The 83,022-nt window shown below is 56.5% G+C and carries 62 protein-coding genes and 2 tRNA genes; 43 read left to right on the top strand and 21 right to left on the bottom strand.

Features of this window, described 5'->3' with window-relative positions; genetic code table 11:
* From JHD62_RS05990 to JHD62_RS05935, 12 genes are all read left to right on the top strand, one after another.
* A partial coding sequence (locus tag JHD62_RS05990) for a transporter substrate-binding domain-containing protein (protein WP_199102163.1) occupies window positions 1-403 on the top strand: 403 nt, incomplete at its 5' end.
* On the top strand, window positions 400-2,124 hold the full coding sequence (gene recD / locus JHD62_RS05985) for an exodeoxyribonuclease V subunit alpha (RefSeq protein ID WP_199102162.1): 1,725 nt from the start codon (window positions 400-402) through the stop codon (window positions 2,122-2,124). The genes JHD62_RS05990 and recD, both read left to right, overlap by 4 nt.
* 126 nt (window positions 2,125-2,250) lie before the next feature.
* Complete coding sequence (locus JHD62_RS05980) at window positions 2,251-3,132, top strand: NUDIX hydrolase family protein (protein ID WP_131357621.1); 882 nt, start codon at window positions 2,251-2,253, stop codon at window positions 3,130-3,132.
* A gap of 141 nt (window positions 3,133-3,273) precedes the next feature.
* Entirely contained in the window at window positions 3,274-3,465 is a 192-nt protein-coding gene (locus JHD62_RS05975) for a hypothetical protein (RefSeq protein ID WP_045846702.1), read from the top strand.
* 359 nt (window positions 3,466-3,824) lie between these two features.
* Entirely contained in the window at window positions 3,825-7,505 is a 3,681-nt protein-coding gene (locus JHD62_RS05970) for a transporter substrate-binding domain-containing protein (RefSeq protein ID WP_199102161.1), read from the top strand.
* A gap of 187 nt (window positions 7,506-7,692) precedes the next feature.
* Window positions 7,693-8,163, top strand: a complete 471-nt coding sequence (bfr, locus tag JHD62_RS05965) for a bacterioferritin (protein ID WP_045846700.1) — start codon at window positions 7,693-7,695, stop codon at window positions 8,161-8,163.
* Window positions 8,164-8,171: 8 nt separating this feature from the next.
* On the top strand, window positions 8,172-8,645 hold the full coding sequence (bfr, locus tag JHD62_RS05960) for a bacterioferritin (RefSeq protein WP_045846699.1): 474 nt from the start codon (window positions 8,172-8,174) through the stop codon (window positions 8,643-8,645).
* 637 nt (window positions 8,646-9,282) lie between these two features.
* On the top strand, window positions 9,283-10,755 hold the full coding sequence (locus tag JHD62_RS05955; protein ID WP_199102160.1) for an integrase arm-type DNA-binding domain-containing protein: 1,473 nt from the start codon (window positions 9,283-9,285) through the stop codon (window positions 10,753-10,755).
* A gap of 539 nt (window positions 10,756-11,294) precedes the next feature.
* Window positions 11,295-12,632 carry an inovirus-type Gp2 protein gene (locus JHD62_RS05950; RefSeq protein WP_199102159.1) on the top strand — a complete coding sequence of 446 codons (1,338 nt, stop codon included), beginning with the start codon at window positions 11,295-11,297 and terminating at the stop codon, window positions 12,630-12,632.
* A 54-nt stretch (window positions 12,633-12,686) separates the two neighbouring features.
* Window positions 12,687-12,881 carry an AlpA family transcriptional regulator gene (locus JHD62_RS05945; protein WP_199102158.1) on the top strand — a complete coding sequence of 65 codons (195 nt, stop codon included), beginning with the start codon at window positions 12,687-12,689 and terminating at the stop codon, window positions 12,879-12,881.
* A gap of 362 nt (window positions 12,882-13,243) precedes the next feature.
* Window positions 13,244-13,837, top strand: coding sequence for a plasmid pRiA4b ORF-3 family protein (locus tag JHD62_RS05940; protein WP_199102157.1), 594 nt, complete (start codon window positions 13,244-13,246; stop codon window positions 13,835-13,837).
* 69 nt (window positions 13,838-13,906) lie between these two features.
* Window positions 13,907-14,563, top strand: a complete 657-nt coding sequence (locus JHD62_RS05935) for an inovirus Gp2 family protein (RefSeq protein ID WP_199102156.1) — start codon at window positions 13,907-13,909, stop codon at window positions 14,561-14,563.
* A 337-nt stretch (window positions 14,564-14,900) separates the two neighbouring features.
* Here the strand turns inward: JHD62_RS05935 and JHD62_RS05930 are convergent, their stop codons facing one another.
* On the bottom strand, window positions 14,901-16,055 hold the full coding sequence (locus JHD62_RS05930; RefSeq protein WP_199102155.1) for a DNA cytosine methyltransferase: 1,155 nt from the start codon (window positions 16,053-16,055) through the stop codon (window positions 14,901-14,903).
* Between the two features lie 396 nt (window positions 16,056-16,451).
* Here JHD62_RS05930 and JHD62_RS05925 point away from each other — a divergent pair, with 396 nt between their 5' ends.
* The 3 genes from JHD62_RS05925 to JHD62_RS05915 all read left to right on the top strand — a co-directional run bounded on the left by JHD62_RS05925 (window position 16,452) and on the right by JHD62_RS05915 (window position 27,018).
* A complete protein-coding gene (locus tag JHD62_RS05925; RefSeq protein ID WP_199102154.1) occupies window positions 16,452-18,992 on the top strand; it encodes a hypothetical protein in 2,541 nt (846 codons plus the stop codon).
* Window positions 18,993-19,073: 81 nt separating this feature from the next.
* Window positions 19,074-21,110, top strand: coding sequence for a hypothetical protein (locus tag JHD62_RS05920; protein WP_199102153.1), 2,037 nt, complete (start codon window positions 19,074-19,076; stop codon window positions 21,108-21,110).
* A gap of 28 nt (window positions 21,111-21,138) precedes the next feature.
* Window positions 21,139-27,018 (top strand): DEAD/DEAH box helicase, encoded by a 5,880-nt coding sequence (locus JHD62_RS05915; RefSeq protein WP_199102152.1) that lies wholly within the window; start codon window positions 21,139-21,141, stop codon window positions 27,016-27,018.
* 288 nt (window positions 27,019-27,306) lie between these two features.
* Here JHD62_RS05915 and JHD62_RS05910 read toward each other — a convergent pair whose 3' ends face one another.
* Together JHD62_RS05910 and JHD62_RS05905 are read right to left on the bottom strand one after the other, a co-directional pair.
* Entirely contained in the window at window positions 27,307-28,191 is an 885-nt protein-coding gene (locus tag JHD62_RS05910) for a GTPase family protein (RefSeq protein ID WP_199102151.1), read from the bottom strand.
* A gap of 79 nt (window positions 28,192-28,270) precedes the next feature.
* On the bottom strand, window positions 28,271-28,924 hold the full coding sequence (locus JHD62_RS05905; RefSeq protein WP_199102150.1) for a hypothetical protein: 654 nt from the start codon (window positions 28,922-28,924) through the stop codon (window positions 28,271-28,273).
* A gap of 131 nt (window positions 28,925-29,055) precedes the next feature.
* Here JHD62_RS05905 and JHD62_RS05900 point away from each other — a divergent pair, with 131 nt between their 5' ends.
* A complete protein-coding gene (locus JHD62_RS05900) occupies window positions 29,056-29,406 on the top strand; it encodes a helix-turn-helix domain-containing protein (RefSeq protein ID WP_199102149.1) in 351 nt (116 codons plus the stop codon).
* On the opposite strand, the gene JHD62_RS05895 is transcribed toward JHD62_RS05900, so the two are convergent.
* The 4 genes from JHD62_RS05895 to JHD62_RS05880 form a co-directional block, all read right to left on the bottom strand.
* Entirely contained in the window at window positions 29,393-30,289 is an 897-nt protein-coding gene (locus JHD62_RS05895) for a hypothetical protein (protein ID WP_199102148.1), read from the bottom strand. The genes JHD62_RS05900 and JHD62_RS05895 overlap by 14 nt on opposite strands.
* Window positions 30,286-31,269, bottom strand: coding sequence for a YqaJ viral recombinase family protein (locus JHD62_RS05890; protein WP_199102147.1), 984 nt, complete (start codon window positions 31,267-31,269; stop codon window positions 30,286-30,288). Before JHD62_RS05890 ends, JHD62_RS05895 begins: the two co-directional genes overlap by 4 nt.
* A 175-nt stretch (window positions 31,270-31,444) precedes the next feature.
* Entirely contained in the window at window positions 31,445-31,906 is a 462-nt protein-coding gene (locus JHD62_RS05885) for a hypothetical protein (RefSeq protein WP_199102146.1), read from the bottom strand.
* A gap of 5 nt (window positions 31,907-31,911) precedes the next feature.
* The gene (locus tag JHD62_RS05880) at window positions 31,912-32,868 is read right to left on the bottom strand and encodes a DUF932 domain-containing protein (RefSeq protein ID WP_199102145.1); all 957 of its coding nucleotides are present in this window, start codon (window positions 32,866-32,868) and stop codon (window positions 31,912-31,914) included.
* A gap of 544 nt (window positions 32,869-33,412) precedes the next feature.
* On the opposite strand from JHD62_RS05880, the gene JHD62_RS05875 reads away from it, so the two are divergent.
* The 3 genes from JHD62_RS05875 to JHD62_RS05865 all read left to right on the top strand — a co-directional run bounded on the left by JHD62_RS05875 (window position 33,413) and on the right by JHD62_RS05865 (window position 37,533).
* A complete protein-coding gene (locus tag JHD62_RS05875) occupies window positions 33,413-35,719 on the top strand; it encodes a P-loop NTPase fold protein (protein WP_233160668.1) in 2,307 nt (768 codons plus the stop codon).
* Window positions 35,720-35,944: 225 nt separating this feature from the next.
* The gene (locus tag JHD62_RS05870; RefSeq protein WP_199102143.1) at window positions 35,945-36,634 is read left to right on the top strand and encodes an aspartate/glutamate racemase family protein; all 690 of its coding nucleotides are present in this window, start codon (window positions 35,945-35,947) and stop codon (window positions 36,632-36,634) included.
* Window positions 36,635-36,999: 365 nt separating this feature from the next.
* The gene (locus tag JHD62_RS05865; protein ID WP_199102142.1) at window positions 37,000-37,533 is read left to right on the top strand and encodes a hypothetical protein; all 534 of its coding nucleotides are present in this window, start codon (window positions 37,000-37,002) and stop codon (window positions 37,531-37,533) included.
* Between the two features lie 714 nt (window positions 37,534-38,247).
* Here JHD62_RS05865 and JHD62_RS05860 read toward each other — a convergent pair.
* Window positions 38,248-39,438 carry a radical SAM/SPASM domain-containing protein gene (locus JHD62_RS05860; RefSeq protein ID WP_199102141.1) on the bottom strand — a complete coding sequence of 397 codons (1,191 nt, stop codon included), beginning with the start codon at window positions 39,436-39,438 and terminating at the stop codon, window positions 38,248-38,250.
* A 240-nt stretch (window positions 39,439-39,678) separates the two neighbouring features.
* Here JHD62_RS05860 and JHD62_RS05855 point away from each other — a divergent pair, with 240 nt between their 5' ends.
* Together JHD62_RS05855 and JHD62_RS05850 are read left to right on the top strand one after the other, a co-directional pair.
* Window positions 39,679-40,752 carry a hypothetical protein gene (locus JHD62_RS05855; RefSeq protein WP_199102140.1) on the top strand — a complete coding sequence of 358 codons (1,074 nt, stop codon included), beginning with the start codon at window positions 39,679-39,681 and terminating at the stop codon, window positions 40,750-40,752.
* Between the two features lie 184 nt (window positions 40,753-40,936).
* Window positions 40,937-41,209 carry a hypothetical protein gene (locus JHD62_RS05850; protein WP_199102139.1) on the top strand — a complete coding sequence of 91 codons (273 nt, stop codon included), beginning with the start codon at window positions 40,937-40,939 and terminating at the stop codon, window positions 41,207-41,209.
* Between the two features lie 224 nt (window positions 41,210-41,433).
* Here JHD62_RS05850 and JHD62_RS05845 read toward each other — a convergent pair whose 3' ends face one another.
* Complete coding sequence (locus tag JHD62_RS05845; RefSeq protein ID WP_199102138.1) at window positions 41,434-42,039, bottom strand: cytochrome c; 606 nt, start codon at window positions 42,037-42,039, stop codon at window positions 41,434-41,436.
* Window positions 42,040-42,050: 11 nt separating this feature from the next.
* Window positions 42,051-43,379 (bottom strand): hypothetical protein, encoded by a 1,329-nt coding sequence (locus JHD62_RS05840; RefSeq protein ID WP_199102137.1) that lies wholly within the window; start codon window positions 43,377-43,379, stop codon window positions 42,051-42,053.
* A gap of 208 nt (window positions 43,380-43,587) precedes the next feature.
* Between JHD62_RS05840 and JHD62_RS05835 the strand changes: the two genes are divergently transcribed.
* Window positions 43,588-43,872 (top strand): hypothetical protein, encoded by a 285-nt coding sequence (locus JHD62_RS05835; RefSeq protein ID WP_199102136.1) that lies wholly within the window; start codon window positions 43,588-43,590, stop codon window positions 43,870-43,872.
* A gap of 250 nt (window positions 43,873-44,122) precedes the next feature.
* Here the strand turns inward: JHD62_RS05835 and JHD62_RS05830 are convergent, their stop codons facing one another.
* The gene (locus JHD62_RS05830; protein ID WP_199102135.1) at window positions 44,123-44,389 is read right to left on the bottom strand and encodes a hypothetical protein; all 267 of its coding nucleotides are present in this window, start codon (window positions 44,387-44,389) and stop codon (window positions 44,123-44,125) included.
* A 451-nt stretch (window positions 44,390-44,840) separates the two neighbouring features.
* On the opposite strand from JHD62_RS05830, the gene JHD62_RS05825 reads away from it, so the two are divergent.
* On the top strand, window positions 44,841-45,557 hold the full coding sequence (locus JHD62_RS05825; protein WP_199102134.1) for a YafY family protein: 717 nt from the start codon (window positions 44,841-44,843) through the stop codon (window positions 45,555-45,557).
* Between the two features lie 90 nt (window positions 45,558-45,647).
* On the top strand, window positions 45,648-46,271 hold the full coding sequence (locus JHD62_RS05820) for a glutathione S-transferase family protein (RefSeq protein ID WP_199102133.1): 624 nt from the start codon (window positions 45,648-45,650) through the stop codon (window positions 46,269-46,271).
* A 155-nt stretch (window positions 46,272-46,426) separates the two neighbouring features.
* Here the strand turns inward: JHD62_RS05820 and JHD62_RS05815 are convergent, their stop codons facing one another.
* Entirely contained in the window at window positions 46,427-47,488 is a 1,062-nt protein-coding gene (locus tag JHD62_RS05815; protein WP_199102132.1) for an SDR family oxidoreductase, read from the bottom strand.
* A 124-nt stretch (window positions 47,489-47,612) separates the two neighbouring features.
* On the opposite strand from JHD62_RS05815, the gene JHD62_RS05810 reads away from it, so the two are divergent.
* On the top strand, window positions 47,613-48,029 hold the full coding sequence (locus JHD62_RS05810) for a MerR family transcriptional regulator (RefSeq protein WP_370541035.1): 417 nt from the start codon (window positions 47,613-47,615) through the stop codon (window positions 48,027-48,029).
* Window positions 48,030-48,271: 242 nt separating this feature from the next.
* On the opposite strand, the gene JHD62_RS05805 is transcribed toward JHD62_RS05810, so the two are convergent.
* Together JHD62_RS05805 and JHD62_RS05800 are read right to left on the bottom strand one after the other, a co-directional pair.
* Window positions 48,272-48,850, bottom strand: a complete 579-nt coding sequence (locus JHD62_RS05805) for a site-specific integrase (protein WP_199102130.1) — start codon at window positions 48,848-48,850, stop codon at window positions 48,272-48,274.
* A gap of 267 nt (window positions 48,851-49,117) precedes the next feature.
* Window positions 49,118-49,194: transfer RNA gene (locus tag JHD62_RS05800), tRNA-Arg, on the bottom strand.
* 140 nt (window positions 49,195-49,334) lie between these two features.
* Here JHD62_RS05800 and JHD62_RS05795 point away from each other — a divergent pair.
* Complete coding sequence (locus JHD62_RS05795) at window positions 49,335-50,078, top strand: cytochrome c5 family protein (RefSeq protein ID WP_199102129.1); 744 nt, start codon at window positions 49,335-49,337, stop codon at window positions 50,076-50,078.
* Between the two features lie 71 nt (window positions 50,079-50,149).
* Here JHD62_RS05795 and JHD62_RS05790 read toward each other — a convergent pair whose 3' ends face one another.
* Window positions 50,150-52,165 (bottom strand): UvrD-helicase domain-containing protein, encoded by a 2,016-nt coding sequence (locus tag JHD62_RS05790; protein ID WP_199102128.1) that lies wholly within the window; start codon window positions 52,163-52,165, stop codon window positions 50,150-50,152.
* 150 nt (window positions 52,166-52,315) lie between these two features.
* Between JHD62_RS05790 and JHD62_RS05785 the strand changes: the two genes are divergently transcribed.
* Complete coding sequence (locus JHD62_RS05785; protein ID WP_199102127.1) at window positions 52,316-53,137, top strand: symmetrical bis(5'-nucleosyl)-tetraphosphatase; 822 nt, start codon at window positions 52,316-52,318, stop codon at window positions 53,135-53,137.
* Here the strand turns inward: JHD62_RS05785 and JHD62_RS05780 are convergent.
* Both JHD62_RS05780 and mutM read right to left on the bottom strand, forming a co-directional pair.
* A complete protein-coding gene (locus JHD62_RS05780; RefSeq protein ID WP_045846695.1) occupies window positions 53,064-53,894 on the bottom strand; it encodes a 1-acyl-sn-glycerol-3-phosphate acyltransferase in 831 nt (276 codons plus the stop codon). The genes JHD62_RS05785 and JHD62_RS05780 overlap by 74 nt on opposite strands.
* Window positions 53,895-53,936: 42 nt before the next feature.
* Window positions 53,937-54,752, bottom strand: coding sequence for a bifunctional DNA-formamidopyrimidine glycosylase/DNA-(apurinic or apyrimidinic site) lyase (gene mutM / locus JHD62_RS05775; protein ID WP_199102126.1), 816 nt, complete (start codon window positions 54,750-54,752; stop codon window positions 53,937-53,939).
* 87 nt (window positions 54,753-54,839) lie between these two features.
* Between mutM and JHD62_RS05770 the strand changes: the two genes are divergently transcribed.
* From JHD62_RS05770 to ychF, 8 genes are all read left to right on the top strand, one after another.
* Entirely contained in the window at window positions 54,840-56,594 is a 1,755-nt protein-coding gene (locus tag JHD62_RS05770; RefSeq protein WP_233160666.1) for a tetratricopeptide repeat protein, read from the top strand.
* On the top strand, window positions 56,591-57,142 hold the full coding sequence (gene lolB, locus JHD62_RS05765) for a lipoprotein insertase outer membrane protein LolB (RefSeq protein WP_199102124.1): 552 nt from the start codon (window positions 56,591-56,593) through the stop codon (window positions 57,140-57,142). Before JHD62_RS05770 ends, lolB begins: the two co-directional genes overlap by 4 nt.
* 42 nt (window positions 57,143-57,184) lie before the next feature.
* Window positions 57,185-58,036: a 4-(cytidine 5'-diphospho)-2-C-methyl-D-erythritol kinase gene (gene ispE, locus JHD62_RS05760; protein WP_199102123.1), complete on the top strand. Its 852-nt coding sequence runs from the start codon at window positions 57,185-57,187 to the stop codon at window positions 58,034-58,036.
* Between the two features lie 8 nt (window positions 58,037-58,044).
* Window positions 58,045-58,119, top strand: a tRNA-Gln gene (locus JHD62_RS05755).
* Window positions 58,120-58,208: 89 nt separating this feature from the next.
* Window positions 58,209-59,192: a ribose-phosphate pyrophosphokinase gene (locus JHD62_RS05750; protein WP_045846690.1), complete on the top strand. Its 984-nt coding sequence runs from the start codon at window positions 58,209-58,211 to the stop codon at window positions 59,190-59,192.
* Between the two features lie 60 nt (window positions 59,193-59,252).
* Window positions 59,253-59,813: a 50S ribosomal protein L25/general stress protein Ctc gene (locus tag JHD62_RS05745; protein WP_199102122.1), complete on the top strand. Its 561-nt coding sequence runs from the start codon at window positions 59,253-59,255 to the stop codon at window positions 59,811-59,813.
* A 73-nt stretch (window positions 59,814-59,886) separates the two neighbouring features.
* Complete coding sequence (gene pth / locus JHD62_RS05740; protein ID WP_197077171.1) at window positions 59,887-60,471, top strand: aminoacyl-tRNA hydrolase; 585 nt, start codon at window positions 59,887-59,889, stop codon at window positions 60,469-60,471.
* Between the two features lie 61 nt (window positions 60,472-60,532).
* Window positions 60,533-61,624, top strand: a complete 1,092-nt coding sequence (gene ychF / locus JHD62_RS05735; protein ID WP_199102121.1) for a redox-regulated ATPase YchF — start codon at window positions 60,533-60,535, stop codon at window positions 61,622-61,624.
* A gap of 73 nt (window positions 61,625-61,697) precedes the next feature.
* Here ychF and JHD62_RS05730 read toward each other — a convergent pair whose 3' ends face one another.
* Window positions 61,698-63,326, bottom strand: coding sequence for a DUF945 family protein (locus JHD62_RS05730; RefSeq protein ID WP_199102120.1), 1,629 nt, complete (start codon window positions 63,324-63,326; stop codon window positions 61,698-61,700).
* A 206-nt stretch (window positions 63,327-63,532) separates the two neighbouring features.
* Between JHD62_RS05730 and JHD62_RS05725 the strand changes: the two genes are divergently transcribed.
* The 3 genes from JHD62_RS05725 (at window position 63,533) to JHD62_RS05715 (ending at window position 65,966) form a co-directional block, all read left to right on the top strand.
* A complete protein-coding gene (locus JHD62_RS05725; RefSeq protein ID WP_199102119.1) occupies window positions 63,533-64,309 on the top strand; it encodes a sulfite exporter TauE/SafE family protein in 777 nt (258 codons plus the stop codon).
* Between the two features lie 101 nt (window positions 64,310-64,410).
* Window positions 64,411-65,193 (top strand): transporter substrate-binding domain-containing protein, encoded by a 783-nt coding sequence (locus tag JHD62_RS05720; RefSeq protein ID WP_045846684.1) that lies wholly within the window; start codon window positions 64,411-64,413, stop codon window positions 65,191-65,193.
* A gap of 113 nt (window positions 65,194-65,306) precedes the next feature.
* The gene (locus tag JHD62_RS05715; protein ID WP_062788883.1) at window positions 65,307-65,966 is read left to right on the top strand and encodes an amino acid ABC transporter permease; all 660 of its coding nucleotides are present in this window, start codon (window positions 65,307-65,309) and stop codon (window positions 65,964-65,966) included.
* Window positions 65,967-66,029: 63 nt separating this feature from the next.
* Here JHD62_RS05715 and JHD62_RS05710 read toward each other — a convergent pair whose 3' ends face one another.
* Window positions 66,030-67,685 (bottom strand): long-chain fatty acid--CoA ligase, encoded by a 1,656-nt coding sequence (locus JHD62_RS05710; protein ID WP_233160664.1) that lies wholly within the window; start codon window positions 67,683-67,685, stop codon window positions 66,030-66,032.
* Between the two features lie 321 nt (window positions 67,686-68,006).
* Here JHD62_RS05710 and JHD62_RS05705 point away from each other — a divergent pair, with 321 nt between their 5' ends.
* The gene (locus JHD62_RS05705; RefSeq protein WP_199102117.1) at window positions 68,007-69,152 is read left to right on the top strand and encodes a PLP-dependent aspartate aminotransferase family protein; all 1,146 of its coding nucleotides are present in this window, start codon (window positions 68,007-68,009) and stop codon (window positions 69,150-69,152) included.
* A gap of 101 nt (window positions 69,153-69,253) precedes the next feature.
* The gene (locus JHD62_RS05700; protein WP_199102116.1) at window positions 69,254-70,033 is read left to right on the top strand and encodes a ferredoxin--NADP reductase; all 780 of its coding nucleotides are present in this window, start codon (window positions 69,254-69,256) and stop codon (window positions 70,031-70,033) included.
* 53 nt (window positions 70,034-70,086) lie between these two features.
* On the opposite strand, the gene JHD62_RS05695 is transcribed toward JHD62_RS05700, so the two are convergent.
* Entirely contained in the window at window positions 70,087-72,342 is a 2,256-nt protein-coding gene (locus JHD62_RS05695; protein ID WP_199102115.1) for an arginine/lysine/ornithine decarboxylase, read from the bottom strand.
* Between the two features lie 481 nt (window positions 72,343-72,823).
* Complete coding sequence (locus JHD62_RS05690) at window positions 72,824-74,341, bottom strand: phosphatidylserine/phosphatidylglycerophosphate/cardiolipin synthase family protein (RefSeq protein ID WP_199102114.1); 1,518 nt, start codon at window positions 74,339-74,341, stop codon at window positions 72,824-72,826.
* A gap of 296 nt (window positions 74,342-74,637) precedes the next feature.
* Here JHD62_RS05690 and gltB point away from each other — a divergent pair, with 296 nt between their 5' ends.
* The 3 genes from gltB (at window position 74,638) to JHD62_RS05675 (ending at window position 82,177) form a co-directional block, all read left to right on the top strand.
* Window positions 74,638-79,086, top strand: a complete 4,449-nt coding sequence (gene gltB, locus JHD62_RS05685) for a glutamate synthase large subunit (RefSeq protein ID WP_199102113.1) — start codon at window positions 74,638-74,640, stop codon at window positions 79,084-79,086.
* A 91-nt stretch (window positions 79,087-79,177) separates the two neighbouring features.
* On the top strand, window positions 79,178-80,593 hold the full coding sequence (locus JHD62_RS05680) for an FAD-dependent oxidoreductase (protein ID WP_045846674.1): 1,416 nt from the start codon (window positions 79,178-79,180) through the stop codon (window positions 80,591-80,593).
* 246 nt (window positions 80,594-80,839) lie between these two features.
* Complete coding sequence (locus JHD62_RS05675) at window positions 80,840-82,177, top strand: O-antigen ligase (RefSeq protein WP_199102112.1); 1,338 nt, start codon at window positions 80,840-80,842, stop codon at window positions 82,175-82,177.
* Window positions 82,178-83,022: the final 845 nt, after the last annotated feature.

Genomic DNA, 83,022 nt, shown 5'->3' with positions numbered 1-83,022 from the left:
GTTCCAGCTGTGCAGTCGCCTCGGCGGCAGCCGGCTGCGCAATCTGGAAGAACTGCGTGGCCAGCGCATCGGCCTGTTGCAAGGACAGCCGCTGGTCAGCTTTGCCGCCGATCTGCAGCGCCATGGCATACGCTATGAAATGTCCCAGGGCGAGAACGAGGCACTGAGCAAGCTGCGCCTGGGGCGCTTGCAGGCGCTGGTGCTGGAAAAGCGCCAGATCGAACGCATGAACATGATTCCCGAAGAACTGCGCTGCGAGCCGGGCGGGGTGATTGCCGTGCAGCCGGTGATGCTGCGCATCCACCCGCAATACCGCCAGTGGCTGCCGGCGCTCAATCGCGCCATCGCCCAACTGCAGGCCAGTGGCAAGCTCAAGGCCATTTTCCAGAAACCACGCGGATGAACACCGTTTTAGCTACCCCGACCGAGCCGCAGCTGGCCACCCAATTGCGCCAGTTGTTCATGCGGCTGGACCCTGCACTGGATGACAGCGTACTGGCCCTGCTGGGTGAACTGGCTGCCGCCAACCAGAGCGGACACGTCTGCCTGCCTATTGCGCACCGTCCGGAGCGACACCGCTTGCAAGCCTCGCCGCTGCTGGGTGAACCGGGCAGTTACGCCCCCCTGATTCTGGATGCCGCCAGCCGCTTGTACTTTGCCCATCACTGGTTTGACGAACAGTGTCTGGCCCGGCAGCTGGCCCGCCTGGCTGCCACGCCGCTGCCACAGGACGCCCATGCAGTCGCCCAGGTACTGGAGCAGCTGTTTCCCCCCGGGCAGAGCACAGGACCGGACCGGCAAAAGCAGGCCGCAGCCCTGGCTGCACGCCAGCGCCTGCTGGTGGTGTCTGGCGGCCCCGGCACCGGCAAAACCACCACAGTGGTGCGTTTGCTGGCCATGTTGGCCATGCTGGCGGAACGACCACTGGTAATGGCCATGGCCGCGCCCACCGGCAAGGCCGCCGCCCGCATGAGCGAGTCGGTGCGTAACGCCCGTGACACGCTGCCGGTGGCCGACGCCATTCGTCAGCAGCTACCGTTACAGGCACAAACCCTGCATCGACTGCTTGGTTTGCGGCCGGGCAGCGCCCAGCCGCGCTTTCATGCAGCCCAGCCACTGCCGCTGGATGTGCTGGTGGTGGATGAAGCTTCGATGATAGACCTGGGCATGATGGCGCGCCTGCTGGATGCACTGCCGTCACAGGCCAGGCTGATTTTGCTGGGCGACCGCGACCAGCTGGCCTCGGTGGATGCCGGTGCCGTACTGGGCGACCTGTGCACGCAGGTGGCCTACCGGCCGGCTACCCGTGACTGGCTGCAACAAGCCGGTGCCGGGGAGCTGCCCCCGGACGAAGGTAAAGCCGGACTGCTGGCTGACAGCGTGGTACTGCTCACCCATAGCCACCGCTTTCGCGCCGATTCGGGCATTGGCAGGCTGGCCACACTGGTCAACCAGGGCGATGCCCAGGCGGCCTGGGCCTTGCTGCAAGCCGGGCAATACCCGGACATCGCCGCGCTCGCCCAACTGGACGATGCCGCGCTATGGCAGCAACGCCAACCGTATCTGGCTGCCATTGCCACAGACCAGCCACTGGCCCAGGTACAGGCAGCGTTTTCACAGTTCATGCTGCTGGCCGCCCAGCGCAGCCAGGTTGCCCTGGTCAACCAGCGCATGGAACAACTGCTGGAGCAGCAAGGCCGCAAACAGGCCGGGCGCGACTGGTATGCCGGTCGGCCGGTAATGATTACCGCCAATGATTATGGCCTCGGCCTGTTCAATGGCGACATCGGTTTCACCGTGCTGCGTGACAGCGGCCTGCGGGTTGCATTTCCGGCGGCCGACGGCAGCTGGCGTGAATTTGCACCAGGCCGCCTGCCGCAGCATGAAACGGTATTTGCCATGACTGTCCACAAAAGCCAGGGCTCGGAGTTCGACACCGTCTGGCTGCAATTGCCAGCCACACCGGGGCCGCTGCTTGATCGCGCCCTGGTATACACCGCCATTACCCGTGCCCGTCGCCAGTTTGCGGTGTGCGGCGATGAGGAAACCTGGCTGCAGGGCGTGAGGCTGGCACCGGTACGGCATTCCGGCCTGGCAGATCTGTTGCTTTACGGGCTGCGATGATTTTCTGCAACACTTCCAAATGGAATAATCGGATTTCAGCGGCAAGATGCTGAAAAAGTTGGGCAAATCCGGTTTTGCATCCTATGATGGCGCCTTCCCGCAATAGGCAGTCTGTTCGGAGTCATCATGCAAGTGGATGGAGTCCTGGGGTATCTGGCCAAGATCACCCGTTTCGATCGCAGCGCATTCACCCCGTTGTTTATCGCAGGTCAGCCCATGGGCTGTGTCAACCAGGTATGGCTGGCGCGGCTGCTGGAGAGCGAAGCGGCATTGTTCCGCTTGCAGGCGGATGGTTTGCACTGCACGGTAGAGGGCGATTACGCCGCCATCAGCCATCAGCTGGACCAGGCCGCAAAACGCTGGCAAGCCGCCGGCTGGCTCAATGGCTGGCGCAATGAAAACTTTACCGCCTTCCTGCCGGATGCCACGCCGCTGTTCGAACTGGAACGTGCCGCCTTCCGTCCGCTAGGCCTCACCAGCCGCGCGGTGCACCTGAATGGACTCACTCGACTGCCTGATGGTGAAGTACGCATGTGGCTGGGACGCCGTAGCCCGGACAAGGCGGTAGACCCCAACCGCATGGACAATATGATGGGTGGCGGTATTGCTGCCGGCGAGTCCATCGAGCTGGCACTGGAGCGTGAAGGCTGGGAAGAGGCCGGTATACCCGCCGACAAGCTGGAACTGTTGCCGCAAACTGGCGTGCTGCTGGCCGAACGCCCGGTGCAGCGCGGTCTGCATCGCGAGTGGCTGCATGTTTACGACCTGTGGCTGTCCGGCAAGGAAGAGCCTTGTAATCAGGATGGTGAGGTGGCAGAGCATGTCTGCGTGCCACTGGCCGAAGTCGAGAATTTGCTGGTGGCAGAGCGCTTCATGATTGATGCCGCCCTGGTGGCCATTGATTGCCTGCTGCGCTTGCAGTATTGGGGTCCGCACAATCAGCAGGTGGCAGATGCCATGGCTGATTTACGCTTCCAGCCTGGTTTTGCCGAACACGCGGCGCACTGACAGCGGACTTTGCCCGTCCATGCACATGCCGGCCAAGAGGCCGGCTTTTTTCTGTCCGCTTCACGATAATGCACTGGTTCTGGCATCATGTGCCAACCGTCGGAATGATTTTGTTGGAAAACCCATGAACTGGAGTGCGTGATGTACCGATTGCGCCTGATTTCGCGTGAATTCGGCGTGGATGATACCGGGCCGTGGCATTCTACGCACGAGCAGGCACGCAAGGCCGCCAAACTGATGTATCTCTTGTACAAGGGCAAGATCCGCGTCGAGATTCACCGGGTGGTGGACTTGCGTACCCGCAAAATGGAAAAAGTCGAAGACCTGCAATAAGCCCTGCTGGCAAAATGACGGGTCAACAGCGCCGTCTCCAGACTTTTGCCTGACAACACCGCCCGCCTGGCATGCGCAGTCAATGCCTTGTCTTTACTGAAAATTCAACCTTTCTTTAAATGGCTGTCCTCTTGTTTATCCACGTCTACTAGCCATAAGTATTACTTAGTATTTTTGAGAAATTTCCCCAATACTGTTCAGAAGTAGTTTGCTAGAAAAAGACAAATGCCAACGTACCCTCTGGCTGGGTGGTATTGGCTCATGCATTCGATGTTTCCTGCCACACCCTGCCTGGCTCGCCTTGCTTCTGGACGAGTGACCGGAGGCCGGCACATCGAATACTGAACAGTGGGAATGCCATGCACTTCTTGTTTCGCTGCTTCGTCATCTGCTGTTGTTTGCAGGCCATGCCCGGCATGGCGGCAACGTCGCTTGCTGCACCATCTACTGCTCCGCAGCCACTCACCTTGCTGGCTCAGCCACTCAATGTGCCTGGACGGCTGGAACTGACGCCGGAGGAAAACAAGTGGCTGCAAGGCAAGAAAGAGCTGCGTCTTGGCGTCGCTCGCGATTTGCCACCCTTTGACATCAGCAATATGGGTGGCACCTTTCAGGGGGTGACTGCCGATGTCTTCAGCCACCTTGGCCAGGTTCTGAATACAAAGCCGGTGGTGGTGCGCTATGCCAGTCGTCAGCTGGCCATGGAGGCTGTGGCGCGGGGGGAGATTGACCTGGTCAGCGCGGTTACACCGTTCGAGCTGCAACTGAACAAATTACAGTTGAGCAAACCCTATCTGCGTGACATGCCGGTGATGGTGGGGTATGAGGAACCCAACCCCCACAAGGTACGCATAGGGATGCGCCACCTCTATCATTCCCCTGCACTTGCCCGGGAGGTCTACCCTGAGGCGGACATCAGTTATTACGACTCGGTAGCCAAAGGTCTGGCTGCCTTGCAAGCACACCAGATCGACCTGTTCATGGGTGATGCCACCGCCATCAACTACGAAGCCAACCAAAATCTGGTGGATGACCTGCGCATCATTCGTCGGGCGCGCTGGGACAGTAACTGGTCCTTTGCCATGCAGAGTGGCAGCGGCCCCTTGCAAACCATGGTCAACAAGGCACTGGGGCAGTTAGGCCAGGCTCAGCAATTGCAATTGATGCAGCGCTGGAGTGGTGGCGCCATGTTCTTGCAGCCCTATGCCTTCCCCATCAACTTCACGCCGGCAGAGCGGGCTTGGCTCAAGCAGCATCCGGTGCTGCGCATAGCGGCCAGTCATACGCTGGCGCCGATTTCCTTTTTTGATGATCAGGGCGAATGGCGCGGAGCCACCGCCGAGTTGATGGAACTGATTGCGCCGCGCATCGGGGTGCGACTGGAAGTGAAGAAGTCACACTCGCTGGAAAACACCATGGAAATGATGCGCTACAAGCAGGTTGACCTTGCGGTCACGCCTGTGCGCATTGGGGGGGAACACAAGCCGGGCCTGCTGCTGTCCGATCCGGTTACCTATCTTTCCTACAATCTGGTCATTCGCAACAATGCCGACGCACCGCGCAGCGTGGAAGACCTGCACAACAAGGTGATTGCGGTCAATCGTGGCCTGGTGGAAGCCATGGGCTGGGGCAAGGTACTGCCCGGTGCCATATTCAAGGAGGTGAATAACCCGGTATCGGCATTCGACATGGTGGAAAACGGCAAGGCCGATATGGCGCTGGTGGCCACCATGAACAGCCGTTACTACCTGCCCTTGCTGTTCAACGGCAAACTGCGTGAAGTGAACATTACCGGCCTGCCCACCAATGCGCTGTCGTTGGCCGTCCAGGCAGACGAGCCGATGCTGCGCGACATCATCAACAAGGCGCTGTTCAGCATCGGGCCGGAAAGCCTGGACAATCTGTTCAACGAACGCTGGCGCACCAATGTAGGGGCCAGCAACCAAAGCTGGTATGACTACAGCCTGGGGCTGATCTACCTGGTGGTCGGGGTGGCCAGCATCCTGTTGCTGGTGTCCCTGGCCTGGAACAGCCGTTTGCGCAAGCAGATCGTCAAGCGGCAAACCGCGGAAAAAGCCCTTAATGACCAGCTCAACTTCATGACCACGCTGATCGATGTCACCCCTTATCCGGTTTATGTACTGGACAGAAAGGGCTTGCTCATCAGCTGCAACGAGCATTATTTGCAGGCACTGGCCCTGACGCGTGAAGAGGCCATGAGCCATCGCGACAATATAGGCGGCCTGATCGACATTGATGACAAGACCCGTACCACACTGGCCCAGGATTACCAGCTGGCCATTGAATACGGTGTGCCCATCCAGCGGGACCGGGAGGTCATGCTGAACAAGCAGCATGTCTCTGCCTTTCACTGGATCCAGCCGTTCCGCGATACCGAAGGGGTGATTCGCGGCGTGATATGCGGCTGGATTGACATCAGCGAACGGCGCCGGCTGATTGAAGAACTGCAAGCCGCCAAGGATCAGGCCGACAAGGCCAGCCAGGCCAAGACCACTTTCCTCGCCACCATGAGCCATGAAATCCGCACGCCGATGAGCGCCGTCATCGGCATGCTGGAGCTGGCCTTGCGTCAGGCAGAACACGGCATGGTCGACCGGCCGTCCTTGCAGGTGGCGTATGACTCGGCACAGGGGCTATTGGGGCTTATTGGCGACATTCTGGATATCGTGCGCATCGAATCCGGTCATCTGAGCCTGAACCCGGAGCCTTGCAACCTGCTGGAGCTGTCCCAGTCCGTAGTGCGCGTTTTTGACGGACTTGCGCGGCAAAAGCAGCTGGGACTGTTTCTGGATGTGGAACCGCCAGACCCGGCACAGTGGCAAGTCATGCTAGACCCGCTGCGTTTCAAGCAGATCCTGTCCAATCTGCTCAGCAATGCCATCAAGTTCACCACCCAGGGCAGTGTTAATGTCCGGGTTCGCCAAAGCCTGCTGCCCGATCAGCAATTGCTGGTGCACATTCGCGTCACCGATACCGGTATCGGCATTTCCGAAGAAGACCAGCAGCGTCTGTTCATGCCGTTTGGCCAGGCACGTGGCACGGCACGCAATGTACACAGTGGTACGGGCCTGGGACTGGTGATCAGCCGCACCCTGTGTGAAATGATGCAAGGCTCGCTCAACCTCAGCAGCCGCCTGTATGACGGCACCCGGCTGGATATCGAACTCAGGCTGCCGCTGTCGGAACAGGCTTATGTCCCGCCTGCGCCGGCAAGCCAGACCCCGGGCAGCAACGGGCTGGCCGATGAACTGGCCTTGCGCATCCTGGTGGTGGACGACAATGCGGCAAACCGCCTGTTGCTGGCCCAGCAGCTGCGCTATCTCGGGCACCATACCAGCACGGCCACCCATGGCCGCGAAGGCCTGTCGCTGTGGCAGCAGGGGCAGTTCCACGTGGTGTTTACCGACTGCAATATGCCGGAAATGAATGGCTATCAACTGGCACAGGCAATCCGGCAGCAAGAGGAACAGGAGCAACGCCCGCCTGTGTTGTTGCTGGGCTTCACCGCCAACGCCCTGCCGGACGAAAAGGCACGCTGTCTGGCAGCCGGCATGGACGACTGCCTGTTCAAACCCGTCAGCCTCTCCGGCCTGCGCGTCTGCCTGCAGCATCACATGAAAGACCGGCTGGAACTGGAAGAAAGCATTCCCGCTGTCAGTTACAGCCTGAATGAACTCGAGTTCATGGAAGACGAGCAGCTTCATCAGTTGCTGTCACACTTGCGCCAGGGCTTGCAGGATGACTCCGAGGCGCTAAGGTCACTGGTATTGCTGGGCAATAGCCCGGGGGTAGCGCGGCAGGCTCACCAGATCAAGGGAGCCGCCCGCATCATCAGTGCCAGTCAGGTGATCAACAGCTGCCAGGCGCTGGAAGCCTATTGCCACGAGCATGAAGACATCAGCGAAGCCCTGCCGCAAGTGCAAGCCCTGTATGCCGCTGTGGATGATTTGCTGGCGGTACTGGACAAGCAACTGCAAGCGCTCAGTTCGGCACAGGCAAAGCAGGACGCCTCATCCTGAGCCAGAACAGGACAGGATAGCTGCACCTGCCGTGCATTCACTGCGGCATGGTACTAGACTGATGACTTCAGGCCCTTGCACGGATTACATCCGGCAAGCTGATATTCCCGTTACAATCCGTGATGTTCATGTGCTTCAGGCCGTGTCCTGGGCACAGCTGTATATCACAGACGGAAGGAATTCCCTTATGCAAGGCAAACAAGCCATTATTGATTTGCTCAACACGCTGCTGGCTGGAGAGCTCACCGCGGTCGACCAGTATTTGCTGCATGGTGAAATGTATGCCGACATGGGCCTTGGCAAACTGGCGGAAAAGGCATTGCACGAATCCGCCCACGAACGCGAACACGCACAAGCCATCATCCAGCGCATCCTGTTTCTGGAAGGCAAGCCCGACCTGAGCAAGCGCGAAGCACTGCACATCGGCAAGACTGTTCCCGACATGCTCAAGGCAGACCTCGCGCTGGAGTACAAGGTCACTGCTGCATTGAAGCAAGGCATTGCCCAGTGTGAACAGGCAGAAGACTTTGTCAGCCGTGAAATGCTGGTGCTGCAACTGGATGACACCGAAATGGACCACGCCTATTTCCTGGAAAAACAGCTGCGACTGATTGACCTGACCGGCCTGCCCAACTACCTGCAAAGCCAGATGGCGTAAGGACACCCATGAAAGCAGACAAATCCGTCATCAAGCTGCTCAACCACGTCTTGCGCAACGAACTGACCGCCATCAACCAGTATTTCCTGCATGCCCGCATGTTCCGTAACTGGGGCCTGGAGAGGCTGAACGACTACCAGTACAAGCAATCCATCCGCGTGATGAAGGAAGCGGATGAACTGATCGAGCGCATCCTGTTTCTGGAAGGCCTGCCCAATCTGCAAGACCTGGGCAAATTGCATATCGGCGAAAACGTGGAAGAGTGCCTGCGCAGCGACTTGCGCTATGAACTCGAAGTACAGCGCCCCTTGCTGGTAGAGGGCATCGCCCATTGCGAACAGAAGCAGGACTACGTCAGCCGCGAACTGCTGCAAGAACTGCTGGAACACTGCGAAGAAACCATAGACTGGCTGGAAACCCAGCTCAGCCTGATCCGGGATGTCAGCCTGGCCAACTACCTGCAAAGCCAGATCCAGTCCTGACCCATATCTTTACAGACGTCTACGCTGCCTTGACTCGCTGCAGCGCAACCCCAGCCAGCCTGCAAACACACGCTGGCTGTTTTACTGCCTGATCGCAGTTTTACACATGGGTAGCATGTTGGAGTTTGCCATGGCCGTTCTGAGAAGGGGGAGCGGCAACAGGGCAGGGACTCTGGAGCGGATGTGCTGCCTGGTTGTTATCGCAGCAACACATGACTAAAACGATATTTGGCAGAATTTACCAATGGCAAGAGCGAAAATTCTGTACATGTCTGTTTGCGAAATGAACGATGCAGGATGAACCGGGAAACCAGAAGCGCAATCGGGGAAGTGCCCCAGGGGGCGTTTTGTCTGCAGCATTGACGGGGAGTGTTGTCTAAATACTTGATTTGATTGGCGCACCCGACAGGGATCGAACCTGTGACATTCAGCTTCGGAAACTGAATTTTTATTGTCTGGCTAAATCCAGTATGGTCTTTTTTTGTTTTTTATAGTATTGAATTTAAAAGATAATTTAGGATTTGTTGTCCAGTGACATCCAGCGATGTACTATACAAGCCATGACTATTTGGTCCCCCAGGAAGTCCCCCAGAGTCCCCCGATTGGTCCCCCGGAATTAAGTTGTCTGGAGTGAGAAATGCCTCGTGATTTGTTGACTGAAACCAAGATTAGCAAGGGGGCCAAACCCAAGGAAAAGGAGTACCTCCTTGGTGACGGTGATGGACTTTTCCTGCGCGTCCGGCCGACGGGGGCAAAAGATTGGCTGTTTAAATACAAGTCTCCTACCGGGATAAAAAAAATTGGGCTTGGTAGTTACCCTGACAGAACGTTGGCTTCTGCTCGAGAAGAGGCCAATCGCCTGCGGCAACAGCGCACAGAGGGAGTAGATCCTGTTGACGCACGAGAGGAGGAGAGAGCACGTCAAGAAGCGGAGATGCTTGAGCGTGTGAAGCATGAGCAACAAGCCGCGCTGGTCATGACGATGGATGAGTTGTTCGAATCCTGGGATTCCAGTCATGGAGTAACGCTTGATACGCATTGGCGGGCAGTACGCAGATCGCACTGGCGTTGCCACATAACGCCTGTTCTTGGCGATCAAAAGATCGATACAGCCGAAAAGCAGCCAATGTTACAGCGCTATGACCTAATGGTACGAGAAGGTAAGGAGGAAACGGCACGGCGGGTGCTGGCCTTGTTGAAGCAAGTCGTTGCATGGGGTATTGAGCGCCAGTACGTGGCTGATGATCATCTATTGGGACGCCTGGTCCTTCCTAAAAAGCAGAGATCGGTCAGATCAGATCAACTACCTGAAAATTTTGATATTCAACAGTATCTGAATGCTCGGGGAGAAGAGGTTGTCGGCAATGACCTAGAGGACACTCTGGCCGGGCGAGCTTTACAGTTCTCAGAATTGGTGATGCTACTCTCGGATTTGCTGCCCAGGAGTACCCAAGCACTGACAGGTAAGCATTTGATGTGTTTGATGTTGTCCACAGGGATCCGTTCCAGTGAAGCAGTACGACTGCGCTGGCAATGGATTGATCTGGGCCGGCGGCTCATGATCATCCCAGCAGGCAGCATGAAGAAGCGCAAGATGCATCACATTCACTTGTCAGAGTATGCCGTCAAGCAGTTGGATGCCATGCAGGCAATCAGAACTGGTGATTTCGTCTTTCCTGCTCCTAGGAAAGAGAATGACCACATCTTGAGAACAAACGTTGGAAATGACATCAGTAGCCGTCAGTTCTACCGTGAGGTTGACGAGCCAAAGGCAATGTTTGAGGCCCGCCTTGCCAAGCGTATGCAGTGCCGTCGGGCAAAGCAGGACTACGACCTCTACAACCTTCCTGGCGGTAAATGGACGCTTTACGATTTGCGCCGCACGGTAGCCACGAGGATGGAAGAGCTGGGTGTCGAGCGGGACATGGTTGCCCGGGTTCTAGCTCATGCAAGGCCTGATGCCAAAACCACTGGGCGTTATGCAAGACACACTCATTGGGAGCAGCGTTGTAAAACACTCGATCTGCTGGGGAGTGCACTTGAGCAATGTGAGAGCGGCCAGCTTCCCTTGGTCGAAGGCGGGAATGTCGTTCAGCTCAAAAGAGCCTGATTTTGTGTTTCTGGTTGGTATACATCGGTCTATCTTGATTCACCGGCTTGGAATGCATATCCCTGCAGGATGTCCCATCCTCACTAGCCAATATCCCCGTCAATCTGTTGGATAACACCCCGTTTTAGGTCATGAGTGATGTCGGAACCTCTGTGGTCCACGATCACGATCGAGGCAGAAATTTCAATGGATTAGGTAGATCTAATATTGCGATATCGATAGAATAGGAACGATAATTATGGGGCCTATTTAAGGAAAGTCAGTTCCACATACCCCGCGAATGCCCTGCTATTGCCTATGATTACCCTTCTGCAGCTTGAGTGTGCCGCTTTGATCGGTAGCGTGCTTGTTGTAAGGGGCGCAATGTCCGATCATAGGGTGACAGTTGGTGAGCGAAGTGACCGTTAAGGGGAGTGTAAATGGCACGAGGCTTTACTGGAAGTAGGGGGGCTATTTCCGCCGCGACAGCCCAAGGTTTGAGGGACTCTTGTCATAGTTGGCTCCCTAGGATACTGCTACTAGATGGTAGAGGTCCGGCTATGGTAGTGGGGGACTTACAAAACGCGGTCAGCACGGTCATCTCTGGGATGAAGCTGGCGGTGGATTTGCTGGGTACTGATGCGTTGCCATACCGATGGGTGAGGGAAGAAGCTGGATGGGACGTATTTGACTCTACTGATCTGGTCGAGCGGCTGACGTTTCTAAAAAGCGATCCGTTTTGCAAGATGTGGCAGTACCTGTCGGCTTACGAGGTACATCCGTACCTGGAGTTGCTGTCGAACCTGATCAATGACGTGAACGGCTCAATGATCGCCCCTTGGCCTTGTGCAATGAACGCGGCACACCCTTCAAGCCAAGATCCGGAGCTTGCCAGGGCATGGAATCGACTCGTACTGGCTTTTCGTGAGGCAGTGACGCAGAAGGACTTCGAGAAGATCCGGCAACGGATGGTGCGTACTGCGAACAAGAATGCGCGTGGCTGTAAGGACTACATTAATGCTCTGCAAAAAATCTCCAAAGATCTGTATGTGCAACGACTGGAGCTGAGCTACACCCCAGAAACCCGGTGTACTCCCGGCTCAATCAAAAAAGATCTGGAAACGCTTTTGCGGAGCCGTAATCAGAGACGATTCGAAAAATCCTGGAATGGTTTGGCCGGTTATGTGTGGAAACTTGAAAAAGGCGATCTGAACTGGAAGGTCCACCTTGTCTTGTTTTTTGATGGGCAGATTGTCACAACAGCAAGACAGGCTGGTTGGATTGCTACTTTCTGGATGCGTGGGTGGGGGAAGGCGGAACGTATAGCTTATTTGCTGCAAGCCAAACCAGATAACTATCAGCTTTGTGCTATTGGACTGATGAAGCGTGGAGTGGCTGAGGCTGACCAGCAACTACGCATGCTAGTCCATTACATGACCAAGCTGGATGAGGTGATGCGATTAAACATCCCGGGAGACCCACGGTTTGTGACCTATAGCCGTGGTCAACTACCTCGCAAAAAGTCGAAGCCTAGTGCCAAAAAGAAGCAAGAGCCGGCGGTGGTAAAGCCAGCAACTTACCATCCAATGCCAGTCTATATGAACAATGATCGCAGAAATGCATCAGATCCATGGCGTGCTTTATTTCCGCGTCTCAGGACTTTAAGGAGAGAGAAGCAAGATGTGGTGGTGTGTGATTCTTCTGCACTGGAGTTGGATGTGACATCTGGTTCGGATGATCCGAGTGAAGCGCTAACGTCTCAAGAAATGGGGCAGCCATTACCTGTGCCTCCGCAGGTTAGTGCTGTACCAAACAAGACGGCTGAGCTGATGGTTAACGGACAGAGAGTTGAAATGAAAAAAAGGAGACCTACAGTATCGGTACCGAAGGACGTGTAGTGAGTTTTTTACTGTCGACCTCAATGTTGTGTCCTAACACTGAGGTTGCACATCATGAACAAAATTCTCCGCCTGAAAGATGTCCTGGAAACGACTGGCCTGGCACGGGCTACGATGTACAAGATGATGACCGATGGCGTATTCCCCAAGTCGATCTCCCTGGGGGAACGTAGCGTCGGTTGGCTGGAAAGTGAAGTACAAGACTGGATCCTGGCCAAGATTGAAGAGCGTGATGCCGGTAAGGCATGATGGGTAGATGATGCTTTTGATGGAATGATGCGCTTCTCTGGTAAAGCACCGTGGCCGTGGTGGTCATGGTGTTTTACCAGAGTGCAGACCGTACTCAGTTTGTCCGTGGCTACGGGGTAAGTTTGTCATTCGATCCACGCTGCATGAGGAAACCAGAAGATCGTTTTCTCGGTATTGGTAATATGCTTTTATTACTATTACTGTATGGTTACTAATAACTAGTGGTGATATTTGGCTGCAGATAGGTAAAGACGAATGCACTGCCCTTAGGCAGAGTGCAATTCGGATGCTTGTCATGTACTGGGCTGAGTGGACATTGACACTCCTGCTAGCTTGATCACAACAGTAGACGAAGGAGCCGTATGGTTACTGGCACGAAGCCGCATCTGCATATTGTTCGTTCATCTATGCCGGTCTATCAACTGCGTATCGCGCTGACTGACTCAGAGCCTTTGATCTGGCGGCAGCTACTGGTGTCAGAGTCCGTTACCCTGGCAACGCTGCATGTCATCTTCCAGCATGCCATGGGATGGCGAGGAAGCCATCAGCATGAGTTCGTGATCGGTGATACCCGCTATGGCCAACCTGATCCTGATCACCCAGAGACCGTACCTGTTATTGATGAGCAGACTGTTACTCTCTCTGGCTTGGTGAAAGTAGGGGAGCATTTCTCCTACCTGTATGACTTCGGGGATGACTGGCAACACGACATTACGGTGGAAGCGTTGCTTCCTGCAGACGTGACGTCGGTAACGCCGCTCTGTATTGCGGGTGCCAATGCCTGCCCACCGGAGGATGTCGGTGGTATCCCGGGCTACGTAGACTTCCTGGATGTCCTGGGTGATCCGTCACATGACGAGCATCTGTCCATGCTGGAATGGTGTGGCGGTGGCTTTGATCCTGCCGTGTTTGACCAGGCAGAGACGAACAGACGGTTAGCTGGACTCAAGTTCTAAGGCTGTTCTGCATGGTGAAAATTTACTGCGGAGCTACAGGTTATGTGAACCTGTACTTTGGAGTAAACCATGGTCCGTCATCCTGGCAATACCAACCTCACCCTTCATTACGATGCTACCTACCTGGGCTTGCCTGTACAGCAGGATAAAGGCCCCTTTGTCCTGAGTTACCTGGAGCGTCTGAAGCAGACGATAGATCGAGCACTCGTGCAGTACCGTCGTGTCTTTGCTTTCCGGGTGGATCTTCGCTTTCCTGCCAATCAACAGCTACCTGCAGATGCCTTTACCAATGAGGTCATGTCTCGCTTCATTGAGTCTTTCAAAGCCAAGATCGCACATAATCGAAGACGAGCTCTAGCTGTAGATAAGTATGCCCATGAGTGTGTTGTTCGCAATGTCTGGGCGCGTGAAATAGGGGAGAGTGGCCGACCGCATTACCATTTGTTGATCCTGCTGAATGGAGATGCGTACTGTGCATTGGGAAGCTTTACATCAAAACAAAGCAATACTTGCCATCGTTTGGAAGAGGCGTGGGCCAGTGCCCTTGGCTTGCCTGTAGCTGCAGTGGATGGTTTGGTACACATTCCAGATGACCCGACCTACAAGCTGCGTAGAGGCGATCAGCAAGGCATGAATGATCTCTTTCACCGAGCCAGCTATCTGTGCAAGGCAGCCACCAAAAGCTACGGCAATGGACAGCATGGGTTTGGCTGCAGCAGGAACTAACACATGGCTCAGATGTGGGTGGTCTTACCGTGTTAGTAGACGATCTACTAATGGTGCGAGGCTGGCAGCATGAACGAGTGCCAGATCATGCTGACCTCCGGCAACCAGGTGCAGATCGGCATTGGTAATTTGCAGCGGCAAGTACTTCCCCACTGCAACGGGACTAATCGGGTCTGCGTCCCCTCACAGCAATAATGTGGGTTGTCTTCGTGTGGCTAGATTCAGGCTGCAGATTGCTGCTGTCGCATATACACCAGTCAGGTAACTGAGGATTTTCTGCATCAGAATCAGCACGCCACTCAATGGCATCGAAGCGACGCATGTCAAGCCATGGGGATCAAAGTGGAGTTAATTCTCTTTGATAGAACTCGGCATGTAGCCGAATCGCCTTTTTAATTTGTGATTTTACGCTGGATGGTAGATTGATAAATTCGCCACTCCGTTCTAATGCATGGATAACATCCAAAGGGTCGATGGAAAGCTTGCTCGTATGCAAAATCCGTGAAGTACGCTTCAGCCGCGAGACAATATTTCCGGCAGTGCGAGGGGTGTAACGTTGTGAAGATACTAACCATTTCCGAAATGCTAAATCGCTGTCCATTGCCTGTCCCTTTTCATGGCGCAGGATTGTGATCGCGATGTGTTTTGCCAGATTTACTGGCACTGCATTCGCAATCATAGTGTTCTGAGCTGTGTTCGTGCCAAGAAACGTAAATGTGCTTTCAAAAGTCTGTAAGCGTGCCCGTTCCGTTGTGGTCAGAGCCCTTGCCTCAAGGTGCGAACCCGCATCTTCCGGATGAGCGGAGTACCCTGGAGGAACATTTCTGTTGGTGGCGCGAATCGTTGGGGAGGCTTCATCAAGAGAAAATATGCCTCGGCGCCCCCAATTTCTAGGATGTCGGTAATAAAAATCAATCCCAAATTCATCACCTACATACTGTCTGATCGTGAGGGGCTCTTCCGATTGCTTAGTTTCTAGCTGGTCGACAAGGAAGTCATGGGTTTCCCCAAGGCACCCGACCGCAAAAAAACGTCGCCGATTTTGTGGGACACCAAAATACGCAGCATTAAGGACGCTTTCGCTAATACCGTAGCCCGCGTCTTCCAAAATTTTTCGTGCCTCTATCCAGGTTGTACTATTCCGAATCCCCTGAACGTTTTCCAGTACGAACCATTTTGGCTTGGTTGCATGAATGATTTCAGCGAAATTGATGGTCAGCCGAGCTCTAGAGCCTTCCACACGACTACCTGCAATGGAGAACTCTTGGCATGGAGGACCTCCCACAATGATGTCTGGGAGCTCTTTGGCGATAACTTTTGTGGCCTCATTGACACCACTTAGATCAAGGTCGAGTACAGGGTGATCAAAGTTTTTTTGGTAAACCTTGCGTGCGGCCTCCCAATTTTCCACCGCAAGCGCAAGTTCACAGCCTGCGTTTTCAAAGCCTTTGCTAAGTCCGCCGCAGCCAGCAAAGAGATCTACGACACGCATTGACACCTCCAAATGGCGTCAAAGTAGCCCATAGGAAAAATGGTGTCAATATTTTGACACACCTAGGTTGCGCACCCGTCATCGTGGCCTTAGTTGAGCGTGAATTGAAGTGAAAACTCCTTGGGGACCACCACCACTTCTTGCTTCACTACGCACTTCAGCAGAAACGGTAGCAACTATTTTGGTCCGTGAGTTCAGCCTTTAAAAAGCCACACACCATTGGCATAGACATTTAGGCTTGCTATTAAATTTGGCATAATGCCACCAGACAGGCACCGATGAGGCATACACACAGTGCGGCAAGAAGGCCCAGCAACACCGGGGTGGTTTTGTTAGCGATTTTTAAGGCTTGCAGCACGATTGAGGGTGTCACGTGTTCAACGAGGATAGGCTACCTTGGATTTACCGCATACGTTTGACGCATGGGAGAAACGGCTCGTCAATTATTTCTTGGCCATTGGCCCGGACGGCGATGCCAGCCCTATCCGTGCCTTCGAAGTCACACCCCACACGCTGACGATGGCCTGCAGCGCTTCGCGCGGGAGCGAGGACGATGTTGAAATGGCTTTCCGTCTTATGCTATCGCGCGACCCTCTGCTGATGGAGTCGCTGCGTTCTGGCTCCCAGCGCTATGAAAAACCAGATGTACCCAACTGCTTTTCCTATCTCGTATTCACCCTGTTAATCGACAGCCTGCTTGAAGGCAACTCGACTCATAGCGGGGCGTTTCGCCATAAGCTCGTAAAATGGCTGGGAATTGACACCACCGTTTCAAACCTCCGCGGGGTCGCTCTGATGTGGGAAAGTCTGGTGCGTTGGCTCAATGAGCGCATCCAGGAGGGAGAACCACTTCGCCGTTTGATCCTCCCCGATCATCCACCCGGTTGGAACCATATCGGCTACACGCTTCGTCTGTCGTTTCCGAGTAGGACTGACCTGCGGCTGGTGGCCCATTTCTGCCAAGAATATCCGGATGCTCATCGCGACCCTCGTGTCAGCATTTCCGCGTTTCCAAGGCAACTAGGCGATCGCGCCTCTTGGGGTTTGCGCCGTGCATTCAATGAGTTTCGTGGGGCTTACTACATGCAGCGTCGCGCATTGAGCGACCTTCCCTTTTGGCACCTACTGAAACGCGCCGCAACGCTGCCAGGAAGTCCAACATGCCACAACGTCACGGTCGAAATGCTTTTCGATGCGGACAAATGCGCGATCTTCTTCGCTAACCGTGATGAAGAAGGCGAAGCTGAGCCGTTCATCTCATTGAATGATGCGCTGATCGCCGTTGGAGCTGAGTACAGCGAGAATCTAGCGACCGCCGCCGAGTTCGGTATAGTGTTCTTCCATCTGGTTAGCGCAGGTCGCTGGCAAGCAACCTCAGTGGCCGACAATACAGTTTTCGGCCTGCATGTCGCCTTCGCCGAACGGCACAAACAAAAAATTGGCGATCGACTTGGCGTGCTAGTCGACAGCGATGCCTGGGCGATCACGACTCAGCCTCTACCACTTGAGACTATCAAGGATGCACTCCGAGAGGCCAAGTTGCTAAGTCCCAAGCAAGAGCAGATCGTACGCCCCTGCTTGTCTGGCGGCGTGCGCAGCGATGGGGTCTGGCTTGGCCGTCCTCGTTTTCTGCCCTCTATCAAGTCCGATACTGATCACTATGTCACCCATAGTGCCTTGCTATGCGAGACGGGTAACCCATTACGTATTGATCATGGACAGCTCAAAGCCTCCCAACCGATTGAAGGCGCATTTTTCATTCATCCGACCCTCCTACGTGGTGAAATGCACGCCCCTTGGAGCATTCGCCTTCAATTCATCAGTAATGCTTTCCCTCACATGGGGCTTAAAAGTGCGCGATATCAGCTGCCGCTGCTGAGAGACTGGATGCCTGGCACATCTGCCCACCTTGAGGTCTGCACACAGGACAAATTAGAGTGGGAGTCGGAAGAACTCGCCTGCGCGGACCTTCTTGAAGCGGTCTACGCCAGCGGTCGACGCGGATGGGAGGAGGCTCAAATCATTGCCCTCCTTAGGTGCTCCGATGAAGCAATGAATCCTTGGCTCCTGCTTCAAAGTCTACGGGACGCAGGCATCATCGAGCCGCGTCTGCGCTCCGGCTGGAAAGGCCGCGTCTGGACTTTGAAAGAGCCATGCATCATAGAAGCCCATCGCGGTGGGCTGGTATTTGCGTTAGTCGAAGGGGCGCTTTGCTCGCGGATGACCGAAGATTTCAAGCTAGCCGTTGAAGGGTTAGGTGGTACCCCTTTCCGACGCCTGGGTATCACTCCTTGGGCTGCCCCCCTAATTGGCGCTCAAGATGTTCCGGTCAAAGTGCTTGCCGAACGCCTCGGCTGGCGCTTTGAGGCCGAAACACCAACGCCATCTGCACAGTCCTTGGCATTCGCCGAAACCAGACATCAAGCCTTGTTTTACGAACCAAGTGATGTCTGGTCCTGGTCCGCAGGACGTTTCATACGGGGCGAGGGAGCCAAAGAAGGCGTTCAACTGCTGCGCCTGGCCCACACAGGAGGTCGAGACCACGATGTATACCGCGTCGAGCAAAACGGCTACTCAGTTCATTATCTATCACGTACTGCTGCCATCGCCTCGGCTCATGCTCAGGCCAAAACACCACTGTTTGAATGGAACCCAGAAGAAGAGACGATCGTCGTTAGGGAACACGAGGGCGGACTACCCGATGCCCTCGCAACCGAATTGCGTCGGTGCATGCTTCGCAATGGTGGTCCTCGTGGTCCTGAATACGTTTATCCCGCTAATGCTGAGATGGTGCGCTGGCTCGCTAGGCAGTTGCCAGACTGTATCGCAGGACTGCCCAAGAAGGCGCAACTAGACGCGCCGAGCTTGATTGACTTCGCCCGCCGTTCTTCCGGCCGCTTGCGACTGCAATGGCGCAATGGCTCAGCCATTCTCTAACAATTATTTGGAATCAGATTAACGATGTCTGCAAACATAGCGTGGTACGCCGGACAATGTATAAAACGACATGATGTCAACATGACTGTTAAAGTCATTGCCATTCGTTCGCAAGAGGGATGGTCGCTGCTCGATGCCCCACACAAACTCTTCCCGAAAACGGGTGAGGTAGAAGTTCGTCTACTGCCGGCCTCGAGACCTCATCAGAATGACTGGGTCAGTTTCCAGATCGCTCAGAAAGCTCCCCGGGGGAAATGGAGGGCATCCATCTATCGAAACCTCCTGCCGTTCCTTGACCTGCGAGATACAGGAAGCCTTGATGCGTTACGCAGCCGCTTAACGGAGGAGGGAGTCGAAGGGCCGGATCACGCTGGCTTTTGGGTGATTCGCTACAGCGAAGATCACATCATCAAACTCACCCTAATGCGTTCGTCAGACAACCGGTACCGGATGGCGACTGGCGAACACTTCTATGTGTATATCTACGAATCCGAGTTCATGTATTGGATGCCTTCGAACGAGGGCAAAGTGTTCCTCTACGAGTTGAAGCGGGGGATAGAATGCCAGCAGGAGCTCGACTGGTCGCCGGATGAGGGGTACATAAAGCGTATCGTTCGGGCCATGTCGGGAGCCCATGACCCAAGTGCAGAAGCGATCATCGGATGGCTGAAGCGTCACGCGGACGAAGTGACAGGTAAGGTCGGGACCAGTCCTGAAGATAAGCTGGCCGCACAGCAAGCTGCCCGTTCTGGAGAGTTAGCCAAGCGATTGTTAGCTGACAAGCGCCTGCTCGGGGAGTTGATTGATGCGCTATTGGCTGACCCGAAACTGCTCTCTCATCTCGAAAGCGAAACCCAATCAATAGCCGAGCAGGAACGCAAGGCCATTCGTACCTCGCTCATGAATGATCTGAATCAAGAGATCATGGCACAACGCGAGGAGCGCTTGTCAGAGATCGATACAAGGCTAAAACTACAAGAAAAAGAGCAACTTGAGGCGTTGAAAAACCAGCTTGAGCAGGAAATGAAGTCCAACAAGCTCGCGTTAGAGCAACAAGCGGCGATCCAGCAAGCAGAGTTGGAGGCCAAGCTTGAGGCGCGGTGCAACGATCTTCTGCAAGGTCTGGATGCGATTGCGGAGCAGCGTGAGAGGCTCGAGGGCGAACTGGGAAAGATCAACGTCCAAATCGAAACAGGTCATCACACCCTGGCAGAACTTCAGGCTTGTGAATCCCAGGCTATCAATGAGATCGAGCGCCTCAAAGAGGAGGCCGCCTCAATCCAAATACCGAAGAGCGTTAGGCTTGAGTCCGTTCTGCGTTTCAACCCTTCGCAAAACGTTCCGATCCTTGGCATCGCGGACATGCATCAGGCTATCGAGAGCAGCATCCTACTTACATCTGCGGGCAAAGAGCGGATGGCTCTGTTTTTTGCGTTGATGCTGGCAGGCGAAATTCCGGTACTGCATGGCCCTGAAACGCAAGATTTCCTCCTGGCGGCCGAGGCGTTGTTGTCGTCTGGGCGATCTGTACGCCTAGAGGCAGACCCGACTGTCATCACCTTTGAGGATCTCTGGTTACGCGCCGGCACGCAGCTGCCGACCGCCCTAACCCATGGGTTGGAACTCACCCGCGGTTATGAACCCACAACCATCCTAGCCGTTATAGAACGCGCTGAACGATCTGGTGCCCGCTTTTGGCTCCCTGCACTTGCAGACCGCACGCGACGTGGAGAGTTACCTCGGCGCTGCTTCATCTGCATAACCGTCGAAGACGTAGATTGTGATGAAGCCCTGGCGATTCGTAGTCAAGTTCCATGGCTTGAGGCAAGGGGAACCATAGCGCCGGCAGCTCCTACCTTGGCTCCTCTAGCATTTGCCCCGGCCAATGTTCGGCAACTCGATCCGGGAGAGCGCCCGCAGGACATCTCGCCGGCCATGACTGCGGTGGCACCGTTCGCCAATCAACTTACCCTAGCGAATGCTCTGCGACTAGCCCGCGCAGCGACCGAATGGACCCGCTTGCATCAGGGCACTCAGTATGAGAAAACCCCGGCGGCACTCATCGAATTTTTTATGAATCAGCACGGCCAGGCTAGTTGTACGCAACCGAAGTCATAAAGCCATAAAGTCATAAGGAGACGAATCAGTGCTAGATCCAATAGGTGGCTTCCACCGCATCCGAGATTTCGTCATCAACTATGTTGAGACCAGTTTCCGCATCTCCAACAAGGAAGCCGCTGCGGCCCGGCGTAACCTATTGGAGACTGTCGACGTACTTGCCACCGAGCCGTTCATTGAACCGGTGCTGCGATACGAATCGTATCAAGAGAACCTCGAGCAACTGGCCCAACGTGATGACGGCCCACTCGCACCGATGACCAAAGAAGGCAAACGAGCTTTTGTCGAGCTGGCTCTTTCCGGACTGTTCGACGGTAAACGATGCGAGGGTGAGATCCGTCGAAAATCCAACTATGCGCCCTACAACCACCAGGTCGAAATGCTTAAACGCGGCCTGCTGCCGGGCATGCCGGGCATTGTCACATCGCGTACCGGCAGCGGTAAAACCGAAAGCTTCATGCTGCCGGTGCTTGCTGCGATCTCCAATGAAGCAGTGACGTGGAATGCACCCCGCGCAGACTATCTGCAAAAGGATTGGTGGCAGGAGGATAAGACGCAATGGTCGGCGCGACGGCAGGGTGAAAACCGCCCAAGTGCGGTCAGGGCCTTGGTGATTTACCCCATGAACGCCCTTGTCGAGGACCAGATGCAGCGCCTGCGCAAATCGCTCGACTCCGAAGATGCACGCGAAGTGATGCAGGAGCGCTTCAAAGGCAACCGAATCTTCTTTGGCCAATATACCAGTTCCACGCCAGTCACCGGGTTCGAATGCCACCCGCGCATCGACGAAAACAAAGATGAAAAGCAGCGCCGCACCCGGCGCATCGCACGCCTACGCGAAGCAATGCGGGGATTCAAGTGCGATCAAGATGCAGCGCTCGCCTTCGACGGCCAAGCAGAAGAAGCAGCAAACCGCGAAGGGAAGGAGGTGCCCGAAAAGACCCGCTACATCTTCCCTGCCGTAGACGGCGGAGAAATGCTTTCACGCTGGGACATGCAGGCGGCCGCGCCGGACATCCTGGTCACTAACGCCTCAATGCTTGGCACTATGCTCTCGCGTGAAGTCGAGGAACCGATCTTCACTCAAACTCGTGACTGGCTATTGAACAACGATGATGCCTATTTCTACCTGGTCTTTGACGAACTGCACCTGATCCGTGGATCGGCGGGTACAGAAACAGCCTTCCTGGTAAAAACGCTCATCCAGCGGCTCGGGCTCGACCAGCCAGGGCATCGACACAAGCTGCGTCTATTAGCCTCCTCCGCCTCGTTGCCAGTTGACGGCGAACAAGGCCCACAGTCATTGGCCTACCTGCGCGATCTTTTCGCGCCCTATGGCACCAGCCGCCATGCTGCCGACCCAGGCACCACCGCCCCAAATTTCTGGCATGACTGCATTGTGGCAGGCAGCCCGCATATTCCGGACTTTTCCACTACGCAGCTCGACGCGCAACCTTTCGTCGACCTTCTTGAGAAGGCGCTAGAGCTCAAAGATGGTTTTGTCGACAAGATCCTGAGCGCCGAAGCGATAAATCCGGCTGTGGAACAGGCTGCTTATGCCTTAGGCATCTCTATAACCGAGGCAGGCGTTCGGGTCAAGGCGCTAGCTGAAGCGGCCGCGGCTGTGCTTACTCAAGCCTGCCGTGACGGTGACGACGTGCGAGCAACATCCACGTCTGATATGGCTGCTCGCATCTTCCGGTCTGGTTCCTGCGACCTGGACAAGGCACTGCGCGGCCTGCTGCTGGCGCGTGCACTACCCGAGTCGAAAGCTTGGCCAGTAAGCGTTTCGTTCACCACGCCTGCCTTTCGCGTCCACACCTTCATCCGCAATATCGAAGGGCTGTTCGCCTCGGTTACGCCTGACGGTGTTATTCCGGTATTCGGTGACTTCACTGTGGAGCGCGGTGTAACTCACTCGAAGCCACCAGTTGAGGGGGGGCGCGGTCGTCGGCTCTTCGAGTTGCTCTACTGCGAGGCCTGCGGTGACCTGCTGATCGGCGGCCAGCGTGGACAGAAGGTTGCAGACTGCGCAGTGACAGAGCTACTACCGTCGGCGGCCGACCTCGACAATCTGCCCGAGAAAGTTGGCTCGGAATACTACGACAAGATGACGCTCGACGAATTCGCGGTCTTCTGGCCGCGACGGACTCAACCGTCTCTTTCTGAGCGGGACTACGATTCCTGGGATGCCGCCATTCTGAACCCTGAGACAGGCCTAGTGTCGACTAGCTCAGTTGTGCCACCAGGGCATATCGGCGGATACCTGTATCGTCAGACAGAGACGGCGGTGAAAGGTCGTAATGGCAAGCCGACAAGCCCCTTGATGGCGCAGCCGTTTTGCTGTCCGAAATGTGGCACTGATTATTCGAACCGGCCGGTTTCAACCCGTTCGCGCTCACCGATTCGCGCCTTCCGTACCGGTGTTACCAAAACCTCACAGTTGGTGGCGACGGAACTGTTCGAATTGTTGCATGCGATCGGTGCAGAGCCGAAAGGCATTGTCTTCTCAGATAGCCGACAGGATGCCGCCAACCAAGCTCTAGAGATCGAAACGCTGCACCTGAGGGATCTTCGGCGTGAAATACTGGTGACTGTCGCGCGTATGCTGGCCAAGCAAGCTGATGAAGATTGGATTGATCCGGCGCAATTCCTAAAGCTTGCTGCTACCGCTAATGAAGCTGGTAATTTTGCGGAAATGGCTCAACTTGCGGAGAAATTTAGCAAGCAACAGGCCTCTGGCATGCAGAAAAACAGCAGCAAAATTTCTCTCGGGAAATTGTTGCAATGTAGTGCTGGCTCAGATATTGGCGCGCTCACTGCAGAGTTCGCCTCGCTGGGGATCCATCCGTTCGATCGCGTCGGCAAGAAAACCTACGAAGGGAAACGTTGGCACGATCTGTTTACCGATAATGGAGATCGGCTCGTTTACTCTCACAGGCTGAATGACGCGCAGAAAGCAGGCCTCAATAAGGAGATTCTCGACGGTCAGTACGAACTAATCGATGACGTCATTTTTGCTAACACGTTCTTCGCGTTGGAAGAGACTGGCCTAGCCTATCCGTCCATCATGGATGGGGATGAAGCAGCAGCGGATCGTCTGGATGCTTGGCTACGTGTGTTTGCTGGAGCGTATCGCGTCTTAGACAATAAGTACGTCGATGGCGATCGCATGAATGAATGGGTATCGGGGTCGGATGTCAAGAACAAGCGCATGCAGCGCTTCGCCCAGACCGTGTTCGGGGCCGATGCAGCAACTGATGGTCTGAGCGGCATTCTTAACGAGTTCTCAGCTCTTGGGCATCCGAGCGGCATGATTCATATCGGCAAGCTTTACCTCAAGGTCGCAAAGGAAAACGATCCCTACTGGCGCTGCGGCAACTGCGAGCGTGTACATCTCCATCGTGGACCGGGTAAGTGCACTCGCTGTGGGGAAATCTTAGACGAGCAACCAAACGGCCAAGCGGCGGAGTTGTGGCGCAAGAACTTCCTGGGCCGCCGCATCGTTCGTGGACAAGATGAAGGTGTCAACCGGTTCCGGTTGCGCGTGGAGGAGTTGACAGGACAAACAGACGACTTCTCGGATCGTTTGCGCAAGTTCAAGGGGATCTTCGTCGATGACGAGAGCGAGATCCAGAAGCGCGCCCAGGAAATCGACATGCTGTCGGTCACCACCACCATGGAGGTGGGGATCGACATCGGGGCCTTGCAGACCGTGTACCAGGCCAACATGCCACCCCAGCGGTTCAACTACCAACAGCGGGTAGGCCGGGCCGGTCGTCGCGGTCAGGCCTTCTCACTGGTCATTACCTTCTGCCGCGGTCGCAGTCACGATGCCTACTACTTCGCGCACCCACACGCGATCACAGGCGATCCGCCGCCCCCGCCCTTCCTGGCGATAGGTCACGACCCCATTCCGCTGCGGCTGCTGCGTAAGAATTGGCTACGCGCCGCGTTTAAGCATTTGCGCGACCAGTGCGCCCAGGCCGGTGACGTATACCCAGGAGACCTGCTCATGCCACCTGACGTGCACGGTGAGTATGTCTCGACTCATGACTATTATCATGACGCTGAAGCAGACTGGCCAAAGCGTTTGTGCGAAGCCCTGAACGATACCATCGCTGAACGCAATAGTTTCATTGCTGCGGCCTCCTTTGACCCGAATCAGCGCGATCGGCTTCTAGAGCACTCGGACACCAATCGTCTGATGAAAGAGATCGAAGCTCTCAGGCCGTACGCGCCCGACTCGGAGATGGGACTCGCCCGCTTCCTAGCCGAATGGGGTTTGCTGCCCATGTATGGCATGCCCACTCGTGTTCGAAATCTGTACCTTGGCCTTCGCGCCGTGAAGGCAGGTAAAGAGGAGGACTACGAATGGTCCACCATGGACCGCGACCTTGACCTTGCGGTCTTCGAGTATGCACCAGGCTCAGTCCAGATCAAGGACAAGCAGAAGCATCGCGTAGTCGGCTTTACCGGCAGTCTGTCGACACCGCAGAGTTTCAAAAAGGACGATTTATCGATTAAGGTATTGTCCCGCTGGTATGAAACCGAAACTCATGTGGCGCTCTGCGCGGCCTGCGGCTCAGCAAAACGCAGCGATGCCCTGCCACAAACGCCCCTGCCGTGCGATGACTGTCATGAAGAAATCCTGCCGGAGAAATTCAAGCGCTATGTCACGCCCGCTGGGTTCCGAACCGACTTCAATCCGAAGGATGACGAGGAAGACGTTGGACGCATGTCCGTTCGCAGCATGGCGACCCTGGTGGATCCAGGCGAGAGTCTGAAACATGGGAATGTCACGGTACTGCACGGTGCCGATATCACAATCATGCAGATGAACGATGGCATCGCCAATATCGAAGGCGAAGGAGAGGGCTTCCTCATTGAAGAGGCGCTCGATCTGAAAGTTCCGATGCCATCAGGATCCAAGAAGTCCCCACAAATAGAGGGAATGCCGCAGGCATTCGAGGCCGGTTGGCTCAAGAGCGCGCGCACTGGCAGCTGGGGGCAGACGCGCTGGGGCAAATTCGGCGATCCCATGCCCCGATTTGGTCTGATTTCCTGCAAGCAGACAGACTCAGTCCATCTTGAGCTTGACCAGTTTGATCCTCGGCTGAACTTGGCGCACGTGGCACGACGAGGCGTTTACGCTCATCTGCCGACACGCGCGGCTGCAATCAGTGCAACGCAAATCCTCGTGCAAAGGGCTGCTCTTGAACTCGATGTGTCCGCCGATGAGTTCGAGGCGCTCGAGCCTCGGGTGCGCTCCGGCAAGCCGATGCTGCAGATTGCCGATGCTCTGATCAATGGATCAGGCTTGTGCCGTCGCCTGGGTGAAACCATTCCGGGCGGCTTACGGCCGAAGATCCTCGATCTCCTAGACGATATACTGACAAACCACGATCAGTGGCCCCTGGTGGACTTTCTCAAGGTATCGGCGGAGAACAATCATGCCGCGCAATGCCACACCTCCTGCTACCGCTGTATTCAGCGTTTCGGAAATCGTCGCTATCACGGCCTCCTCGATTGGCACCTGGGCCTAGCTTACCTGCGTTCCATGAGCACTCCGCATTATGCATGTGGGCTGGAGGCGCAGGACGTACGTTATCCTGAAATCAGCGGCTGGCGTGCACGTGCCGAATGGTTGGCAGAAAACGTCGCTCAGATGCGCCCTGGCACCTTAACCTCCGATCGCTTGCCTCATTCGGGACTGCCTTACCTCGTCGAACAGGTGGGTGGGCACGAAACGCGGTATGTGATCGTTCACCCGCTCTGGAGCCTCGAGTCGAGTGTGCTGTCCGACGTACTGGGAGCCGATTGGTCTCCAGAGCTGCGTTTCGTGGACACCTTTAACTTGGAGCGCCGTCCGCTCAAGGCAATGACCTCGCCGTTATCCGCACGCTAAGTGCTCCTAGCCGTAGAACTATCAGCTCTCAACTGTTCGTATGAAAGCGTTTTATGATGGAAGGAACGACCCGCAACGTACCTGATGTACTTCTATCAAACGAAAATGTTACATGGATTTCCTATGGCACATGGGGCATGTGTTAGGTTTGGAACGTGTCGTCCGTAGGTGGGAAGATAATCATTGGTTTCAGCCGAATTGCTGCCCGTTACCATGGTTTTAACCAAAAAATGAAATCCCGTAGCACTACAACATAGTAGGCAAGGCCGAAGCCTTGCCTACTATGCCCTACCAGTTGAACAGCTTGTCCAGCCAGCCCTCCACTTTGCTGGAGATCACTGACCAGCCTTCCCGCAGGATGGTGGTGGCAGTTTGCTTGATGGTTTCCCACAGTCCTTTGCTTGCCGTCTGGTAGGCCTTCCCCGAGACATACTCAGGCTTGGCTTCCCTGGCGATTGCCCACTTTTTTTGATTCGGCAGCAGGGTGACGATCTGCTCGACCAGGCCGGTGAGGCCATAGCCTTCTTCGGCTGAGGTAACACAGATGTGGTCGAGGGCGATGTCGAAGGTCTGGGATAGCTGGATCTGCTTGCGGCTCAGATTGCTCTGTTGAGTGCTGCTCGGCAGATGCCGTTCGTGGTCCCATTCCCAACACGGGGCGACTTTGTCCACCTGGCTGATCACAAACAGTACCGGGATGTCCCGATCTTCCAGGTAGGGACGGATGACGTTGTTGAACACCTGCTGGTCAATGGCCAAGGCCCGGTCATCGGCTTTGACCACCCACAGGATCAGATCCAGTTCTGGGAGTAGCCGTTGGTACAGCTCGGTGTACTCCTGATCCCGACCGATGCTTTCACCGACACCAGGCACGTCGATCAAGGCAATCCCTTTCCCATTTTTATATGCCAGGGTGTATTCCTGTGGGTAGCGGGTACAGGCCGCAATGTCATCCACTTCAGCAATCTCCTGACCGAACAGGGCATTGCACAAGCTGGACTTACCACCCCCGGTTTTGCCCATGATGCCGACTACGGCTTGATAGTTGACCAGCTGTTCGATGCGCGCCTGTAGCGCTTCGCGTTGGGCCTGGGTAAAAGCCTGGCCATGCAGGTTGAGGGTGTTGCTGAGGTAGGCGAGCATCTGCTCGCCATGGCTAATTGGAAAAATCATGGTTTGCTCCAAATCTGGAAACGACAACGCCCATCCCGTGGTGACGGCGATGGGCGCTGGCTGATGTAGGGGGGATGGCTTACTGACGTGCCATCCAGCCGTTGTCGGTCTTGATCATGGCGTAGGTATCGTTGAAAGGGATATCGACGTCACCGGCAAACTTCTCCAGTGGCTTCGGCACATTGACCATCCGCATGGTTATATTGGGATTCACCTTGGGGCAGGCATCTACCATGTTCCGTTCAATCATGCTCATGGTGTTGTTCACAAAGCTGTTCAATTGCGGCCCATTAATCAGTTCTCCACTTTGGGCACTCAGTTGGGCTAAGTCTGGGTACTTGGTTTCCAATTCTTGAGTGGTTGCCATCGGCTCGACTGCTTCCAGGGCATGCAAGCGATCGGTGTACTGGGCACGCAATTCATCGTGCCGCTTGTCCTTGGCTTGCAGTTCTGCCAGCGTTTTGGGGTAGGTGTCACGCATATAGCTGGAGATGCTATCCGGCGGGGTAAGGCGTACCGTGTATTTTACCTGGACCAAATAGCTGCCATCGTTTTGCGGAATACCGTTCACGCGTTCAAAGTCTTTGACCTTCATGTTGTCGCAACTGGCAAAAATACCCTCCGCAACTTGTTGTGCATCACTGGAGGAAGGCGCATCCGAGTTGCACCCCGTCAGCATGGCACCGGCCAGCAGCAGGATGGGGAGGGTGAGTAGTGTCTGTCTGGATTGCATGGTATTTCCTTTGTTAAGCATTTTGTCATCCTGAAATGTCTGAAAACATCTCAATGAGATGATGTTCATCTTTTAAGGATGTTCATGTCAATGGGGTGATTTGCCACCATTCAAGTTGAATGGAGAATGTGATGGCAAAGACGAAGGTGGATGCACTGGCGCTGAGCATTGGCAAAGCGATTGCGGCACGACGGCAGGAAGCCGGACTGACCCAGGAGCAAGTCGCAACACAACTGGAGATCGGGAATGAAGCGGTATCGCGGATGGAGCGGGGACTGGTGATGCCGACGGTAGCCCGCCTGCTGGAACTGGCGAGCTTGTTTAACTGTGATGCCTCCGCCTTGCTGGTGGAGTCCAGCAATCGCCCGGCAGAGCAGGCGCAGCACCTGGCGCAGATGCTGGCCCGCCTGGACAGTGCAGATCGGGAGATGGTGCTGGCGATGGTGGAGCAACTGACTCATCGCCTGGCTAAGCCGTCCTGACTGCACCCAACTTGGAGGTGAGCCGGGTAGGTCGAGAGACGGCCTTTGGCTGCTCTTCCGGTTCACCAGCACTTTCCACTGCTGGATAAAACTCTTCTAGCAGCTGCGGTACTTCCTCCTCGGTATCTTCGAACTGACCGTTCTGCAGCAATAGCCGGGCGGCTTGTTCCAGTTCAGCAGTATCGATGCCGGCTTCCAGTTGTTCATCCGCTACCTTGCGTGCCGTGCTGACGGCTTCGGCCAAGGTCTGGCCATCACGTAGTGTCAGATCCACGTAGTACACCGGGGTACGGTGTGACTGGGTGGTGCTCTTGGCGCGTAGACGTAACAGCAGCGGTAGATGCTTGGTGTTACCGCCACTGGCTGCTTCGTAATATTTCAAGCGTGCTGCCAAGGTTCGTACCGAGTTGTAGCCGGTGGTGCGGAAAATGAAGCTGCCCAGTTCATCCTGCTGACCCTCCACTTGTACGTTCAGGCGACCGTACAGCTTGCAGCCCAGCTCTTTGGCCAGCGGACAGCGGTCTGGTCCGGCACAGCCAATCTCTTCCATCCCCTGACTGGTGACCCGTCGTGCTGTCTCTCCGTTACCGACACACACTGGTCGTCCGTTACTCCGGTCGAAGGCACTGTATTCGGCACGCAGGTTTAGCTCACTGTCGTTGAACAGCAGTTGGATTGGAATAGCGCGGATCTTGCCGTTCTGTGCCTGCTCCGACAGGGCCTGGTGCAAGGGGTGCAGCAACCAGCCATCCCGGCTCTGTACTTGGGTGGTGAGTGAAAAGCTGTCGTCCTTCTCCGGCAGCCAGCGTTCTTGTTTCTGGACCAGCTTGCCAATGCTGATACGCCCAATCACGGGCGGAGTAATGGCTAGACCTTTGATCATGCTGATTTCCTTTCAGTCTGAATGACAAAGCGCCGGGAGCCGGCAATGGACTTGCTGTACTGGGCGAGCAGGGTGGGGTGGTCTTGCGACAGGCGTTCTACATCCGGTGCAAAGCGATCCTTGGAACGCTTCCAGGTGATACGGCCCGATTGGAACACGGCGGCAGAGGCATGGCCCAACACGTTCTGGATCTGCTGGCGGATGGCCGCCTCCCGGGCTTCAGCGTCCTCCTTCCTCTGACGTTCGGCCAACAAGGCAGAGAACAGCCGGTTGCCCTCAATCGATTCCGACAGGTCGATGGTCTGGCCATCATCACGCGGGAACAGCCAGGACAGTGCAGCACCTGCATCATCTGAACCATCCGGTGCCGGCTGGGTGTCCATCAGCACGTGTTGCCAGAACACCGTTTCGCGAGCGATCAGATCAGCAATCTTGTCCTCATCCCGATTGACCCGATAGATCCGGAAATCCTGACCACCGATCAGCACGGCCACATCGGCCCAATCGTGTCCGGTAACTGCGAGCTGATGCAGTACCTGGCATTGATAGGCAACAGGAATACCTTCCTCCCACTGCGGGGCAGAGTGATAACTGGCGGTCTTGATCTCCAGGATGCCCCAGCCTTCCTCTGGACAACGCACCTCCCGGTCCAGATTGGCCAGCATGAAACGGTGTATCGGGTGCTGCAGTACTGCATTCACCCGGCGTACCTTGCGACCGGTACGCTCGGCATACACCCGGGCTAGGATGGGTTCCAGAATCGTGCCCCAGATCACAGCTTCCTTCTCCGACAGATCTTCCGGCTCCTTGCGACCGGTCTTCTCCAGCCACAAGGACAAGGGGCACTTGTATGGCGACAGCCCAATCGCCGGGGCAGCATCGGACGAACCAATGCCTAGCTGCCGGATACGCAGCCATTCATCACGAGACAATTTCAAGGTCGAGGCCAGACGAATGGCCTGTGCGTAGCGTTCAGCCATGGCGAAACACTCCTTATAAAGGCATAAAGCCCGGCAGCAAGGCTGACCGGGCAATGGATGAAATAAACAGGGATGAGCAGAAACGAGAGAAGTGACAGCAGAGCAAAGCGACAAACGGGAATCAGGCAGAAGGGCAAGACAGAATCAGCAGGTACAAATCAGACCAGTAACGGGTTCACGATGGGGCCACCGGCACAATCACCGGCAGCTCAGGGGAGAGCGTCAGCAAGATCTGCCGGATGGCAGGCCACTGTTGTGGTTGTCCACGCAACATGAACTCCCCGGCCAAGCGCACCAGACAGGCTTTGACCCAATCGAGGGAAGGGGCTAGGCCATCATGCAGCACGATCCATTCTGCGATGGCACTACCCAGTGCTTCGGTTACTTCGTAATGCCACACCCCGGGTGCGCCTTGATCCAGCTGGTCGTACAGGGTGTCAGCCAGTGCCGCCACCATCGGTGCGTACTGCACCAGTTCGGCATGGAGTTCCAGGCAGCCAGCACCCCAGATGACCAACAGACTGCGCTCGGCATCGGGGCCGTCGTATGCCACACCCAAGCCGTTCCAGGTACAGAAGTCCCGCATTCCTGCCGTCAGACAGGCTGCCGTCAAGGCAATGGATTGCACGGAGGCCATGGCTCTTACTCCACCAAGGCCAGTGCATGCTCCAGCGCCTTGCCCTTGAGCTGGGCACCCTGACCGAACCAGGCGGAATCCAGCCGGTAGTCCTGGCTACGGGCACGACGGCGATGATCCACATATTCGGTCATGGCATTGACCAGTCCCCAGGCCGTTCCCTTGGTCCCGGCCAACAGTGAACCCATGCCCCCACCGCTATACAGTGCCGATACCTGCTGTAGTGCTTTCGAGGTCACCGCATCCTCCGTGCCTTCCACCAATGGCTCATCCAGTACTTCACGGAAGAACTGACACGCTTCTTCCGGCGAGACCGTGCGCTGTGACAACTGCTTGATGTTGCCGATGAAGCGGTCCCAAGCCGACAGACCAAGCCCCAGTGCTTCCTTCACGGACTGCGGATCAAACACGGTGGAGTGGGGCACTTTCACCGCACCGGTTCTGTCCTTCACCGCCATCTGCAGGGTGTTATTACACACCACCCGTACCGAGGTGAACTGGGCGGTGGTGCACAGCGTGCCGTCACAACTGGTGGCCAGCAGCAGATAGGCTTTGACTCGATCCCCTCCCTTGAGTAGAGCTTCCTGGCCAGTCTTGGCCAGTGCCCACAGCTTGCGGCCACCCTTCAATACGCCAGCGGTTTCCAGCTCAAAACCACCGGCACTGACCAGGTCGCGATAGAACTCCAGTACTTCAGAGGGCTGGACTACCTTGTAACGCGGCGACACCACCGAGAGCGGTGCCAAGGAATCCGAGCGATACAGCACCTTGGCATCGGCAAAGGGCCGGATGTGCATGCCGTCAGCGGCCACATTGAACAAGACATCACTCTGCTCGATACGCCAGTCCATACCGGCTTCAGTCAGCCACACATCCAGTGGCTGCTGTGGTGACAGTGGATTGCCCAGACCATGCCAGGGCGTGGCCCCGACAAAAGCCATGGATTCGATGAGATGGGACATAGATCACTCCAATGAAAATGGCCCCGTCAAAACGGAGGCCAGGGCATAAAGGACACCCGAAGTGGGTGTCGCTGTGCTGGTTCAAGGGGGTGATATAAGGCTGAAAAAATCTGGATTACATTCTCTTCGGATCGGCGGATGTTCGGCCGAAGCGGTCGTTGGATCTGTAGGGTCGGAATTACTGCTACCGTCCCACTGCTGCCACTTGAGCCACGAAGACAAATCGTACCGCTATTTGAGTGGAACAATCTCCCGCAATGACTGTTCAAGTATTCGAACTTGTCCATCACTATAACTTTCCATCCGTTCAACATTTTTCCGATACTTCGCTGCTCGCAGATGGTATACGCTGGGATGAAAAATGACTTTTGGTTATCGGAGAGATATTTGTGTGCCAAATATTTATCGCAAGCTGTTCTAGGGGTAGAGAGGACAAGAGATGTTCGAGAGTTTCTATCCCGAAGTCCGAACTGTCGCATACCACGTCAATGCAAATGAACCGCAACTTTACGGGAGCTGACACCCCGATGGGAGCTATTTTGCGATGACTAGGCTACTAGTACGTCTGTCTGTATGGTTTGCCCGTCGCCGAGCAAGGAAAAGTGCACAGACTTCAAGAGTAGAACACCCAGATGGCGGGATCGGGGCGGAAGCACCAATCCGGAAATCGTCCGAGGATCGCCTAAGGAGGACTAGCTTCGCGGACCGCATCGCTATCGTGCTTTCGGAGCTCAGTCTACGGGAGGGTCGGGTGTTTGCGATCCGCGGAGGATGGGGCTTCGGCAAGTCCTCGCTTAAAAACCTGATCACTGAGAAGCTTGACGCCAGCGACGGAGCAGACTGGCTTGACTTCAATCCTTGGCAGTGGGGCGATGGCGACACGATTACTCGCGCCCTCTTCGGCCAGATAGCAGATCGTCTCGGGGGAGAACATTCGAAATCAGCACTTGCTCGAGCAGAAGCATTAAGACGCTACAGTGCAATTCTCTCTGGGGTAAGTACTCCGCTCAAGAAGGCCGGGGATTCGAACCATCTCATTTCGTTGATCCTGACGAACGTTTCGGTAATCGCTGTCGCTTCAGCCATAGGTTTCGACTTACCGACAGTTGCAAAGTTGGGGGCTACTCTCGCTGCCCTCTCAGTCTGCACATCCCTGCTGGGACGCGTGCTGTCATTTCTCGGGCGCGACCGTGGCAACGAACCACTCGGCAAGGTACGAGAAGCTTTGGAGGATCGGCTTCGTGAACTTGACCGGCCACTGGTCGTATTTGTCGACGATATCGATCGACTTGAGCCCGAGCAGATTCGGTTGCTCTTACGGCAGGTAAAAGCAAACGCTAATCTACCCAACATCGTCTTTGTCTTACTATTCCAGCCTAGTATCGTAGAGCGGGCTCTCGATCCGGTCGCCGATGACGACGGCCGCGCGTTCCTAGAAAAAATTGTACAGGCTAACTTCGACTTGCCGGCGGTTCCCGTATCGATAGTGCATCGTATATTCGGCGAAGAGCTCTCTGAGTTAGCCGGGGTCTATGCAACCGAAGAGAACGGGTTCTCACAAAGACGCTGGGGCAATGCCCTCGTTGGTTGTATTCAGCCACTGCTGCGTAACATGCGTGACGCTCGCCGACTAATCTCATCCATCTCAGTGCATATGCCATTGCATGTGTCTGGCGAGGTGTTTGAGGTGAATATTGTTGATTTCCTTCTCCTTGAGGCACTCCGGGTCTTCGAGCCTGACCTTCACGAGGAGTTGTTCTGTGAAAGGGAGCTGGTGCTTCAGGAACATCGCTTCCACGGCTATGCCGGACGGGATGCAGACAAAGTAGTTGCCGAGCGACTTCTAAGTATTGTGTCGGAGGAGCGCCGCGTCATCGCCCGGGATGCACTAAAGGAACTGTTCCCGCCTCTCGAATGGGCCTTCGGAGGAGTGAACTACGCAGATGGTTTCCGAAACAATTGGTTAACCGAAAAACGGGTATGTTCTTCTCGCTACTTCCCGCGTTACTTCGAACTCCAAACAGCAGTTGGCGAAATATCGGAAAGTCGTTTTGTCAGTTTTCTCGAACAGACCAAAACTGAGGATCAGCTTACTATCGCGATTGCAGAAATAGAGAACGATGGCCTACTACTCTCGCTTGTCGCGAGGCTGGACGAGTCAGTTGACCGCCTCCCAGTGGAGAATGCCGCAGTATTACTACCAGGAATGTTTGAGATTGCCCAGAAACTCGTTAGTCAGGGGAAAGCCGATTTCTTCAGTTCACCTTGGATTTCGGCATGGAGAGCGACGAGCTGGTTCCTAAAGCGGATCCCGCAGGAGAAAAGAAGTGGTTTGGTACTAGAGGCTCTCCGCCAGACCAAGGGATTGTCAATTGCTTCAATCCTGATACATCTTAACGATCCTGCGGATCAGAAGGAGGGCAATGCCTTCGATCCGGCACTGGACGTTGATACCGTTGAGGCGATGAAGGCCGAATGGCTACTACAGATTAGGAGTCTGGCGGCAAACGGAGATGCTCTAATCGCGGTACCTGGTCTCGCAGCCCTGCTCTACCGGTGGCGGGACTATTCGGGATCATTGGATGAACCTCGAGAGTGGCTGATGAAAGCAATACGAACCGATCAGGGCTTCGCAAGCATCGTTTCTAGCATCATGAGTCGAGGCACTGTTCACTCGCTTGGAGATCGAGTATCCACACCACATTTCAGTTTTAACCGAGAGACTATCGATGACTTCATTGGTCTTGATGTAGCGAAAGATAAGTGTGATGCGATCAAATTTGCAGAATTCCCCAACCACGAAGAGGCTCTACAAACGTTGCATAGATCTCTTGAAAAGTGGCTTGAGTGAAGAGGGTGTTTCCCACATTGCTAACGACAAAAGGTGCTGTTCGGCCAAACTGGTCAATCATGCCATTGTGATACGATGGCAGCTATCGGCCAGGAGCAGTCATGCGGGATACGCAGAGTTGCCATTTTCGGATAGACACCGGATGCCCCCGCCAAGCATTCAGCCGAAGCAAACAACAATCGCTACTGTAGGTGTTGTTCCTCATCAATCATTGAGAAGGTACAGATGAAAAAAATTGGCCTGCTGGGTGGTTTAAGCTGGGTTTCAACGTTGGATTATTATCGACATATCAATGAAGGCGTAAACGCTGAGCTTGGTGGACTCAACTTTGCCGAATGTGTACTATATTCTTTGAACTTCAATGAAATTCAGCGCTACGGATGGGACGATTGGGAGCGAACCTATGCTGTGCTACTCAAGGGTTGTACACATTTAAAGGCTGCCGGTGCCGAAGCAATTGTCTTGTGCGCTAACACGGCGCATGTTGTTGCCGATAGATTAGAAGCCGCAGTGGAACTACCCATCATTCACATTGCTACCGTCACAGCGCAGGAAATATCTCAGCAGCGTGTACAAACCATTGGTCTGATTGGCACAAAATTCACGATGGAGTTACCGTTTTTTAGGGATCAGCTGCAGCAATATGGAATAGAAACATTAATCCCTGAACAGCAGGAAACCCGTAATTTTATCCAGCAAACGCTGAAGGACGAACTTGGCCGCGGCATCACTTCCACAGCAACCAGAGTTGCCTATCTGGAGATCATTCAGCAGCTCATCAATCGTGGAGCTAAAGGTATCGTCTTTGGCTGTACCGAAATCCCGCTGTTATTAAGCCAAACGGATGTTGCAGTTCCGATTTTTGATACAACCAGAATTCATGCCCGTGCTGCGGTCGAGTTTGCACTTTCGTAACATACATCACATCTTGCCACATGCAGCCTGTGCTCTTTTAGATGGAAAAGCACTACTCTTAGTTAGAACGTGGTAGCCGCGATGTATTGGAGTGCATCCAGTAGGAACTGTTCCATGGACACATAGCCCGCTCATGCTCAGCTATAGGATGGTGTGGGGATAGAGAACAAAATAACTACTTTGGGTCGATTGCAGTCAATGTGTAAGTTGAAATTGAAATGGTAAGTAAATGCCTGTGACTATTATTTCGTCGAAAATGTTTATTGAAAGCTTGATTGATGGAAGCTGGCTAAAGCGTGCGGCTAAATAAGCAATGAATCAGATGCATCACGCAAATAGCTAGTGATTCAAGAGGTCTGCCCGTAATGGATATGGTAAAATCAGCCATCAAAATTTTGTCACTTGCACTTGCTTTTATTGCATTTTCTGCTGTTTATTTTTACTACTCATTCCGGCTGAAAGTTGAGGCAGTCAATTGCATACTCATATATAGCGGGCTAAATATAGCACTCATTCTCTTCATAAGCTTTTATCATCTGTGGAGTAAAAAAAGAAGAATAAGAGAAAATCTACAAAAGCAAGTTGAGTGTTCAATATTTAGCAACTCAGCATTCGAGTCAGAAAAAGCAAAAGATATTGCTCTTTACCTACAAGCCAGGCTGGCTATATTGTACTCACTTCCCGCTGAAAGTATTGATCCTCGCATTGATCTGTGGAGTGCGCTGGAGCTAAAGGAATCAATGTTAAAGCCAGACGTTCAGCATCATTTTATATTTGGAAAGTATAGCCAATACGTTGATCCTTCCATCTGGATTCGGCATGTAAAACTTATCGACCTTGCCAATGAGATCGGGTCTTATCCTCTCTTGCCATCAACTACTCAAACATCAGAGTTGTAGCGATATTTCGTTTTCTATTACTTCATACATCACGCCTTGCAATACATGCAGCCTGCACTCTTACGGTGGAAAATCCACTACTCTTAGTTAGAGATTAGTAACAGCAAGATGTTGGATTGCATCCAGCAGGAACTGTTTCATGCGCAGATAGCTAGCTCATGTACAGCTATAGGGTTGTGTGTGGACAGAGAGCAAAATGACTGCTTCGGGTCGGGAGTGTGAGTTGGCCCGATCAAGAAGCTGATGCTCATGGTGACTCTCGGACGAGTGGCAGGTAAGCGCCCGATTGCCGACCGATAGAGCCAGCAAGCTGTACGGCGGCAATGGCCGGATTGTGTTGAAAAACTCCTGCTGCTTCAGCAGAACACAGCAAGCCATACAAAATTCGACCGAATTTGCCTAAGAAATGAGCAAATACTCGGTGTTTTGATCAAAAAATAGGCAAAAATTCGATCAAATCAGCTTGCTACGGAGATCCGAAATAGTTTTTCAACAGAATCGCCGAAAAACTGCCGGTACCCGCGCTGAGAGCACGCTACCATCAGGCAGCGTGCTCTCATTTCCACGGCAGTGGTATGTTGCTTTCCTGGCAGGCGTGCGGAAGGTCGGAACTTGTTCAGATCTCCCCTGGTAAAAGAGGGGCGAATCAGCCTGATGCTGGTTGCTCTCTATACGGTCTCAATTAAAGAGAGCTACCCCATCCTCCAAGCCAGCCTATGGCATGATTTCGACATACTCATACACTTCGCAATCGCGTACTTGTTTGCGTACCGCCAGGCTTGCCGTTTCAAACCAGGCTTGCGGATTATGCAGATCGATTTCTTGTCCCATAAAGCGCAGCAGTTCGCAAATCGGCTCCACCACATTGCTGCGATACCTGCTGTCGCCTTTTTCATAGCCCAGGTACAGGTTTTTCATGCAATTGCCCCGGCACCAGGCATAGGCTTCGCATTCCTGGCAGGGCATGGTGGCGGTGTGCTGCAAAGGGCTGTGACGCAAACTATTGTCTTTGACGTCACCCATTTTCATATTCGGTAGATACATCATGTCCGGACAGGGGTAAATCTCCCCATTCGGCATGACATTAAGCAGATGCGTTGAAACGCGACACTGAGTGCGGCCGGCATATAGCTCCTGCGCCCGGTCGGGAAACAGCTTGTTGCGGATGATGCCCATCACCGGAATCAAAGGATAGAGCCGGGTCGGGTCCAAAAAGAAGCGCCCAATAAGCTGGCGAAGCACGGCTTTGCGCTTGTCGATCGAATCACCGGCATACATTTCGTCGGCCACGAATTGCCAATAGAGATAATCGAATGGAGAGTGATCTCCGATGAGCTGGTCCAGCTCATCAAATGTGGTATCGGCATTACCCCAGGTGACGCGGGCGGTGAGGCTGCCACCCAGCTGGTCGCGTACCTTGGCAAGATTGCGCAATACCTGGCGGTAAATGCCACGGCCGCGGTAGCCATCGGTGATGGCTTCACCGCCATCAATGGAAACCAGCACATTGGATAAGCTGGCCAGTGCCCATGCCGGCACGTCGTCCAGCAAGGTGCCGTTGGTTTGCAGCTGATACCGGAAATGGGGGAAACGCTGCATCACCTCCAGTACCAGCTTCATGTTGAGCGTGGGTTCCCCTCCGTAGAAGGTTACATAGACATCTTTGCCGTTCAGATGCGTTTCAATAAAGCTTGCCAGTTGGTCGACGTTATATTCAAGTTCGGTCTGCGAGCCAAGCACATTACCAACGCCCAACGAGCAGTAGGTACATTTGAGATTGCATTTCAGTGTGGTCAATAGTTGCAATTCAACACGTGCGCCGATGATCGGCGGTTCTGCTCCGGCCTTTGGAGGGCAGGAATCGTGAAAGTGCACCGGATAGGTTTGTGACATGACCAAAGACATTGGTGTGCTCCAGGGTGGAAAACCGGCCATATTGCCCTCATGGCATGGTTTGTTCCTTGATGTGCACCAAGTACGAGGTTATTCCCACCGCCCTGGCCTATCGATTGGCGGAGCCTTTCCTGCCGACCTGCTGCGATGGGAAATCCCCAATATCGACCCGCTGGCGTTTGGCGGCAGACTGGTCTGGCCATGTACATGGCAAGTGCAGGTCACGACAATGACAACAGGAGGAGATTCAAGATGAAGGCAAGGAAAATGCTGTGGAAACTGGTTGCCTTGGCTGCCTTGTGCGGCGCATCAAGCCAGGCAGCACTCGCCGCTGATGGTAATGGCTATTACCAGTTGCAATCGACACTGAAACTCAGCACACCGCAACCTAGCTGGGACTATCTGACTTTCGATGCAAGCCGGCAATATCTGTTTATCAATCGCCATGCAGACGGCGTCAGTGTTGTCGATGTCAAACACATGCAAGTGGTGAAATCGAAGATTCCCGGTACCGAACACGCGGGCGATACAGCGCTGGCCACTGCCGAAGGCCTGGGTTTTACCAGTAACGAGGATGGTTCCACCACCCTGTTCAGACTGGCCGACTTTTCCTTGGTTAAGCGCATCAAGTTTGGCAGTAATGCCGACGGCAATGTTTATGACCCGGTCACCCACCGTGTCGCCTTCATGATGGGCGACGACTCCACCGTGCTGATTCTGAATGCACGTGATGGTAGTGAACTGGGGCGGGTAAAAGTGGACGGAGAAAAGCTCGAACGCCCGGTTGCTGATGGCAAAGGCAATATCCTGTTTGCATTGCGCGACAAAAATCGTGTTATTCGCCTGGATATGGCCAAGATGATGGTAAGCGATGAGTGGCCGGTGTCCTGCATTCAGTCCAATAGCGTGGCCATAGACAAGGATCATGAGCGTATCTTCGTCGGCTGTCGCGGTGACAAGCCCGTGCTGCTGGTGCTGGATGGCAAGAATGGCCATCAAGTGGCAACCTTGACGCTTGGACGCGGCGTAGACGAAGTGATTTACGACGCAGATACCAAGCAAGTGTTTGCCAGCAATGGCATCGAGAGCAATCTGGTGGTGTTCGGGCAAAAGGATCCTGATCACTACGAGATGACACAGTCGGTCATGACGCGCCCCAGTGCGCGTACGATGGCAATGGATCCCCAGACCAAGAAACTCTACCTGGTAACGGCCGAAGGGGTGCAGGATCCGGGCAAGAAGGTTAATCGTGCACCTTCTTTTTTCTATCCCAATTTTTATCAGCCAGACAGCTTCGTACTGTTGACCTACGGCGTTGGGAAATAAGCGGCAAAGCGAGCATGTCTGGAATCTGTATATGGCTGCCACGGGCTTCTGTACTACAGAACGGCGGCTCTGACCGAAAACCGACTGCGTCAGCTGTTAGAGCACTCTGCCATCAGGCGGAGTGTTTTCATTTCAGGGTAGTCGTCAAGCACAGCTTGCATAGACTTGCATTCATGACAATTTCTTGATTGTCCCGACTGCCCGGGAATTCGAGGCCCAGAACGATCCACGCTTAGCCAAACTGGTGCTGCGCTTTCAGGTCATTGCACATCCGCATGCCAGCCACACGCTTCGGACCGAGACCTTCGTGTATTGCGCAAATACACGTACAAAAATGCTATTTACGCCTTACTGGCTGGCAATCCGCCTGGCCAGCGGATGGATTCGGCGTCGCACCCTGACATTAATTCAGCAGAAACTCTCCACACCTGCAAGCCAGGGAATTACGCATGAATAGCACGGCAGTGGCCAGGCTACCTCGCGTAGCACTAGCGTACACACACCGGTGTGGCGCCTTACACGCGCGCAGGCGCTGAGAAGAACAGTCCGGGCTATGCATGGCAGGAATAGCTTGAGTTCGGCCAACGCGGTCAGTGACAATGGCCTGTAATAATGACCGGTTTACTCAGCGCTGCGGCCCCCCTCCCTTGGATCTATGACCGAGAAACTCACTCTGCACGGCTAATGCAGAGCCTGTAGATAAGCCGCCAGTGCCTGAATTTCCTTGTCATCCAGTGTTTTGACAATCGCCTGCATCTCTACCGCAGAAGGTCGTTGCGTACTGGCAAATACATGCAATTGTTTTTCCACATAGGCCGCATGTTGGCCCGCCAGTCGCGGTCCGACTTCACTCCCCTCGCCGTTGGGGCCATGGCAGGCCATGCAGGGCGGTGTGCCCTTGGCTTCATTGCCGTTACGGAACAGTTGCGCTCCCTGTGTGGCAAGCCCTGCCTCTACTGCTGCCGTATTTGGCAGGGGTTTCTGGCTGGAGAAATACTCCGCGATGTCGGCAATGGTCTTGTCATCCAGCGTCGCGGCTATTCCCCACATATAGTCATGGGCAGATTCATCACTGCGGCTATGGTTCTTGAGCGCCTGCAGCTGCTTGACGATATAGCCTGCCTGCTGTCCGGCCAGGCGCGGGAACAGGGGCGAGCTGCTATTGCCATCTGCGGTATGGCAATTGGCACACCACTGCCGCGCCAGATCTTCTGCACTACCTGCCGCGATGACTTGCAGGGGAAGCAGGGAAATCATCCCGAACAGCGCAATTTTAGTGATTTTCATGGCCATCGCTCCTAGAAAGCTATCCACGTATAAAGATAGGTCGTGTTATTGTCCCGTGCATTACGCCCATTGCCATCGTAGTTGAGACTAGCTCCCTGGTATTTGGTGTAGCCGGTATATTGCAAGCCAACGCGCCAGTTGGGCTTGATCATGTAGTTCAATTCCAGGATATAACCGGTGGTGTCCGGACTACCGGTATTGCTCCAGGCCGTCCAGTCTGTCGTACCATGCTCGCCAAAATAACCGATGCTCAGCCCGTAGGTGTGCTGATACCAATAGCTTGCCTTGGCGCGAAAACTATTCAGTTTGCTGTTGGCGGTTGCCCGGTCATTGCCGATATGCGAGGCATCCCAGTCGGTACTCTCATGGATATAAGAGAGCTGGGTGGTGAAAATATGCGGATCGGACAAATACTGGTACTGCATGTCAATGCCACGGTCGTGGTAATGGTCGAGCGGTGAATTGATATCGGTGCCATCGGTATGGACTTTGGCATCCATGCCAAATACGCCGACAGCAAGGGAGTGCATGCCCCAATCCAGGTTATAGGCAAAGCGCAAGTACGGATTATTGCCACTAAGACGGTTGCTCAGGTCTACGCCATGGCTGAGGAAGGAGAACGGGCCATCTGCCACGCGATAGCTACCTATTTCGGCATACCAGTTCTTGTTGAGAAAAGCATAGGCGCTGAGTCCGGCTACTTGCTGGGCCAGCCCGCCTTCAATCAGGGTTGCCTGTGGCCCGATGCCCCATACGCTGGCCAGTCGCGATGACTGGTAGGGATAGCCGAATGCCGGGGTGGAGTTCCATACATCCTGCACCGTCGGATTGTTATTCAGTGTCAGACCGTAGATCAAATCCAGGTCGGCCTTGGCAAGATGCCAACTCAGCCGCCAATCATTGTTATCAACCGTGGTTTTGCCATTGAAGGCCGTGCTGCCATCCGCTTGGGTTGTGCTGTTGAGATTGTTGTAAGTCCATTGGGAAAACATGCCTGCGTGGTCACCAAGCTTGCCCGCAATGAACAGGCTGCCGCCTTCCAGCTGCAATTGGTTATTGCGCGGGTAGCTGCTGTCATTGCCCTGCGTATTGGACACCTTGCTGACAGAGGCCACTGCCATCGCGGCAACGGGAAACAGCTGTGTGGTACCTAGCGTATAGCCGGATAATTTGAACAACCGACCGTAAGGCGTCAGTTCGGGGAAGCTGACATGACAGGCGACACACGCTTCGCCTGTTTGCCGTGCATAGCTGGGCAAGGCAAGAGCCTGCTGCTGGAAGATCAACATCAACAAGGGATACAAAACAGACAAGTAGGCGAGGCGGTAGAGTTTTTTCATGTCCAGCTCCCATAATTGTTCTAAGGCGAACTACCTAATGCAAGCCTAAGCCTTATCTGGAAATGCGCATTCGGCGCAGGACATCTATTGATTTGCCGCAAATAAATGGCATGTTAATTGTTGTAAATATCGCATTCTTATTCGGCTTGAACCGGATTTCATCGACCATGCCCTGTCTGGTGTGGCAAGGCATTGATGCAATGCCGGCATGAGCGGCATACAATCCTTCTGCGCAGGACGCGAAGCAGAAAAGCCAGCGGTGCAGCTTCATGAAAATGGACAAGGCCTTGCACTAATGACCGACACGGCCGGTCAGATACGGGTAAGTCGAGATGAAAGCAATGTGATGAGCAGGCGATTTTCGAAAATGACATGGCTGTATTTCGCTGGGGCTCTGATCGCTCTGGCTTTGCTGTATGTCGATCACCCCATGGAGCACCCCGGCCATTATCACGCAAGCCGCCTGGTCCGACTGCTGGCGAAGGTGCTGTAGAGTCTGGCAACCTCAATAACAGAAGCTTGTCATCCCAACTTTCTGAAGATATTGACCCAAGTCCGGCTAAAACTGCCATCCAGCCGCCGTGTATCAAGCGGTAGGTATGCGTAGCTAAAGTGTCGCTTCGAACTGTCTGCGGGAGCTAGGACGATTCATGTCAAATGCAAATGTGCTTAATCCGAATGGAAAAGGCCACTATAAGAGCGGCCTTTTTATCTCAAAGTGGAAAGCTTAGCCTAGAGAAAAACTACGCTTTGCTTGCATTTTCCGTGGCTAGTTTGCGTTTTGCTTGAGCATCCCCGGAATTGGCCTCTTTAGCAGTCTGCGCGGCTGTTTCAGTGGCTTCTTGTAGGGCTTTGGCGGCAGGACTTATCGTAACTTTGTCGACTATGGGCTTGGGCTGGGTACTACTGGTCTTTGTGTCATTATCGGTATCACTTGTAGAAGCAACCGACTTACTGCTGACCGGAGCAACGGATTGTCCCGCTGAAGCGGAAATGGGTGCGATGGACATAAGTTCGCCTCCTAAGAATGACTCATTTTAGAAAAGAAATGTAAAACTTCCGCTGCATTTTGTTTTCGACAGTTTTCTAGAAAACTGGAGCAGTATTTTGAACATTTATCAAATAATGAGAAGACATGCTGAGGATTTTGCTTAAACAGTCGTAACGAACTTTAAGTACAACCCGGCACCGATACAGAATAAAGCTAAGGTGGGTGTAGCCGACCAACTGAGCTTCTTCAGCCTGATCGACGGCAGCTTGGCCAGAACAGTAACAATGCTGTTACGCCAGCCTGACTGCTATCGGTTCGCAGCAGCCTTTTCAGTTTGCTGGATGCGTGACGGGGTTGGCCGCAACCCGGCCTGATCTGGAATGAATGCCGTTATTACCCCCGGAAATGAATGCTTGGCGCCTGACCAGATATGACAGAATGGTGAATCCTGATCGCCTAGCAGAGTGTTCATGTCTCGTACGGAAAGATTGTTTACCCTACTTCAAGCCTTGCGGCACCACCGCTTCCCTGTCACCGGGGCCAGCCTCGCCGATGAGCTTGGGGTCAGTCTGCGAACACTTTACCGTGATATCGCCACTTTGCAGGCACAAGGTGCCAATATTGAGGGTGAACCTGGGCTGGGATATATCTTGCGGCCTGGATTCATGTTGCCGCCCTTGATGTTCACTGCAGAGGAAATTGAAGCGCTGGTACTTGGATCGAACTGGGTAGCCAAACGAACAGACACGCATCTGGGCAGTGCGGCAAAGAATGCACTAGCCAAGATTTCCTCAGTTCTGCCACAAGAATTGCGCCATAACCTGGATAGCAGCTCTCTGATGGTGGGAACAGCTTCACAGGCGGAAACTGATGTAGTCGACTTATCGATAATCCGTCGGGCCATTCGGAGTGAGTACAAACTGCGTATCGACTATTGTGATATGCAGGGCAATGTCACGCAGCGAACAATCTGGCCACTGGCGTTAGGCTATTTCGATCATGTGCGCATGCTGGCTGGGTGGTGTGAAGTGCGTCAGGATTTCCGGCACTTCAGGACAGACCGGATCTCGACACTACTCATTACCCAAGATCACTATCCGCGCAGAAAGCAAGACTTGCTGAAAGAGTGGCGGACATGTGATGCCTACCAGCAGGCCAGCAGCAACAAAATCGGCAAAAACAACTAGGCCCAGATTAACAACAGCATGACTGCTGACAGAAACTGTCAGTAACTGCGAATACGATGGCATCACTTTGATCAACCACTGGAGTGTGCCATGCGTCTTTACTACCATCCTCTTTCTTCTTGTAGCCGCCGGGTGCTTCTCGTGGCACGCCATCTTGGCATACCGCTTGAGCTGATATCGGTTGACCTGTTTCGTGGCGAGCAAAATACGCCACCCTTCTTGAAGCTGAACCCGAATCATCAGGTTCCCGTTCTTGAAGACGACGAATATGTGCTCTGGGAGTCTTACGCCATCATGCAGTACCTGGCCGAGTTGGCGCAGGATCAGTCCCTGCATCCTGAAACAGCACAACAACGTGCAGATGCGAGCCGCTGGATGTTCTGGTGCGGCCAACATCTGATGCCGGCGATCAGCAGCCTTAATTGGGAAAATTCAATCAAGGGGATGGCAGGCCTAGGGCTCGCCATCCAGACTGAAGTGGCGCGCGCTGAAGCGATGTTTGTCGAGGCTTGCCAGGTTCTCGACACACATCTTGTCGGGCGGGAATGGATTAGTGGTAGCCGACTGTCTCTTGCTGATCTTGCTATTGCAGCACCGCTGGGCGATTGGCATCGTGCCAAGCTTCCACTCATGCAATTTAGCCAAATTGGGCGATGGTTCCAGCAGATTCAGGCACTGGATTGCTGGCAGGAAACGGAGCAAGCCCCGAGCTGACAGGCAGACTGATTCAGACAAGGTGTTGCCGGATTCACAATGTCAACCTGGCTCCGTAAAGCAGTAACTACCATAGCGGTGCGAGTACCTGGCCAGCGGCAGATCGGCCCAAGCCGTCATCTATCCCATCTGGAATGACCGACTGCTCGTAGTTATTAACCTGGGTGTACTTTGCCAGGCAGGTGCATTTCCCCGCGCGTGGCTCTTTGCTGGATCCACATCACCTCGTCTGCCAACGTTTCTGCCATGGGTCTGAAGCCCAGACCGAAGCGCCTCCTGATTTTGTCCGCCGAGAATTTTCTTCCGTAGTCGTTCGCTATATTGTTTACCGTAGCCAGGCTGAGTAATACCGGCCTACCCGTCAGCCGTGCATAAACCTCCTGCAAAAAAGCGATGACATACAACATGGTGCGCGGCAGTTTACGGCGCGGGGCGGGTACGCTGCTGACCGACTCCATCGCCTGCAAAAGACTGGCCATGCTGACTGGATGGCCGGCGGCCAGATAGCGCTCGCCCCGCTCCCCCATTTTACTGGCTGCCAAAGCGACTTGCGCCACATCGCGGGCATCCACCACGGAGAAAGCCGCATCGACCACACCCGGAATTTTCTGCTGCAGGTAATCCGCTACGAACTGCCCGGCCGAAGTGGGGCCAAGATCGCCCGGGCCATGCATCCAGCCGGGCAAGACAAGGGAAATGTGCATATCCGGGTGACTATCGAGAAAAGTGAATATCACCTCGTCAGTTTCAATCTTGCTGCGGTAATAGTCATCCGGTGCCTCTGCGATGGGTAGCACCATGCTCTCGTCGGTCAATCCAGAATCATTGCGGCCCAATACTGCAATGGAGCTGATATGGACCATGCGTCGAATGCCAGCTGCGTATGCCTCGTCAAGCAGGTTTTGCGTGCCCTCGACATTGGTCTTGCGCAGGGCGGCCAGATGGCGGCCACCTTTGTAGCTTTCACGAAAGTAAGCCGCGGTATGAAACATGACATCGCAGCCCTGCAATGCTGCGGCAAACCCCTCGACACGCGTGAGATCGCCCGGCACCACCTCCAAACGGTTGCCTATCAGCTCCCCGAACTGCTCCTTGGCTTTCAGTTTTGACCTGGCTAAAGCCTTGACCCGATAGCCTTTCGTTAGCAGTAAACGAACAAGATTGTTACCTAGCAACCCGGTAGCACCCGTGACAAATGCGATTTTTTCTTGCGTCATGTTTTTCCCTGATCGTCAGCCCATGAGGGGCACTTCGAAAGCCAGCCAAGGCTGTTGAAAAGGGCACTGTAAACATTGGTGTATAGTCCAGGGTCAAGACTAAATTTATCGGGAGAGTTCGATCGTGCGAATCGGAGAATTGGCCGAGCAGACGGGGATGACTCGTGATGCTATTCGTTTCTACGAGCGGATAGGCCTTATCAGGCCCGAACGCGGACCAGAAGGCCGCCACGGCTACCGTCGTTACAATGCGTCATCTGTTCGACGCTTGGGCCTGATCAAGCAGGCCAAGGCTTTGGGGTTTTCACTGGGAGAAATCCAAGAGTTGCTGGACGCATGGGCCAATCACAGCTTCAGACCGGACCAGAAGCGCGCCATTCTTGCCGACAAGATTGGTGTGGTCGATCGAAAGATCCTGGAACTGCAAGAGCTTTCAAGCGAACTCAAATTGGCTCTGGCCGGCATTCGTGACGAGTGTCAATCAACAGGCATAGTGGTCGTTAAAGATATAACAGCCACCGCTCCCATCACCGGACAGTGAGAGCACTTAGTTTTGTAGCCCAACAAGGAGCGTGTCCGACATTCTGTGTAAACCGGCCGTTGCCTAGCAAGCCTCGGAAGGACCGCTTAGGCCGAACTACCGCCGACCAAGCGGATGTATCGTAAGTGAGCGACCAATTTTACAAATCGACCAATTTGAGCCACCCCAGCCATTCAGGTTTAGCTGGAACAGGTATCCAATATTTGATGGAAAACCTGTCCTGGTTGCTCCGGAATACGCGCTTATTGGTTCTGGCTTACCAGAAATTCAGCCCACCATTTCATCATCTTGATTCTCTCCTCCATGTACTCTGCTCGGTTGTAAGCAGCACGCACCTTGTTAGTCTCAACGTGTGATAGCTGACGTTCGATCGCGTCCGGGTTGAAGCCTTCTTCGTTCAGGATGGTCGATGCTGTCGCTCTGAAACCGTGTACATCGGCCTTTCCCTTGTAGCCCATGCTGTGCAGGGCTCTACGTAGGGTTTCTAGCGACATCGGGCGGCGTGGGTCGTTACGGTTGGGGAAAATATGCTCAGGTCCACCACTGATCACTTCTATGCTGCGTAGTACTGCTAAAGCTCGGCTAGATAGTGGGACCAAGTGCGGTGGAGCGGTGTTCTTGAATTTCTCCTGCAGCTTGCGGTGCTCTGGTGGAATGGTCCACAGGGCTTTATCAAAGTCGATCTCTTCCCACCTGGCCGGTGATAGTTCACCCACCCGGGTGAAGGTGAGTAGGGCCAGTTCCATCATCAGGGCAGTCTGCTTGTTGCCATCGTAGCTGGCCAAGCGCTTGAGAAAGTCTGGTAGGTCGTCCTGATGCAAGGCCTTGCGCGGTGTGGATTGCTAGGTACGCAAGGACTTGGAGATTGGTGGACCGTTAGCGTAGCTGGTTGTCACTGCCACAACACATTCTTCGAAAGAAAATTTGAAGAAACTAGTAACGGCTACGCAAAAGAGAGAGCAAGGGGAATTTCAGGGATAAGGGCTGGGCTGCAGATCGAGAAATACTAGGAGTCCCCCAGGAAGTCCCCTAGAGGTATTTTGAGTGTGGCAGCGTGGAGTTATATTGCGGTAACTTGTTGATTTTATTGGCGCACCCGACAGGGATCGAACCTGTGACCTTCAGCTTCGGAAACTGACACTCTATCCAACTGAGCTACGGGTGCGCTGTGATGTTGCTGCAAAGCAGGGCGGATCATAGCGCAAAGGGCATGTCCGAGTCCAGTGTATGGTTTTTGCCTTGCTTCGCGGCTTACCGTATAATCCCACTCCATCTTAATTGTCATTTTTTTCAGGCGAGGCTCGAATGAGTAATGAGAACGGAATGGCTCCCGGTCAGGTTATCAAGGTCCTGGTTGGCGTCGTTGTTGGTCTGGTAGTGGCAATCTGGTTGCTGGCCAAGCTGGCTACCGGTGGTTACAACGTTGATGCCGAGGTCATGACCAAGGAGGCTGTTGCCGCTCGTCTGAAACCGGTAGGCGAAGCCAAGGTCAGCGATGCACCTCCGGGCATGCGTACCGGCGAGCAGGTGTTCAAGGCCATTTGTATTTCCTGTCACGGTCAGGGCCTGGCTGGTTCGCCCAAGTTTGGTGATGCCGGTGCCTGGGGCCCGCGTATTGCCAAGGGTTGGGATGTGCTGACCCAGCATGCGCTGCAAGGCTTTAATGCAATGCCGGCCAAGGGTGGCGCTGCTGACCTGACCGACGATGAAGTAAAACGTGCCGTTGCCTACATGGGTAATGCAGGTGGTGCCAAGTTTACCGAACCGCCGGTTGGTGGTGCTGCTGCAGCTGGTGCTCCGGCTGACCCGGCCGTGGTCGGCAAGAAGATTTACGAAAGCGTTTGCGTGGCTTGCCATGGCAGTGGTGCTGCCGGTGCTCCGAAGTTTGGCGACAAGGCTGCCTGGGCTGAGCGTACCAAGGTGGGTCTGGACGAAGTGGTGAAGATTGCCACCAAGGGCCTGAACGCCATGCCGCCCAAGGGTGGTTTCGGTGGTAGCGATACGGAATTCCGTGCAGCTGTCGAATACATGGTGAATAACGCCAAATAAGCAGAACACTCTGCCAATGAAAAACGCGCTGCTTGCAGCGCGTTTTTTTATGTCTGGATGACAAGAGAGAGTCAGCTATCTGCCGGCTTGGTTTTTTCCGCCAGCATGGCCGAAAGGCTGGCCAGCCGCGATTTGCCTTCGCTCTTGCTGACAATGGGTTCGGCACCGGGGCGGCCAAAGTGGCGCAGGTCGCTGCCGTCTATTTCGGCAATGAAGCGTGATGGTTCGACAAACTGCCATTCGCCCGCACGGCGGCGTTTCACGCAGTAGGAGAGGGTGAGCATGCGCTGGGCGCGGGTGATGCCCACGTACATCAGGCGCCGTTCTTCTTCCACCATGCCGTTATCCACCGATTCGCTGTGCGGCAGAATGCCTTCTTCAGTTCCCACCAGGAAGACATAGGGATACTCCAGCCCCTTGGATGCGTGCAGGGTGGACATTTTCACTGCATCCACTTCGCCTTCGTCGCGGCCTTCCAGCATGGTGATCAGGGCGATGGTCTGCGACAGCTCGATCAGGTTCTTGCCATCGGCCTCGCCCTTCTTGGCCAGCCAGGCCACCAGCTCCAGCACGTTTTTCCATTTGGTTTCGGCAATGCGCGGGCTGTCCTCGCTGTCATACAGCCAGGCTTCATAGCCGATGGCCTTGACCAGCTCCATGGCCAGTTCGCCAGCCGGTTCCCGGATGACACGGTATTGCAGGCGGTTGATGAAGTCGCAGAACTGACTGAGCGGTTCCAGCTGGGTATTTTGCACTTGTACCCGGAAACCCGGTTCGAAGGCGCTGGCAAACAGGCTTTTGCCGCACTGACCGGCCCAGCCGCCCAGTTTTTCCAGTGTCCCGGCTCCTACGCCACGTTTGGGCGTGGTAACGGCGCGGATGAAGGCAGGGTCGTCATCCGGGTTGGTCAGCAGGCGCAGGTAGGCCAGCACGTCCTTGATTTCCGGCTTGTCGAAGAAGCTTTGCCCGCCGGCCATCTGGTAGGGGATGCGCTGGTTGCGCAGGGCCTGTTCGAAAATGCGGGCCTGGTAGTTTCCCCGGTACAGGATGGCGTAGTCCTTGAACTCGGTACGGTATTCAAACTTGTGCGCAAGCAAGCGTTGCACCACTAGTTCGGCCTCGTGTTCTTCGTCCTTGCATTGCACCACGTGGATGGGCTCGCCCAGGCCCAGTTCGCTCCATAGCTGTTTCTCGAACAGCTTGGGATTATTGGAAATTACCGAGTTGGCCGCCCGCAGGATACGCGCGGTGGAGCGGTAGTTCTGCTCCAGCTTGATGATGCGTAGCTGCGGGTAGTCCTGTTGCAGCAGACGCAGGTTTTCCATATTGGCACCGCGCCAGGCGTAGATGGACTGGTCGTCATCGCCCACGGCGGTGAACTGGCCGCGTACCCCGGCAAGCAGCTTCACCATCTGGTACTGGCAGGTGTTGGTATCCTGATATTCGTCGATCAGCAGGTAATGCAGCTTGCCTTGCCACTTGAGCAGCACTTCCGGGTGGGTCTTGAACAGCTGTACCGGCAGGCGGATGAGATCGTCAAAATCCACCGCCTGATACGCCGTCAGCGTGTCCTGATAGGCCAGATAGGTGCGGGCGCAGATGCTTTCCCATTCGCCTTCTGCTTCCACCAGCATCTGGTCCGGGCCTTTCAGGTCGTTTTTCCATAGCGATATCTGGCTTTGTACCTTGCGCACTTCGTCCTTGTGCGTGCTTTTCAGAATGTCGGCGATGATCTTGCCGGCATCAAAGGCATCCAGAATGGAAAACTGTGGCTTGTAGCCGAGATGAGTGGCTTCCTGGCGCAGTATCTGCATGCCCAGCGAGTGGAAGGTGGACACGGTAATGCCGCGGATTTCCTGGGCGGTGAGCAGCTTGCCTACCCGTTCCAGCATTTCGCGCGCGGCCTTGTTGGTAAAGGTGATGGCAGCGATATGCCGTGCCGGGATATTGCCGTGGCGGATCAGGTGGGTGATCTTGTAGGTAATCACCCGCGTTTTGCCGGAGCCTGCACCGGCCAGTACCAGCAAGGGACCGTCGAGGTGATGGATTGCTTCGCGTTGCGGCGGATTAAGCTGTGGTGCGGCCATGGGTGGAATTCCGGCAATGAAGGCAGACGCTGGCAGAAACGCTCAGCAGCGTTGCATGGTGGTAACCAAGGTGCTGCATTGTAGCATGCGGTATCATGTGGCTCCCGGCGGCTGGCCCCGGCTTGGCCTGTCGCACTGTCCGAGGTGAAGATGGCAACATACGCAATTGGCGACATTCAGGGCTGTTTCGGCCCATTTCAGCAACTGCTGCGGCAGATCGAGTTCAATCCCGGCAAGGACACATTGTGGTTGACCGGCGACCTGGTCAATCGTGGGCCGGAATCCTTGCAGGTGCTGCGCTGGGTATTCCAGCAGCAGGACCGGGTGCAGATTGTATTGGGCAACCACGACCTGCACTTGCTGGCAGTGTCAGAAGGCTTTGGCAAGCTGCACCGCAGCGATACGGTGGAAGACATTCTCAATGCGGCGGATGGCAAGGTATTGCTGGACTGGCTGCGCTGTCAGCCCTTGATGATTGCCGAGCAGGGCTATGCCATGGTGCATGCCGGCCTGTTGCCGGAGTGGAGCATTGACCGGGCACTGCGTCTGGCCGAAGAGGTGGAAGATGGCCTGTCCGGCCCTTACTACCGCGAATTCCTGTCCCGGCTGTATGGCAACAAGCCAGTTCGCTGGTCGGATGAACTCAAGGGGGCCGAGCGCCTGCGCGTCATCGTCAACGCCATGACCCGCATGCGCTTCATTACCCGTGATGGAGAAATCGACCTCGCCTACAAGGGTGAGCGTGACGGTGCACCGGCCAACCTGATTCCCTGGTTCGAGGCCAAGGGGCGGCGCAGCAGCCATACCCCCATCATCTGCGGTCACTGGTCGGCGCTGGGCTTGCACCTGACCGAGGACGTTCTCGCCATCGACAGCGGCTGCCTGTGGGGCGGCAGCCTTACTGCACTTCGGCTGGAGGACAGGCAGACGTTTTCGCTGCCGTGCCCGGTGTATCGGGAAGTGGCAGCCTGAGGCCGAGGCAGACTTCGCGGAATGCACGTTCCGACAGGGCGAAGCGCGTGGTCAACTCGCCTTCGCCCGCCTTCATCGGCTGACCGTAGGTGAGGGCAACCTCCATCGCCGGCTGCGCCAGAATCAACTTGATGCTTTGCCAGAAGGTGGTGTCACCGGCATAGGCCGGAGCGGTGGTCAGGCTGCCATCCGGCAGTTGATAACGCATGGACACCGGCTGAACCGTGCTGCGCGAAGGCAGGGCGGCTTCAAACAGCGATGCCTTGAACGGCAGGATGCCACGGCCATCCGAAGTGGTTGCCTCGGGGAACACTGCCATGCAGCTGCCCTTGCCCAGCGCGTCGGCCAAGAGCTGATTCACTCGGCTGGCATCGCGGCGGTTGCTGCGGTCGATGAACAGTGTGCCGCCTGCATTTACCACCCAGCCAATCAGCGGCCAGGAGCGGATTTCACGCTTGGCGACAAAGCGCGAGACCGTACAGCTGCTGAGCACGAAAATGTCCAGCCAGGACACATGATTGGCCACCAGCAGGGTATTGGGCGGATAAAAGCCGGGGTTCACCCCTTCCACCTTGACCGTGATGCCGAGAATCTTCAGCAAATGTCCAGACCAGCGCCGGGTCACCACGGCACGCTCGGCCTGCGCCAGGCGCGGATAGCGGGTGGCAACAATGAAAATGCCCAGGGCAATGTGGCAAACCAGGCGCAGCAAACGGCTGGCGCGGGTGAAATAAGACGTAGAGGCAGTTGACTTCAAGATACGCGGCGCTTCATGTGCGGGTTTGAATGATTTGCCACTCTAGCATGGCTGACACAGCGGGCAATAGTAGGAACTCCGTTGGCCCTGCCGTATCTGATGAATCGGACTGCCACAAGCGCGACACGGCTGCTCTTGCCGGTCGTAGACATAATAGTCCTGCTGGAAGTAACCCGACTTGCCTTCGGTATTCACAAAGTCCCGCAGCGTGCTGCCACCGGCCTCAATGGCCAGTGCCAGTACCCGCTTGATTTGGATTGCCAGCCGCTGGCAATCGGCCAGGCTCAGCGCGCTGGCATCGCGTGCCGGATGGATGCCGGAGTGGAACAGGGATTCATTGGCGTAGATATTGCCCACGCCCACCACCACGTGGTTGTCCATGATGGCCAGCTTGATGGCGCTATTGCGCTTGCGGATGGCCGCATGCAGCACCGCGCCGTCAAACGCGTCGGACAAGGGCTCCGGGCCCAGCCTTTGCAGCAGCGGATGATGTTCCGGCGGGCCGACATGCCATAGCATGGCACCAAAACGGCGTGGGTCGCGGTAGCGCAGCACGTGGCTGCCCAGCTTCAGGTCGATGTGATCATGTTTTTGCGGCGGCGTATCGGCCGGGACATAACGCAAGCTGCCGGACATGCCCAGGTGGATCAGCAAGGTGCCGCTGTCGAAATGTATGAGCAGGTACTTGGCACGACGCGTGACTGCGCGTACTGTCAAACCGGCAAGGAGACTATCCAGCTGTGGTGGCACCGGCCAGCGCAAGCGGGCCTCGCGTACGATGGCACCGTGCAGGGTGGCGCCATCCAGATACGGCGCTACGCCGCGGCGGGTGGTTTCGACTTCCGGCAGTTCGGGCATGCTGCTTTCGCTTTCAGGACAAGATTGACTAGATCAAATAACCGAGCGTGCTATTCTACGCGCTCAACCGGCACAGACTCCATGCGAATGAAACCGCTGAATCGACCCCTTTCCCTGCTGCTGGTGCTGCTGTTGTCAGCCTGCACCAGCCTGAAGACTCCAACCCAGGTCAAAACGGCTGCAGCTGCTGCCGAGCAAAGCGCGGATGAAGACACTACCGCAGTGGCCGAGGACAATTCCAATTTGCCGCGGGTAGAGCTGACCCCGCAAATCGTCTACGGTGTGCTGGCCAGTGAAATTGCGGCCCAGCGCGGTGCTGCCGCCTCGTCAGCGGTGACCTACCTCGATCTGGCCAGGCAAACGCGCGACCCCCGTCTGGCCCAGCGTGCAGCGGAATTCGCCCTGTTTACCGGCCAGCTGAAAGAAGCGGCCAATGCGCTGGAACTGTGGATGACGCTGGACCCGACATCGCAGATTCCGCGCGAGCAGCTGTTCATCACCATGCTGCGTGCCGGCAAGCTGGCGGAAAGCCAGCCATTGGTGGAGGATCTGCTCAAACGTGAACCGCAGCGTGCACGCGATGTATTTGTCCAGCTGGCCCGCCTCACCGCTCGGCAGGACGACAAACAGGCAGCTTATGCTCTGGTGAAGCGGCTGGCCAGCCAGTATCCCGATTTGCCCGAGGCACGCTTTGCCGTGATTGCCGTCGCTGCCGAAGTGAATGATGACGCCACCATTCAGCAGGAATTCGACCGGCTGGCGAAAATCGCCCCCAAGTGGGACTTGCCGGTTGCCTGGCAAACCGACCGCCTGCGCCGCATCCGGCTGGGACAAGCCATCGACTTCTTGCAGCAGGAACTGGCACGACGCCCGGATGCCGGGCTGGAATTGCGCATGGCCTACCCGCGCCTGCTGGTGGGGGCCAAGCGCTTCCCCGAGGCCCGCGTCGCGTTCGAGGCCTTGCTCAAGCAAAACCCGGACAATCCCGACCTGCTCTATGCCACCGGCTTGCTGGCCTATCAGCTGCGCGACCTGGACGTTGCCGACCAACGTCTGAGCGCCGCCCTGCAGCAAAAGCATCCGGAAGTTGATTTCATCCGTTTCAGCCTGGGACAGATTGCCGAAGAGCGGCAGGACAAGGCAGCGGCGCGGCAATGGTATGACACCGTGGCCAGTGGCCAGCAATACCTGCCAGCCCAGGCGCGGCTGGCTGCACTGGATGCCGAGGCCGGCAAGCTGGATCAGGCCCTGCAAAGACTGGCACCGCTGGGGCAGGGCGAGCAGGAAAAAGTGCAAGTGGCCATGCAGCAGGCCGATCTGGCACGGCATGCCAAGCGCTATGACCTGTCCTATCGCATTCTCAGCCAGGCGCTGGAAAACTGGCCGCGTTCCCCCGAATTGCTGTATGACCGCGCTCTGGTATCCGACCAGCTGGGCAATCTGGGCGATGCCGAGCGCGACCTGAAAGCCCTGCTCAAGGAAAAGCCGGACGACACCCAGGCACTCAATGCCTTGGGTTACACCCTCACCAACCGCAGCAACCGTCATCAGGAAGCGCTGGGTTATATCGAGAGGGCGCTCAAGGCCGATCCGGAAAATCCGATGATCCAGGACAGCATGGGTTGGGTACTGTACAAGCTGGGCCGCACCGAAGCCGCGCTCAAGTACCTGCAACGCTCCTACGCTGCGCTGCCGGATAGCGAAGTGGCGGCACATCTGGGGGAAGTCATGTGGAAACTGGGTCGCAAGCAAGAGGCCGTCAGCCTGTGGCAGCAAGCGCTGGGCAAGGACCCGGGTAATGAAGCCCTGCAAGATGCGCTCAAGCGCTTTCATCAGCCATGAAGCAGCGCCTTGCCCTGATGTGGCTGGTCAGCAGCCTGTTGCTGACCGGCTGCGCTACTGAAACCGTTTTCCGTCCTGCCGCCAGCACGAGCAGCACCGCGCGCGATCAGGCCTTCAATGTCAGTGGCCGTATTTCGGTCAATATGGATGGCAAGGGCTCGGTCGGGCAGTTTGACTGGGCGCACCAGCCGGATGCAGACCAACTGTCCGTGAATAGCCCGCTGGGTACCACCGTGGCCAGGCTGCAGCGCAACCCGGCTGGCGTCAGCCTGCAGGCCGATGGCAAAACCTGGCAGGCCACGGATGTCGAATCGCTCACCCAGGACGTGCTGGGCTGGACGCTGCCGCTGGGCAACCTGGTGTGGTGGATACGCGGCCTGCCGGCCCCGGACGCTCCGTACCAGTTCTCTGCCGATGGCAGCCTGGCACAGCAGGGCTGGACCATCCGCTTTGTCAGTGATGCCGACGTACCTTCCCTTTACCCGAAGCGGGTGGACATGCAGCGCGACCGCCTCACCGTCCGCCTGCTGCCGCAAAGCTGGCATTGAAGCCGCGCCCCGATTTCACGTATTTACCGAATCTGCTTTCGTATGAACCAAACATTCCATTCCTATCCGGCCCCGGCCAAACTCAACCTGCTGCTGCATATCGTCGGCAAGCGTGCTGATGGTTATCACCTGCTGGAGACGGTATTCCGCTTCATCGACTTCAGCGACACGGTGGAACTGTCCGTACGCGACGATGGGCAGATCGTGCTGCTCAACCCGATTGATGGCGTTGAGCCAGAGCAGGACCTTACCGTGCGTGCGGCGCGTTTGCTGCAACAAACCAGTGGCGCTACCCAGGGAGCCAGCATTCGTCTGACCAAACGCATCCCGATGGGCGGTGGGCTGGGGGGCGGAAGTTCGGATGCCGCCACTGTTTTGCTGGCGCTGAATCACTTGTGGCAGACAAATCTGTCGCGTGAAAAATTGATGGAACTGGGTTTGCAGCTGGGTGCGGACGTTCCGGTGTTTATTTTCGGCAAGAATGCGCTGGCTACCGGAATTGGTGAAAAACTGAATGAAATCAATCTCAAACCTGCATGGTATGTTGTAATTCATCCCGGGGTACATGTACCAACTGCAGAAATATTTAAGAAATTTGCAGGAAGGGTGTTGACAGAGGAAGGCAGCATCAGCATAATGCGAATCCTCGAAACAACGCAGCAACGACGAAACGAGCTGCAGCAAGTTGTTTCAGGGTTGTACCCGGCGGTGAATGAAGTACTGAGCGAGTTGAAAAAATATGGTTCGCCGCTGATGACTGGTTCTGGAGCATGTGTGTTCCTTGAGTGCCAGTCGAAGGAAGAAGCCGATAAAGTTTATCAGGCAATGTCCGGAAAATATAAGGGATTTGTTGCAGAAGGGCTGAATAGCCACCCCTTGTTGGACATTGTTTAAAAGTTTATTGGGGAGTCGCCAAGTGGTAAGGCACCGGATTTTGATTCCGGCATTCGTAGGTTCGATCCCTACCTCCCCAGCCAAGACTTTCTCTCAATAAGAGAGAGCATGAAAAAAGCGTGTAAGAATCCCTTACACGCTTTTTCTTTATCCTGCTAAGGCAAATGGAATCATGGCGTCATACGACAGTTTGATGGTATTTACCGGGACCGCTAACCCGGAACTCGCTCAAAACGTAGTCAAGCATCTGGATATCTCCCTGGGCCGTGCCGATGTCGGCAAGTTCAGCGATGGCGAAGTTGCTGTCGAACTGCTGGAGAATGTCCGCGGACGCGACGTGTTCATCCTGCAGTCCACCTGTGCTCCCACAAATGACAACCTGATGGAAATCCTGACCATGGCCGATGCGCTCAAGCGTGCTTCTGCCGGCCGGATCACCGCAGCCATTCCGTATTTTGGCTACGCCCGTCAGGACCGTCGTCCGCGTTCCGCCCGTGTGCCGATTTCCGCCAAACTGGTGGCCAACATGCTGACCAGCGCCGGTATCGACCGCGTGCTGACCGTCGACCTGCATGCTGACCAGATCCAGGGCTTCTTCGACATCCCGGTAGACAACGTTTACGCCACCCCGGTCCTGCTCAAGGACATCCGTTCCCAGCGCATCGACGACCTGATCGTCGTCAGCCCGGACGTGGGCGGTGTGGTACGTGCCCGTGCCATGGCCAAGGCACTGAATACCGATCTGGCCATCATCGACAAGCGTCGTCCCAAGGCCAATGTGGCCGAGGTGATGAACATCATTGGTGATGTATCCGGTCGCACCTGTCTGATCGTGGATGACATGATCGACACCGCCAACACCCTGTGCAAGGCCGCTTCTGCGCTGAAAGAGCGCGGTGCCCAGCGCGTACTGGCTTATGCCACCCATGCGATTTTCTCCGGCCAGGCCGTGGATCGCATCAAGAATTCCGACATCGACATGGTCGTTGTCACCGACACCATTCCGTTGACTGCACAGGCCCTGGCCTGCCCGAACATCCGGGTTGCCAGCATCGCCGGCCTGCTGGCCGAGACGCTGCGCCGCATCAACAACGAGGAATCGGTGTCCTACCTCTTCAATGAGGAACTGGTTTCGTCGGGCGCTTGCCTGCCGTAACATCAGGCCCGCTGGTCGCGGCGGGGCTGGTGCCTTTAACTTGAAATACTGGAGTATTACATGTCTTACGAACTGATCGCCGCCAAGCGCGAAGAGATGGGTACTGGTGCGAGCCGCCGCCTGCGTCACGCTGGCAAACTGCCGGCCGTGGTATACGGCAATGGCGCTGCTGAGTCCATCGTTCTGGACCACAACACCATTTTTTACGCACTGAAGGAAGAAGCTTTCCACTCTGCGATCCTGGATCTGGTTATCGACGGCCAGAAGCAAGCTGTCATCCTGCGTGACTTCCAGAACCACCCGTACAAACAGCAAGTTCTGCACATTGATTTCCAACGTGTTGACCTGAGCCAGAAAGTACACGTAAAGATTCAACTGCACTTCGTTAACGCCGACCAATCGGAAGCTGTTAAGCTGCAAGGCGCCAAGATCAGCCACATCATCAATGAAGTGGAAGTGCGCGCTCTGCCGGGCGACCTGCCGAAGTTCATCGAAGTTGACCTGTCCGCCATCAAGTCTGGCGAAGCCGTTCACCTGTCCGACCTGAAACTGCCGGCTGGTGTTGAAATCACCGCTCTGGTACGTGGTGAAGACGCCGCTATCGCTCTGGCCAGCGCCTAAGCACTAGTGTTTGTCTGACAAGGGCTCGTTGTGAGGCTTAGGCCTGCAGCGGGCCTTTTTACTGGAAAATCCGATCATGTCCTCCATTCGCATGATTGTCGGTCTGGGCAACCCCGGGCCGGAATATGAAAGAACCCGTCATAACGCCGGTTTCTGGCTGCTGGACGAGCTGTGCTGGAAATACAAGGGCAACTGGCGGACCGAAGGCAAGTTCCACGGTGACATTGCCCGTGTTGCGATAGAAGGTCAGGATATCTGGCTGCTCAAGCCGATGACCTTCATGAACCTGTCCGGGCAGGCGGTACTGGCACTGGCGCATTTCTACAAGATTCTGCCTGATGAAATCCTGGTGGTGCATGACGAATTGGACCTGCCGCCGGGTACGGCGCGCCTGAAACAGGGCGGTGGCCATGGCGGTCATAACGGCCTGAAAGACATCGCGGCCCGTCTGGGTTCTCCCGCTTTCTGGCGTTTGCGCCTTGGCATCGGTCACCCGGGCGACCGCAACGAAGTGGCGAATTTTGTGCTGAAAAAGCCGCGTGCCGAAGAACAGAGCGCCATCGACGACGCCGTGCTCAAGGCACAGACCTACCTGCCGCTGGCCATTGCCGGCAACATGGCGATGGCCATGAAAGAGCTGCATACTGCAGCCAAGTGATTTCACGGGCCGGACGACATGCCGGCCTGCATCTTAGTGAACCTAATCAAGGAATGCTGACATGAGTCTGAAGTGCGGTATTGTTGGCCTGCCCAATGTTGGCAAGTCCACCCTGTTCAATGCGCTGACCAAGGCCGGTATCGAGGCCGCCAACTATCCTTTCTGCACCATCGAGCCCAATGTGGGCATCGTGGAAGTGCCGGACCCGCGTCTGGCCGAGCTGGCCAAGATCATCAACCCGCAAAAAATCCAGCCGGCCATCGTCGAGTTTGTCGACATTGCTGGTCTGGTGGCAGGTGCCTCCAAGGGCGAAGGCCTGGGTAACCAGTTCCTGGCCAACATTCGCGAAACCGACGCCATCGTCAATGTGGTGCGCTGCTTTGACGACGACAACATCGTGCACGTGGCCGGCAAGGTAGACCCGATTGCCGACATCGAAACCATTGGCACCGAACTGGCGCTGGCCGACCTCTCCTCGGTAGAAAAAGCCATGCAGCGCGAAGGCAAGAAAGCCAAGTCCGGTGACAAGGACGCCCGCGCACTGATCGCCGTACTGGAAAAGCTGGTGCCGCATCTGGACCAGGGCCAGCCGGTGCGCTCGCTGGACCTGTCCGACGAAGAGAAGACCATTCTCAAGCCGCTGTGCCTGCTCACCATCAAGCCGGCCATGTACGTGGCCAATGTGTCGGAAGACGGCTTCAGCAACAACCCCTACCTGGACAAGCTGCAAGCGCTGGGCGAGCGTGAAGGCGCGCCGGTGGTTGCCCTGTGTGCGGCCATCGAAAGCGAAATTGCCGACCTGGACGATGCCGACAAGGCTGAATTCCTGGCCGAAATGGGCCTGGAAGAGCCGGGTCTGGACCGCCTGATCCGCGCCGGTTACAAGCTGCTGGGCCTGCAAACCTACTTCACCGCCGGTGTGAAGGAAGTACGCGCCTGGACCATCCACGTGGGCGACACCGCACCGCAGGCTGCCGGGGTGATCCACACCGACTTCGAACGCGGCTTTATCCGTGCGCAAACCATTGCCTATAACGACTTCATCACCCTGGGTGGCGAAGCCAAGGCCAAGGAAGCCGGCAAGATGCGCTCCGAAGGCAAGGAATACGTGGTACAGGATGGTGACGTGATGAACTTCCTGTTCAACGTCTGATCAGCCTTACCCGCTGCCCAATGAAAAACGCTCCCGGATGCCAAGTCCGGGGGCGTTTTGCTTGACTGTATGTCTAATGGCCGCGGTTGGCGCAGCGGATGATGGCAAGGTCGTCGTGCTGGCGCAGGCAGTAGCGCAGGTCAAGCCGGGGGCCGGGCAGGCGCATGTGGCCTTGGCCTGCTTTGGCTTCCGGTGACGATGCCGGTGCCGCCGTGGCAGCAGCAGGGGCTGGTGCTGTGCTGGCCGGAGGCATGCTTGCGGCCGGGCTTGTTGCCTTGCTGGCCTGCTGCTCGGCCGCTGGCGGCATGGCAGGCGCAGCTTCCGGCGCTGGTGTACCTGGTGCGGGCCTGTTGTTCATACCCGACATGAGGCCCGGCAGGTTCAGTGGCTGGCCATTGGCTTTTACCCCGTTGCGATCGATCAGCAGGCTGCTGCTGATGACCTTGCCATCGTTCTTGATCAGCCCCTGCGTTTGCCATTGGGTCAGCATCATCTCGGCTTGTGCCTTGGCCTGGCTGGAAGGGGCCAGGGCGTCGAGCAGGCTGCGCTCGACCGCCAGGCTGGCTTTCAGCGTGCTGCGCTGCTGGCCTTGTGCAGCAAGCCAGGGCAGGGTGATGTCGGCGGCCTTGACCCCGCTGCCATCAAAGCCGATGGAGAAACTGCCCTGGATAGTGCCCTTGGGCATGTGCAGCGACAGGCGTTGCAGATTGAAGGACGGGGATTGTGCCAGGAAGGCGCCCATGTGCTTGTAGACCAGCGCCATGGATGCCTGCTGCATGGCGGCGGGATTGTTGCGCAGGTCGGCACGGCTGGCCAGTGCCATGGTGTCGGCTTGCCAGGCAAGCAAGGCCTGCTTGTTGAGGTTGGTGTAGCTGAAGTCGAGGTCGATATTGTCCTGCTCCTGCGCGGGCAGGCCGGGAGGGGATAGCTTGAGGCTGTCCAGATGAGTCAGGTAGCTGATGTCGAAATTGCCACCCTTGTCATCCAGTTTGATCTCCATGCGGCTTGGGCCCACCTGGGCCAGCGGCGTGGCACCAGCCTGCAGGCTGGCACCGCCCAGTTGCTGCTTCATTTGTGAGGCCCATGCGGCATCGGGCTGATTGAAAGCGCTCACCTGGCCATTGAGCTTGAGATCATTCATGCGCAGGACCAGACCATTATTGCCACTGTTGGCGGCGAGGAAGCTGAAGGTGGGCAGTGTGAAGTCGTAGCTTACCGGCTCGCCTTCTTTGGTGTGGGCCTTGCCTTCGATGCTGAAGGTGAAGGTACCGGCCGCCGTGTTGACGATGACGTCATGGCCGGCAAGATGGCTTTCATTGCTGCCATCAGTCTTGCGGATGCTTTCCAGCATCAGCGGCAGGGGAAGGCCTGGTTTGCCTTGTTCATCCACTGGCGTGAAGCTGATATCGGTGCGGGACCAGCGGATGAAAGGCAGCGGCAACTGCTTGATCTTGTAGTCCAGCTGAATCACCTGTACCTGGCTGCCGATGGGCAGCTTCAGTTGCACCTTGGCGGTGGAGGTGAACCAGCCGCGGTCGAACTGTTGCAGGCTGAGCATGGAACCGCCAGCCTTGTCAGCCATCGTGGCAAAGTCACTGCGCATTTTTTCCTCATAGCGCATGCCGACAATGCCGGGGGCAATGGCACACCATCCCGCCACCGCGAGGCCTACTAGCGCTGCGCTTATCTTGATTGCCTTCATTGCATCTCCCTGTGGCGCTGAATGACATACGCCTATCGCTGACATGCTTGCCAGACTAGCAGGGGAAAGAGGGCTGCACCAGCCCGGTTTTGCTCTGAGGGCAGGCGATGGCAGGGGAAAATCCGGGTGTCCATGCCCTGGCATTCCGGGCAAAATGGAGCGCTTGTTGCCTGACAATCCCCAGCCGATTCATCTTGGAGCCGTTCATGTTTCATTTTTCGCAGCCTTTACCACTACCCCTGCTGGCACTGATTGCCGCAGCCGGCCTGTATGCCGGCATCCAGAATGCGCTGGCGGGAGGCGGCTCCTTCATTACCTTTCCCGCCTTGCTGCTGGCCGGGCTCAACCCGCTGGCGGCCAATATGAGCAGCACCATTGCGCTGTTTCCCAGCCAGATCACCTCGGCGCTGGCCGGGCGCAAGCTGGTGGGCGGCGTGGGGCCGGTACCGTTTCGTCATCTGTTTGTGGTCAGCCTGATTGGCGGGGTGCTGGGGGCCTTGCTGCTGCTGTCCACCCCGGTCAGCATCTTTACCCGGCTGGTGCCGTGGCTAGTGCTGTTTGCCACCAGCGTGTTTGCCTGGGGCAGTTTCCGCCGCAAGCCGGTGGTGGACCCAGACGCCCCGCCACGGCATTTGCCCACCCCGCTGTTGTTGCTGATTCAGGGTGCAATTGCGGTGTATGGCGGTTATTTTGGTGGCGGTATCGGTTTCCTGATGCTGGCGGCGCTCACCATTGCCGGCCAGCAGGTGCGTATGGCCACGGCTACCAAAAATGCACTGGCCATGACCATGAATGCATCGGCAGTGGCCATTTTCGCCATGTCGCCACAAATCAACTGGGCTGCGGTGCTGGCCTTGGGGGCTGGCGGCATTGCCGGCGGCGTGGTGGGCGGCTGGCTGATGCACCGCCTGCCGGAGCGCCAGTTGCGCGCCTTTGTGGTGGTGGTGGGAACCGCACTGACAATATGGCTGTTTATCCGCTAAGGCTGGAGTATGCTGGCGACTTCTGTCCCCGCCAGCCTGTTACGGCCTGTCACCTGGCTGGCGGAAGGTTTCTGTTTTCATAATCTGATGGATGATCTGTAATGAAAAAAATCCTGTGTGCGTCCCTGTTTGCCGCTTTTGCCAGCCATGCCATGGCTGCTGACCTGCTGGATACCGTCAAGCAGCGTGGTACCCTGAAAATTGCCGTGGAAGGCACTTATCCGCCGTTTACCTTCAAGGATGCCCAGCAGAACCTGACTGGTTTTGATGTGGAAGTAGCTACCGAAGTGGCCAAGCGCCTGAAGGTGAAGCCGGAATTCACCACCGGCGAATGGAGCGGTCTGCTGGCTGGCCTGCAGGCAGGCAAGTTTGACGTGGTGGTCAACCAGGTGGGCATTACCGACAAGCGCAAGGAAACCTTCGACTTTTCCCAGCCTTACACCTTCTCCAGTGCCCAGCTGATCGTCCGCAAGAACGAGACGCGCGTATTCAAGTCGCTGGACGACCTGAAAGGCAAGAAAGTGGGCGTGGGCCAGGGCAGCAACTACGCTGACATGGTCAAGGCAGTGAACGGTATCGAGGTGAAGGTATACCCGTCTGCGCCGGAAAACCTGCAAGACCTGGCCTCCGGCCGGATTGACGCGGCACTCAACGACAGCCTGCTGATTCCGTTTGCCATCAAGCAAGCCAAGCTGCCCTTGAAGGCTGGTCATCCGGTAGGTGATGTCACCACCATGGGCATTCCGTTTGCCAAGAACAACCCCAAGTTCAAGCAGGCGGTGGACAAGGCATTGAATGATATGAAGGCTGATGGCAGCTTCAAGAAGATTTCGGTGAAGTGGTTCGGTATCGACGTGTCCAAGGCACCGACTGCCGCCAAGTAAGCGGCTCTGGCCCTTTGCGGCCATCGTGTTTTGCCTTCAGTACCATTAGAATGTGCTGATTGCTGCGCCCCTGCCAGTCAGGGGCGCAGGTGTTTCTGAATGGGGATAAAAACATGGAGTGGGCAGATCTGATTGCGGCGGCCCTGCCGGTGATGCTGAAAGGGGCGCTGTACACGCTGATGTTTGCCGTGGTGGCCATGGTGCTGGGCTTGCTGCTGGGCTTCGTGGTGGCCTTGCTGCGGGTGGGCAAGGTGCCGGTGCTATCGCAGCTGGTGGCTTTTTACGTCAGCGCCATGCGCGGCACCCCCCTGCTGGTGCAGATTTTTGTCATCTATTACGGCTTGCCCGGCATCGGTATCGAACTGGACCCGGTACCGGCAGGCATCATCGCCCTGACCTTGAATGTGGCGGCTTATCTGTCGGAAAGCCTGCGTGGCGGCATTGCCGGGGTGGAGCGTGGCCAGTGGGACGCCGGGCTGTCGCTGGGTTTCAGCTGGTGGCAGACCATGCGCTACATCGTTGCACCGCAGGCTTTGCGCCTGTCCGTGCCCAGCCTGTCCAATTCGCTGATCAGCCTGATCAAGGACACCTCGCTGGTGTCGGTCATTACCGTCACCGAGCTGATGCTGGCCACCAAGGAAGTGATTGCCCAGACCTTTCAGCCGCTGCCGCTCTATCTGGGTGCTGCGGCCTTGTACTGGGTGATGAGTGCCAGCTTCGAGCGCCTGCAAAAGCGGGTGGAGCGCAAGCTGGACATGGCGCATCAGCGCTGAGTCAGCTGAAGGTCAATAAAAATCCCCGCTCATCGGCGGGGATTTTCATGACCACCCTGCAACTCAGGCGTGGCGGTACATGCTTTCTATCAAGGCCTGGCAGCGCTGGCTGATGACCTTGCGGCGCAGCTTGAGCGTGGGGGCCAGTTCGCCCGCGTCCACACACCAGGGCTTGTCCAGCAGGGCAAATTTCTTGATGTGCTCCCAACTGCCAAAGTGGCGGTTGAAGCGCTTGATCTCGCGTTCTATCAGTTCCACGATGCGCGGATGTAGCCGCATTTCACTATGGCTGGTATAGGTGATTCCCTGTTCCTGGCACCATTCCTGCAGCTTTTCATACAGCGGCACAATCAGCGCGGCAGCGAATTTCTGACCATCGCCCACCACCATGATCTGGTCGATATAGGCCGATTCCTTCAGCTTGTTTTCCAGTAACTGCGGCGCGATGTACTTGCCATTGCTGGTCTTGAACATTTCCTTCTTGCGGTCGGTAATGCGCAGATAACCCTGTTCCAGCATGCCGATGTCCCCGGTATGCAGCCAGCCCTGTCGCAGGGTTTTGGCAGTGAGTTCCGGCTCGCGGTAATAGCCCACCATCACATTGGGGCCGCGCACCAGGATTTCGCCATCTTCGGCCAGTTTCAGCTCCACCCCTTGCAGGGCGATGCCGACGCTGCCAATGCGTACCGCGTCTGGCGAGAAGGGATTGGCCGTAATCACCGGGGCGGCTTCCGTCATGCCATAGCCTTCGGCCACGGCAATGCCGCTGGCCCACAGCAAGCGGGCCAGACGCGGTTGCAAGGCAGCAGAGCCCACATTCACCCAGCGTAACTCGCCACCCATGGCTGCGCGCCATTTGCGGTATACCAGACGGTCGGCAATGGCATGCCGGATGGCGGCCAGACCGCGTGGCGGCTGGTTCGGTTCGTAGGCTTCGGCCCGAGCCAGTGCCCACAGATAGAAGCGGCGTTGCCAGCCCTTGAGCGTGGCAGCCCTGGCGTGCAGCTTTTCGTGCACTTTTTCCAGTACCCGTGGTACGGCGCTGAAGGTGTGTGGGCGGACTTCGGCCAGGCTGCCGGATAAGGCGTCGACGCTGGAAAAATACACGCCGCAGCCAGTCAGCAGGTAGTACAGCACGCCGGCGCGCTCGAAGATGTGCGACAGCGGTAAAAAGCTCAGCGCCCGGCACTGCCCTGCCGGCAGGCGGGTATGTGCTGCCGTGGCGGTGACGGTGCTGACCACATTGCGGTGGGACAGCATCACGCCCTTGGCGCGGCCGGTGGTGCCGGAGGTGTAGATGATGGTGAACACATCATCCGGCAGAATGCTGTTACGCAGCAGCGCCAGTTGCTGCAGCTTGCCCTGGCGTCCGGCATCGCGCAGCGTTGTCCAGCACGGCAGGCCGTCTAGCGGTTTGAGTCCATAGCAAGGGCAGGGGCGGCCAGCGAGCGCCTGTTCCAGCTTGCGTTGCAATGCACTGCTGCCGACGAAAGCCAGCTTGACCGCTGCATGCTCCAGGATATAGCGTGCATCTTCCAGCGTGCAGGTAGGGTAGAGCGGTACACTGATGGCGCCAATCTGTTGCAGGGCAAAGTCGACAATCACCCACTCGGGGCAGTTGTCGGCAGCAATGGCCACGGTATCGCCACGCTGAATGCCTTGTTGCAACAAACCCAGGCTGAGTGCATTGACAGCCTCCATCACGGTGCTGCTGCTCATGGACTGCCACTTTCCGTCGGCTTTGGCACTCAGGCAATCAGGCCGAGGCAGGGTTTCCAACTGGTGAAAGAGGATGTCAAAAGCGCGTTCTAGCTTCATTCGTACAAATGTTTGATTCAAGGACGGCGCAAATTAGCCCTATTCCCTTTCGGTGTAAAGAAAATTGCAGTCTGTTTTTGGGAATAATCAATAAATTGCCGGCAAAGTGCCGGTTTTAGTCATGATCATGCAGCCATTAATGCCATTGGTATTGCTGGGCCATCAGACGGTAAATGCCGCCTTGGCCAGGATGTCACAGGCTCAGGACCATCAGGAACAACAATGAAATTTGCTACCAAGACCATTCATTCCGGCTACGACAGCAGCCAGCACAGCAAGTCGGTGATGCCGCCCATTTATCAGACATCGGTGTTCGAGTTTGCTGAAGTAGGCGAGCAATTGCCGTTTTCTTATGCCCGCACCGGTACGCCCACCCGCGCAGCGCTGGAAACTTGCCTGGCCAGCCTGGAAAACGCCAGACATGGCCTGGCTTTTGCCAGTGGTATGGCCGCCATTGATGCCGTGCTGCGTGCCACGCTGAAACCGGGTGACGAAGTGATTGCCGTGGCCGACCTCTACGGTGGCGCTTACCGCTTGCTCACCAAGGTGATGGAACCGGCTGGTATCACGGTGACCTTTGTCGATCTGACCAACCCGGCCAATTTGCAACAAGCCATCAGCGCACGCACCAAGCTGCTGTGGCTGGAGTCGCCTACCAATCCGCTACTCAACCTGGTGGACATCACCGCCTTGTCTGCCATCGCGCACCAGCATGGCGCGGTAGTGGCGGTGGACAGCACCTTTGCCACGCCGTATCTGCAGAACCCCATCGACCTGGGCGCGGACATCGTGGTGCATTCCGCCACCAAATATCTGGGTGGCCATTCTGATGTACTGCTAGGCTTGGTGGCCGTCAGCGACGACAAGCTGTTTGCCGACATCAAGTTCATCCAGAACTCGGCCGGTGGCGTGCCGGGGCCGCAGGATTGCTTCCTCACTCTGCGCGGTATCAAGACCTTACATCTGCGCATGGACCGCCACTGCGACAATGCCGAACAAGTAGCGGCCTTCCTGCGCAACCATCCCAAGGTGGAAAAAGTATTCTTCCCCGGCTTTGCCGACCACGCCGGTCATGACATCGCCAAACAACAGATGCGTCGCTTTGGCGGCATCGTCACCATCTGGCTGAAAGAAGACACCCGCGCCGAAGCCAGCCGGGTGGCCAGCAAGCTGCAACTGTTTGCACTGGCCGAATCGCTGGGCGGGGTAGAGTCGCTGGTCAACCACAGTTACACCATGTCGCACGGTGGCATGCCGCCGGAACAGAAAGCCGCGCTGGGCATCCGTGAAGGCGGCCTGCGCCTGTCCATCGGCGTGGAAGATATCGAAGACATTCTGGCGGATCTGGCACAGGCACTGGCTGATTAAGCCGTCATGAGGTGAAACGGGCTGCGCGGCAAGCCGGGTCTGGCTTGTTGTGGCGGCCCTGATGCGGTAAATTACCTGAGTAAATTACTAAGGTATTGCTCATGAGCGCCCCCGCAGCAGAAAAATACACCACCCAGACCATTCTTTCCTTGCAGCACTGGAGTGAAAAGCTGTTCAGCTTTCGCCTGAGCCGCCCCGAATCCTGGCGTTTTGTCCCCGGCCAGTTTGCCCGGCTGGGCTTGCCGCTGGAAAACGGCGGCATGGTGTGGCGCGCTTATTCCATGACTTCCGCCAGTTGGGACGAGCATCTGGAGTTTTTCTCTATCGTGGTGCCGGATGGGCTGTTCACCTCGCGCCTGGCGCGTTTGCAGGTGGGGAATACCGTCCTGCTGGACAACAAGGCCAACGGTTTCTTCACCGTGGACCGCCTGCCCGATGGCGAAGACCTGTGGCTGCTGGCTACCGGTACGGGTCTGGCACCCTATCTGTCCATCCTGCAGCAGCCCGAGGTGTGGCAGCGTTTTGCCCATATCGTGCTGGTGCACTGTGTGCGGGATAGCAGCGAACTGGCCTACCGTGATGAGATTGAGGCGTTGCGCCAGCACCCCTTGTGGGCGGAGTGGGGCGACCGGTTGCGCTATGTGCCGGTGGTAACACGTCAGGCCGAGCCTGGCATGTTGCAGCAACGCATTCCGGCTTTGCTGGAAAGCGGCAAGCTGGCCGAGGCTGCCGGCCTGCCGCTGACAGTGGAGCGTTCGCGCTTCATGATCTGTGGCAATCCGGCCATGGTGGAGGACACCCACCGCCAGCTGATGAAAATGGGCTTCCGCCTGAGCCGGCTGAGCGCTCCTGGCCATCTGGTGCTGGAAAACGGCTGGTAAGCCAAAACAAAAAAGCCCCACTGGAGTGGGGCTTTTGACTGGGTGGCTGGCGTTTATTTGACGCAATCCACACAGTACACCTTGCGGCCTTCCACATCGGTGGCCACCAGACCGTGCACGTCGGTCTCGAAGCCCGGCAGTTCGCGGTTGAAGGCCTGGGCAAAGCGCAGGTAGTCGACGATGGTCTTGTTGAAGCGCTCGCCCGGAATCAGCAGCGGGATGCCCGGCGGATACGGGGTCAGCAGCACGGCGGTGACGCGGCCTTCCAGCTGGTCTACCGGCACGCGTTCGATTTCGCGGTGCGCCATCTTGGCAAAGGCATCGGCCGGACGCATGGCCGGCTCCATCTCGGACAGATAGATCTCGGTGGTCAGGCGGGCGATGTCGTGCTTGGTGTACAAGGCGTGAATGCGCTGGCACAGGTCGCGCAGGCCCACGCGCTCGTACTGCGGGTAGCGCGAGACAAAGTCCGGCATGGCGCGCCACAGCGGCTGGTTCTTGTCGAAGTCATCCTTGAACTGCTGCAGCAGCGAAATCAGCGTGTTCCAGCGGCCCTTGGTAATGCCGATGGTGAACATGATGAAGAAGCTGTACAGGCCGGTTTTTTCCACCACCACACCGTGTTCGGTCAGGTACTTGGTGACGATGGCGGCCGGGATGCCCATTTCTTCGAAGCTGCCGTCCACGTCCAGGCCCGGAGTCAGTACGGTGGCCTTGATCGGGTCCAGCAGGTTGAAGCCTTCTTCGATACCGGCAAAACCGTGCCAGTGCGCGCCGGGTTTCAGTTCCCAGTCCACCGGGTCGCAGATGCCGTCGTCGGACAGCTCGTCCGGGCCCCACACGCTGAACCACCAGTCGTTGCCGTATTCCTCGTCCACCTTGCGCATGGCGCGACGGAAGTCCAGTGCTTCCACCAGCGATTCTTCCACCAGTGCCTGGCCGCCCGGCTGTTCCATCATGGCGGCTGCCACGTCGCAGCTGGCAATAATGGAATATTGCGGGCTGGTGGAGGTGTGCATCAGATAGGCCTCGTTGAACCAGGCGGTATCCAGCTGACGGTTTTGCGGGTCCTGCACCAGAATCTGCGAAGCCTGGCTGATGCCGGCCAGCAGCTTGTGGGTGGACTGGGTGGAGAAGATCAGGCTGTCCTTGCAACGCGGACGGCCTTCACCAATGGCGTGGAAGTCGCCATAGAAGTCGTGGAAGCTGGCATGCGGCAGCCAGGCTTCGTCAAAGTGCAGCGTGTCCACTTCGCCATCCAGCAGGCCCTTGATCTCTTCCACGTTGTACAGGATGCCATCGTAGGTGGATTGGGTGATGGTGAGGATGCGCGGCTTGAGCTTGGGGTTCTTTTCCAGCGCTTCGCGGGCAAAGGGGTTGGCCAGAATCTTCTTCTTGATGCTGTCCAGCTGGAATTCCGACTTCGGAATCGGGCCGATGATGCCGTAGTGGTTGCGCGTGGGCATCAGGAAAACCGGAATGGCTCCGGTCATCATGATGGCGTGCAGGTTGGACTTGTGACAGTTGCGGTCCACCAGCACGATGTCACCCGCTGCCACGCAGCTGTGCCACACAATCTTGTTGGACGTAGAGGTACCGTTGGTGACGAAGAACAGGTGGTCGGCATTGAAGATGCGCGCGGCATTGCGTTCCGACGCGGCAATCGGGCCGGTGTGGTCCAGCAGCTGGCCCAGTTCGTCCACCGCATTGCATACGTCGGCGCGCAGCATGTTTTCACCAAAAAACTGGTGGAACATCTGGCCCACCGGGCTCTTCAGGAAGGCCACGCCACCGGAGTGGCCGGGGCAGTGCCAGGAATAGGAGCCATCGTGGGCATAGTCCACCAGCGCGCGGAAAAACGGCGGGGCCAGGCTGTCCAGATAGCTCTTGGATTCGCGGATGATGTGGCGCGCCACGAATTCCGGCGTGTCCTCGTGCATGTGGATGAAACCATGCAGCTCGCGCAGGATGTCATTGGGAATATGGCGCGCGGTACGGGTTTCGCCGTACAGGTAGACCGGAATGTCCGGGTTGCGGCGGCGGATTTCCGCCACAAAACTGTACAACTGGCCCAGGGCGTTTTCCGATGCGTCGTCGGTCTGGAACTCTTCGTCGTCGATGGACAGGATGAAACCGGCTGCCCGGCTTTGCTGCTGGGCAAAGGAGGTGAGGTCACCATAGCTGGTGTAACCAATCACGCTCATGCCTTCGGCCTCCATGGCTGCTGCCAGTTCGCGGATGCCGGAGCCGCTGGTGTTTTCCGAGCGGAAGTCCTCGTCGATGATGACGATGGGGAAGTGAAAACGCATACCTGAGTCCTTGTCGGTCAAAACTCGGACACCACAGCCGGGGATGGCCATTCAGGAAGGCAGCCCTTGCCATGGGCAAGGACACTACCGTGCACCTGTAACGCCTGTCGGCCCGCAGCTTGCTGCAGTGTCACTCGGTGCGCGTTGGGGCGCAGTCGCCGGGTTGGCGAGGCTGGCCTTGAGGCGCGTAAATGTTACTGGGCGCGCATGAAAACCGGGGTCATTCCTGCAGGCTGACGTGGAGTGGCCGCAGATCCCCGGCTTCCTTAGGGAGCACGATGAGCGTGCGTCCTTCACGTCGGCCGGCTTGGAGAACATCCCAAGAAAGCGCGCATTGTAGTCCTTTTACCGTGCTTGTGTTGCAAGGCAATATCAGAGAGTGAAAATATTCTGCAGGTTTGATCAAATATCATGCTGGAATCCTTGTCTGGCAAGGCTTTCAGCGGGATGAAGCGGGCTTAAAGGATTGTTTTAAGACGGTTTAGCCCGCTGGCGGGACTGGCGGTTTGAGATTATTTTTACTCTCGGCCAACTGTTGTTTTTTTTCATTGCGCCGCCGATACAGGCCCAGCGCCTTCAATACGATGGCGCCACCGCTCAGGGTGAGCAGGAAAACCAGTGGGCCGGCCACCAGCCAGGGAAACAGGGCGGCCAGTACGGCAAAGCCCAGCAGGCTCAGGCCGATGGTGAGAAAGGCGGTGGCTTCGCTGCTGTCTATGCTGCGGGTACCGCGCACCACGGCTCCCAGTGCATCGCCAATGCGCGCGGCCTGCCGCGCGGCAGCACTGGCCCCACTGCGCGCTGCATGCCCGGCACTGGGAAACAGGAAGGAGGCTTGCTGGCGCTGGCGCGGGTGGGTCAACACCGGTGTGCGCTTGTGACCGCTGAGCACCACTTCGGTGGATTGTTCCAGATCCTGCAAAAAGCGGGCGGCCAGTTCGCCAGCCACGCATTCGTCCTCGATGGCGACATCGATTTCGCGATTGGCCAGCCAGCTGGAAATGTTCAGGTTGGTCGAACCGATACGCGCCCAGCGGCCATCCGCCACGGCCGTTTTGGCATGAATCATCGGGCCGTTCCACTCGAATACCCGCACGCCGGATTCCAGCAGTGGCCGGTACATGGTGCGCGACACGGTGGCAATCCAGCGGATGTCGCTGGAGCGGGGCACCAGCAGCCGCACATCCACGCCATCACGCGCCGCCTGTTTCAGCGCGGACAGATAGGTGCTGGTGCCCATGAAATAGGCATCGGTCAGCCACAGGGTGCGGCGGGCAAAGCTGGCAATCAGCAAATCCAGCCGCATCATGTGGGCGGTGGACGGGGTGGTGGCAATCAGGCGGGCGGCAATGGTGCCGCAGTCCGGGATCGGGGTGGGAAAATCCAGCCAGTGCGCGTCCAGCGCCGGGCCGCAACTGGCCCAGCTGTCAGCAAACGCTGCCATGGCCTCGCTCAGCAGCGGGCCACGCAAGGACAGGCCGGTGTCGCGCCACGGGGCAATGCCGTCTTGCGGCCGGCCTTCCCAGCTGGAACTGATGCACAAGCCGGAAATGAAGGCCTCCTGCCGGTCCACCACGATCAGCTTGCGATGATTGCGCCCCAGCAGGCTCAGGCCGCCAGTCAGCGTGGGAGGATTGTAGGCCCGCACCTCGACCCCGGCGGCCAGCAGCGGGCGGAAAAAGCCGGTGAGCCATGGCCGCCAGCTGCCCAGCCAGTCATAAAGCAGGCATACCTTGACGCCAGCCGCGGCCTTGTCGGCCAGCAACTGGCGGATTTCACGGCCAAACGCGTCGTTGGCCACGATATACATCTCGATGAACACCGACTCTTCTGCTGCGGCAATGGCCTGTTTCCAGGCCGGAAAGTTGTCCGTACTGTCGTACAGCAGCCTGACCTGATTGCCGGCAATCAGCGGTGCTCCGGCCGAACGCGAGAAGGCCTGGTCGGCCAGCTGGCGCACGAAATCCTGAGCGGGGGCTGTAGTGCTGTCGCTACGCATGGTGAGTGATGTATGTTGTCCTACAATATTCATTAATTGGCGGTTTTGGCCATTTTGGATTTGCCAGTCGTGCACCAGAATGGGTCGTAATTTTGAATATGGGTGTCACAAAACTGGAAGAAAAATGGACTTTTTTTACGGGTTTTCCCTGATTTTTTTGGCGAAAATTTAAATCAAGTCTTTGAAAAATAAAGGTTATTGCGTTGCGAGAAAATTGGCAATAACTGGTTGCAAGGTCAAGCAAGTTGCCCTTAGAATCAATTCATTCGATTCACAATTATAAGCAGGACAGAGCAATGGACAGACAGCGCTGGTTGCAGGGTACCCTGTACCACCCGGATTTCGAGCAGGACAGCTGCGGATTCGGCCTTATCACCCAACTGGACGACAAACCCAGCCACTGGCTGGTGGAAACCGCCATCTCCTCGCTGGCCAAACTGACACACCGTGGAGCGGTGGCGGCAGACGGCAAGTCGGGCGACGGCTGTGGCTTGCTGTTTCGCAAGCCGGACGGTTTCCTGCGTGAAGTAGCCGCCGAGGCCGACATCGCGCTGAAGGCAGTGTACGCCGCAGGTCTGGTATTCCACCACCCCGACAGTGAAATCGGTGCACGCAGCTTGCGTCGCCTCAAGGAATTCCTGGAAGCCCAGCAACTGGAAGTCGCCGGTTTCCGCGTGGTGCCGACCGATGTCAGCGCCTGTGGCGAAGCAGCACTGGCCAGCCTGCCTGCCATTTCCCAGGTCTTCGTGAACTGTCCTTTCGGTATGGACGAGCTGACTTTCCAGCGTCGTCTGTACATGGGCCGTCGTCAGGCCGAAAAAGCCAACAAGGTGGACGATCCGTCCTTCTACCTGCCCACGCTGTCGCCGCACACCCTGTCCTACAAAGGCCTGGTGACCCCGGAAAACCTGCCCAAGTTCTTCCTGGACCTGAACGACCCGCGTTTTGAATCCAGCCTGGCGGTATTCCACCAGCGCTTCTCCACCAATACCTGGCCGCAATGGAAGCTGGCACAGCCGTTCCGCTTCCTGGCGCACAACGGTGAAATCAACACCGTGCAGGGTAACCGTTACTGGGCACGTGCCCGCGAGCGCATCATGGCCTCGCCGCACCTCGACATGGACGCCGTGCGCCCTATCGTGCAGACCGACGGTTCGGACTCCATGAGCCTGGACAATATGCTGGAAGGCCTGCTGATGGGCGGCATTCCGCTGTTCCGTGCGCTGCGCCTGCTGGTGCCGCCGGCCTGGCAGAACGTGGACTCCACCGACAAGGACCTGCGCGCCTTCTACGAATACAACTCCATGCACATGGAGCCGTGGGACGGCCCGGCCGGCATCGTGCTGACCGATGGCCGCTACGCCGCCTGTATGCTGGACCGCAACGGCCTGCGCCCGGCGCGCTGGGTGCTGACCCGCGACAATATCCTGACCATCGCCTCCGAAGTGGGCGTGTGGGACTACAAGCCGGAAGATGTCGTCCGCAAGGGCCGCGTGAAGCCGGGCCAGCTGTTTGCTGCCGACCTGGCTACCGGCGAGCTGCTGATGCCGGAAGACATCGACGCCATGCTCAAGAGCGCCAAGCCGTATCGCCAGTGGATCAAGGACAGCGCCAAGTATCTGGAACTGTCGATCGAGGACGATGCCGGCATCGAGGCGGTGAGCAAGGAAGAACTGTCCCGTCTGCAAAAGCTGTACAACTTCAGCTTTGAAGAGCGTGACCAGATTCTGCGCGTACTGGCCGAAGACGGCCAGGAAGCCGTCGGCTCCATGGGTGATGACACCCCGATGGCGGTGCTCAGCCAGAAAGTGCGCTCGCCGTTTGACTACCTGCGCCAGCAATTTGCCCAGGTGACCAACCCGCCGATCGACCCCATCCGCGAAGCGGTGGTGATGTCGCTCAACAGCGTGTTTGGCCCGGAACGCAATATGTTTGAAGAGAGCGCCGAGCACGCCAAGCGTCTGGAAGTGCGCTCGCCGGTGCTGTCGCACGAAAAATTCGTGCGCGTTACTACCCGTCCGGAACCGTATCTGAAGGCTACCACCTTCGACCTGTGCTACGACCCGAACGAAAGCTCGCTCAAGCAAGCCATTGAAAAGCTGTGCCAGTACGTGATCGAAGCCGTCAACGAAGGCACGGTGATCGTGGTGCTGTCCGACCGCATCATCACCCAGGGCCGTCTGCCTATCCATGCGCTGTTTGCCACCGGTGCGGTACACCATGCGCTGATTGAAAGCGGTCTGCGCTGCAAGACCAACATCCTGCTGGAAACCGGCACTGTGCGCGACGCGCACCAGATGGCCTGTGTCATCGGTTATGGTGCCACCGCGGTTTATCCTTACCTGGCTTACCAGAGCATCATCGATCTGGTGAACAGCGGCGTGGTCAACTGCAAGATCAACGAAGCACTGCAGCACTACCGCAAGGGCATCAACAAGGGCCTGCTCAAAGTGCTGTCCAAGATGGGTATTTCCACCATCGCCTCCTATCGCGGCGCCCAGCTGTTTGAAGCCGTGGGCATCCACAAGGACGTGGTGGACCTGTGCCTGAAGGGCACCGTGTCGCGCGTATCCGGTGCCAGCTTCGAGGACTTCGAGGACGACCAGCAACAACTGCTGCGTTTTGCCTTCAACCCGATGCGCCCGATTTCGCAGGGCGGCTTGCTCAAGTACGTGCACGGCGAGGAATACCACGCCTACAACCCGGACGTGGTGCAGCTGCTGCAAAAAGCGGTACAAAACGACGACTACCAGGCCTACCAGCAATACGCCGACACGGTCAACACCCGTCCGGTGGCCATGCTGCGCGACCTGATGAAGGTGAAACTGGCCGAGCAGCCGATCTCCATCGATGAAGTCGAGCCGATCGAAGCCATTCTCAAGCGTTTTGACTCCGCCGGCATGTCGCTGGGTGCGCTGTCGCCGGAAGCCCACGAGGCACTGGCAACCGCCATGAACCGTCTGGGTGGCCGTTCCAACTCCGGTGAGGGTGGCGAAGATGCATCGCGCTACGGCACCGAGCGCATGTCCAAGATCAAGCAGGTGGCCTCCGGCCGCTTTGGTGTCACCCCGCATTACCTGGTGAATGCCGAAGTGCTGCAGATCAAGGTGGCCCAGGGCGCCAAGCCGGGCGAGGGCGGCCAGCTACCGGGCGACAAGGTGACCGGCCTGATTGCCCGCCTGCGTCACGCCAAGGAAGGCATCAGCCTGATTTCGCCGCCGCCGCACCACGATATTTACTCCATCGAAGACCTGGCCCAGCTGATCTTCGACCTGAAGCAGGTCAACCCGACCGCGCTGGTATCGGTGAAGCTGGTGGCCGAGCCGGGCGTGGGCACCATTGCCGCCGGTGTGGCCAAGGCCTATGCCGACCTGATTACCATCTCCGGTTACGACGGTGGTACCGGTGCCTCGCCGCTGACTTCGGTGAAGTACGCTGGCTCGCCGTGGGAACTTGGCCTGTCCGAAGCCCAGCAAGTACTGCGTGCCAACGGCCTGCGCGGCCGGGTACGGGTGCAGACCGACGGTGGCCTGAAAACCGGCCTGGACGTGATCAAGGCCGCCATCCTCGGTGCGGAAAGCTTCGGCTTTGGTACCGGCCCGATGGTGGCGCTGGGCTGTAAATACCTGCGTATCTGCCACCTGAACAACTGCGCCACCGGCGTGGCTACCCAGGAAATCAAGCTGCGCTCCAAGTACTTCCTCGGCCTGCCGGAAATGGTGATGAACTACTTCCTGTTCATTGCCCGTGAAACCCGCGAATGGATGGCCAAGCTGGGCGTACGCAGCATGGAAGAGCTGATCGGCCGCATGGACCTGATGGAATTGCTGGAAGGCGAAACCACCAAGCAAGGCAAGCTGGACCTGTCGCCGCTGCTGTCGCAAGGCACGGTGCCGGACGATGTGCCGCGCTTCTGCATCAGCGATAGCAACCCGTCCTTCGACAAGGGCGAGCTGGCCGAGCAGATCCTGGCCGATGCCCTGCCTGCCATCCATAACAAGCAGATGCTGGAACTGTCCTACCCGATCGAGAACATCCACCGTTCCATCGGTGCCCGCCTGTCCGGCGAAATCGCCCGTGTACATGGTGCGGCTGGTCTGCCGTTTGGCTGTCTCAAGGTCAAGTTCACCGGCAGCGCCGGTCAGAGCTTTGGCGTGTGGAACGCGCCTGGCCTGCACCTGGAACTGGAAGGCGATGCCAACGACTACGTGGGCAAGGGCATGGCCGGTGGCCGCGTCACCATCTACCCGCCGAAGAATGCGGCGTATGAAAGCGGCGAAGCCATCATCATCGGTAACACCTGCCTGTACGGTGCCACCGGTGGCCAGCTGTTTGCCGCCGGTGTGGCCGGCGAGCGTTTCGGCGTGCGTAACTCCGGCGCGCTGGCGGTTATCGAAGGTGCGGGCGACCACTGCTGCGAATACATGACCGGCGGTACCGTCATCGTGCTGGGCGAAACCGGCTACAACTTCGGTGCCGGCATGACCGGTGGCTTCGCCTTCGTCTACGACCCGGGCGAGCGCTTTGCCTACCGCTACAACAATGAACTGGTCGACATTCACCTGATCAACGGCGAAGCAATGGGCATGTACCGTGCCTTCCTGCTGGAGAAGATTGCCAAGCATGTCGAGCTGACCGGCTCCGAAACCGGCCGCGCCATGCTGCAAAACTTCGACGACTACGTGGACTACTTCTGGCTGGTGAAGCCGAAGGCCGCCACGTTGGACAGCCTGCTCAAGGATTGACGATCAAGGGCGGGGCGTGCTGCCCCGCCGCAACGGAAACAACAGGGCCTGCCGCCGTTTACAAGGCCGGGCCCGTAGTCAGGAAACGATCATGGGTGACGTATTCCAGTTCATGAAGCTCTCCCGCAACCCCGGTGAAAAAGTTGAAGCCGCGGTGCGCAAGATTGAGTTCAAGGAAATCTATCAACCGCTGCACAAGGTGGACGCCGCCGACCAGGCCGGGCGCTGCCTGTCCTGTGGCAACCCCTATTGCGAATGGGAATGCCCGGTACACAACTACATTCCCAACTGGCTGAAGCTGGTGACCGAAGGCAAGCTGTTCGAAGCGGCCGAAATGTCGCACAAGACCAACAGCCTGCCGGAAATCTGCGGCCGTGTATGCCCGCAAGACCGCCTGTGTGAAGGCTCCTGCACGCTGAACCAGGGTGGTTTCGGTGCCGTTACCATCGGTAGCATCGAAAAATACATCACCGACGAAGCCTATAAAGCTGGCTGGCGTCCGGACATGTCCAAGGTGATCTGGAGCGACAAGAAAGTCGCCGTCATCGGTGCCGGCCCGGCAGGCCTTGCCTGTGCCGACGTGCTGGTACGCAACGGCGTGAAGCCGGTGGTATACGACCGCTACGAAGAAATCGGCGGCCTGCTCACCTTCGGCATCCCGGAATTCAAGCTGGAAAAGGCAGTCGTTCAGCGCCGCCGCGAAATCATGCAAGGCATGGGCGTGGAATTCGTGCTGAACACCGAAATCGGCAAGGACATCGAAATCGAAGCCCTGCTGGAACAGTACGACGCCGTATTCATGGGCATGGGAGCCTACAAGTACATGAAGGGCGGCTTTGCCGGTGAAGACCTGCCGGGCGTGCTGGAAGCACTGCCGTATCTGGTCAACAACGTGCGTCAGTGCATGGAAACCCTGCCCGCAGGCGAACCAGCCATCTCCATGGCCGGCAAGCGTGTGGTGGTGCTGGGTGGTGGCGACACCGCCATGGACTGCAACCGCACCGCCATCCGTCAGGGTGCCAAGCGCGTGACTTGCGCTTACCGCCGTGACGAAGCAAACATGCCGGGCTCCAAGCGCGAAGTGGCCAATGCCAAGGAAGAAGGCGTGGAATTCCGCTGGAACAGCCAGCCTGTGGGCATCGAGCAACTGCCCAATGGCGCGCTGGCGGTGATCCTGGCCGAAACCCGCCTGGGTGAGCCGGATGCCAAAGGCCGTCGCAATGCCGAAATCGTACCGGGCAGCGAAGAGCGCATCGAGTGCGATCACGTCATCATCGCCTTCGGTTTCCAGGTGGAAGCAGCCAGCTGGTTTGACCGCGCCGGCATCAGCAGCCAGCCCAACGGCCGCACCATTGCCTCGGAAAAGTCCAGGTTCAAGTACCAGACCAGCCACGCCAAGATCTTCGCCGGCGGCGACCAGGTACGAGGCGCCGACCTGGTAGTCCGTGCCGTATTCGAAGGCCGTCAGGCGGCAGAAGGCATCCTGAGCTACCTGCAGGTGTGGTAAGCAGGGATTGCCTGATCGCATGTGTAAAGAAGCCCGCCGTCTGGCGGGCTTTTTCTTTACGCATGCGGTATGTGGCTGTACTCAAGGCAGCTGTTACAATGTGCCGTTTTTGATTTTGATTATGCAGACTGGTTTGCACACCATCTGCTCAGTCCGCACGCATTTTGGAATGTGGCTGCCTGCACACCGTGTGTACACGGCGAGATGCATGTCAGGCCATCATTGTTTGCCATGTATGAGGTATTCATGAGTCGTTTCCTGTCGATGAGCGACACGGCGGCCAGCAAAGGCTGGCACGCAAGAGCGGTACTGTTGCTGTCTTTCATCTATGTTGCCGTATGCAGCGTGGGGCATACGGTAGCGCTGCGCTATGCCTTGCAAGGCGGCCTGCTGTTGTTGGCACTTCCTTTGCTACAACGCAGTGTGCCCACCTTCCGGGCTGCCAGATATCCCATCATCCTGCTGGCCCTGTTCATGGCCTATGCCACCTTGCATACCTTGCTGTTATCACGCTGGCCAGCCATTTCCATGGCGGAACTGCGCAGCCAGCTGGGCATGGCTACCTTGTGGTTCTTTATCGGAATGGTTCTGTACCGGGTATGGCGCAAGTATTCCATCATTGATGTCGTGATTGCCGGTGGGGTAGCGCTGGCACTGGCCGAGTTCGGCCTTGAGGCCTACCAGTATCTCGCGACTGGTACCTGGCCTTATCGCGAAACATTTTCCACACCCACGTATCTTGAGTTCACCTTCCTGATCAACTTCGTGTTGGCCTTTGTCGTCGCCACCCTGTGTTTTGGTCATTGGGGCAGGCAAAGGGTCAGCCGCATCAGCAAACCATGGCTGCTGGCAATTCTTTCCTTGTTCGTGTTCGTTAGCCTGCATGCTGCTGCGCGCAACGGCATGATAGGCATGGTCTACCTCAGCTTTTCCATGCTGTTGTTATATTCCATTTTCCAGGGGGTGAAGCATGGCTGGGCCAAGCTATTGCTGATCTGGCTGGTCGTGATTGGTACGCTGAGTGGGCTGGTGGTATATGCCATCAAGAAAGATAGTCGCAATCTGGCGTTTACCGAGTCCGTAGCCGCTGGCTGGGATTACCAGCATCACCCTGCCTGGACGCAGATCGGCCCCTTGCCGCTGATGTCAAACGGCGAGCCTGTGGATGACTCGGCTTTCAAGCGTGTGGCCTGGATTCACAGTGGCCTGGACATGATTGCCAGCCATCCCCTTGGTTTTGGCTTCATGCGAGAAGTATTTGCCCAGACGGCCACCAGCATGGGCATCAAGAATAACCTGGGGCATGCGCATAGTGGCTTCATTGACCTGGGGCTGGCATTGGGTGTTCCCGGAATTGTGCTGTGGCTGCTGTTCTGCGCCAGCCTGTTTGTTACCGGATACAAGCGTTTCCGCTATCAGCAGGATGTACGCGGACTGATGCTGATGCTGATGGTGTGCGGCTTTCTGGGGCGCATGCTCAATGAGAGCATCTTCCGCGATCACATGCTGCAGTTATTGTTGTTTGTGGCGGGTGCCTTGCTGGCGGAGATGAATAACAACAGCACTAAACAAGTTGATGATTGAAACTTGACTGTCTGTGTATGAATCCAGCTTCCTGATCCATCTCCAACCTAAATACAATCGCAACTATTTTTTAATAGGTACGAAATTGTATTTGCTTGAATTAGGTCCGGATTCAATCTTGATTAGTTTCCAACGTTAGCTACCCAAGATTTCTAGCACAGACACATTGCCAAGAGAAAAACACTTTTTTCTACCAGAAGAAGATCTTCCCTCTCCGCTAAAACCTTTATCATACACGAAGAAATAATCCCGTTCTTTGCATAATGATGGTGTATTTAACTTGGTAAGTATACTCCCGGATCCTCAGATATTCTCTTTACCTGCTAGCGCTTTTTGGTCTCTACACCTTGGTGGTTACACCAGTAGTGCTTCACGCTGAAGTGATAGATGGTGTCACTTATATCTAATTAAAAAATTGATGAACTTTTCCAACGATCTTTAGAAGGGCGACGATGCTGCCATTGAAACCATTTCTATTTAGAATAGTTCTATTTTCTTGATACTTACGCCATGCATTTCTGATGGAGTTGTTACTCGCCCCACCTGTGCGCATCATGACAATAACTTCATTACTATAATGAGTTATTACACCCGGTATTGAGAATAATTTTAGAATACAGTCATAATCAGCACAGATTCTGTATTGCGTATCAAACCCACCAATTTGATTAAGAACTGAACGTCGGACATATAATGCTGTCTCTTATACACATCTCCGAGCCCACGAGACGAACGCAAAAAATAGGGGGGGGGGGGGGGGGGGGGGGGGGGGGGGGGGGGGGGGGGGGGGGGGGGGGGGGGGGGGGGGGGGGGGGGGGGGGGGGGGGGGGGGGGGGGGGGGGGGG

The organism is Aquitalea sp. ASV11, from assembly GCF_016429185.1.
Taxonomy (GTDB): domain Bacteria; phylum Pseudomonadota; class Gammaproteobacteria; order Burkholderiales; family Chromobacteriaceae; genus Aquitalea; species Aquitalea pelogenes.
Note: the sequence above shows the minus strand (reverse complement) of the source record. Positions and strands in the feature narration are given on the sequence as shown.

Coding starts and splice junctions, on each gene's coding strand:
- recD (WP_199102162.1), top strand. CDS start 400: ATGAACACCGTTTTAGCTACCCCGACCGAGCCGCAGCTGGCCACCCAA.
- JHD62_RS05980 (WP_131357621.1), top strand. CDS start 2,251: ATGCAAGTGGATGGAGTCCTGGGGTATCTGGCCAAGATCACCCGTTTC.
- JHD62_RS05975 (WP_045846702.1), top strand. CDS start 3,274: ATGTACCGATTGCGCCTGATTTCGCGTGAATTCGGCGTGGATGATACC.
- JHD62_RS05970 (WP_199102161.1), top strand. CDS start 3,825: ATGCACTTCTTGTTTCGCTGCTTCGTCATCTGCTGTTGTTTGCAGGCC.
- bfr (WP_045846700.1), top strand. CDS start 7,693: ATGCAAGGCAAACAAGCCATTATTGATTTGCTCAACACGCTGCTGGCT.
- bfr (WP_045846699.1), top strand. CDS start 8,172: ATGAAAGCAGACAAATCCGTCATCAAGCTGCTCAACCACGTCTTGCGC.
- JHD62_RS05955 (WP_199102160.1), top strand. CDS start 9,283: ATGCCTCGTGATTTGTTGACTGAAACCAAGATTAGCAAGGGGGCCAAA.
- JHD62_RS05950 (WP_199102159.1), top strand. CDS start 11,295: ATGGTAGTGGGGGACTTACAAAACGCGGTCAGCACGGTCATCTCTGGG.
- JHD62_RS05945 (WP_199102158.1), top strand. CDS start 12,687: ATGAACAAAATTCTCCGCCTGAAAGATGTCCTGGAAACGACTGGCCTG.
- JHD62_RS05940 (WP_199102157.1), top strand. CDS start 13,244: ATGGTTACTGGCACGAAGCCGCATCTGCATATTGTTCGTTCATCTATG.
- JHD62_RS05935 (WP_199102156.1), top strand. CDS start 13,907: ATGGTCCGTCATCCTGGCAATACCAACCTCACCCTTCATTACGATGCT.
- JHD62_RS05930 (WP_199102155.1), bottom strand. CDS start 16,055: ATGCGTGTCGTAGATCTCTTTGCTGGCTGCGGCGGACTTAGCAAAGGC.
- JHD62_RS05920 (WP_199102153.1), top strand. CDS start 19,074: ATGACTGTTAAAGTCATTGCCATTCGTTCGCAAGAGGGATGGTCGCTG.
- JHD62_RS05910 (WP_199102151.1), bottom strand. CDS start 28,191: ATGATTTTTCCAATTAGCCATGGCGAGCAGATGCTCGCCTACCTCAGC.
- JHD62_RS05905 (WP_199102150.1), bottom strand. CDS start 28,924: ATGCAATCCAGACAGACACTACTCACCCTCCCCATCCTGCTGCTGGCC.
- JHD62_RS05900 (WP_199102149.1), top strand. CDS start 29,056: ATGGCAAAGACGAAGGTGGATGCACTGGCGCTGAGCATTGGCAAAGCG.
- JHD62_RS05895 (WP_199102148.1), bottom strand. CDS start 30,289: ATGATCAAAGGTCTAGCCATTACTCCGCCCGTGATTGGGCGTATCAGC.
- JHD62_RS05890 (WP_199102147.1), bottom strand. CDS start 31,269: ATGGCTGAACGCTACGCACAGGCCATTCGTCTGGCCTCGACCTTGAAA.
- JHD62_RS05885 (WP_199102146.1), bottom strand. CDS start 31,906: ATGGCCTCCGTGCAATCCATTGCCTTGACGGCAGCCTGTCTGACGGCA.
- JHD62_RS05880 (WP_199102145.1), bottom strand. CDS start 32,868: ATGTCCCATCTCATCGAATCCATGGCTTTTGTCGGGGCCACGCCCTGG.
- JHD62_RS05875 (WP_233160668.1), top strand. CDS start 33,413: ATGACTAGGCTACTAGTACGTCTGTCTGTATGGTTTGCCCGTCGCCGA.
- JHD62_RS05870 (WP_199102143.1), top strand. CDS start 35,945: ATGAAAAAAATTGGCCTGCTGGGTGGTTTAAGCTGGGTTTCAACGTTG.
- JHD62_RS05865 (WP_199102142.1), top strand. CDS start 37,000: ATGGATATGGTAAAATCAGCCATCAAAATTTTGTCACTTGCACTTGCT.
- JHD62_RS05860 (WP_199102141.1), bottom strand. CDS start 39,438: ATGTCTTTGGTCATGTCACAAACCTATCCGGTGCACTTTCACGATTCC.
- JHD62_RS05855 (WP_199102140.1), top strand. CDS start 39,679: ATGAAGGCAAGGAAAATGCTGTGGAAACTGGTTGCCTTGGCTGCCTTG.
- JHD62_RS05845 (WP_199102138.1), bottom strand. CDS start 42,039: ATGAAAATCACTAAAATTGCGCTGTTCGGGATGATTTCCCTGCTTCCC.
- JHD62_RS05840 (WP_199102137.1), bottom strand. CDS start 43,379: ATGAAAAAACTCTACCGCCTCGCCTACTTGTCTGTTTTGTATCCCTTG.
- JHD62_RS05835 (WP_199102136.1), top strand. CDS start 43,588: ATGAGCGGCATACAATCCTTCTGCGCAGGACGCGAAGCAGAAAAGCCA.
- JHD62_RS05830 (WP_199102135.1), bottom strand. CDS start 44,389: ATGTCCATCGCACCCATTTCCGCTTCAGCGGGACAATCCGTTGCTCCG.
- JHD62_RS05825 (WP_199102134.1), top strand. CDS start 44,841: ATGTCTCGTACGGAAAGATTGTTTACCCTACTTCAAGCCTTGCGGCAC.
- JHD62_RS05820 (WP_199102133.1), top strand. CDS start 45,648: ATGCGTCTTTACTACCATCCTCTTTCTTCTTGTAGCCGCCGGGTGCTT.
- JHD62_RS05815 (WP_199102132.1), bottom strand. CDS start 47,488: ATGACGCAAGAAAAAATCGCATTTGTCACGGGTGCTACCGGGTTGCTA.
- JHD62_RS05795 (WP_199102129.1), top strand. CDS start 49,335: ATGAGTAATGAGAACGGAATGGCTCCCGGTCAGGTTATCAAGGTCCTG.
- JHD62_RS05790 (WP_199102128.1), bottom strand. CDS start 52,165: ATGGCCGCACCACAGCTTAATCCGCCGCAACGCGAAGCAATCCATCAC.
- JHD62_RS05785 (WP_199102127.1), top strand. CDS start 52,316: ATGGCAACATACGCAATTGGCGACATTCAGGGCTGTTTCGGCCCATTT.
- mutM (WP_199102126.1), bottom strand. CDS start 54,752: ATGCCCGAACTGCCGGAAGTCGAAACCACCCGCCGCGGCGTAGCGCCG.
- JHD62_RS05770 (WP_233160666.1), top strand. CDS start 54,840: ATGAAACCGCTGAATCGACCCCTTTCCCTGCTGCTGGTGCTGCTGTTG.
- lolB (WP_199102124.1), top strand. CDS start 56,591: ATGAAGCAGCGCCTTGCCCTGATGTGGCTGGTCAGCAGCCTGTTGCTG.
- ispE (WP_199102123.1), top strand. CDS start 57,185: ATGAACCAAACATTCCATTCCTATCCGGCCCCGGCCAAACTCAACCTG.
- JHD62_RS05750 (WP_045846690.1), top strand. CDS start 58,209: ATGGCGTCATACGACAGTTTGATGGTATTTACCGGGACCGCTAACCCG.
- JHD62_RS05745 (WP_199102122.1), top strand. CDS start 59,253: ATGTCTTACGAACTGATCGCCGCCAAGCGCGAAGAGATGGGTACTGGT.
- ychF (WP_199102121.1), top strand. CDS start 60,533: ATGAGTCTGAAGTGCGGTATTGTTGGCCTGCCCAATGTTGGCAAGTCC.
- JHD62_RS05730 (WP_199102120.1), bottom strand. CDS start 63,326: ATGAAGGCAATCAAGATAAGCGCAGCGCTAGTAGGCCTCGCGGTGGCG.
- JHD62_RS05725 (WP_199102119.1), top strand. CDS start 63,533: ATGTTTCATTTTTCGCAGCCTTTACCACTACCCCTGCTGGCACTGATT.
- JHD62_RS05720 (WP_045846684.1), top strand. CDS start 64,411: ATGAAAAAAATCCTGTGTGCGTCCCTGTTTGCCGCTTTTGCCAGCCAT.
- JHD62_RS05715 (WP_062788883.1), top strand. CDS start 65,307: ATGGAGTGGGCAGATCTGATTGCGGCGGCCCTGCCGGTGATGCTGAAA.
- JHD62_RS05710 (WP_233160664.1), bottom strand. CDS start 67,685: ATGAGCAGCAGCACCGTGATGGAGGCTGTCAATGCACTCAGCCTGGGT.
- JHD62_RS05705 (WP_199102117.1), top strand. CDS start 68,007: ATGAAATTTGCTACCAAGACCATTCATTCCGGCTACGACAGCAGCCAG.
- JHD62_RS05700 (WP_199102116.1), top strand. CDS start 69,254: ATGAGCGCCCCCGCAGCAGAAAAATACACCACCCAGACCATTCTTTCC.
- JHD62_RS05695 (WP_199102115.1), bottom strand. CDS start 72,342: ATGCGTTTTCACTTCCCCATCGTCATCATCGACGAGGACTTCCGCTCG.
- JHD62_RS05690 (WP_199102114.1), bottom strand. CDS start 74,341: ATGCGTAGCGACAGCACTACAGCCCCCGCTCAGGATTTCGTGCGCCAG.
- gltB (WP_199102113.1), top strand. CDS start 74,638: ATGGACAGACAGCGCTGGTTGCAGGGTACCCTGTACCACCCGGATTTC.
- JHD62_RS05680 (WP_045846674.1), top strand. CDS start 79,178: ATGGGTGACGTATTCCAGTTCATGAAGCTCTCCCGCAACCCCGGTGAA.
- JHD62_RS05675 (WP_199102112.1), top strand. CDS start 80,840: ATGAGTCGTTTCCTGTCGATGAGCGACACGGCGGCCAGCAAAGGCTGG.